This window comes from Psychrosphaera haliotis (assembly GCF_039523615.1).
In the GTDB taxonomy this organism is placed as follows: Bacteria; Pseudomonadota; Gammaproteobacteria; order Enterobacterales; family Alteromonadaceae; genus Psychrosphaera; species Psychrosphaera haliotis.
On sequence record NZ_BAAAFQ010000011.1, the window covers coordinates 114,416 to 220,086 of the forward strand.

Annotated in this window: 105 protein-coding genes (1 of these 105 cut by a window edge); 54 read left to right on the forward strand and 51 right to left on the reverse strand. The window is 39.5% G+C overall.

All coding sequences use genetic code 11. The features are described from left to right. The 10 genes from ABD009_RS13565 to ABD009_RS13610 form a co-directional block, all read right to left on the reverse strand. Window positions 1-897, reverse strand: partial view of a methyl-accepting chemotaxis protein gene (locus ABD009_RS13565; protein ID WP_343826294.1) — the start only. 1,413 nt of this gene lie to the left of the window's left edge; the window shows 897 of its 2,310 coding nt (coding positions 1-897); it begins with the start codon at window positions 895-897; its stop codon lies beyond the left edge, outside the window. Window positions 898-913: 16 nt separating this feature from the next. Next, window positions 914-1,393: a chemotaxis protein CheW gene (locus ABD009_RS13570; protein ID WP_343826296.1), complete on the reverse strand. Its 480-nt coding sequence runs from the start codon at window positions 1,391-1,393 to the stop codon at window positions 914-916. A 1-nt stretch (window position 1,394) separates the two neighbouring features. Then, entirely contained in the window at window positions 1,395-3,632 is a 2,238-nt protein-coding gene (locus ABD009_RS13575) for a chemotaxis protein CheA (protein WP_343826298.1), read from the reverse strand. Between the two features lie 28 nt (window positions 3,633-3,660). Then, window positions 3,661-4,023 (reverse strand): response regulator, encoded by a 363-nt coding sequence (locus ABD009_RS13580; protein ID WP_155696773.1) that lies wholly within the window; start codon window positions 4,021-4,023, stop codon window positions 3,661-3,663. A 29-nt stretch (window positions 4,024-4,052) separates the two neighbouring features. Further along, window positions 4,053-4,316: an STAS domain-containing protein gene (locus tag ABD009_RS13585; protein WP_343826300.1), complete on the reverse strand. Its 264-nt coding sequence runs from the start codon at window positions 4,314-4,316 to the stop codon at window positions 4,053-4,055. Window positions 4,317-4,404: 88 nt separating this feature from the next. Next, complete coding sequence (locus tag ABD009_RS13590) at window positions 4,405-5,034, reverse strand: SCO family protein (protein ID WP_343826302.1); 630 nt, start codon at window positions 5,032-5,034, stop codon at window positions 4,405-4,407. 3 nt (window positions 5,035-5,037) lie between these two features. Beyond that, window positions 5,038-5,949 (reverse strand): heme o synthase, encoded by a 912-nt coding sequence (cyoE, locus tag ABD009_RS13595; RefSeq protein WP_343826304.1) that lies wholly within the window; start codon window positions 5,947-5,949, stop codon window positions 5,038-5,040. Window positions 5,950-5,951: 2 nt separating this feature from the next. Further along, window positions 5,952-7,034 carry a COX15/CtaA family protein gene (locus tag ABD009_RS13600; protein WP_343826306.1) on the reverse strand — a complete coding sequence of 361 codons (1,083 nt, stop codon included), beginning with the start codon at window positions 7,032-7,034 and terminating at the stop codon, window positions 5,952-5,954. A gap of 40 nt (window positions 7,035-7,074) precedes the next feature. Next, window positions 7,075-7,578 (reverse strand): transmembrane cytochrome oxidase associated protein, encoded by a 504-nt coding sequence (locus ABD009_RS13605; protein ID WP_343826308.1) that lies wholly within the window; start codon window positions 7,576-7,578, stop codon window positions 7,075-7,077. Continuing rightward, on the reverse strand, window positions 7,568-8,392 hold the full coding sequence (locus ABD009_RS13610; RefSeq protein WP_343826310.1) for an SURF1 family protein: 825 nt from the start codon (window positions 8,390-8,392) through the stop codon (window positions 7,568-7,570). Before ABD009_RS13610 ends, ABD009_RS13605 begins: the two co-directional genes overlap by 11 nt. 56 nt (window positions 8,393-8,448) lie before the next feature. Between ABD009_RS13610 and ABD009_RS13615 the strand changes: the two genes are divergently transcribed. After that, entirely contained in the window at window positions 8,449-8,673 is a 225-nt protein-coding gene (locus tag ABD009_RS13615; protein WP_155696786.1) for a DUF2909 family protein, read from the forward strand. A gap of 7 nt (window positions 8,674-8,680) precedes the next feature. Here ABD009_RS13615 and ABD009_RS13620 read toward each other — a convergent pair whose 3' ends face one another. The 10 genes from ABD009_RS13620 to ABD009_RS13665 form a co-directional block, all read right to left on the reverse strand. Continuing rightward, window positions 8,681-9,562, reverse strand: coding sequence for a cytochrome c oxidase subunit 3 (locus ABD009_RS13620; RefSeq protein WP_343826313.1), 882 nt, complete (start codon window positions 9,560-9,562; stop codon window positions 8,681-8,683). A gap of 24 nt (window positions 9,563-9,586) precedes the next feature. Next, window positions 9,587-10,165: a cytochrome c oxidase assembly protein gene (locus tag ABD009_RS13625; RefSeq protein ID WP_343826315.1), complete on the reverse strand. Its 579-nt coding sequence runs from the start codon at window positions 10,163-10,165 to the stop codon at window positions 9,587-9,589. Between the two features lie 18 nt (window positions 10,166-10,183). Continuing rightward, on the reverse strand, window positions 10,184-11,779 hold the full coding sequence (gene ctaD, locus ABD009_RS13630) for a cytochrome c oxidase subunit I (protein ID WP_343826317.1): 1,596 nt from the start codon (window positions 11,777-11,779) through the stop codon (window positions 10,184-10,186). 10 nt (window positions 11,780-11,789) lie between these two features. Next, entirely contained in the window at window positions 11,790-12,866 is a 1,077-nt protein-coding gene (gene coxB / locus ABD009_RS13635) for a cytochrome c oxidase subunit II (protein WP_486374858.1), read from the reverse strand. Window positions 12,867-13,205: 339 nt separating this feature from the next. After that, on the reverse strand, window positions 13,206-14,438 hold the full coding sequence (locus ABD009_RS13640) for a threonine/serine exporter family protein (RefSeq protein ID WP_343826320.1): 1,233 nt from the start codon (window positions 14,436-14,438) through the stop codon (window positions 13,206-13,208). Between the two features lies 1 nt (window position 14,439). After that, window positions 14,440-15,885 (reverse strand): DNA recombination protein RmuC, encoded by a 1,446-nt coding sequence (locus ABD009_RS13645; protein ID WP_196492533.1) that lies wholly within the window; start codon window positions 15,883-15,885, stop codon window positions 14,440-14,442. Between the two features lie 263 nt (window positions 15,886-16,148). Further along, window positions 16,149-17,525: an oxygen-independent coproporphyrinogen III oxidase gene (gene hemN, locus ABD009_RS13650; protein ID WP_343826323.1), complete on the reverse strand. Its 1,377-nt coding sequence runs from the start codon at window positions 17,523-17,525 to the stop codon at window positions 16,149-16,151. A 114-nt stretch (window positions 17,526-17,639) separates the two neighbouring features. Further along, window positions 17,640-18,674, reverse strand: coding sequence for a hypothetical protein (locus tag ABD009_RS13655; RefSeq protein ID WP_343826325.1), 1,035 nt, complete (start codon window positions 18,672-18,674; stop codon window positions 17,640-17,642). 12 nt (window positions 18,675-18,686) lie between these two features. Further along, window positions 18,687-19,400, reverse strand: a complete 714-nt coding sequence (locus ABD009_RS13660) for a hypothetical protein (protein WP_343826327.1) — start codon at window positions 19,398-19,400, stop codon at window positions 18,687-18,689. Beyond that, a complete protein-coding gene (locus ABD009_RS13665; protein ID WP_343826329.1) occupies window positions 19,390-19,950 on the reverse strand; it encodes an RNA polymerase sigma factor in 561 nt (186 codons plus the stop codon). The genes ABD009_RS13660 and ABD009_RS13665 overlap by 11 nt, the downstream gene beginning before the upstream one ends. A 62-nt stretch (window positions 19,951-20,012) precedes the next feature. Between ABD009_RS13665 and ABD009_RS13670 the strand changes: the two genes are divergently transcribed. Next, entirely contained in the window at window positions 20,013-20,192 is a 180-nt protein-coding gene (locus ABD009_RS13670) for a hypothetical protein (protein ID WP_343826331.1), read from the forward strand. A 90-nt stretch (window positions 20,193-20,282) separates the two neighbouring features. Here the strand turns inward: ABD009_RS13670 and ABD009_RS13675 are convergent, their stop codons facing one another. The 5 genes from ABD009_RS13675 to coaD all read right to left on the reverse strand — a co-directional run bounded on the left by ABD009_RS13675 (window position 20,283) and on the right by coaD (window position 24,446). Next, on the reverse strand, window positions 20,283-20,705 hold the full coding sequence (locus tag ABD009_RS13675) for a phosphate ABC transporter substrate-binding protein (RefSeq protein WP_343826333.1): 423 nt from the start codon (window positions 20,703-20,705) through the stop codon (window positions 20,283-20,285). An 11-nt stretch (window positions 20,706-20,716) separates the two neighbouring features. Continuing rightward, window positions 20,717-21,910, reverse strand: coding sequence for a hypothetical protein (locus tag ABD009_RS13680; protein WP_343826335.1), 1,194 nt, complete (start codon window positions 21,908-21,910; stop codon window positions 20,717-20,719). A 117-nt stretch (window positions 21,911-22,027) separates the two neighbouring features. Further along, on the reverse strand, window positions 22,028-22,960 hold the full coding sequence (locus ABD009_RS13685) for a branched-chain amino acid transaminase (protein ID WP_343826337.1): 933 nt from the start codon (window positions 22,958-22,960) through the stop codon (window positions 22,028-22,030). Between the two features lie 131 nt (window positions 22,961-23,091). Beyond that, window positions 23,092-23,961 carry a TraB/GumN family protein gene (locus tag ABD009_RS13690; RefSeq protein WP_343826339.1) on the reverse strand — a complete coding sequence of 290 codons (870 nt, stop codon included), beginning with the start codon at window positions 23,959-23,961 and terminating at the stop codon, window positions 23,092-23,094. Window positions 23,962-23,966: 5 nt separating this feature from the next. Then, a complete protein-coding gene (gene coaD, locus ABD009_RS13695; protein ID WP_343826341.1) occupies window positions 23,967-24,446 on the reverse strand; it encodes a pantetheine-phosphate adenylyltransferase in 480 nt (159 codons plus the stop codon). Window positions 24,447-24,669: 223 nt separating this feature from the next. Between coaD and ABD009_RS13700 the strand changes: the two genes are divergently transcribed. Genes ABD009_RS13700 through hldE form a run of 3 tightly spaced genes read left to right on the forward strand, consistent with a single transcriptional unit; the run spans window position 24,670 to window position 27,380 of the window. After that, on the forward strand, window positions 24,670-25,314 hold the full coding sequence (locus ABD009_RS13700) for a TetR/AcrR family transcriptional regulator (RefSeq protein ID WP_343826343.1): 645 nt from the start codon (window positions 24,670-24,672) through the stop codon (window positions 25,312-25,314). A gap of 14 nt (window positions 25,315-25,328) precedes the next feature. Then, window positions 25,329-25,910: a D-sedoheptulose 7-phosphate isomerase gene (locus tag ABD009_RS13705; RefSeq protein WP_155696810.1), complete on the forward strand. Its 582-nt coding sequence runs from the start codon at window positions 25,329-25,331 to the stop codon at window positions 25,908-25,910. A gap of 15 nt (window positions 25,911-25,925) precedes the next feature. Then, window positions 25,926-27,380: a bifunctional D-glycero-beta-D-manno-heptose-7-phosphate kinase/D-glycero-beta-D-manno-heptose 1-phosphate adenylyltransferase HldE gene (gene hldE, locus ABD009_RS13710; protein ID WP_343826347.1), complete on the forward strand. Its 1,455-nt coding sequence runs from the start codon at window positions 25,926-25,928 to the stop codon at window positions 27,378-27,380. A gap of 55 nt (window positions 27,381-27,435) precedes the next feature. Here hldE and ABD009_RS13715 read toward each other — a convergent pair whose 3' ends face one another. From ABD009_RS13715 to ABD009_RS13725, 3 genes are all read right to left on the reverse strand, one after another. After that, window positions 27,436-28,617, reverse strand: coding sequence for a DNA alkylation repair protein (locus ABD009_RS13715; RefSeq protein WP_343826349.1), 1,182 nt, complete (start codon window positions 28,615-28,617; stop codon window positions 27,436-27,438). 81 nt (window positions 28,618-28,698) lie between these two features. Continuing rightward, on the reverse strand, window positions 28,699-30,039 hold the full coding sequence (locus ABD009_RS13720; protein WP_343826351.1) for a 3-deoxy-D-manno-octulosonic acid transferase: 1,341 nt from the start codon (window positions 30,037-30,039) through the stop codon (window positions 28,699-28,701). Next, complete coding sequence (locus tag ABD009_RS13725; RefSeq protein ID WP_343826353.1) at window positions 30,036-30,830, reverse strand: 3-deoxy-D-manno-octulosonic acid kinase; 795 nt, start codon at window positions 30,828-30,830, stop codon at window positions 30,036-30,038. Before ABD009_RS13725 ends, ABD009_RS13720 begins: the two co-directional genes overlap by 4 nt. A gap of 19 nt (window positions 30,831-30,849) precedes the next feature. Between ABD009_RS13725 and ABD009_RS13730 the strand changes: the two genes are divergently transcribed. Continuing rightward, window positions 30,850-31,929 (forward strand): glycosyltransferase family 9 protein, encoded by a 1,080-nt coding sequence (locus tag ABD009_RS13730; RefSeq protein WP_343826355.1) that lies wholly within the window; start codon window positions 30,850-30,852, stop codon window positions 31,927-31,929. Continuing rightward, a complete protein-coding gene (gmhB, locus tag ABD009_RS13735; RefSeq protein WP_155696817.1) occupies window positions 31,926-32,504 on the forward strand; it encodes a D-glycero-beta-D-manno-heptose 1,7-bisphosphate 7-phosphatase in 579 nt (192 codons plus the stop codon). Before ABD009_RS13730 ends, gmhB begins: the two co-directional genes overlap by 4 nt. Here gmhB and ABD009_RS13740 read toward each other — a convergent pair. Continuing rightward, a complete protein-coding gene (locus ABD009_RS13740; protein WP_343826358.1) occupies window positions 32,466-33,251 on the reverse strand; it encodes a class I SAM-dependent methyltransferase in 786 nt (261 codons plus the stop codon). The genes gmhB and ABD009_RS13740 overlap by 39 nt on opposite strands. 159 nt (window positions 33,252-33,410) lie before the next feature. Here ABD009_RS13740 and ABD009_RS13745 point away from each other — a divergent pair, with 159 nt between their 5' ends. Genes ABD009_RS13745 through ABD009_RS13765 form a run of 5 tightly spaced genes read left to right on the forward strand, consistent with a single transcriptional unit; the run spans window position 33,411 to window position 38,155 of the window. After that, window positions 33,411-34,604, forward strand: coding sequence for a glycine C-acetyltransferase (locus tag ABD009_RS13745; protein ID WP_343826360.1), 1,194 nt, complete (start codon window positions 33,411-33,413; stop codon window positions 34,602-34,604). 2 nt (window positions 34,605-34,606) lie between these two features. Next, window positions 34,607-35,632, forward strand: coding sequence for an L-threonine 3-dehydrogenase (gene tdh, locus ABD009_RS13750; protein WP_155696819.1), 1,026 nt, complete (start codon window positions 34,607-34,609; stop codon window positions 35,630-35,632). Window positions 35,633-35,656: 24 nt separating this feature from the next. Next, window positions 35,657-36,073 (forward strand): DUF1801 domain-containing protein, encoded by a 417-nt coding sequence (locus ABD009_RS13755; protein ID WP_155696820.1) that lies wholly within the window; start codon window positions 35,657-35,659, stop codon window positions 36,071-36,073. Window positions 36,074-36,093: 20 nt separating this feature from the next. Beyond that, window positions 36,094-36,615, forward strand: a complete 522-nt coding sequence (locus ABD009_RS13760) for a PH domain-containing protein (RefSeq protein WP_343826365.1) — start codon at window positions 36,094-36,096, stop codon at window positions 36,613-36,615. Continuing rightward, complete coding sequence (locus ABD009_RS13765) at window positions 36,608-38,155, forward strand: PH domain-containing protein (RefSeq protein ID WP_343826367.1); 1,548 nt, start codon at window positions 36,608-36,610, stop codon at window positions 38,153-38,155. The genes ABD009_RS13760 and ABD009_RS13765 overlap by 8 nt, the downstream gene beginning before the upstream one ends. On the opposite strand, the gene ABD009_RS13770 is transcribed toward ABD009_RS13765, so the two are convergent. From ABD009_RS13770 to ABD009_RS13780, 3 genes are all read right to left on the reverse strand, one after another. Further along, a complete protein-coding gene (locus ABD009_RS13770; protein WP_155696824.1) occupies window positions 38,152-39,603 on the reverse strand; it encodes a TrkH family potassium uptake protein in 1,452 nt (483 codons plus the stop codon). The genes ABD009_RS13765 and ABD009_RS13770 overlap by 4 nt on opposite strands. Before the next feature lie 29 nt (window positions 39,604-39,632). Beyond that, the gene (pepQ, locus tag ABD009_RS13775; RefSeq protein ID WP_343826480.1) at window positions 39,633-40,952 is read right to left on the reverse strand and encodes a Xaa-Pro dipeptidase; all 1,320 of its coding nucleotides are present in this window, start codon (window positions 40,950-40,952) and stop codon (window positions 39,633-39,635) included. A 76-nt stretch (window positions 40,953-41,028) separates the two neighbouring features. Further along, a complete protein-coding gene (locus tag ABD009_RS13780; RefSeq protein WP_343826371.1) occupies window positions 41,029-42,957 on the reverse strand; it encodes a lytic transglycosylase domain-containing protein in 1,929 nt (642 codons plus the stop codon). Window positions 42,958-43,204: 247 nt separating this feature from the next. Between ABD009_RS13780 and fadB the strand changes: the two genes are divergently transcribed. The 4 genes from fadB to ABD009_RS13800 all read left to right on the forward strand — a co-directional run bounded on the left by fadB (window position 43,205) and on the right by ABD009_RS13800 (window position 48,007). After that, window positions 43,205-45,370 carry a fatty acid oxidation complex subunit alpha FadB gene (fadB, locus tag ABD009_RS13785; RefSeq protein ID WP_343826373.1) on the forward strand — a complete coding sequence of 722 codons (2,166 nt, stop codon included), beginning with the start codon at window positions 43,205-43,207 and terminating at the stop codon, window positions 45,368-45,370. An 11-nt stretch (window positions 45,371-45,381) separates the two neighbouring features. Further along, window positions 45,382-46,542, forward strand: coding sequence for an acetyl-CoA C-acyltransferase FadA (gene fadA / locus ABD009_RS13790; protein ID WP_343826375.1), 1,161 nt, complete (start codon window positions 45,382-45,384; stop codon window positions 46,540-46,542). Between the two features lie 128 nt (window positions 46,543-46,670). Further along, complete coding sequence (gene tusA / locus ABD009_RS13795; RefSeq protein ID WP_343826377.1) at window positions 46,671-46,904, forward strand: sulfurtransferase TusA; 234 nt, start codon at window positions 46,671-46,673, stop codon at window positions 46,902-46,904. 29 nt (window positions 46,905-46,933) lie between these two features. Then, complete coding sequence (locus tag ABD009_RS13800; protein ID WP_343826379.1) at window positions 46,934-48,007, forward strand: GGDEF domain-containing protein; 1,074 nt, start codon at window positions 46,934-46,936, stop codon at window positions 48,005-48,007. Between the two features lie 54 nt (window positions 48,008-48,061). Here ABD009_RS13800 and ABD009_RS13805 read toward each other — a convergent pair whose 3' ends face one another. The 7 genes from ABD009_RS13805 to dnaA form a co-directional block, all read right to left on the reverse strand. Continuing rightward, on the reverse strand, window positions 48,062-48,511 hold the full coding sequence (locus ABD009_RS13805) for a hypothetical protein (RefSeq protein WP_343826381.1): 450 nt from the start codon (window positions 48,509-48,511) through the stop codon (window positions 48,062-48,064). A gap of 257 nt (window positions 48,512-48,768) precedes the next feature. Further along, window positions 48,769-50,829: a glycine--tRNA ligase subunit beta gene (glyS, locus tag ABD009_RS13810; protein WP_425543083.1), complete on the reverse strand. Its 2,061-nt coding sequence runs from the start codon at window positions 50,827-50,829 to the stop codon at window positions 48,769-48,771. A gap of 12 nt (window positions 50,830-50,841) precedes the next feature. Next, on the reverse strand, window positions 50,842-51,753 hold the full coding sequence (gene glyQ, locus ABD009_RS13815; RefSeq protein WP_343826385.1) for a glycine--tRNA ligase subunit alpha: 912 nt from the start codon (window positions 51,751-51,753) through the stop codon (window positions 50,842-50,844). A 99-nt stretch (window positions 51,754-51,852) separates the two neighbouring features. Next, window positions 51,853-54,297, reverse strand: coding sequence for a DNA topoisomerase (ATP-hydrolyzing) subunit B (gene gyrB, locus ABD009_RS13820; protein ID WP_343826387.1), 2,445 nt, complete (start codon window positions 54,295-54,297; stop codon window positions 51,853-51,855). Then, a complete protein-coding gene (gene recF / locus ABD009_RS13825; protein ID WP_343826389.1) occupies window positions 54,288-55,415 on the reverse strand; it encodes a DNA replication/repair protein RecF in 1,128 nt (375 codons plus the stop codon). Before recF ends, gyrB begins: the two co-directional genes overlap by 10 nt. Window positions 55,416-55,430: 15 nt before the next feature. Next, a complete protein-coding gene (gene dnaN / locus ABD009_RS13830) occupies window positions 55,431-56,534 on the reverse strand; it encodes a DNA polymerase III subunit beta (RefSeq protein ID WP_155696848.1) in 1,104 nt (367 codons plus the stop codon). 14 nt (window positions 56,535-56,548) lie between these two features. Continuing rightward, window positions 56,549-57,952 (reverse strand): chromosomal replication initiator protein DnaA, encoded by a 1,404-nt coding sequence (gene dnaA / locus ABD009_RS13835; protein WP_330997827.1) that lies wholly within the window; start codon window positions 57,950-57,952, stop codon window positions 56,549-56,551. A gap of 418 nt (window positions 57,953-58,370) precedes the next feature. Here dnaA and rpmH point away from each other — a divergent pair, with 418 nt between their 5' ends. The 6 genes from rpmH to ABD009_RS13865 all read left to right on the forward strand — a co-directional run bounded on the left by rpmH (window position 58,371) and on the right by ABD009_RS13865 (window position 62,688). Continuing rightward, window positions 58,371-58,505: a 50S ribosomal protein L34 gene (gene rpmH / locus ABD009_RS13840; RefSeq protein ID WP_155696850.1), complete on the forward strand. Its 135-nt coding sequence runs from the start codon at window positions 58,371-58,373 to the stop codon at window positions 58,503-58,505. Window positions 58,506-58,509: 4 nt separating this feature from the next. Further along, window positions 58,510-58,878, forward strand: coding sequence for a ribonuclease P protein component (gene rnpA, locus ABD009_RS13845; RefSeq protein WP_330997828.1), 369 nt, complete (start codon window positions 58,510-58,512; stop codon window positions 58,876-58,878). Continuing rightward, window positions 58,833-59,099: a membrane protein insertion efficiency factor YidD gene (yidD, locus tag ABD009_RS13850; RefSeq protein WP_155696852.1), complete on the forward strand. Its 267-nt coding sequence runs from the start codon at window positions 58,833-58,835 to the stop codon at window positions 59,097-59,099. Before rnpA ends, yidD begins: the two co-directional genes overlap by 46 nt. A 5-nt stretch (window positions 59,100-59,104) precedes the next feature. Next, on the forward strand, window positions 59,105-60,763 hold the full coding sequence (gene yidC / locus ABD009_RS13855) for a membrane protein insertase YidC (RefSeq protein ID WP_343826395.1): 1,659 nt from the start codon (window positions 59,105-59,107) through the stop codon (window positions 60,761-60,763). Between the two features lie 81 nt (window positions 60,764-60,844). Next, window positions 60,845-62,224, forward strand: a complete 1,380-nt coding sequence (gene mnmE, locus ABD009_RS13860; protein WP_343826397.1) for a tRNA uridine-5-carboxymethylaminomethyl(34) synthesis GTPase MnmE — start codon at window positions 60,845-60,847, stop codon at window positions 62,222-62,224. Between the two features lie 29 nt (window positions 62,225-62,253). Continuing rightward, window positions 62,254-62,688 carry a flavodoxin domain-containing protein gene (locus ABD009_RS13865; RefSeq protein ID WP_343826400.1) on the forward strand — a complete coding sequence of 145 codons (435 nt, stop codon included), beginning with the start codon at window positions 62,254-62,256 and terminating at the stop codon, window positions 62,686-62,688. Between the two features lie 55 nt (window positions 62,689-62,743). On the opposite strand, the gene ABD009_RS13870 is transcribed toward ABD009_RS13865, so the two are convergent. Continuing rightward, window positions 62,744-64,813 (reverse strand): bifunctional 2',3'-cyclic-nucleotide 2'-phosphodiesterase/3'-nucleotidase, encoded by a 2,070-nt coding sequence (locus tag ABD009_RS13870; protein WP_343826402.1) that lies wholly within the window; start codon window positions 64,811-64,813, stop codon window positions 62,744-62,746. A 589-nt stretch (window positions 64,814-65,402) separates the two neighbouring features. Between ABD009_RS13870 and mnmG the strand changes: the two genes are divergently transcribed. The 18 genes from mnmG to ABD009_RS13955 all read left to right on the forward strand — a co-directional run bounded on the left by mnmG (window position 65,403) and on the right by ABD009_RS13955 (window position 80,293). Next, window positions 65,403-67,292 carry a tRNA uridine-5-carboxymethylaminomethyl(34) synthesis enzyme MnmG gene (mnmG, locus tag ABD009_RS13875; protein WP_343826404.1) on the forward strand — a complete coding sequence of 630 codons (1,890 nt, stop codon included), beginning with the start codon at window positions 65,403-65,405 and terminating at the stop codon, window positions 67,290-67,292. 91 nt (window positions 67,293-67,383) lie between these two features. Next, complete coding sequence (gene rsmG, locus ABD009_RS13880; protein WP_343826406.1) at window positions 67,384-68,019, forward strand: 16S rRNA (guanine(527)-N(7))-methyltransferase RsmG; 636 nt, start codon at window positions 67,384-67,386, stop codon at window positions 68,017-68,019. Window positions 68,020-68,039: 20 nt separating this feature from the next. Beyond that, window positions 68,040-68,819: a ParA family protein gene (locus tag ABD009_RS13885; protein ID WP_330997829.1), complete on the forward strand. Its 780-nt coding sequence runs from the start codon at window positions 68,040-68,042 to the stop codon at window positions 68,817-68,819. Between the two features lie 31 nt (window positions 68,820-68,850). Continuing rightward, on the forward strand, window positions 68,851-69,753 hold the full coding sequence (locus ABD009_RS13890; RefSeq protein WP_155696863.1) for a ParB/RepB/Spo0J family partition protein: 903 nt from the start codon (window positions 68,851-68,853) through the stop codon (window positions 69,751-69,753). 349 nt (window positions 69,754-70,102) lie between these two features. Then, the gene (locus ABD009_RS14190; RefSeq protein WP_155696865.1) at window positions 70,103-70,477 is read left to right on the forward strand and encodes an ATP synthase subunit I; all 375 of its coding nucleotides are present in this window, start codon (window positions 70,103-70,105) and stop codon (window positions 70,475-70,477) included. A 25-nt stretch (window positions 70,478-70,502) separates the two neighbouring features. Then, a complete protein-coding gene (atpB, locus tag ABD009_RS13895; RefSeq protein ID WP_155696867.1) occupies window positions 70,503-71,306 on the forward strand; it encodes a F0F1 ATP synthase subunit A in 804 nt (267 codons plus the stop codon). A gap of 121 nt (window positions 71,307-71,427) precedes the next feature. Then, a complete protein-coding gene (gene atpE, locus ABD009_RS13900) occupies window positions 71,428-71,646 on the forward strand; it encodes a F0F1 ATP synthase subunit C (RefSeq protein WP_105051295.1) in 219 nt (72 codons plus the stop codon). A 50-nt stretch (window positions 71,647-71,696) separates the two neighbouring features. After that, complete coding sequence (gene atpF, locus ABD009_RS13905; protein ID WP_155696868.1) at window positions 71,697-72,167, forward strand: F0F1 ATP synthase subunit B; 471 nt, start codon at window positions 71,697-71,699, stop codon at window positions 72,165-72,167. A 17-nt stretch (window positions 72,168-72,184) separates the two neighbouring features. Further along, a complete protein-coding gene (gene atpH / locus ABD009_RS13910; RefSeq protein ID WP_155696870.1) occupies window positions 72,185-72,718 on the forward strand; it encodes a F0F1 ATP synthase subunit delta in 534 nt (177 codons plus the stop codon). A gap of 14 nt (window positions 72,719-72,732) precedes the next feature. Next, entirely contained in the window at window positions 72,733-74,274 is a 1,542-nt protein-coding gene (atpA, locus tag ABD009_RS13915) for a F0F1 ATP synthase subunit alpha (RefSeq protein WP_155696872.1), read from the forward strand. A gap of 57 nt (window positions 74,275-74,331) precedes the next feature. Continuing rightward, entirely contained in the window at window positions 74,332-75,192 is an 861-nt protein-coding gene (gene atpG, locus ABD009_RS13920; RefSeq protein WP_155696873.1) for a F0F1 ATP synthase subunit gamma, read from the forward strand. A gap of 28 nt (window positions 75,193-75,220) precedes the next feature. After that, window positions 75,221-76,600, forward strand: a complete 1,380-nt coding sequence (atpD, locus tag ABD009_RS13925; protein WP_155696875.1) for a F0F1 ATP synthase subunit beta — start codon at window positions 75,221-75,223, stop codon at window positions 76,598-76,600. A 23-nt stretch (window positions 76,601-76,623) separates the two neighbouring features. After that, window positions 76,624-77,043 (forward strand): F0F1 ATP synthase subunit epsilon, encoded by a 420-nt coding sequence (locus ABD009_RS13930; RefSeq protein WP_155696877.1) that lies wholly within the window; start codon window positions 76,624-76,626, stop codon window positions 77,041-77,043. 195 nt (window positions 77,044-77,238) lie between these two features. Next, window positions 77,239-77,565, forward strand: a complete 327-nt coding sequence (locus tag ABD009_RS13935; RefSeq protein WP_343826416.1) for a MaoP family protein — start codon at window positions 77,239-77,241, stop codon at window positions 77,563-77,565. A 67-nt stretch (window positions 77,566-77,632) separates the two neighbouring features. Beyond that, window positions 77,633-77,833 carry a DUF3283 family protein gene (locus ABD009_RS13940; RefSeq protein ID WP_343826418.1) on the forward strand — a complete coding sequence of 67 codons (201 nt, stop codon included), beginning with the start codon at window positions 77,633-77,635 and terminating at the stop codon, window positions 77,831-77,833. A 51-nt stretch (window positions 77,834-77,884) separates the two neighbouring features. Next, window positions 77,885-78,238: an MGMT family protein gene (locus ABD009_RS13945; RefSeq protein WP_343826421.1), complete on the forward strand. Its 354-nt coding sequence runs from the start codon at window positions 77,885-77,887 to the stop codon at window positions 78,236-78,238. Window positions 78,239-78,392: 154 nt separating this feature from the next. Beyond that, window positions 78,393-79,769 (forward strand): DNA-3-methyladenine glycosylase 2 family protein, encoded by a 1,377-nt coding sequence (locus tag ABD009_RS13950; RefSeq protein WP_343826424.1) that lies wholly within the window; start codon window positions 78,393-78,395, stop codon window positions 79,767-79,769. Continuing rightward, complete coding sequence (locus tag ABD009_RS13955; protein WP_343826427.1) at window positions 79,766-80,293, forward strand: methylated-DNA--[protein]-cysteine S-methyltransferase; 528 nt, start codon at window positions 79,766-79,768, stop codon at window positions 80,291-80,293. Before ABD009_RS13950 ends, ABD009_RS13955 begins: the two co-directional genes overlap by 4 nt. 24 nt (window positions 80,294-80,317) lie before the next feature. Here ABD009_RS13955 and ABD009_RS13960 read toward each other — a convergent pair whose 3' ends face one another. From ABD009_RS13960 to ABD009_RS13970, 3 genes are read right to left on the reverse strand one after another with little or no spacing between them, the layout of a single operon-like run. Further along, complete coding sequence (locus ABD009_RS13960) at window positions 80,318-81,217, reverse strand: AEC family transporter (RefSeq protein WP_343826429.1); 900 nt, start codon at window positions 81,215-81,217, stop codon at window positions 80,318-80,320. Next, window positions 81,218-82,042 carry a 4-hydroxybenzoate octaprenyltransferase gene (ubiA, locus tag ABD009_RS13965; RefSeq protein WP_425543085.1) on the reverse strand — a complete coding sequence of 275 codons (825 nt, stop codon included), beginning with the start codon at window positions 82,040-82,042 and terminating at the stop codon, window positions 81,218-81,220. It lies immediately after the preceding gene. Between the two features lie 51 nt (window positions 82,043-82,093). After that, a complete protein-coding gene (locus ABD009_RS13970) occupies window positions 82,094-82,654 on the reverse strand; it encodes a chorismate--pyruvate lyase family protein (RefSeq protein WP_343826434.1) in 561 nt (186 codons plus the stop codon). Between the two features lie 122 nt (window positions 82,655-82,776). On the opposite strand from ABD009_RS13970, the gene ABD009_RS13975 reads away from it, so the two are divergent. Continuing rightward, window positions 82,777-83,178 carry a flagellar basal body-associated protein FliL gene (locus tag ABD009_RS13975; RefSeq protein WP_155696889.1) on the forward strand — a complete coding sequence of 134 codons (402 nt, stop codon included), beginning with the start codon at window positions 82,777-82,779 and terminating at the stop codon, window positions 83,176-83,178. A 71-nt stretch (window positions 83,179-83,249) separates the two neighbouring features. On the opposite strand, the gene glpG is transcribed toward ABD009_RS13975, so the two are convergent. Both glpG and glpE read right to left on the reverse strand, forming a co-directional pair. Next, complete coding sequence (gene glpG, locus ABD009_RS13980) at window positions 83,250-84,080, reverse strand: rhomboid family intramembrane serine protease GlpG (protein WP_343826436.1); 831 nt, start codon at window positions 84,078-84,080, stop codon at window positions 83,250-83,252. A gap of 2 nt (window positions 84,081-84,082) precedes the next feature. Next, entirely contained in the window at window positions 84,083-84,406 is a 324-nt protein-coding gene (gene glpE / locus ABD009_RS13985) for a thiosulfate sulfurtransferase GlpE (protein ID WP_343826438.1), read from the reverse strand. A 68-nt stretch (window positions 84,407-84,474) separates the two neighbouring features. Here glpE and ABD009_RS13990 point away from each other — a divergent pair, with 68 nt between their 5' ends. From ABD009_RS13990 to ABD009_RS14015, 6 genes are all read left to right on the forward strand, one after another. After that, the gene (locus ABD009_RS13990) at window positions 84,475-85,125 is read left to right on the forward strand and encodes an HD domain-containing protein (RefSeq protein ID WP_343826441.1); all 651 of its coding nucleotides are present in this window, start codon (window positions 84,475-84,477) and stop codon (window positions 85,123-85,125) included. 66 nt (window positions 85,126-85,191) lie between these two features. Beyond that, entirely contained in the window at window positions 85,192-86,406 is a 1,215-nt protein-coding gene (locus ABD009_RS13995; protein ID WP_343826443.1) for a GGDEF domain-containing protein, read from the forward strand. A gap of 26 nt (window positions 86,407-86,432) precedes the next feature. Next, the gene (locus tag ABD009_RS14000; protein ID WP_343826445.1) at window positions 86,433-87,152 is read left to right on the forward strand and encodes an HAD-IA family hydrolase; all 720 of its coding nucleotides are present in this window, start codon (window positions 86,433-86,435) and stop codon (window positions 87,150-87,152) included. A gap of 42 nt (window positions 87,153-87,194) precedes the next feature. Then, window positions 87,195-89,510 (forward strand): DNA helicase II, encoded by a 2,316-nt coding sequence (gene uvrD / locus ABD009_RS14005; protein WP_343826447.1) that lies wholly within the window; start codon window positions 87,195-87,197, stop codon window positions 89,508-89,510. Continuing rightward, window positions 89,511-91,958, forward strand: a complete 2,448-nt coding sequence (locus ABD009_RS14010) for a GNAT family N-acetyltransferase (protein ID WP_343826449.1) — start codon at window positions 89,511-89,513, stop codon at window positions 91,956-91,958. Window positions 91,959-92,019: 61 nt separating this feature from the next. Further along, on the forward strand, window positions 92,020-94,125 hold the full coding sequence (locus ABD009_RS14015; RefSeq protein WP_343826451.1) for a glycoside hydrolase family 97 protein: 2,106 nt from the start codon (window positions 92,020-92,022) through the stop codon (window positions 94,123-94,125). 138 nt (window positions 94,126-94,263) lie between these two features. On the opposite strand, the gene trkA is transcribed toward ABD009_RS14015, so the two are convergent. From trkA to def, 4 genes are read right to left on the reverse strand one after another with little or no spacing between them, the layout of a single operon-like run. Beyond that, on the reverse strand, window positions 94,264-95,640 hold the full coding sequence (trkA, locus tag ABD009_RS14020; RefSeq protein WP_155696911.1) for a Trk system potassium transporter TrkA: 1,377 nt from the start codon (window positions 95,638-95,640) through the stop codon (window positions 94,264-94,266). A 27-nt stretch (window positions 95,641-95,667) separates the two neighbouring features. Next, a complete protein-coding gene (gene rsmB, locus ABD009_RS14025) occupies window positions 95,668-96,972 on the reverse strand; it encodes a 16S rRNA (cytosine(967)-C(5))-methyltransferase RsmB (protein WP_343826454.1) in 1,305 nt (434 codons plus the stop codon). Then, window positions 96,969-97,919 (reverse strand): methionyl-tRNA formyltransferase, encoded by a 951-nt coding sequence (gene fmt, locus ABD009_RS14030; RefSeq protein WP_343826456.1) that lies wholly within the window; start codon window positions 97,917-97,919, stop codon window positions 96,969-96,971. The genes rsmB and fmt overlap by 4 nt, the downstream gene beginning before the upstream one ends. A gap of 14 nt (window positions 97,920-97,933) precedes the next feature. Continuing rightward, window positions 97,934-98,440 carry a peptide deformylase gene (gene def, locus ABD009_RS14035; protein ID WP_155696915.1) on the reverse strand — a complete coding sequence of 169 codons (507 nt, stop codon included), beginning with the start codon at window positions 98,438-98,440 and terminating at the stop codon, window positions 97,934-97,936. Between the two features lie 108 nt (window positions 98,441-98,548). Here def and ABD009_RS14040 point away from each other — a divergent pair, with 108 nt between their 5' ends. The 6 genes from ABD009_RS14040 to hemF all read left to right on the forward strand — a co-directional run bounded on the left by ABD009_RS14040 (window position 98,549) and on the right by hemF (window position 103,454). Continuing rightward, entirely contained in the window at window positions 98,549-99,679 is a 1,131-nt protein-coding gene (locus tag ABD009_RS14040) for a LysM peptidoglycan-binding domain-containing protein (protein WP_343826459.1), read from the forward strand. A 28-nt stretch (window positions 99,680-99,707) separates the two neighbouring features. Next, window positions 99,708-100,808 (forward strand): DNA-processing protein DprA, encoded by a 1,101-nt coding sequence (gene dprA, locus ABD009_RS14045; protein ID WP_343826461.1) that lies wholly within the window; start codon window positions 99,708-99,710, stop codon window positions 100,806-100,808. Between the two features lie 15 nt (window positions 100,809-100,823). Then, window positions 100,824-101,297, forward strand: coding sequence for a DUF494 family protein (locus ABD009_RS14050; protein WP_155696919.1), 474 nt, complete (start codon window positions 100,824-100,826; stop codon window positions 101,295-101,297). A gap of 95 nt (window positions 101,298-101,392) precedes the next feature. Continuing rightward, the gene (locus tag ABD009_RS14055; RefSeq protein WP_155696921.1) at window positions 101,393-101,941 is read left to right on the forward strand and encodes a DNA topoisomerase family protein; all 549 of its coding nucleotides are present in this window, start codon (window positions 101,393-101,395) and stop codon (window positions 101,939-101,941) included. Window positions 101,942-101,958: 17 nt separating this feature from the next. After that, complete coding sequence (gene tsaC, locus ABD009_RS14060) at window positions 101,959-102,537, forward strand: L-threonylcarbamoyladenylate synthase type 1 TsaC (protein WP_425543084.1); 579 nt, start codon at window positions 101,959-101,961, stop codon at window positions 102,535-102,537. 2 nt (window positions 102,538-102,539) lie between these two features. Next, complete coding sequence (gene hemF, locus ABD009_RS14065; RefSeq protein WP_155696925.1) at window positions 102,540-103,454, forward strand: oxygen-dependent coproporphyrinogen oxidase; 915 nt, start codon at window positions 102,540-102,542, stop codon at window positions 103,452-103,454. Between the two features lie 57 nt (window positions 103,455-103,511). On the opposite strand, the gene ABD009_RS14070 is transcribed toward hemF, so the two are convergent. Beyond that, window positions 103,512-103,961: a group II truncated hemoglobin gene (locus ABD009_RS14070; RefSeq protein WP_155696927.1), complete on the reverse strand. Its 450-nt coding sequence runs from the start codon at window positions 103,959-103,961 to the stop codon at window positions 103,512-103,514. Window positions 103,962-103,970: 9 nt separating this feature from the next. On the opposite strand from ABD009_RS14070, the gene aroE reads away from it, so the two are divergent. After that, entirely contained in the window at window positions 103,971-104,777 is an 807-nt protein-coding gene (aroE, locus tag ABD009_RS14075) for a shikimate dehydrogenase (protein ID WP_343826467.1), read from the forward strand. Window positions 104,778-104,895: 118 nt separating this feature from the next. On the opposite strand, the gene ABD009_RS14080 is transcribed toward aroE, so the two are convergent. After that, window positions 104,896-105,435 (reverse strand): gamma carbonic anhydrase family protein, encoded by a 540-nt coding sequence (locus ABD009_RS14080; protein ID WP_343826469.1) that lies wholly within the window; start codon window positions 105,433-105,435, stop codon window positions 104,896-104,898. Window positions 105,436-105,671 lie beyond the last annotated feature (236 nt).

The window sequence follows — 105,671 nt, forward strand, 5'->3', positions numbered from 1 at the left end:
TCGTTTACGGAACATTTTTGTCACTTCATTGTTCATATAAACAATTTCTAATTCATTATTAGCAATCATGACGTTTGCCTGACAAAGCGTTAGTGCCTGTGCCAAATTACCAGCTTGTCGAGCCTCTTCTTCCATCTCTTTTTGCTCGGTAATATCAGTTGCAAACTTAACCACTTTAATTGGGTTACCGTCTAAGTCCTCAATAGGATTATAACTTGCTTGAATCCATATGGTTTTGCCTCCTTTACCAAGCCTTTTGTACTCGCCAGAATCAAATTCACCACGATTCAATTTAGCCCAAAACTCTTTGTATTCGCTAGTCTCAGCTATTCCATCCGGTGCAAACATACTATGATGGCGCCCTTTAACTTCCTCTAGTGAATATCCCATTGTGGATAAAAAGTTAGCGTTGGCAGTTATAATTGTACCGTCCATTTCAAATTCAATGACCGCTTGAGACTTGTTAATAGCGTTTAACTGACCGTTTGATTCAGACGCTTTTTTCTTTTGCTCTGTTATGTCAGATGCGTATTTAACAACCTTAAAAACCTTATTTTCACTGTCCATTATTGGGTTGTACGTGGCTCTAATCCAAATGTCTTCACCGCTTTTGGTTACTCGTTTAAATTCGTCAGATTTAAACTCACCTCGAGCTAAGTCTTGCCAGAATTTTCGATATTCATCACTGGCTACGTCACGTCGATCTACAAATATGCTGTGATGTTGACCTTGGATTTCTTCTAATCTATATCCAAGTACATTTAAAAAATTATTATTGGCCGTTTTAATCGTGCCATCTGGATAAAACTCAATAACAGCTTGAGACTTGTCTAGTGCATCTAGAACAAGTCGTTCAGTGGAATCAGAAGAACCCAATAAATTTTTTAAAAAACCCATACCATCACCTGCCTTGTTATATTAATAACACTTTTTCTAGATCTAAAAGGACTACCATTTTGTCGCCTACATTTATGAGGCCTTCAATATAGTTTTTTGTTTCAGAGTCACCAATGTCTGGTGCCTTTTTGGCTTTTTGTTTTTCGATGTTGTAAACATCAGAAACTGCATCAACAACTATGCCCATTATTTTCGTTTTTTTGTCTATCATCACTTTCACAATAATGATGACCGTCAACTCGTTGTAATCAAATTTACTGAGATTAAAGCGAATACGTAGATCCACCACTGGAACAACGGTTCCTCGCAAATTAATCACACCTTTTACGTATTCTTCTGAGTTAGGAATGCTCGTCATTGATTCCCAACCTCTAATTTCCTGCACCGATAAGATCTCAATACCGTACTCTTCATCGTCCATCATGAACGTCAAATACTGAACCAGATCGACGTTGTCGTTGTTATCAAGCTGACTTGTTGATAGAACTTCATTCATGCTACACCGCTTCCGATAGTGGTTTGTCGAAATCTAAACCTACATGGCCAGCTCGTTTTAAACCTGCCATTTTAACTACACTGGATATGTCGATAATGAGCGATACGCTGCCACTACCTAAAATAGTTGCGCCCGAAATACCGTCTACCTTCTTATAGTTCTCTTCCAAGCTTTTGATTACAAACTGCTGCTGAGCCAGTAACTCATCAACTAACAGGCCGACCTTTTCGTTGTCACTTTCCACTACAACTAAAAGCCCACCTTGAAGTTTTTGACAAGCTTCTGGGTGGTTGAATAGCTGATGCATTCTTAAAATAGGGATGTAGTCATCACGTAATCGCAATACATCCATACCACCGCCTACAGAATTTACTTTTGACATATCTATTTGTAATGACTCAACAATAGAAACTAACGGAATGATATAAATATGGTTGCCAACCTTAACCAACTGACCATCTAATATGGCTAATGTTAAAGGTAGTCTAATTGTAAATGTGGACCCATTATTGGGTTCAGAGACGACTTCCACTGTGCCATTTAACGCATTGATATTCCGCTTAACCACATCCATGCCTACTCCGCGACCAGATATGTCACTAACTTCATCAGCAGTAGAAAACCCAGGTTTGAAAATGAGTTCGTTGATTTCTTGATTACTTAACACGGACTCTTCTGTAATTAGCCCGTTCTCTATTGCTTTTGACCTTATCTTTTCTGTATTAAGGCCACGTCCGTCGTCTATTATTTCGATAATAATATTACCGCCTTGGTGGTAGGCATTAAGAATCACTTTACCCGCTTCACTTTTTCCTGCGGCTAAACGTTCTGGCGTGGTTTCTAAACCATGGTCTAACGAGTTTCTAATCAAATGCACCATAGGGTCAGATATTTTTTCCATCACTGTTTTATCCAACTCAGTGCCCTCACCCTTCAGAACTAAATCAACTTTTTTGTCTAATTTTTGAGAGATATCTCGTACTAGTCTAGGAAATCTAGAAAAAACAAAACTAATGGGTAACATCCTAATGCGCATAACATTTTCTTGTAAGTCACGGGTGTTGTGAGCCAATTGCGCAAGCCCTTCTCTAAGCGCTAGTAATTTTGCGTGATCAATCTGCTCATCTTCACCTAGCTCATTCAACATCGCTTGCGTGATTACTAGTTCGCCTACCATGTTTATAAGTGAGTCAACTTTATCTGTGCCTACTCGTATTGAGCTTGATTCTTGTTTTGTTGGTTCTTTTTTATTGTCTGTTGGCGCTTTTTGTACTGGTCTAAATTCTGCTTCCACCGTATCACTCGTTGCAGAGTCTTTCGGCTTTGAATTATCTGGTGATAGAGACTCTGGAGTTGTTGCTGGACTCGCTGAAGTGGAACCTGCTGAAGCCGGTGATTCTGGTGATTCAGTTAATGAAGACTCAGGTTTAGAAGCTTCAACCTCGTCAAGTTCACTCTCCACTTCGATTTCATCTTCAAACTGGGCAACTAATTTAATTTCTATTTCAGCGTCGTCTTCAACCCACTCAAATACACTTTTTACGGTTTCTTCTTCACTAGTGGTATCTAAATTTATTGTCCAGCCTAAGTAACAATCATCAGCAACTAAGTTATCAAGCTCAGGAATGCCTTTAATATTTGCTTCTACCGATAGCTCTCCATGCTCCGCTAGATCTTCAAAAATAAATAGAGGTTCATTTCCCGTCTTAAATACATGAGACTCAGGGTTAAACTTAATTTCAAAGAAGTTAGTGATTTGTGTTTTTGTTTGTTTACTTGCTAGGCCATTGGATTCAGGTTGCGTAGCTACCGCGTTACTATTGCTTGTATTGCTAACATCTGCGGTGTTCTTCTGTTCCAAAATAGCTTCAAATTGAACACGAAGCGTATTCGCTTCTTGTGACTCTTGTTCGTCATTATTTTGAATCGACCTAAGCATATTCCTAAGGCAATCAATACTTTTGAGCATTAGGTCTACATGATTTGCAGCTAATTCACGCTCACCGTTTCTAATTTCATCTAGTAATGTTTCTATTACGTGAGTGAAATTGGCAATCGCATTAAAACCAAAGGTACCACTGCCACCTTTAATAGAATGGGCAGCTCTAAAGATGTTATTGATAATTTCACTGTCTACGTCACCCGGGGACAAATTAAGTAACTCGGATTCCATAGTTTCAAGGCCTTCAAAACTTTCATCGATGAAGACTTCGTAAAATTGTGAGAGATCAATACTCATAGCAACCCCATTTTAAAAATGTGCAGAATTAACGAGCGACTTTTTTAATGACGGTTAACAACTGCTCTGGATTAAACGGTTTAACTATCCAACCGGTTGCCCCCGCCGCTTTGCCTTCACCTTTTTTGTTGGTGCCAGACTCCGTGGTGAGCATCAATATGGGTGTGAATTTAAATTGCGGTAGTGTTCTTAAGTTCCTAACGAGCTCAATGCCATCCATATTAGGCATGTTTACGTCTGATATGATCACATCAAATTCAGCGTCTCTAGCTACGTCTAGTGCTTCTTGACCATCTTTAGCTTCGGTTACATCATAACCTGCGTTTTTTAGAGTGAAGCCAACCATCTGCCTCATAGAAGCAGAATCATCAACGGCCAGAATCTTTTTCATAAAGTCACCTTTTATGTTCAAACTTGAATTTAATTAGGTAATTTTAGAAACTCTTTAATACCGATTTGATTTGCAATGTTTGATAAGGATTCACTTTCACCTTGCCAAGTTATTGCACTATCGGTTAACGAGAGGGACTTTTGCAGTGAACACAATACTTGAAGCGAAGCGGTGTCAGCGTCACTAACTTCACTAATGTCTATACAGACTTCTTGTTCTGAAGACAGCAGTTCAATTAGAGATTTACTGAGCGCTTCAGCTTCACTAATGTGTAATTTTGATGCAAGTTTCATCGGCTCTGTGGAGTTCTATAAAAATCATTTAACTTTAGCGTAGTCTGAAAAATCTATATTTCCAGATATTTACCGTTATTACCGATTTTTATTCCACAGTTATAATTTTAAAGTCTGACAATAGAACTTCAGGATTAATGGAAGGTATTTCGCCAAGTTCTACATAGGGTTTAAACATAGCGTGAATTTGTCCCTGCGGGTTAATGAGAACAACCGAGGCGCTGTGATCAACAAAGTAACCTTCTGAAACTTCTTCAGGAGGAATGGAGTACATAAGGCCGAGGTTTCGAACAAATGGATATAAGGATTTATGTTCCGCTCGAAGGCCTAATATTGATTCGTGAAAATAATTTGTATACTGCTGAATATTATCAACTTTGTCTCTTTTTGGATCCACCGACAAAAACAGTACTTGAGTGTTTTCTTGAACCTGAGTTAAGTCTGGAATTAGACGGCTCAACTTCATCATCGTTGTAGGGCAAATATCTGGGCACGACAAATATCCCAAAAACAGTACGCTCCACTGCCCCATCATATTGCTTTTGGAAAAGCGCTCACCATTCTGATCGATTAATTCAAACTCTTTAAGTTCCCTTGGTTGTGTATACAAGTGTGTATTTTTCGAAACCGATTCATCTTTATCCAACGACGAGTAAATACCCACAGCAAATGCTACGCAGGCCAATATTGAAACGATAAGAGTTTGAGTTTTTGTCATAATTTAAAATCTAATTATATAGAAATGATCAACGAGTAAAGCAACAAAGAGAATTAACAAATGCCAAATGGAAAACTTAAAAGTGTCCATCGCTATTTTTTTGTCTTCGCTTACTTTTAATTGCCAAGCATATTTAAGAAACAGTAGGTTTAGGATTGTACTTGATATCAAATAAATTAAGCCAGACATCGCGACCAAATAAGGTAAAAAACAGACCAGCGTAAGTAGTACCGTATATAAAACAATAGAGTTTTTTGTAAATGCCAAACCATGAGTCACTGGCAACATAGGAATATTTACCCTTGCGTAGTCATCTCTACGATGAATAGCCAATGCCCAAAAGTGCGGAGGTGTCCAAGTGAAAATAATCATCACTAACAAAAAGGCGTTGGGATGCAAATCACCGGTCATGCTAACCCAACCTAAAAGTGGTGGCATTGCACCTGCTAACCCGCCAATAACAATATTTTGGGGCGTAAGTCTTTTTAATACCAAGGTATAAACCACGGCATATCCAAACAAACTGGCTAACGTTAGCCACGCTGTGAGTGGATTTACGAAGGCGTATAACAATGCAAAACCAAATGCCGCTAAAGAGAATGAGAATATGATAGCTAAGCGATTTGTTACTCGTCCTTTAGCAATTGGCCTGTTGTATGTTCGTGCCATTTTTGCATCAATTTTCTGATCTACAATGTGGTTCATGGCCGCGGCTGCAGCTGAAAGCAAACCAATTCCAATCGACGACACTAAAAGTAGGTCTAAAGGAGGCCAACCTGATTGAGCTAAAACCATGCCGACAATTGCCGTTATCACTAACATGAATACCACTTTAGGTTTAGTGATTTCATACAAGTCTTTTAACAGGCCTGAAAACGAGTTGAATGAACTAGTTAGGGTATTTGAATAAGCCATTGTTACGCCCCTTGTTGCATTAATATGCTGTTATTATTGGGATTTTCACTTGGTACTTTATTAAATTCTATTTGTTGATGTAGCTTTTGTTGCCTTGAAACGTAATGCCATAAAACCAGTAAACTGGCGAGTAGCAACAAGCCAACAAAGTTATGACTCACTGCAACATACAAAGGGAGATGGAATACAACATTTGAGATCCCCAAGGCAATCTGTGTTGTGGTGATTGCCATGATTACAATGCCAAAAGGCCTTAGCTGGGTTTGTCTAAACAAAAGATAGAGCAGCATAAGAATACTAGCGGTTACAACCATTGCTCCTACTCTATGTAAAACATGGATAGTCATTCTTGCTTCGTAAGGAAATACTCCAAACTCGTAATCTTCATAACCCGTTGGCACTGATAGTGCGCTACCAATATCAAACTTTTGTTGCCAACCTGGTTCACAAATAGGTAGGTCGGTGCAAGCTACCGCTGCATAATTAGCTGCTGTCCAACCACCTAAAGCAATTTGAAGTACAACCAAAAGGAAACTGGCTTTGATAACTAGTTTCAATTTTGACGATACATTAACCGACTCAGGTACACCATGGAGTATGTCGCTTTGATTTAGGCTTTGTGTTCGGAGTTTGAGCGTCAAAAGGAGAATTAAACAGAAGGTAGTAAAACCGCCAAGTAAATGACCCATTACCACGAGTGGCATTAAATTCATGGTCACTGTCCACATCCCTAATACTGCTTGAAAGCCAACGGTAACAAGCAATAATCCAGAAAGCTTTAGATGTTGTCTAGCCATAACATTTAGTATAAACATGACAAAAACCAACATGCCAAGTCCACCAGCAAAATAGCGGTGAACCATCTCATTTCTAGCTTTGTGGTATTCAACTGGACGCTCTGGATAAGCTGACTCTGCTAATTCAATATGCTCAACTTCAGTAGGTACGGTAAGAAACCCATAACAACCAGGCCAGTCGGGGCAGCCCAACCCAGCATCAGTCAACCGAGTATAAGCACCTAATATAATAACGACACAAACTAACAACAAAGATAAAATAGATAATCTATAACGAAAATTTAACATCTGAACCCTTCTTATTTTTATTATTCGGGGTGTTTAATTATTAACCTATACGAGCATAATTTAACAGCTTTTTCAAATCAGAAAGTATGTCTTTACTAGTTCTAATTGTGATTTCACGCGTTTGACTGCCCGGGTACTTCAAAATAACTTTGCCCATTGGGTCGATTACATAAATATGATCACTGTCTAAGTCTTGATTATTAGCAGAATAGGCTTTTGTCGCTGGGTAATCTTGCAATGGCATTTCATTTGTTAATACCCACGCATTGACTCTTTTTTGCAGTTTACCTAACGCTAAATAGGTTTGATTTAGTCCATAAAGTTGCTCTTCACAAAACGCATCACAACCAGATGCTTGTGGCTGATAAACAATGCTCCACATGGGCGTTTCAGTTTTTATAGGTAAAACTATTTCTTGTTGTAAAAACTTACCTTTATTAGTCGCTGCTGGCGTATACCAACCCATTTTTAATACTAAATATGCAAGCACCAATGGCACTACAGCCATCGCCACAAATATCCCAAAGAATGATTTAGACTTCATTATTATTCCTTTTAGTTTTAGAACTACCTGATCGCAAACTAGCGAAGAGAAATACAATCACCGCCGCTACCGCTAGCAAAAACCACTGCACCGCATAGGCAACGTGTTTTTCTGGCGGCATAACAACGGGTTTATAAAGTTGAGGGTGTTGGTTTATCGTGTTTGAACTTGCATACAAAAACACTGGGCTCGTGGAAGGCGTCTTATTTTTGTGAAATTCCAAAATTGCATTAACCGACTGAACTCTCTGTGGAAAAGAGTACTCACCTGTTTTGTCACTTAAAGTAAATTGCTCAAGATCAGTGGTTTTTAGTAGGCCCGTAACGTTCACCTTTTCCGGCAATAACACTTCTGGCAACTCGGCTCGTGTTGCTGGCGCTTTCCACCAACCTAAATTAACAAAAACGTAAGCATTACCATTGTTAACAGAACTATTGCTAACAAAGCCATCACTCTTGCCAACAAAGCTATCATTGTTAGTGTGAGTAACTGAGCTACCAACAAGTGCCGGCACCACTACGTCATAACCTGCTTGACCTTGGTATATCTTGTTGTCTATCAACCAAATTGACCGGTTGTCTAATGTTAATTCTAACGTAACTTCTTTATTGTTTAACTCAGAGACGTCACCAAGTGTGATGCTGTTTAAGAGATTTTGTTGAGATAAAACAACGCCGTTTGTTTGCTCTAGGAGAATACGTTTCTGTTCGGCACGCTCAAGTTGCCAAAAGCCTAACTTGCACAAAATCAAAAATGCCGTCACAGTAATCACTAACGACCATGGTGTGAATTTAAAGCGTTTTAAAATATGCATACGTTTTTCATGACCAATTCAACCTAACAACCAACTACTAAAATATAGGCAAGACAATGGAATTTATAGTTAAAGCCATCATCGTCATTTTACTTTTAAGTATTATTTTCAACTTGTTTAAAGCGATGTTTACTATGTTAAAAGGTGATGAAAAAGCACCACCTATGTCGCATTTTATAGGACGTCGATTGTTATTTACCGGCGCACTAATGTTGTTGTTACTCATATTGCTTGGGCTTGGTATTATTGAACCTAACCCAAGCCCTTACACCAAAGCTTAACTTTTGTTTATAGGATATAAACGAATATAAATAAGCAAACCCAAACCACATCAACAAAGTGCCAATACCAGCTTGTTGCTTGGAAACCAAAATGGTTTTCAGGTGTAAAGTGTTCTTTCAACACTATTCTAAAGAACATAATAATAAGCATTATGGTCCCTAGCGTTACATGTAAACCATGGAATCCTGTTAGCAAGAAAAACGTATTACCATAAATGCCACTGGACAACATTAATCCCATTTCTCTGTATGCGTGAATATATTCTTCAACTTGTAAAACCAAGAATATACAGCCAAGTAATATAGTCGCACCTAACCACACTTTAAGTTGAGAACGTTTATTTTGTTCAAGCCCAACATGTGCAAAATGGAGTGTCACTGACGAAATAAGTAAAATAATGGTGTTGTATAACGGTAATCCAGTCCAACCCATTGCTTCAGTTGTTGTTCCATCTGGTGTTTTAACAAGCGGCCAAATAGCTTCAAAAGCTGGCCACAATACTTCATGTGTACTGAGGTTGTTACTAGCTCCGCCTAACCATGGAACGGAAAACATTCGGGCATAAAATAAAGCCCCAAAGAATGCCCCAAAGAACATCACTTCAGAAAATATAAACCAGCTCATTCCTTGTTTAAATGAACGGTCCATTTGAGCGCTATACATGCCACTCATTGATTCATCTATAACGTTTCTAAACCAACCAACTAACATAAATATAATGGTCAGTATGCCTGCTAGCAGCAGGTAACCGCTAAAACCGGACTCCCCTTTGGTTACGTCATTAACATAACCTCCAGCCCCAAACGCTATGCAAAATAAGCCGATAGCCCCCACAATTGGCCATGGGCTTTGAGCTGGTACGTAATACTTTTGATATTCACTAGACATTATTTGCCCTCTCTATGAGCATTATTATTCTGAATCAGCAAAAAGCTCTGCAAAAGCAGATGCTTCAATCTTGTCACTAATATCAAACAAGGTGTAAGACAATGTAACGGTGCCGTATTCCGCTGGTAATTCTGGGTCTATATAAAACTGCAAGCCTAGTTTGGCTAGTTCGCCCTTTTCCAACGGTTGATGGTTAAAGCAAAAACACTCAACTTTATTAAAATAAGTTGCAGCTAACCCCGGGCTAACCGAAGGAATTGCCTGCACGACCATGTCACCTGCTGATTGATTCGAAACTAAAAAATTAACTTCATGATGTTCACCTGGATGGACTTTTATACGCTTAATTTCTGGTTCAAAAGTCCAAGGCAAACGACCTTGGGTATGGGCGATAAACTCAACGGTAACTAACCTATCAACATCTACGGCTTGTGATTGTGACGCCACCGAATTACTTGTTTTCCCATTTAACCCCGTGATGTCGCAAAAGACATCGTAAAGAGGCACGAGCGCAAAACCGAAACCAAACATAAATACCACGGTAAAAACCAACTTCTTGATCAGCTTTACGTGATCGGGTTTAGTATTTTGTTGAGCACTCATAAAAACCTCTTTTGACCGTTACTTAATGGTCGGTGGCGTTTCAAACGTATGATAAGGAGCCGGAGATGGTACTTCCCACTCTAGGCCTTCTGCGCCTTCCCATACTTGATCCGTCGCCTTTTCCCCGCCTTTAATACACTTATAAACCACAGCTACAAATAACAACTGAGATAAACCAAATGCAAAACCACCAATACTTATAATGGCGTTAAAGTCTGCAAATTGAGTCGCGTAATCTGGAATACGACGAGGCATACCAGCAAGCCCAACAAAGTGCATAGGGAAGAATAAAACGTTCACTGATACTAGCGATAACCAGAAATGTAACTTAGCCAGACCTTCGTCAAACATATGCCCTGTCCACTTAGGTAACCAATAATAAGCACCCGCCATAATGGAGAAGATGGCACCCGTTACCAGCACATAATGGAAATGAGCAACCACAAAGTAGGTGTCGTGGTACTGGAAATCTGCCGGGGTGATTGCCAGCATAAGGCCGGATAATCCACCTATGGTAAATAGCACAATAAAGGCAATGGAGAACATCATTGGTACTTCAAAGGTCAATGCACCTCGCCACATTGTAGCTACCCAGTTAAAGACTTTTACGCCGGTAGGGACCGATATCAACATGGTGAAGTACATAAAGAATAACTCACCAGCTAATGGCATACCCGTCGTGAACATGTGATGCGCCCAAACCATAAACGATAGAATCGCTATTGAGGCCGTTGCATAAACCATTGAAGAATAACCAAACAAACGTTTGCGGCTAAATGTAGGAACGATTTGAGAGATAATGCCGAAGGCTGGCAAAATCATGATGTAAACTTCAGGGTGCCCGAAGAACCAGAATATATGCTGGAACAGGACGGGATCGCCACCACCGGCTGCACTAAAGAATGACGTAGCGAAATATTTATCCGTCAATACCATAGTTACCGCACCAGCCAATACCGGCATAACCGCTATCAACAGGAAGGCCGTTATTAGCCAGGTCCAAACAAACAGCGGCATTTTCATGAATGTCATGCCGGGTGCTCGAAGGTTAAAAATGGTCACGATGACGTTAATGGCGCCCATGATGGATGAGATACCCATAATGTGAACAGAGAACACAAAAAACGCTGTGCTGTCGCCACTGTAGGTTGTTGATAAAGGAGCGTAGAACGTCCAGCCAAACGCAGGACCACCGCCTTCCATAAACAATGACATTAAAAGGATAAGGAACGCGAACGGTAAAATCCAAAAGCTCCAGTTATTCATTCTTGGTAACGCCATGTCTGGCGCGCCAATCATCATTGGAACCATCCAGTTTGCCAAACCAACAAAGGCTGGCATTACCGCACCAAAAACCATAATCAAACCATGAACCGTGGTCATTTGGTTAAAGAAGTTTGGTTCTACTATTTGTAAGCCTGGTTGAAAGAGCTCAGCTCTGATAACCATAGCCATTGCGCCACCAATAAAAAACATTAGTAGTGAAAACAACAGGTAAAGGCTACCAATGTCTTTGTGGTTTGTTGTTAGTATCCAACGCATAATGCCTTTAGGGGCACCATGGTGTTCATGATCGTCGTGATGATCGGTTGCACTATTTTCTATAGAACTCATGACATGCCTCCTATTGACTTGTTAAGTAAGCGTTAATTTGAGCAGCTTGCACTGCGTCACCGGTATTGTTACCCCAAGCATTACGCTCGTAAGTTACAATTGCTGCGAGGTCTTTTAAGCCAAGTTGCTTGCCGTAACCTTGCATTGCAGTACCCGGTTTACCATTAACAACAATATCAATATGAGCGCCAAGATCTTCAATGGCAATTTTGCTGCCTTTTAACGCAGGGAATACACCAGGAATACCTTCACCTGAAACTTGGTGGCAAGCAGCACAATTAGCTATGTATGCCTTTTCACCCACTTTCATTAACTCATCATAAGACATGTTCATGGCAAGTAGTTTTTGCTCTTCTTCTTTAGCGATACGTGCCATTTCAACTTCTTGTTTCATCCACGCATCAAAGTCACCCTGCTCTTTGGCAATAACCACGATTGGCATAAAGCCATGATCTTTACCACATAGTTCAGCACATTGACCTCGATAAATACCTGGTTCGTTTACACGGGTCCAAGACTCATTTATAAAGCCCGGGTTTGCGTCTTTCTTAACGGCAAACTCTGGTACCCACCACGAATGAATTACATCATCTGAGGTAATTAAGAAGCGCACCTTTTTACCCACAGGGATCACCAAAGGGCGATCCACTTCTAATAGATAATTTTCGGATTTTTCGCGTTCGTTCGCAATTTGTTGGGGGGCGGTAGCAAGGAGGCTGTAATACTCTAAGTCATGATCAAAGTATTTATAATGCCACTTCCATTGTGAACCCGTCACTTGAACGGTGAGGTCCGCATCACTGGTGTCTTCCATTTCTATCAGGGTTTTTGTGGCTGGAAATGCCATACCGATAAGAATAATGAAGGGAACCGCGGTCCAAATTATTTCAACTTTGGTGCTTTCATGGAAATTAGCCGGCGTTACGCCTTTTGATTTACGATGATGGAGCATTGAATAGAACATCACTCCAAAAACTAATATAGCTATCACACAACAGATGTAGAAAATGATCATGTGCAAGTCATAAACACTTGAACTTATGTCTGTCACCCCTTTAGTAAGGTTAAGACGCATGTCATCGGCCATTGCGGAATTAGCAAATACGGCAGTTGGGACTAACCAACTTAATTGCTTAGCAGTCACACAGAATCCTCCATAATGAAAAACAGTAAGGGATTCTGTACAACCCACCTCAGTACCAGCCAAGACCCAACGCACAACCAATGTGCGGCCTTAGACAGTGCTCCCCGTATGCTTTTAAATTATTATTTTTATAGTCCAAAACTGCTTCATGCAGTTTGACGTTGATTTAGTTTAATTTTTATTCAACAAAATTAACGTATATCTTTTAACCAAGGAGTGCAAATTTTAATCGGTGAATGACCGCCAATTGAACAATAATTAATCAATTGACGGTTTAAAAGGTTATAAACTTTTCTTAGGAGGGAGCGCAGAGTTAGCAAAAATAAGTCCTGCTACCAATGACATAAGTATTATTAGAGATTGTTGTCCTGCGGTTTCTGCTGAAGCAAAACCTTCGCCCGCAATATATGAATTTAAGCTAATAAAGGTTTTACTGCCTGGTACTAAGACAATCAAACCTTGCATAGTAACAATTACAGCTGGTGCATTAGCTAAACGTGTAAATAGATTCCCGTATATGCCAACCATAAAGGCACCAATAAAGGCGCCAATACCAACATCGTAGTGTATTGAACCGTAGTGACTTGTGCCGTAAGCAACAAAACCAATCAGTAATGACCAAACCATATGTCGACGCCTAGTTCTGAAAGCAATAATAAGCGCCCAGCCTAGAATAAATATCGCCAACCAAGCCGTCCACCACGGCAACAATTCTTGAGCTACAAACTCAACTTTGCCAAACATTTCCTGTCCAAGCTCAACGCCAACAAATGCTCCAAAGTACAATTTAAACAGCATCATCACAGCGTCCATTATTTTGGCCGTGCCTGATACTAAGTGGCGCGCAGACAATTCTTGCAAGCCAATCGTTAACGCTAAACCAGGTATTAAAACGATAATGGATGACAAAATAGCTAAATGGATGTTAATTCCAGGGTCTACATAGGCTGCGATTGCACAAGCCCCCATAGCCGACATCATTGCCACTAATGGCTCCAACATATTGGCTATGCCTTTAGAACGCTCTGACCATAAAATAAACAGATAAACAACGATACCTAATAAACCAGCCCACAATGACGTGTTCCAGCTTGTATTCATCAGCATCGCAAATGCGCTACCAGACATGCCAAATGAAAAACCAGTAGCTAAACGGCCATAAGGATTTGGCATAAATTCAATTTCATCAAGGCGCTCTTGTGCTTCTTCTACGCTAAGTTCACCACCTAACACTAAATCAACAACATCATCGGTACGTGATAAAGAGCCCATGTCTAAGTCGCCAGGATCAACCCTTGCAGCATGTGTATATTCATCTTCATGCCCTTCCGTCCACAATACAAAGGTCATTGATGTAGGCGATATTATGAAAGATGAACGAAGACCTATCGCATCAGCAAGCGTCATTAAGTGCGCTTCTAATCGATAAGCGGGTGTGCCATATTTATGGAGCATTTTTCCCAAGCGAACGATAAATTTTCGTTTCTGCTTAAATGCCTCTTGCTGGTCTTGCATCTTACTCGCCTTTTTCTTCGCTGGTATTTAACGGCGTATTGTCCGCCATTGGCTCCGCTACTAATTCTAGTCGCTCATGCTCAAAGTCTGAATGATTAGGCTCAATTTGTGGCATCGTTTTGGTTACCTTGTTAGATAACTGATTAAACCGCTCAACTTTACCAGCCAAACCTTGTTTACCCGCGAGTCCCTTTACGGTTTCATTATATTGGTTGCTTACTGTATTTAGTGACTTGCCCAGCTTTTGTAAACGCTCAGCTACAACACAAACTTGATTGTATATTTCGCCTGCTCTTAAGCTAATTTCTTTAGCTTCAGTATTACCTTGCTCAATACGCCATAAGTTAGATACTGTTTTTAATATTGGCATTAGAGTTGTGTGTGACACCAAGATAACATTTTTTTCGTAACCGTAATTGAACAAGTCTTTTTTGTGTTTCATAGCTTCAATATAAGCTGGCTCAATAGGCATAAACATTAATACAAAACTAGGACTTCGCAAGCCAATCAAGTTTGAATAGTCCTTTTTAAACAAATCATTAATATGATTTTTAATGGCATTGCAGTGCTCATCTAAGGCGGAATTAACCTCTGCATCTGATTCGGCAGCTATCGCTTTATCATAAGCCACTAAAGATACTTTGCTATCAATAATAATGTGTTTATTGTCTGGCAGTTTAATAACAAAGTCAGGAAGCCTTCGGTTACCTTCCTCATCAACTCTGTTCTCTTGCGTATCGTAATGATCGCCTTTCATTAGCCCAGCTAACTGCAGTGTTCGTTCTAGTTGAATTTCACCCCAATTACCGGTGGTCTTTTTATCACCTTTAAGCGCCGTTGCTAAATTGTTGGCTTCATTAGTCATTTGTAAACCAATATCCAGCACTTTTTTCAGCTCAGAGCTTACCGTTGCCTGCCCTTTGACTGACTCACTATGCACTTCGTTCACCCGCTTTTGAAAGCCTTCAACTTGCTCTTTAAAGGGTCTTAAGATTGCATCGAGTTCGGTTTTATTAGATTGACTAAAAGACTGACTTTTTTCATCTAAAATTTTGTTCGCTAAATGAGAAAACTCTAGTTTTAACTGTTCACGTTGTTGCTCAACTTGCGCCTGTTGTTGCTCAAAATTCTTTTGTTTTTCAACAAAACTAGTTTTGATTTCCGTTAACTCCGACGTTAATGACATCAGCTCTTGCTGTTTGCCTTGCAGCTGATGTTGCATCGCAATGTTGTGATCTTTAAGTTCATCAATAGATAAGTTACGCTCGTCAATTCGAGTTTCTAAGCCTTCAATTTCAGCCGTTAACGCTGCTACTTTTTGATGTGAAAGTTGTGCTTGGGTTTGAAAGTTTAAGGTTCGCTGTTCACTAGCTTCAAGTGCTTGGGTCAGTTCTTCAACTTTAAGAGTATGTTGATGTAAGGTTTGATTTGTTTCTTGCAGCTGCAACGCCGCGCTTTGAAGGCTATTTTTGGCACGAAAATACAACCTTATAATCACTATTAAAGCAATTAATAATAAGGCAATTATAAAATCGGATTGGCCAAACTGGAGATGAAAATTTTCCACGAATCAAAGACTTCTATTCCAAACTAACAAGAGTGACATTGTGCCTATACAAGCCATAAATTGGAATGACCAAACCGGACTTTGTGCCAATTAGTTTTTATATTTCCGGTCTAGGATTTTAGAACAAAAATGCAGACTAAAAGTTAAACAACTTGAGAGTACCGTCGCTTATTCAACTGACTCGCTAAATAGGTATCAAACGTCATGCAAATATTGCGAACAAATAAACGAGCTTCACGACGAATAGACAATGATTCTTTTGATGTTTCGAGCATGCCGTCTTGCTCAAATGTTTTGAGACTTTGTAGCTCTGATTTAAAATAACGACTAGCCTCAATTCCCCACTGACTCTCAATTTCTTTAAATTGAATTTTGAAATTGCACATAAGAGACTGAATAACATTAGCTCGAATTAAGTCGTCATGAGTTAAAATTCGTCCGGCAAGTTCAGGCAAGTGCTCTCCTATAGAATAAGCGTCATAATAGTCTGATATTTTTTTCGGGTTTTGCATATAAACATTGCCAATATGGCTGATTGACGACGCGCCAATAGCTAACAAGTCTGAGTCTTCTAGGATCGTGTAACCTTGAAAGTTACGATGCAATTGATTGTTATTCTGTGCCGTTACTAAATTATCTGTAGGCTTTGCAAAATGGTCAAAACCAATTGCTTCATATCCACCCTCGCCTTGCCCTTTACCGCACAACATATCATTGGCAAATAACATCAACTCAAGTTTCGTTTGGGCAGAAGGCAACCATTCATCTTTTATTTTTCTTTGTGATGAAAATCGCGCAGGTAAATGTGCGTAACTGAATAATGAAATGCGGTCTGGATCAAACATCAGCACATCTTTTAATGTTTGCTCAAACACTTCTTTATTTTGGTGAGGTAGTCCATAAATCAAATCAAAATTAACAGAATCAAACCCAATCTCTCTCACCCAACGCAATACACTACCAACAAGCTCATTTGATTGAACTCGGTTAATAGCTATCTGAACCTCAGGATTGGTATCTTGTATGCCAAAGCTAAGTCGATTAACGCCGCAGGCTTTGAGTGTTGTGAGTAACTTTTCATCAACATGGCGAACATCTAATTCAACACTAATTTCCGCATTTTCTGCTATATCGAAGTCTTGCTGAATTGCCGTGAAAATTTCAACAAATTGCTCAGGACGCAAAAAGTTTGGTGTACCACCACCAAAATGAATCTGGTTAATAGGCTTATGTTTTAAGGCTTCGCCGCGGCGTTTTAGCTCCTGCAACATAGTTTCAACATATTTAACGGATTTTTCTTGATGCCTAGAGACTATTTTATTGCACCCACAATAAAAGCAAAGTTGATGACAAAATGGGACATGAAAGTAGAGTGACAGCGTCTTATTCTCAGAGGCCATTGCTGCGGCTCTTTGAAAGTTATCGGCAATTTTCTGATTGAACTCAAGTGCAGTTGGGTAAGACGTGTATCGAGGACCGTTTACGTTGTATTTTTGTAGCCAGTGCAATTGATTATTCATAACTTTCTCTCAAAAAAAGTGCCACCTTAAAATAAGGTGGCCAACACAATAAGAGAAGTTTATAGGTTGTTTATGATCTGGGACTTGATATAGCTCAATTCAAGTCCGTTTTTATTAAATTGAGTACTTAACCGCTTTATCTAATAGGCTTCGGTAATTGATTTTGCCTTTGTTGCAGCTTTCAATGTCCTTTTGTTTAAATACGTAGTAAAGCTTTGAGGCATCATTTACATAAAACGTCATGTACTTATCGTCTTTAAGACTTCTAAGTCCCGAGCCAAAATCACAAACCACTTCACTAATAGCAAATGCATACTTTTTAGCTAACTCCTGCTGCTTTTTAATGACTTCCGCTTTGACTTTTTCCGCCGCCTTTCTTACCGTTTCTTGATGCTTAACCATTTTACTATTCACGGTTTTTAGTTGCTTTTGTAACTCTTGCATCTCTGCTTCTAGTTTCATGACTTGTTTGTCGGATCCACCATTATTAATGTCACTAACCAGTTCAGCGTCTCTAATTTCTCGCTCAACCTGTCGAGCTTTTCGCTCTAACTTGCTCGCTTGTTTAGACAACTCTCGCTGTTTTTTTCGTAGCTCATTTTTTGCCGCTCGCATTTCTCGTTGCGCCTCAATATTTTTACCGCCAAACGATTCTGCAATTGTCGTTGCTTTATGGATTTCAAACTCTAAGTCTTCAATGTCATGATGACTTAATTCAAAATAGTGTTCGGTATTTTCCGTCTCCATTCGAATTTCAACCAACTCCTCTAGCTCTCTTTCAACGCCTGGTTTAGCTGGCGTACCCGGCTTAGGTGGTGGCGGTGGGATAAATGACGAATCACTATCTGACGAAAACACGGTACCGTCGTGACTAACAAAAACGTTTGGAGCCGAAAACCTACGGCTCGCATTAATTTCAAACAACATGCCTTGATGAGCTAAGTAGCTAGCCGAAACACTCCCAGCATTTTTACCTAGTTTATCTGACAATGACGTTTTCAATATCGTCGACATCATCTTGATATCACGTTTAACATTGTCCAAGTGCTGGTCAGACAGCTCACCTTTAGCATTGGCACTTGCGGCTATCATCAGTGTGGATAACGCTGCAACAATAGGTAACAACTTTTGTTTAATTACTTTTTTCATATTACTCTCCAGTTATTCTTCTGCACCAGCCACTTGCTCATCACGAGTCATTGCGTTGCCTCGTCTAAGTGACGCTACTTTTAGTTTATATTGCAATTCATCTATCTCTGATTGGAAAAACATAAGGTCTTCCGCTCTTTGTTTTTGGATTATAGAAACGACGTGTTCAAGGTCTTCTTGTCTTTCCGTACGACCACTTTCAATAAGATAATTTGCCAGCGAAACGGTACTTTCCGTTTGATTTGCCTCTAGTTGCTTAATGGCCAATGTTAGCTGTGCTCTGTTCTCGTTTATTAAAGTATTCATTTGTTGTTGAAGCTTTTGTGTTTGCTCTTGTTGCCACTGTTGCTTTTGCTCCGAAGCGGTTAAAAGCTTAACGCTCCCTTCTTTCCACTGTAGCTTTAGGTCAAATACAAACATGGTGCAAATAACCAGAGATACGGACATGGCAAAAGCAGACATACCTTGTGGCCACCAGCTAAAAACACCTTTACGTGAATCTTCAGAATTGTGACCTGAAAAGGTAGAAGCTCGGTCCCATGAAGGCACTTCTATAGATTCATCAAACGCTCTTCCACTCGCTGATAGCGCATTTATTAACTCTATTTTTTCTTTGTATTCCGCAGAGCTATTCAAACGCTCAAACTCCAGTGGAGTTAAGGTTTCGCCATTTGACCAAGCTACGAATAATGCTTCTAATGCTTGGCTTTTTTTATCATGCTGCATAGTCGCTGCCTTTTAGTAGTTGTTTTAACTTTGCCAAACTTGCGTAAAATTTAGATTTTACTGTGTTGCTCGACAGCCCCATTTGGTGGGCGATTTGTTCAAATGTCAGTTGCTGAAATATTTTTAATTCCACGATTAGTTTTTGTTCAAAACTTAAAGTACTTAATAACACCCTTAATCCTTCGCTATCCTGCAACTGCTCCAAACTTATAGCTGGGCAATCAGTAGAGCCATCACTTTCAATATCATCAGGTTCTTCACCGTCATGGATTACTATTCTTTTACGCCTATAAAAATCCATACACTTGTAATAGGCCATGGAAAGTAGCCATGTCTTAAAGCTGCTTTGCTGTTTAAAGTCAGCAAGATTTCGGCAAACAGAAACAAATGTCTCTTGCATTAAATCTAAAGCATCTGCCTGGTTATTCGTCATTCTTAACGTATAACCATAAAGCACCTTTTCATGACGTTTAACTAACTTGCACCAGGCCGACTGACTGCCATTCAGCGCCTTTGCAATTAATGTTTTGTCATCTTGATTTAAAAACAAAGCAGTCCTTATTTATTATTTTTAGGTATAACCGTTATCTTTGTATCTATAGTCGCGGCACGATGCAAAAAAGTTTAACTTTTTTATCTTTTCTTTTTGATTTTGATTTTGATTTTGATTTTGATTTTGATTTTGATTTTGATTTTGATTTTGATTTTGATTTTGATTTTTTACAAAACAAGCTATTTGAATTGGAGCGAGGAATGAAAGTAACTAAAGATATAAACTGTTGCGTACTCTAGAAAGATTGTCGGCTACTAGGTTGATTACAATATGACCGCATAAAAAAGCCAGCTCGAGGCTGGCTTTAAAAAAACGTTATTAAATTCACGTTAAAAATTTAAAACGACTTTCACCGTACTATCCACTAACGAGTCATCAATGATTCCTATTGCATTAGGAGTACTGCCAACAAACGCTTTTACTTGTTCTGAATTATTATATTCCACTGGAGGTACAGCCCGTCCGGTAAACGCCATTTTCGCCCAATACGCGGCATATTGAGGTTCCGACTTATTGAGTACTTCACTATTAAAACTCTCTCGTATATTGCTACCTGCAATAAGGGTGGTTAATTCAGCTCTATTTCCGTTGCTAAATGCACCTTTTTTACCAAGATATAATTTTTTGATGTCGCTAATAGATACTTTGCTGCTGTTGCCCGCATTTACGACAACAACATTGCCGGCAATAGAACTTAACGATGTTAAAAGCAGAACCAATGTAATAATTGTTAATTTGTTAAATTTCATCATTGGCCCCCTTTCTAAAACATAAAGTCTAAGGAAACAAAAAATGCCGTGCTATCGGTATTTCCGTCTTGGTTTTCATCGATATAGACTGCAGCATCACCATCATCGTTAAACTGAAGTAATTCAAACTTCAACGCCGAATAAGGTGTCAAGTTGTACCTAGCGCCAATACCTATAGAGTTGTAATCATCATCTAAGCTGCCGGTTTCAGCATCTTCAAAACCAGCACTAACTCCGCCTGGTGCTATAAACCTGAAATCACCTTCAAACTGTGAATAAAAGATGTAAGGAGTCCAATGTTCATCTAAACGATATGCGAATGAAACAAACCAAGAAGTATAAATATTATCGTAGTTATTCCATTCAATCATGGCCAACACTTCGTCTTGATCGTATTGAAACGATATATCTAGGAATTCTGTATCCAACCACTCTCCACCAAATGCAGGATTAGATGGATATTGCCCTTCGGAATACGACGTGAACTTTTCTTCACCCTGCAAGTATGACAAACGAAGCGTCAGAGCATCATAATTTGAATCTAAAACAACGCCCATCATGTCTTTATAGTCTTTTGTTGTGCGAATTCCTCTTAAACCTCTGAAGTTACCATTGTCATCATAAAGCTGTTCACCCTTATACTGATCGATTAGCGTAATTAGCTTATTTGGATCTGTATTTTTTTTACCCGTATACAGTTTTAAATGCGAAGTCACTTCATCAAAGTCAAAGTTCATATCAATACTTATACCCTGATAATTAGTAAGCGCTAGTGAATATGCATCGGAAGGAACTCGAAGCCAAGGGTAGGTCAATCCAACATCCATATAGTCAGAAAAATGATAAACCGGCAATCTCATTTGCCCGGCTTTAATGCTAGTGTCGGGAGTAATATCGTAAGTTGCATATAACCACTCTAAATTAGGCTCAAAGTCATTTACCCCTCTCACCAAAACTTGACCCGTAACACTTAACTTATCTGTAGCTACATACCTTGTCTGAACGGCTACTTTGGACTCGCTTTGCAGCTCAATACCATTACTATACTGTCCTGCACCTTCAGGTAACCTCGCCCAATACCCGTCACCGTCAATAACAATACCGCCAACAATACTGCCAAAGCCCGAGATTCTAATTTTATCGTTTGCTTCAACCTGTGTTGCTGATAAGCCTAGTAAAATTAAAAGTGCTCCACCTGCTTTTTTCATGCGTTCTCCAATAATCTAAAAACCTTTATGGAGTATAGACAAGATTCAAAAACCTGAATTTCAAAGCAAAAAAAAACCGCAAAAATATGCGGTTTTCTTATCAAAAAGTAGATGGTTTTATTTGACTGGCGTTAACCAACCCCATTTATCTTCTGTTGTGCCGTTAAACAAGCCAAAGAATGCATCTTGAACTTGTTTAGTGATTGGGCCACGTTTGCCTTCGCCAACATTAATGCCATCAACACTGCGAACTGGAGTAACTTCAGCAGCAGTACCACACATTAATATTTCGTCAGCTAAATACAGTGCTTCACGAGGAATATTTTGTTCACGAACTTCATAACCCATATCGCGCAATAACGTCATAATAGTATCGCGAGTAATACCTGGTAAAATTGCCGCTGTTACCGGTGTTGTGGTTACAATATTGTTGCGAATAACAAATAAGTTTTCACCTGCACCTTCAGATACCATGCCGTTTACATCAAGGGCGATACCTTCACCGTAACCGTGACGACGCGCTTCCATTGAAATTAGCTGCGATGACAAATAGTTACCACCGGCTTTAGCGCCTGTAGGCATAGTGTTAGCAGCTAAGCGATTCCAGCTTGAAACACCAGCATCTACGCCTTTTTCTAAGGCTTCTTCACCTAAGTATGCGCCCCATTCCATTGCTGCTACTAAAACATCTGCTTCAGTATTAAATGGTACGGCTAAACCTAAACCAATTTCGCCATAAAAGGCTGCAGGTCTTAGGTATGCTGATTTAAAGCCATTTTTAACAACAACGTCTTTTTGTGCTTGATTCATTTCTTCATGTGTAAAAGGAATGGTCATGCGATAGATTTTTGCTGAATCGAATAAACGACGAGTGTGATCGTCAAGACGGAAAATACAAGTGCCTTTGTCCGGCGTATTATAGGCGCGAACACCTTCAAATACTGACGAGCCATAGTGAATTGCGTGACTTAATACGTGAACTTTTGCGTCTGCAAAAGGAATGAGTTTACCGTTAAACCAAATAGTTTCTGCTGATGATGGTAATGCCATGGATTTTTCCTCCAATTTTTATTTGGCGCAATTCTGCCTTATCAAATTGGGAATAGCACTGTTTGAAGAAAAATGGTGGCAAAAAATAACGGCTCTGTTGTCAGCATTTTTTACCACCTTGGTTATATCTTTTATTTTTTAAGGAGTTGGAAGTCCCCATCTAGCAATGCTGGCAAGCCTGTCGGCCCAATATAATGTAACGTGCCAGTAGCGACCATCACTGACTTTTCTTTTAAAAGAGGGTTGAGCTTTTTCTGCCACGCGACATTTCGCTCAATAAGTAATACGTTTTCTAATGCTTTGTCATAATCAGTTTGCTTTAACGTAGTATCGTAAATCTTTTCAAACGCCGATATATCGCTGTTAATCCATGCCTCTAACATTACTTGAGGCATATCTGACATGGTATTTAACTCTTCAAGGGTATCTAACAACATATCGTTGTAATCTATAGAATCATTATTATCAAATAGGCGATTAAATATATTCAGTTGCTGCTCAAAGGTTTCTAGTTCAAGTATGGTTTTATTGTGCTTTTTTGCATGTTCAATAATTTGCTGATCGATACCATGCTCAGCAACCAAGCCCATTTTTTGATAAGACATTTGAACCATCATGACGGCTAGCATCCAAGGCTTAAACTGTTCGTACTGGAAAATCTCACCACCAAACTGCTGTAAGTAACGATTAACTTTAGTGGCGACAACCGGTGATATTAACTGTGTAACCGTGGTTCCTCTTGGCAACATAGCAAGTTCCATCACTATTTGCTGTTGTTGCAATGCCGACACGTTCGCTAAATCCACTTCAACAGCAACAACATCTACCGCTTCAATGCGCTTTTTTAATTGCTCTGACAATTCTTTTAATCGTTCGTCACCAACATGAATGGTGCCAACCAAGTAATCATCTTTATATTCGCCAGTACCTTGCCAAGTTGGTTCAGCACTTGTGTTAATAGAAAATAATGTGAACGCTAATACTAAAGCTATTTTATTCATTAATATCACTTCTTAAACTTATTAATTAATGCTTGTTTTACCACATCAGGAACAAAAGCAGAAACATCGCCGTAATGCGCCGCAACATCTCTAACTATGGTTGACGAGATATGACTAGTTTCAGAGCTTGGCGTTAACAATACACTTTCTAAGTCTGCATTTAACTTACGATTCACCGTCGCAAGCTGATATTCATATTCAAAATCGGCTACCGCTCTCACCCCTCGAATGAGTACAGTGGCATTTTTTTGTTGCGCATAGTCTGCTAACAAACCTTCAAAACCCTCAACTTCAATATTCGTTAAATCCGATACTGAAGACTTCACTAATTCGACACGCTCTTCTAGCGTAAATAGTGGCTGTTTTCTTGAGCTCATGGCGATTGAGATGATTACTTTATCGAACAACTTTGCTGAGCGCCTAATGAGGTCGATATGACCATTGGTAATTGGATCAAAAGTACCTGGATAAATTGCTGTAACCATTAAATGAAATTCCTAAATAAGACTGTGCTTTTTGCACTATATCACCAATATTGGATTCGGTTAAAACCTTGGCTTTGTGATTACCTAAAAAAGCAATATGAAGAAAACAAGTAGAGCTAATGATCTAATTTGTGGTTAAATACGAGTAATTACTCCGTCTCCTTTTTTAATTGATACTAAGGGATGGTTCATTGGCCAAGATGGCTAATCACAGAGACAGATTATGAAAACAAAAGATCGTATAATTCAAGCTAGTTTAGAATTGTTTAATGCCCATGGCGAACGCAATGTAACGACTAACCACATTGCATCTCACTTAAATATTAGTCCAGGCAACCTTTACTATCATTTCAGAAATAAAGAAGAAATCATTCGTAATATTTTTGAAAAATATGTCCAGCACATGGAAGTCTCATTTGAACCGGTAAAGCCAAGTGAAGATGCCGTTGAATTTTTATCTAACTATTTAGATGCCGTTTTCTCAGCACTTTTCCATTTCAGCTTTTTGTACGACAACTTACCTGTCATTATGGCTCGTGATCCTGAGTTAAAGTCTCAGTATTTGGAAATCCATAATAAAATGATGGATAAAATCAATGCACTGGTACTTGGTTTGCAAAGTGCTGAAGTCATTAATATAGATCATGACGACGTGGACGATTTTTCTAATATCATTAAGCAACAAGTTACCTTTTGGATTAGCTACTGTAAGACTAGTCAAGAAGATACGTCTATCACGGATGAGTTAATTTATAACGGCTTGTTAAAAGTACTACTATTATTTAAGCCATATGTCACACCAGAATTTACTGACGTAGTTAAAGACTTAACGGCTCGTTATAAGTCTTTGGCCAACGTAGAATCTTAATTTAGAGGCACATAATGTTTGATTTAAAAGCTTGCTACCATGCAAACCTTAAGCAACACCTAGAGTTATTCCAACAAATGGAAGTTTATTTGCCACAAGCAGAAGAGTTGGCAAATGCCTGCTTTAAAGCATTAAACAACGGCGGAAAAATCGTATTTTTTGGCAATGGTGGAAGCGCCGCAGATAGCCAACATTTAGCTGCTGAGTTTGTTGTTCGCTTTAAAAAAGAGCGTCGCGCATTGGCCTCTATTGCCTTAACAACTGATACTTCAATTTTAACCGCAAACGCCAATGATTACTCTTTTGACTCAGTGTTTTCACGTCAAGTTGAAGCATTAGTTAAAGAACAAGATGTGGTGATTGGTTTAACCACCAGCGGCACAAGCAAAAACATAAACCTTGCACTAGAAGCGGCTAATGAACTTGGCGCTTATACTGTTGCGTTAACTGGTCGTGATGGTGGTGCAGTAAAAGATATTGCTACGTTACCTATTATTATCAAAAACGACATCACAGCTCGTATTCAAGAAGCTCACATGTTTATTGGTCATTGGTTGTGTGAAGCCATTGACGAACTTGTTACTCAAAACGACTAAAATTCGGAATTCTTAATGTTTGATCTTTCTATCTTTAGCCAGTTTTCTAATAACAATATTTTGGTGGTTGGCGACGTAATGCTCGACCGTTATTGGACAGGCGACTCACAACGTATTTCACCTGAAGCTCCAGTGCCTGTTGTAAAAATATCAGAGCTGGATGACAAAGTGGGAGGCGCTGCAAACGTTGCACGTAATATTGCCCACTTAGATGGCAAAGTTACGTTAATGGGCATTATTGGACAAGATGAAAATGGCGAAAGACTGACTCAACTTTTAGAAGAAGAACAAGTTAGCGCTAAGTTACTGACTCAATCTCATCAGCCTACAATTACAAAGCTACGAGTTATTAGTCGTCAGCAACAAGTGGTCCGTTTGGACTTTGAAGAAGCGTTTGCTGAAGAGCATGCACAAGCGTTAGTGGAACAGTTTAAAGCTGAGCTACAACATCATCAGTTTGTCGTGTTTTCGGATTACAACAAAGGTTCGTTACGCTTTATTGGTGAGATGATAAAAATTGCACGTGGCGCGGGCAAAACCGTGCTGGTGGATCCTAAATCAAAAGATTTATCTGATTACGCTGGTGCGTCTGTTATTACGCCTAATAAAACCGAGTTTGTTGCTGCAGGTGGCTTAGTGCATAGTGAAGAAGCTATTGTCGAGTCAGCACAGCAAATAATGACAAACTGCAATATAGAGTCAATTTTGCTCACGCGAAGTGAACAAGGTATGTCGGCCATCACTAAGTCTGAAAAAGTAGACATGCCAGCTCAAGTACTCGAAGTATCCGATGTAACGGGTGCTGGTGATACGGTTATTGCGACGTTGGCAATGATGATGGCGTCAGGGTTAGAGTTAGCTGATGCCGCAAAAGTCGCTAACTTAGCTGCGGGTATTGTGGTGGCTAAACTTGGTGCGGCAACTGTTTCTCCGGAAGAGTTATACCGAGTTGTGAATAAACATTTATTCGCATCAAAGCAACGTCATTATCAAACGCCTTTTGAGGATGTTTTGCAGCATATTCGATTTGCGCGCCAAAGCGGTGAAAAAATTGTTTTCACTAATGGCTGTTTCGATATTCTTCATGCGGGTCATGTGCATTACTTGGAACAAGCAAAAGCGCTTGGTGATAGGCTTGTTGTTGGTTTAAACAATGACGCTTCCATCACTCGATTAAAAGGTGAAGGACGACCAGTAAATCCACTTGAACAACGCGCTACTGTGATTAGCGGCTTAGCGAGCGTTGATTGGGTCATTCCGTTTGGCGAAATTAACGGTAATGAGTTTGATGACACGCCGTACGAGTTAATAAAATTGATTGCACCTGATGTTTTAGTTAAAGGTGGTGATTACACTCCAGAAACCATAGTTGGTGCTGATATCGTTCAATTAAACGGTGGTGATGTTGCGGTTATTGAGTTTGTTGACGGTTGCTCAACAACTAAAATAATCGAGAAAATTAAGCGTTAACCTTTAATGCAACTAACCTAAACGTTGCGCAATAGGTGAAACGTTTAGGTTTAGTTTAATCGGCTATAAGTTCGAACGATTGCTTGCCTTGCGAAACCCCATTTATTAACACTTCAACATAGTGAGTTCCGCTGTAATAACGTCGGGTATTAATTGGTTTGAAAGAGTGTGATTTAGTTAGTTTTATCTCTTTTTCGGGCGCTTTAATTTCTTTCCACTTAAATACTTTACCTATATGTTGGCCGCGGCCTCTCAAGTGATAAACTTTATAATCCACCAGTAACGGCATCGTAGACGCTTTAATATTGAGCGATAAATCAATGCTTTCACCAACCTTTACAATCGCTTTATTCAAGTACACTTCGCTGACCAATCCTTTGGGATCGCTATAACCAAATAACCTCAACGTATCAACGTTCCCTGCCTTTATTAAACTTCGGCAAGCGTGCTTAACCATTCTTTGTCTGTTAATACTGTTGCTTTCCGATAGCCATTTTTGAGCTATTTCATTAACGTTTTCCGGATAAGACTTACTAATATCGTTAAGGTGATTGGCAATACTGCGCCTTACATATTCCGACTCATCATTCCTTAATGTGTCGAGGTGGGTAGATACCCAATCAGGGTGTTCTTTAAACTCTGGAAGTTGCATCGCCCAAGGTAATAGCGGTCTTGTGCCTTCGCTGACTAAACGTCTAACATGATGACAAGAATCTAAACACCAGCTCTCCATTATTTTTAAACACTTTGAAGGGTATTCAATCAACAGGTGGCGGATACCAAACTCGCTGGTAAATCTTTTAGTTAATTGTTTTTGTGCTTCAAGTGCGAGCACTAAAGGTTGATAGTCGACTTCAGGTGCCGTACCCACAGCGGTATTGGTTTTTAAGCTTTGCTCTTGAACACCCCGCCTTCCAACATATTCGGTAAAAGGCATTATCATCCAACCAGCAACGCCCTCTTCTGTGGTGGTCACTTCTTTTAAGTCTTGGTTGTCACTAACTGGCAATAAAACGGTCGTTAAAGCCGCAATAGCCTCTGAATAACAGTCAGGTAATGTTTTAAACAACGCTATAACAATTTGTTCGCTGCGATCTTTTAATTCGCGTTGTTCCAGTTTATCACTGGCAATATCTATGAATTTTTCTGGCTCGAATGGATGCGGTTGTGAGTCGAAGTATTGGTGGAGTAGTTGCGCAGTAATTTCAATTTGAGGCTTATTAAACACGGACTTCATTCAACTGCCTCAAAATAAAGATGACACGAATAGTCATCGTTAATCGTTAATCGTTAATCGTTAATCGTTAATCGTTAATCGTTAATCGTTAATAATATTATAAACAACAGTGGTAATTGTTGCTGTCATTTCCGCATGAGACAATATGGCATTAAGTCCTGCCTTCCCCACAGCTTCCCGCGCTTCTTTATTACTTAACCAGCCAGTCATTATTTGAGTAAACTCTGGTTCTGAATTCGCGATAACTAACCCACCAGCTTCAACCAACTCACTGCAAACTTCCGAGTTATTATAAACATGAGGTCCCATTACAACAGGTTTAGCATATGCTGAGGCTTCAAGCGGATTGTGGCCGCCCTTTTCTGCAATAGAACCGCCAACAAAAGCAACATCTGCAGCTCCATATAAACGATTTAGCTCACCCATTTTATCAACAAGCAATACATCTATTTTATCGGTTACGGACTCGTCTAAGCTAAGCTGAGCAATTTTTACGTCTTGGACCAATAAGTACTCTAACACTTGCTGAAAGCGCTCAGGGTGTCTAGGGGCGATTACCAATAATAACTCTGGAAAGCTCTTTTTAAGTTTCACATAAGTTGAAATGACAACTTCTTCCTCATCAAGGTGAGTACTGCCAGCAATAAATACCAAACGGTTTTCAACATTATATTCTTTACGAGTAATCTGACTTAGTTCAGACGCAGGCACTTCAATATCAAATTTTAAGTTGCCAACAATTTCTATGCGTGACTCTGGAAGGCCCAATTCTACGTAGCGATCAAAGTCATCTTGGTTACGGGCCAATACTTTAGATAATGATTTGATCATTTGCCCTGAAAGCCAACTAAAGCGCTGATAGCCTCGCTTAGTTTTGTCGGTCATTCTGGCATTAACCACAACCACAGGTATTTTTTTAGCTCGACACTTCCTAATAAGATTAGGCCAAAGCTCCACTTCCATTATCAAAGTAACAACAGGCTTCACTTGCCTTAACAGAGCCGACATCATCCAAGGTAAATCGATTGGTAAATAGGTATGAAACACACGTTTTCCCATTTCATCGGATAAACGCCTTTGTAGTTGATGCTTGCCGGTTAATGTATTTGTGGTGACTACTACATAGTGTTCTGGGTGCTGCTTGAGGATTTCTCTGATAAGACCGATAGTGGCGGTCACTTCACCCATTGACGCACAGTGAAACAACACAGATTTATGTCTAATTTTTTTAGGTAATCGCCTCGGCATTAAACCGAATTTCTGTCCCCAATCGAGGTCCATTTTAACGTTAGCTCGAGCCCTGTGATTAAACACCTGAATTGTCGACTTATGAAGTAGATACAATAACCATTTTGCCAGTTCAACGGCACCAACGATTATAAGTAAAACGTTATATGGAAATAACGCCATCAATTGCTTCATTCTTTATATCCTGCTAGCAATTCGTGCCAATTTTGTTCGTTAAAATGAAAGTTCGAATTCAAACCTTTCTCTTTCAATAAAGACCTTTTTAAGCGTTCCAGATTTGATTGTTTCCAATCTTCTGAGCTTAACCTAAACTCGCACCTATCAAAGTCTATCAATGTAATATCTGTTTGATTTGAAATAAGTATATTATGGATATTCAAATCTGCATGAAAAACATTGTTCTCATGGAAAAGCCTTATCGTTTTACCAATTTCATTCCATACATTAGGCGGTAATTCTTTTTTAAGCAATAAGTTATAAGCATCTTTTGCGCCAGCAATCCGCTCTATTAAAATATCGTTGCTATAAAAGCTCAATGAGTGGTGTTTCACCTTACATGCTAAAGGCCTTGGCACTGGTAAACCGATTTCCCACATTTTTGCTAGTAACTCAAACTCTAAGTATGCGCGAGAATGAGTTACATTCTTAAAAATAAACTTATCTTTGTTAAAATGCCGAACCATGCCACCACGGTAATAGTGGCGTAAAACCATTTCTACCGATTCATCATTATTATTGTCGGTTTCAATAAAGTACGTAGTAAAACGACCTTTTGACGTGCCTGTTACTTTTTTCAGGGATAGCCAATACTCAGCATCAAACCAATCATTGTTTAAGAGCCCTTCAAATTCAGATAAAAACTTAAACTGAATAGAGCCATCTGTTATTTCGGTAGATTTTAAAGTAGGTCGTTTATTTAGCACTTTTTGCACGTTTCTTTTAAGCCTTAATTTAGCTAAGATCATACCTTAGCTTAACCTATTTATGCCAATTCGTTTTTTGGAGTTATTTTTGAACACACCTCTGCAATCTATTTGTATTTTAAGACTTTCAGCTATTGGTGATGTATGTCACGCGGTGGCTGCAGTGCAAGCAATCCAAAAGCAGCATCCACAGGCAAAACTCACGTGGATTGTAGGTAAAGTGGAATACCAACTTTTAAAAGAATTGCCTGGTGTAAACTTCATTATTTTTGAAAAAAACTTAGGCAAGCAAGCTTTCAGGAAGCTAAAGGAAGACTTAAACGGCGAAGTCTTTGACGTACTACTTCATATGCAAGTCGCTTTTAGAGCCAACTGGGCTGCTCGTTTAATTCGCGCTAAAAAGAAAATTGGCTTTGATTGGAGCCGAGCAAAAGAGTTACACGCATTATTTACCAATAACAGAATCAAGCCTCAAACAGAGCCTCATGTATTAGAAGGCTTTTTTGCTTTTGCTGAAAAGGTTGGCGTACCCGCTAATACTCTAGATAGTTTGTCATGGGATATTCCTGTTTCTCAGCAAGACAAAGAATTTGCAGACTCATTAATAGTGGCGAACAGCAAACACATTGTAATAGCGCCGGCAGCTAGTAAGGCCGAGCGAAATTGGTTACCAGAACGATACGCACAACTTGCTGATTATGCCCATGAGCAAGGCTTTAAAATAAGCCTTTGTGGCGGACCAGGTCCGTTAGATAGAGACATAGCTGATAAAATCATAGCCAGTGCTAAATGCCCTATTCAAGACTTGATTGGCAAAACGTCACTAAAGCAAATGTTAGCTTTGTTGAACAATGCCAGTTTAGTTATTGCCCCTGACACTGGTCCTGCTCACATGGCCGTTACACAAAAAACGCCAGTTTTAGGTTTGTATGCGCACTCAAACCCTAAACGAACTGGCCCTTACTTGTACCAAGATTATGTTTGCAGTGCTTATGATGAACACATTGAAAAACAATTAGGTAAACCTGCTAAGCAATTAAAGTGGGGCGTTAGAGCAAAAGGTAAAAACCTTATGGAATCAATAACGGTTGAAAGTGCTATTACTAACTTTGATCGCCTGGTTAAGGACTTTTCGTTATGAGCCTAACGTTTAACAATAAAAACAAAGCGCTATTTTTAGATCGCGACGGGGTTATCAATGTTGACCATGGTTACGTATATAAACCTGAAGAATTTGAGTTTATAGCTGATGTATTCAGCGCTGTTAAAGCGTTCTCTGATGATGGTTTTTTAATTGTCGTTATTACTAATCAATCTGGAATTGGCCGAGGTTACTATAGCGAATCTCAGTTTGATCACTTAACACAATGGATGATGAACGAGTTTAAAAGCCGTGGCATTACTATTTCTACCGTTAAATTTTGCCCGCATCACCCTAAAAATGCACAGCCTGAATACTTAATGGACTGTGATTGCAGAAAACCTGCACCTGGAATGATATTGGACGCTATTTCAGAGTTAAACATCGACCCTGCTCAATCTATCTTTGTGGGTGATAAAGAGTCTGATATGAAAGCGGCCAGTTCCGCAAACGTCCAATTCAAGTATTTAGTAGAAAGCGGACAGACATTTTCGGATCAGCAAGCACAATCAGCTGACGCCGTTTTTTCAGACTTATCAGCGCTTACTCAATACTGGTTTAACCGCAGTAACTGAATACATCATAGGCACGGGTTCGTTTTCAACGAGTTTTTGAAAATGACCCGGTGACGTTTCCTCCAAACCATCAAAGCAGTTATATGGACTATAGTCCTGTTCTCTAAATGCTTTGATCGAAAGTCCTGCAGCTATTAAAGCAGAAATGACTTCACTTAGAGAATGTGCCCAGGTTGCAATTTCTTGCTCTTCATCGCCACTGTTTTCAGTATAAGTAGACTCACTTTCAACATACGCTTCATATGTATTAAAATATGGATAACCCGCCATCACATCATGAAACGGGTGGAACTCTATAAGATGAAACTCTCCGCCTTCTTTTAGAGACTCAGCAATAACATTGGCCCATTGAGTAAGGTCCGGCAACCAACATAAAACGCCATAAGAGGTATAAACCACATCATACTTTGAATCATCAACCTGTCGTAGCTGCAGTACGTCAGAGCAAATAAACTTGCTATCTAAACCCGTTTCCTTCGCAATGTGGGTTGCTTGTTTAATAGCAGTGTCAGATAAATCTACGCCAGTTACTGATGCACCTAAACGTGCCAATGACAGTGAGTCTAGCCCAAAGTGACATTGCAGATGCAACAACGACTTATCAGTAACATCGCCCAACAGCTCTATTTCTAAAGGGTTTAAAGAGCTTTTTCCTGATAAAAAGCCCGCAAGATCGTAAAACTCCGAATCCCTATGAATTTCAGTTCGACGGTTCCATGCTTGTTGGTTCATTTCTAGATGTTTCATCTCGTTTACAACCTATTGTGTTTTTTAATCTTATTTTTACCATTCCCTGCTCGGATGTCTATGCTAAGTGCTGACGAGCAGAAATAAAAACAGTACAATCAGCCACACTTAGTGGCAACTAAAATCGTGCCACCCAAACTCATATTGGAGCAATTTTACATGCGTGCAGCTGGATTTTTTAAAAACCTAAATGAGCAAATTGAACAAGTAAAACAAGACGGACTATATAAGTCTGAGCGTATTATTACTTCTCAACAAAAGTCGAGTATTGATGTTGGCAATCAACAAGTTTTAAACTTTTGTGCAAACAACTACTTAGGCTTAGCAAATAGCAAAGAGTTAATTGATGCTGCACATGACGGATTAAATAATCATGGTTTTGGTGTCGCTTCTGTTCGTTTTATCTGTGGTACACAAGACATCCATAAACAACTTGAAGCTAAAGTGAGTGACTTCCTAAAAACAGAAGATACGATTCTTTACAGCTCTTGTTTTGACGCCAATGGCGGTTTATTCGAAACCATTTTAAGCGCTGAAGATGCCATTATCTCTGATTCTTTAAATCATGCTTCTATTATAGATGGCGTTCGTTTGTCTAAATGTAAACGCTACCGCTATGCAAATAACGACATGGCCGACTTAGAAAAGCAACTTCAACAAGCTGATGCTGATGGCGCTCGTTTCAAGTTAATCGCCACTGATGGCGTATTCTCAATGGACGGTGTAATTTGTGACCTTAAGACCGTTTGCGACTTAGCGGATAAATACGACGCATTGGTAATGGTTGATGACTCTCACGCTGTGGGTTTTGTCGGCGAAAATGGCCGTGGAACACATGAATACTGTGACGTGCTAGACCGTGTTGATATTATTACCGGTACGCTTGGTAAAGCTTTAGGCGGCGCTTCAGGTGGTTATACGTCGGGTAAAAAAGAGGTGATTGAATGGTTACGTCAACGCTCACGCCCATATTTGTTCTCTAACTCACTTGCGCCATCTATTGTAACGGCGTCGTTAAAAGTATTGGACATGTTAGAGCAAGGCTCGGCACTTCGTGACACGTTATGGTCTAACGTTGCTTATTTCCGTGACAAAATGTCAGCTGCTGGTTTTACACTAGCCGGTAAAGACCACGCTATTATTCCTGTAATGTTGGGCGATGCAAAATTAGCCTCTAGTTTTGCCGACAAAATGCTTGAACGCGGTATTTATGTTGTTGGTTTTAGCTTCCCAGTAGTGCCAAAAGGCCAAGCAAGAATTAGAACTCAAATTTCTGCAGCGCATACACAAGAGCAATTAGATAAAGCCATTAATGCGTTTATTGAAGTTGGCAAAGAGCTGAAGGTTATTTAATCATGAAAGCACTCGCTAAATTAAAATCAGAAAAAGGCATCTGGATGACAGATGCTGAAAAACCAACAATGGGCCACAACGATCTTTTAATTAAGATCCGTAAAACGGCTATTTGTGGTACCGACATGCACATTTACAACTGGGACGAATGGGCACAAAACACGATACCAGTTCCTATGGTTGTTGGTCATGAGTACGTTGGTGAAGTTGTAGATATGGGACAAGAAGTTCGTGGTTTCAGCGTTGGCGACCGTGTTTCAGGCGAAGGTCATATTACCTGTGGTCATTGCCGTAACTGTCGTGCTGGTCGTGTACACCTATGTCGTAATACCACTGGCGTTGGTGTTAATCGTGAAGGCTCATTTGCAGAATACTTAGTTATCCCTGCTTTTAACGCTTTTAAAATGCCAGATAACATTTCAGATGACTTAGCCTCTATTTTTGACCCATTTGGCAATGCTGTGCATACGGCGTTATCTTTTGATTTAGTGGGTGAAGATGTACTTATAACTGGTGCCGGACCGATAGGAATTATGGCCGCAGCAGTAGCCAAGCATGTAGGTGCAAGACATGTTGTGATCACCGATGTGAACCCTTATCGATTAGAGCTTGCAGAAAAAATGGGCGCCACTCGCGCTGTAAATGTTGCAAACACTGATCTTAAAGAAGTCATGAATGATTTAGGCATGACGGAAGGATTTGATGTAGGGCTAGAAATGTCTGGTGTACCAAGCGCATTCAGCTCTATGCTCAATAACATGAATCACGGTGGCAAAATTGCCATGTTAGGTATTCCTCCATCAAGCATGGCTGTAGATTGGAACCAAGTTATCTTTAAAGGCTTAGTCATCAAAGGTATTTATGGTCGTGAGATGTTTGAAACCTGGTATAAAATGGCCAGCTTAATTCAATCCGGATTAGATATTTCACCTATGATTACGCATCAATTCCATATTGATGACTTCCAAAAAGGCTTTGATACTATGGGTTCAGGCCAATCAGGAAAAGTAATCTTAAACTGGGATTAATCAATACTTAAAGGGAATTTAGTAATGTCAGAATTGAAAACCAAGCCAACATTAATGGAGCCCAAAACCTTTATTGATGGTTTGTCCGATGAAAAGAAGCGTAATGACGCAGATGCGTTGCTCACTATCATGTCTGACATTACTCAACAAAAACCAACCATGTGGGGCGACAGCCTCATTGGTTTTGGGCAATACAAATATCAATACGCCAGTGGCAGAAAGGGTGAATGGTTTAGAGTAGGCTTTTCGCCTCGCAAACAAAACATCACCCTCTACATCATGAATGGCTTTAGCCAATACCAGCATCTATTAGAAAGGCTTGGCAAACACAAAACCGGCAAGTCCTGCCTCTATATCAATAAACTATCAGATATCGATGTAGACGTATTAAAACAAATGATCGCCCTTTCCTTCCAAGCGCGTTTTGACAGCGAAATATAACCCTATTTAAAGGATTAAAGATGTTTAGCAACGAACAAATCGATATTGACGTTCTACCTGATTTCACCCAAGTTGATTATAAAAAAATGGATAAAAACGCGCCTTTTGAGCAGTTAATAGGCTGGGGAATTACTTTTGCCATTGTATACACGGTTTTAATCGTTGCTTGGTTGGTACTCAATATTCCAAATGACGTCGCTTTGTATATTGGTTTAGGATTGTTAGCCGTTATGGCTTGGATAGTTTACTACATTTTTGCTAGTCACAAACAACGAGGTATTGCACTTAGAGAGCAAGACATTCTTTATAAACGTGGCTTAATTTGGCGAACCACAACCATAGTTCCATTTAATCGAATACAGCACATAGAAACGCAAAGAGGCTTATTTGAACGAAAGTTAGGCTTAGCAACTGTAAAAATATTTAGTGCCGGCGGACTGTCATCGGATTTAGTAATTAGCGGATTGAGCGTACTTAGAGCATCGCAGTTGCGTCAGATAATTTTAGATAAGACAAATTCGGAACAGTTAAAAAATGACTGAAATTATCACGCCCAAACAAAGTGAATCTGAGTGGCATCAACTGTCTCCTTTTTCCATTGTCTTTTTTATTATAAATTTCACGATACGTTTTATACGCGAAGGTATTATCAACCTAGCGCCAGCGTTAGCCATTTTCATTACTCAGGTTGATGACAAGCTATTTTGGTTAGGCATCGCCGGTACTGCTTTTGTGGTTGGCTTAGTCATCTTCTCAATTCTCTATTATCGTAATTTCCGCTACCGAGTTTCTGACGGACAAATCATTTTACGACGAGGGATTTTAAGTAAAGAACGAACCACGTTAAAGTTTGAAAAGGTCCAAAATGTGAACCTTGCGACCCCTTTTTACTTCGCGCCTCTTAATCTTGTTAACTGTATTTTCGATTCCGCCGGCTCAGCCCAAAAAGAAATCAGCTTACCAGGTATTTCAAATGACTATGCAGAACAAGTTCGTACCGATATTTTTGACTATAAGAGTCAACTGAAAGCCAATGGTATTGAAGCAGATGTAGCACAGGAAAGTAGTGACGCAGACAGCATTGGCTCAATGGTTAATGACAAACCAATGATACGTTTGTCGCTGGCTGAAATAGCACGATTTGGACTGTCCTCAAATATGACGTTCATTTTATTAGCGGTGTTAGCCCCTTTCATGGAAACCATTATTGATTTCTCAAAGGACTCTATTGTTCCTAACATCGTTGCCGTATTGGCTACCGTATTACCACAATCGCCATTGTTAAATGTTGTTGCCGTTGTGTTATTCAGTGTTCTAGTTATTTTTACGGCGCTAATGCTCTCTGTACTCTCGTCTATCGTGCAGTTCTACAACTATGAGTTGTATGATCAAGGCAAGCAATTTAAGCGCACTGCGGGCTTATTTGAGAAACATCAAATCTCAATTGCGAAACATAGAGTGCAAGCTATCAGCATAAAACAGAACTGGGTGTTTAAGTTACTTAAACGCGTTACAGTGCAGTTCCATCAGCTGGCTATTGCTCATGGCCAGAATGCAAAAAATAAGAACAACCTATCCATTCCCACTTTATACCCAGAGTTATGGCCGAACATCGTTGACAAAACGTTCAGTGATTTAAACACTAGCGAGTTAAATTTTGTGGGAATTAGTGCTCGTTATATATCACACGTCATTGCTGTTTTTTGGTTATTTCCGCTTTCAGTATTAACGCTGATATTGATTCAACTAGACTCTAATTGGATTTGGCTTTTAGCTATTACACCCATTGGAGCTGGTTTAGTTTATTTGAAGTGGCGACGTTATGGGCTTTGGTTTAACGATAACTTTGTAGCCATTAGAACTGGCTTTGTAGGACAAAAAATTACCGTTTTACCGCTCTATAAAGTGCAAAATGTATCTCAAGTACAAACCCCAATGTTGCGCAGAAACAACTTAGCTAATATTGTTTTGCAGTTACCTTATGGTAAAGAGAGTTTGCCTTTTGTGCCAAAGCGCAAAGCTCGTGCGTTCTTAAACTTATGCGCCTACCAAATAGAAAGAAGCGAAAAGTCGTGGCTTTAGCTTCGCCAGAACGCAGGTGTAAATAACACGAGTAAAGTAAAGACTTCTAAGCGACCGAATACCATTGCAAGCATTAACACCCACTTGCCGGTATCGGTCACGCTTGAATAGTTTTGAGCAACTTCACCTAGTCCAGGACCAAGGTTATTTAAGCTTGCTGCCGTCGCCGTAAATGCGGTTAAGTTATCTAAACCTGTACCCACTAATGCCAGCATAATTAATACAAACACTAACGTATATGCAGAAAAGAATCCCCAAACAGCCTCAACAACACGATCTGGTAAAGCTTTTTTACCGAGTTTAATTGAGTATATTGCTTTAGGGTGCACTAAACGGTTCATCTCTCGCATTCCCTGTTTGAAGAGTAATACCACTCTTACTACTTTTAAGCCGCCACCTGTAGAACTTGCGCAACCTCCAATAAATGAACTGAAGATTAGTAATATAGGTAAAAACACTGGCCAAGCAGCAAAGTTAGTTGTCGCAAACCCAGCGGTAGTAGACATTGAAACAGACTGAAGTAGCGCTTGGTCTAATGCTTCAAACTTATCCCCAAACACTTCATATTCAATAAGAATGTAAAAGCAGATCACTGCCAAAACTAATTGAATGACCAAGAACGCCTTATACTCAGGATCTCGAATGTAATGCATAACAGATTTATTTCTAAACGCAGCAAAGTGCAACGAAAAATTGGCCGCAGCAATTAACAAAAACACCACGCAAATCATATTAATGGCTGGGCTGTTAAAGTACGCTAAACTGGCATCATGAGTAGAAAAACCACCAATTGCGATTGTTGAAAAGGCATGGCAAATGGCATCAAATGTAGACATCCCTGCGAGCCAATAACTCACTCCACACGCTAAGGTTAAAATCACATAGATATACCATAAGTGCTTAGCCGTATCGGCGATACGCGGGGTCATTTTACTGTCTTTCATTGGCCCTGGTGTTTCAGCTCTGTAAAGCTGCATACCACCTACACCTAGTAAAGGAAGGATTGCCACAGCTAATACAATAATACCCATGCCACCTAGCCATTGCAGTTGCTGACGGTAAAATTGAAATGACTTAGGGAGTTCATCTAAACCGGTTAGAACCGTGGCTCCTGTGGTCGTTAACCCAGAAAAGGATTCAAAAAAGGCATCGGCTATTTTTATTTCAGGTGTGACAGAAAAGATAAATGGCAGTGCACCAAATGAGCCCAGTACTAGCCAAAAGAAGACGACGATTAAGAACCCTTCCCTGGCTCTCAAATCTGATTTTTGATGGCGGTTTGGATAATAAATTAAACCACCAGCAAATAAAGCAAAGAAAAACGCTAATACAAATGGTAACGCACCACCATCACGATATATCACCGATACGATTGACGGTGGCAACATGGCTAAACTGAAAATACAAACCAGTAAGCCTAATATTCGAATAATGGCGCGATATTGCATTGTTTTTCTTATTGTTCGTTAAAGTAGAACTATTCTAAACCAAGATCTCTTGTCATGTTCTCATTTTTCTCACGATGAACAATAATATTATCTTCAATTCGAATTCCACCAAATGGTTTAAGCTCTTTTACTTTGTCCCAATTAACCATTGCGTGACGTTCTGTACCGACTAAATCGCCAAGTAAAGAATCAATAAAGTACAGTCCTGGTTCTACCGTAAAGACCATGTCTGCTTCAATTGGGCGAGTTGTTCTTAAAAACGGATGCTGTTTAGGCGAAGGAATATGTGTTCCTCGAGTATCAGCCATAAAGCCACCGATATCATGAACTTGTAATCCTAAGTGATGGCCTAGTCCGTGCGGGAAGAAGGTGCTTGTTAATCCACTTTCTACGGCAACATCACCACTTACATTAGTAATACCAAATTCTTTTAACGTTTCACCAATTAATTGATGCGTTTGAATATGAAGGTCTACATAACTCGCGCCAGGCTTTAAACCATTACCCATTTTTACAGTAATGTCGTCTACGGCTTTAATAAGCTCTGCAAATTGGTTTTGTTGTTTGGCATACGTACGAGTAATGTCCGCTGCATAACCATTACACTGAGCACCAGCATCAATAAGAAAACTTCTATGCTCAGCTGGAGGCATGCGATCAAAATGGGTGTAATGCAAAATCGCAGCATTTTCATTTAGCGCTACAATGTTGCCATACGGCGTGTCATTTTCCATTTGATGGCTAGCGGCTAAATAAGCTTGCTGAATGTCGTACTCTGAACCACCCGCTAAAAATGTGTTTTTTGCCGCTGTGTGCGACAAAACAGCGAGTCTGTTTGCTTCACGAAGGCTATGCATTTCATACTGAGATTTATACGCACGGTGATAGTGAATAAAGTTAACCACAGGCTCAGGATTGATATGACCAAAGTTAAGAGCTTTGGCGACGTCTACTTGCTCACCTAAATATGCGAAATTAGCTTTATCATAAGGTAATAACTTTTCAACCTGTGAAGGGTTTTTAAGGTATTCAATATCAAAGCTTTCAGTCCAGTATTCTGTTGGTTCGTCAGGAACTTTATGCCAGAAATCTACAGGGCGATAAAAGATTAGTTTTGGCTTATCTGTACCGTTAACCACTAACCAACAATGAGGGTTATCAATAACAGGAACCCAAGCTTTAAACTGAGGATTAGGTTTAAAAGGATAGTACATGTCGTCTAAGAATTGACGCATAGGCTGACCACTATGGATAACAATGCCGTCTAAACGTTCAGTTTGAACAATTTCTTTGGTTAACGCTTGTAAACGTTCAATATGAGCTGGATAAGTATCCGCTAAGTTATTCATTAGTGTCATTTTCTATACTCCTATTTATATATTCAAGGAGTGTAACACCTATATTTTATAACATTAAGCTAAGCCGTTAAATTTCCGGCTTAACCTGTAGCGTTGTGATATCAGCCGTCAAATTTGACTCTTCTTTTAAAAGGTTTTGATAGACTTGTTTGTAAGCCAGCACGGCTTTTACATAGTTTCTTGTTTCTTTGTACGGGATAGACTCAATCCATGCATCAGCATTTACGGCTTCTTCTGGTAACCACTTTTTAACTCTGTGGTAACCCGCATTATAAGACGCAGCAGCTAACACCAAGTGCTGATCGGTTTTATCCAATAAATTTTCTAAATATGACGAGGCGTACTTTAAGTTAGTTTCGGGTTCAAACAAGTCGTGTTTTGACACTCTTTTTCGAGCAACCAATGATGCAGTAGCAGGCTTAATCTGCATAAGGCCTGCGGCGCCTGCTGAAGAAAAGGCATCTTCAATAAAAGAACTTTCTCTACGAATAATAGCGAAAATCAAACTTGCCGGTAAGCCAGTACGTTTTGCCTGCTGTTGGATAATCTTATTGAAGGCAAGAGGAAAACGTAACTCAACATCATTTAAGTAATCCACTTTAGATAAAGCGAAGATTGGTCTATCAACCCAGCCATGTTCTGCCGCCATTTGAGAGGCGACTAACAACTCTTCTTCAGAAACTTTACTGACCAAGTAATTCCATTCTTTTCTCGCTTGCAACAACGAGTTTGAGTGGTACAGAGCGAGCGCTCTTTTAAACGTATCGTTGCTTTTTATCTTAGCTTGCATCACTAAGTCAGCGGTTATTGGCTCATGTCGAATATTTAATTTTATATCTAACGATGAGGCAGCCATAAAACCATAGTAATCACGACGTTCTGCAAGTTCTGAGAGTAATCGATGAGCATAATCTTTATCGCCAACCTCTAGTTCAGCCTTTGCTCGCCAAAATACAACCGATGGGTCGACTTGATATAACTCAGGTAAAGAATCAAGCGTATCCAAAACCACTTGCCAATTATTGGTCGCCAACGCTCTTGCCAACTTCCACTGTTTTACGCTCTCGTCAACAACATCACTTGGCAAAGCATTAAGTAATTCTAGCGCCATCGGTGATTTATTTACCGCTAGAGCAATTGCTGATTTTTTATCAATATAGACTTTGGTTTTGTCTTCAAAGCTGTGTGTCGACTTTTTACCTTCCCACCATTGATAAAAACCCTCTGGGTTTGCAAACGCTAACTTACCAGAAAACACCTTCAATATATCTAACTCGTTTTTATTGTGGAACAGAAAAAAGCCATCTCGATAAATTGTTTTAGGGCGCTTACTCGCTTTGACCCATAAATCCACTAGGTATTGATGATCGGTAGGTAAGTATCGCTTTAAATACTGTGCGAGTTTAAAATTACGAGAAAGTGCCGCAAGCTTTACTCTTTGCAATGCGTCTTCAGGTTTGAGTAGATCACTGTTGTACCACGCAGAAAACAAGCCATCACATTCTTTTGGCAATGACTTGTTGGTGACCCAAACATCGGCTATTTGGTCACTTAATTGCTCTAGCGAGCTGAGTTCTAACTGCCAATCTAAATAGCGGCAATCAAGTACCCTGTCCGCACCAAACTGATAAACATCAAAAAATGCGTCTCGGTAATTATTATTTGCTAAATAGTGCATCCATTTTAGCTTTAAGGAAGGGATAAATGGCGCACCGTCAAATTCATTAATAAACTCATTAATGACCGCTTTTTTATCTATATCTAACGTGGCTGACAGATAATTAGCTTTTGCGTAGGGAAATAATGGGTAATTTGAAAAAGTATTAACTAACCTTAAATAGTCGTTGGTATCGCCTGCTTGGGCAATCTCTTCAAATTCCGTAAAAGATATTTGGGTTTTACTGGTATTTATAGAAGATGAACTTAATGGTGCAGACATTAACTGCAGCGGCAAGGTAACCAAACAAATTGCGCTTAACTTTACGAATTTGCTCATACTAATTTGAACCTTTTTTACTGCCATGAGTCTTCACCACTTATACACCGGATATTTTAGTCTAAACTAACTTAACAAAAATCGCTGAGTGTTTGACCTTATTTTTTAGATTCTTTAACCAAATCTTTAAATAGTACGTACTACTTGTGGTCGTATCTAAGGAAAAACATTGATTTTTAGTGTATTTAAGGCGACACTCGTAGAACAATATCAACTGGTCGTACCATTTAATTTTGGGAGTATAACAATGATTTTTAAAGGCCAAACCGTCAATGTAACCATGGGTGAACATGGAATTGCCCACTTTACATTCGATGCCCCTGGTTCAGTCAACAAGTTTGATCAACAAACTATTCAAGACTGCAAAGACGCTACTAAAGCGATTAATGAAGACAGTTCGATTAAAGCCGTATTATTCCGTTCTGCTAAATCTGCCTTTATTGTAGGTGCTGACATCACTGAGTTTTTAGAAACCTTTAAGCAAGACGAAGATATTCTTGTTGATTGGGTAAAGTCTAGCTCTGACATGTTTGATGGCATCGAAGACATTAAAGTACCAACGCTAACGGCTATTTCAGGATTTGCGTTAGGTGGTGGTTTTGAGCTTTGTTTAGCAACTGACTTCCGTGTTGTAGATGAAACAGCGCAAGTTGGCTTACCAGAAAACAACTTAGGTTTAATTCCAGGTTTTGGTGGTACGGTTCGTTTACCACGAGTTATTGGTCCTGATAATGCACTTGAGTGGATTACATCAGCTCGCCCTAAGAAGCCTAAAGATGCCCTTAAAATGGGTGCGGTAGATGCATTTACTAGCAACGACAAGATAATTGATGTTGCAACGTCTATGTTACAACAGGCAATTGAAGGCAAACTAGATTGGCAAGCTCGTCGAGCTCAAAAACTAGCACCTATTCAATTTAGCCCAACAGAATTAGAAAACGCAGTGACTGTTGCCAAAACAATGGTAATGGCGAAAGCAGGTAAACATTACCCTGCGCCGGTTGCTGCAGTAGATAGCGTATATGAGTCAGCTGGCATGAGCCGAGATGACGCTGTACGTGTTGAAAACCGTTACTTCGCGAAATTAGCTAAAACAGATGCTGCAACGGCCATGATTGGTAACTTCATGAATGACCAGTACGTTAAAGGTTTAGCGAAAAAAGCGGGTAAAGTTAATACTCACGAAATTAAACAAGCCGCTGTATTAGGCGCAGGAATCATGGGTGGCGGTATTGCCTACCAATCTGCATCTAAAGGCACACCTATCGTAATGAAAGACATTGCACAGGGCGCGCTAGATCAAGGCATGGCTGAAGCTTCTAAGATTCTTAATAAGAAACTTAAAAAAGGTCGTATCGACGGTGTTAAGTTGGCAACAACGTTAAACAACATTCAGCCTTCTTTAAGCAATGAATCGTTGAAGTCTGCAGACTTTATTATTGAAGCTGTGGTTGAAAACCCGAATGTAAAAGCGTCAGTTCTTGCTGAAGTAGAAGGTTTGGTTGAAGACAATGGCATCATTACTTCGAACACATCAACCATCTCTATCAACCGTTTGGCTAAAAGCCTAAAACGTCCAGAAAACTTCTGTGGTATGCACTTCTTCAACCCAGTGCCATTAATGCAGTTAGTGGAAGTTATTCGCGGCGAAAACACATCTGATGCAACTATCGCTGCAACGGTTGCCTACGCAACTAAGATGGGTAAAACGGCAATTGTTGTCAACGACTGTGCTGGATTCTTCGTAAACCGCGTATTGTTCCCTTACTTCGCTGGTTTCAGCTTATTACTTAACGACGGCGCTCACTTTGCGCAAGTTGATAAAGTGATGGAACGTGAGTTTGGCTGGCCAATGGGACCTGCAATGTTGTTAGACGTTGTTGGTATCGATACTGCTGATCATTGTACGGACGTAATGGCCGATGCTTTCCCAACAAGAATGCAAAAGCTAGAAAACGACCCTATTTCTGTTCTTTACGGCAGCAAAATGTTTGGTCAGAAAAATGGCAAAGGTTTCTACGAGCATTCTAAAGACAAACGTGGTCGCCCTCAAAAACAAATTAAAGATGAAACACTATCTTTATTAGGTGATGTTGCTGCGATGGACAAAGAGTTCGACAAAGCAGACATCATTGACCGCTTAATGATCCCTATGATTAACGAAACTATTCGTTGTCTAGAAGAAGGTATTGTTGCCTCTCCTTCTGAAGCTGATATGGCGTTGTTATATGGTATTGGTTTCCCTCCATTCCGCGGCGGTGTATTCCGTTACGTTGATACAGTAGGTCTTGCTAACTTTGTTGCAAAAGCTGATAAGTACAAAGACTTAGGTGAGATTTATCATGTAACCGATAAAACACGTCAAATGGCTGAAGCTGGCCAGACTTTTTACGGCACATACACAGGTAAGTAGGAGCGAATAAAATGAAAAATGTAGTGATTATAGATTGCGTTCGTACTGCAATGGGCAAAGCCAGAAATGGCATGTTCGAAAATGTACGTGCTGAAGATTTGTCTGCAGCAGTAATGAAGTCTTTACTTGAGCGTAACCCAAAGGTTGATGCCGCTGAACTTGATGATGTTATCTGGGGTTGTGTAATGCAAACTCTAGAACAAGGTTTTAACGTAGGCCGTCAAGCTGCTTTATTGGCAGGCATTCCAACGTCAGTTCCTGCTGTAACGGTTAACCGCTTATGTGGCTCTTCTATGCAAGCACTTCATGATGCAGCCAACAAGATAATGGCTGATCAAGGCGACATGTTTATTATTGGTGGTGTTGAGCATATGACTCACGTTCCAATGACACATGGCTTAGATTTCCACCCAGGATTAAACTTAAACACAGCTCAAGCTGCTGGTTCAATGGGTTTAACTGCTGAAGCGCTAGCTCGTAAACATGGCATTAGCCGTGAGCAACAAGATGAGTTTGGTGTTCGTTCGCACAGATTAGCTTATGAAGCTTCTGTAGAAGGTCGATTCGCAAATGAAATCATTGCTGTTGAAGGCCATGACGAGAATGGCGCATTAACCATGTGTGACTACGACGAAGTAATTCGTCCGCAAACCACAATGGAAACACTTTCACCACTACGTCCAGTGTTTAACCCGGTAAATGGTACAGTAACAGCAGCGACGTCTTCTGCACTTTCTAATGGTGCCTCAGGCATGTTAGTAATGAGCGAAGAAAAAGCCAATGAACTGGGCCTTAAATTCCGCGCTAGAGTTAAAGCTATGGGTGTTTCTGGTTGTGAGCCGTCAACAATGGGCTGGGGTCCAGTTCCTGCAACTGAAAAAGCACTTAAGCGTGCAAACATCGACATTCAAGACATAGGTCAATTTGAATTGAACGAAGCATTTGCAGCCCAAGCATTGTCAGTTGTTAAAGGCTTAGGCATTGAAAACCGTATGGATGATATCAATCCAAACGGTGGTGCAATTGCGCTTGGTCACCCACTAGGCTGTTCAGGCTCGAGAATATCTACAACGCTAATCAACAATATGGAGCGTGCAGACGCGAAATATGGTTTAGCAACTATGTGTATTGGTTTTGGCCAAGGTATTGCGACTATTTTTGAGCGTCCATAACCTTAAACCAATCAAGAAAAGTGCAGTGGTTTGAAGCCATTGCACTTTTTTTTTATCTGGTTAAAATCTTATTCATGTTTTGTTACATAATTTCAGTAACATAAAACTTCTATTGCTAAGAGCCTAATATGACTTCACCAAACAGAACATTAGATGCTATGGGGCTTAGATGCCCTGAGCCTGTGATGATAATTAGAAAAGAAGTTCGCGGAATGAATGTAGGGGAAACCCTGTTAGTAAAAGCCGATGACCCTGCTACAGTTAGAGACATCCCCTCATTTTGCAGGTTTATGGGGCATGAATTATTAGACCAAAATATTGAAGAAATACCTTTTGTTTTTCTAATAAAAAAGGGAACATAATCTTGTAACCATATTTGGGACGGATGTATATGCAAGAAAAGTATGAAAAGTGGCACCGATATATAAATACTGACAACGTCGACAACGTTGAAGTAAAACGTCAAAACATGTCACTTTTAGCAATGATTACCTTAGCAATTATAGTACTTGCAGGCTTATTGATCGTTAATCATCAAGAGTACTCTGCACTTCTTAACGCATCAATTTTTGGTGGGCTATGTTTTGTAATCGTCAGCGCCTGTATTTTTTACTTAACATCATATCAACAAGTTGGGCGTATCGTTTTATGCTCAGGTTTACTCGTATTTAATGGCATGCTCATCTATTCCGGAGGCACTGAGAGTACAGCTCTATATTGGTTGTTCTATTATCCTCTTATGACTTATTCCGTAACTGGTAAAAAGTGGGGCTCATTTTTTTCATTTTGTTTTGTGGTAATTGCGTTTCTTCTTCTCTATACCGACGGCGCTATCAAAGCAGAGTATGCAATGGCAGAGCGAAGTCGCTTTCTTTTATCTAGCCTTGTGATCATTTTATTTTCTTTCATAAACGAGTTTTATAGAGAGCAAAGCCATTCCAAAATTGAATCTGTATCTATCGATCACAAGCGAGATGCAAACACAGATGCACTAACGGATATTCCAAACCGTCGCTTCTTAGAAGCCTCCTACTTTCCATATTTAAAGGCAAACGCAAACTTATTATTGCCAGCTTCTCTTATCATGACAGACATCGATCACTTTAAAGTTATCAATGATACTTATGGTCATGATGTTGGTGATAAAGCTATTGTCCACTGTGTAAATGTTATAAGAAAAGCACTTCGTAATACCGATGTACTTTGTCGAGTCGGTGGAGAAGAATTTTTAGTATGTATACCTCAAATGGGCATCAAAAAGGCTGAAAAAATTGCTGAAAAAATTCGTGTCTCTTTACAAGATACACCGATGGTTTTAGAAGATGGTAAATTATTAACCATCAGAAGTAGCTTTGGTGTATCTGAAATAGTGTCCTCTGACGAATTTAATAGTGCAATAAAATTGGCAGATGAACGATTATATACGGCGAAAGAAAAAGGCCGAAACAGAGTGGTGGCCGATTAATTAGCGAGATAAGTCAAAAGACTGGCTAACCTAGGCGTTATTTTTAGAATAAACTTAGTTTGGTTTAGCCAATTCAATATTCAACGACACAGGTTTATTGTTTTGCATATAAACAATAAATTTATATTTAGTGTTTATGGTAGGCGTAAATTTTATAGCGCCAGCCAAAGGCATTAACATCTCTTCCTTAGTTAATTTTGGGCAAGTTAGTTTTACAGTCTCACTCAATTTTATTGTGTTACTATTACCGTTATATACGCCGCAGTTTTTACCACTAGACCAAGCCTTATCAGCAATTTTAATATGATACGGCTGACCGTCATTTTGAAGGTCCACGTAAATTACGGCTTGATTCTCTGAACTCGTTTTAAATTCATACTCTCGTTTAGCTTCCCACCAAGAAAACTCAGATCTTAAAAAGAAGCCTGTAGCGTCTTTCTGTTGATGCGAAACACAAGCCGAAATCATCAGAGAAGCCGTCATTAGAGCTAATATTTTTTTCATTTACACGTACTCCTCGAATGTAGTAAAGCAGAATTCATATTACACACTAGTAATAAAATAATCTGGCAGTTTACCGTCTTATTATTCCAAAGTTATTCTAAAGCTGTTCCAGAGGGCGACTAAAGCTCTGTTAAAGTCGCGCCATATGAAATAGGCTTCAATTGCACCTGCAATTCTAAGACCACAAGTAGTGCCAAATTTAAGTCAAAAAAAAGCCCAGTCATTTTAGAACTGGGCTTCTGTAAATCATTTTAAGACTATAAAACTGATATATCAGCTGTATGCATGAATAATGACTGTAAACGACCCAGAATAGCATAGCGATTGCTTCTGATAGCTTCATTCTCATCATTAACCATAACGCCGTCAAAAAACAAGTCTATTTCAGTCTGCAATGCAGCTAAAGAGGTTAACCCTTCGCTGTACTTACCATTTGAAAAGCTTGTTTCTACGCCAGGCGCAACGTCTTCAATTTTATTAACTAAGCTAATTTCAGCTGCTTCCGATAAAAGTGTCTTATCGATATCGGAAAAGCTGCTTTGTGAGTTTTTGCTTAAAATATTGTTAACACGTTTATTTGCTGCAGCTAACGCTGAAGACTCTGGCAATTTAGCAAACTCAACAACTGCCGCTAAACGCTTATTAAAGTCTAACGCTGACGTTGGTTTTTTAATTTCAACGGCACGAATAACTTCAACAGACACTCCGTGATCTCTATAGTGCGCTTCAAAACGCCCTAACATAAAGTCAAAAACATCATTTACAACGTTATCGTTTGTTAACTTATCACCGAATAATGAAGCAGCCTGCTCTGCTAACTCTTTAAAGTCTAGCTCAAGCTCTTTTTCAATCATTATTCTAATAATACCAATTGCAGCACGGCGCAGTGCAAATGGGTCTTTGTCACCTTTCGGGAATTGACCAATACCAAAAATCCCCACCAAAGTGTCAAACTTGTCAGCTAACGCAACAGCACATGCTTCTTTGGAAGTTGGTAACTCATCACCTGCAAACTTCGGCAAATACTGTTGATAAAGTGCATCAGCTACAACCGCATTTTCACCGTCATTTAACGCATAGTATTTACCCATGATCCCTTGGATATCGGTAAACTCCATAACAACTTCTGTCATCAAATCTGTTTTTGACAGTAGGCCTGCTCTTTTAGCGTGTTCTTCATTTGCGTCTACTTTGCCAGCAATAAAGCCAGCTAGTGAAGAAATTCGTTCTGACTTTTCTTTTAACGTACCTAGTTGTTTTTGGAATAAAACGCTTTCTAGGCTAGAAAGTCTCGACTCCAAAGACGTTTTCTTATCTGTATTATAGAAAAACTCAGCATCCGCTAATCGAGGACGAATAACCTTTTCGTTACCTTCAATTACGGCACTAGGCTGTTTGCTTTCTATGTTACTTATGAATAGAAACTTAGGAAGAAGATTTCCGTTTTCGTCTAGCATTGGGAAGTACTTTTGATCATCCTTCATCGTATAGATAAGCGCTTCTTGAGGCACCTCTAAGAACTTCTCTTCAAAAGTTCCCACTAGTGCAACCGGCCATTCTACTAAAGAAGTTACTTCGTCTAATAAGTCTTGGTCGTCTTTGACAACGGCGTTATTAGCTGTGCATATAGACGTCATTTGTGACTTTATTGAAGACTGTCTTTCATCGAAGTTTACAAGTACGTGAGCTTCTTTTAACTCAGCTTCGTAGCTATCTGCGTGTGAGATAGTTACTTTTCCTCTATGATGAAAACGATGTCCTTGAGATAAATTACCTGAAGTTAAGCCTAATACTTCTACTGGAATCACCTTGTCACCAAACATAGTGATTAACGTATGCACCGGACGAATAAATTCAGCGTCATTCGCGCCCCAACGCATAGGCTTTGGAATAGGTAACTGTTTTAAAGAGGATTTTACAAAACCTTCTAATAACTCATTGAGTGTTTTACCAGGCACCGTCGCTTTATGAAGTAACCACTCGCCTTTGTCAGTTTTTAGTCTTGTCGCCTCAGCAATATCAATACCGCAACCTCTAGCCCAACCTAACGCTGCTTTTGTAGCGTTACCATCTGCATCAAATGCAGATGAAACTGCCGGGCCTCTTTTTTCAACGGCTTTGTCAGCTTGGTTAAATTGGAGGTTGGTTACTTTCACTGCAAGCCTTCTAGGTGCAGCTAACCAATTGATTGCATCAAACTCTAGTTCAGCGTTTTTGAGCTGAGCTTCAAAGCCAGACATTAAACTTTGTGCTAGTTTTTTCAGGGCTTTTGGTGGTAACTCTTCAGTACCTAGTTCAAATATAAAATTTTCTTTCATCGTCATGCCCTACTATTTCGAGTCTTGTACATTGCACATTGGAAAGCCTAAAGCTTCCCTAGCATCATAATAAGCTTGAGCAACTGCTTTAGATAACGCTCTAACTCTTAAAATATAGCGTTGGCGTTCAGTAACAGAAATAGCATGTCTTGCATCAAGCATATTAAATGCATGAGAGGCTTTCATAACTTGCTCGTATGCTGGTAAAGGTAAGCTTTTTTCAATCAACAATTGGCTAGCCTTTTCCGCGTCATCAAACTCTCGGAACAAAGTGTCTACGTCGGCATACTCAAAGTTATAAGTTGATTGCTCTACTTCGTTTTGGTGGAATACGTCACCGTAAGTCACTTTACCCATTGGACCATCTGTCCATACTAAGTCGTAGATGCTATCAACGCCTTGAAGGTACATAGCTAAACGCTCTAGACCGTAAGTTATTTCACCTGTCACAGGCTTACACTCAAGGCCACCAACTTGTTGGAAGTAGGTAAACTGAGTTACTTCCATGCCATTTAACCAAACTTCCCAACCAAGACCCCAGGCACCTAACGTAGGCGACTCCCAGTTGTCTTCTACAAATCTAATATCATGAATTAGCGTATCTATGCCAAGCTCTTCTAAAGAGCCAAGGTAAAGCTCCTGAATGTTATCTGGAGATGGCTTTAGCATTACTTGAAACTGGTAATAGTGTTGAAGACGGTTTGGATTTTCACCATAACGGCCATCTGTAGGTCTGCGACAAGGTTGAACATATGCAGAACTAATTGGCTCTGGACCTAATGATCTTAAAAAAGTCATTGGATGGAAAGTACCTGCGCCAACAGCCATATCTAAAGGTTGGATAATGACACAACCTTGTTTTGCCCAATACTCTTGTAGTGCAAGGATTAAACCTTGAAAGGTATTAATATTATATTTGCTCATGATTTGTGTTTACCAATTTGCTGTCGTAAAAATTCTAACTCTTAAATAAATAAAGCCTAGCAGTTAAAAACGACTAGGCTTTTTTAGTTGAAACCTAAATTATACGTCTAGGTTTGCAACCTTAAGTGCATTCTGATCGATAAATGCCCTTCTTGGCTCAACATGATCACCCATCAATGTAGTGAATAGTTGGTCACAACCAATAGCATCTTCAATAGTTACTTGAAGCATACGTCTTGATTCTGGATCCATTGTTGTTTCCCAAAGTTGCTCTGGGTTCATTTCGCCCAAACCTTTGTATCGCTGAATGTATAAGCCACGCTTAGACTCTTTCATTAGCCATTCTACAGCCATTCCGAAATCGTCTATTGGGAAACGTTTTTCACCACGACTTACGTAAGCGCCTTCCTCAAGTAAATCAATGTTGATTTCACCAACTGAACTAATCTCTTTAAACTCTCTAGAATTGATGAAATCTTTAGTCAATGTATAGTCTCTGTCTACACCATGCTGACGCACACGAATAGTTGGAACCCAAATATTTCGCTCTTCATCACGTTTTATAATTGCATTATAAACAACAGACTCAGTTTCTTTATCATTAAGATGTTTAACAAAAGACTCTAACCAATCTGTAATAGTAGCTTCTTCATTTAACTGGTCATCAGTTAATGGACGGAAGAACATAAGGTTTCTCAATATCTCAATATTGATTTTTTTCTTAAGTCTTAATATTCCATGTTCAGCTTTATGATATTGATTGATCAGTTTTTCTAATTCTAAACCGTTAATTGCAGGAGCATCCTGATTAACATGTAGAGTAGCGCTTTCAAGAGCAAGACTAGTTAAGTACTCAGTCAGTACTTCGTCATCTTTAATATAACGCTCTTGCTTGCCTTTTTTCACTTTATAAAGTGGTGGCTGCGCAATATAGATGTATCCACGCTCAACCAACTCTGGCATTTGGCGATAGAAAAACGTAAGTAGAAGCGTACGAATGTGAGAACCATCGACATCGGCATCGGTCATGATAATGATATTATGATAACGAAGTTTTTCTGGATTATATTCGTCTCGACCAATACCACAGCCTAGTGCTGTAATCAAAGTGCCTACTTCTTGAGAAGATATCATTTTGTCGAAACGTGCTTTCTCAACGTTTAATATCTTACCTTTTAGAGGCAATATAGCTTGGTTTTTACGGTTACGACCCTGCTTAGCAGATCCGCCAGCTGAGTCACCCTCCACTATGTATAGTTCAGATTTTGCAGGATCTTTCTCTTGGCAATCGGCCAGTTTTCCTGGAAGACCAGCAATATCTAGAGCCCCTTTACGTCGGGTCATCTCTCTTGCTTTACGAGCTGCTTCACGAGCTCTAGCCGCATCAACAATCTTCATTATGATGTTCTTAGCAACCGAAGGATTTTCGATTAGGTATTCACCTAACTTTTCACCCATTGCTTGTTCTACTGCAGATTTAACTTCAGAAGAAACAAGTTTGTCTTTAGTTTGAGAAGAGAATTTAGGATCTGGTACTTTTACAGATATTACAGCTGTAAGTCCTTCACGAGCATCATCACCACTTGCTGAAACATCAACTGCACTCTTTCCTTTGCCTTTATTCAAGCCTTCAGAAGTCATATAGTTATTTAGCGTACGTGTTAAGGCTCCACGGAAACCACTTAAGTGAGTACCACCATCACGCTGAGGAATATTGTTGGTGAAACAAAGGATATGCTCTTTATATGAGTCATTCCATTGCATCGCAACTTCAACAATAATGCCGTCGTCTTTCTCTAGTGAAAAATAGAAGATCTCTTCGTTTACTGCACTTTTGTTTTGGTTTAGATAATCAACAAACGCTCGGATACCACCTTCAAAGAAAAAGTGCTCACTTTTATCTTCTTCACGCTCATCCATAATGCGAATAGATACGCCAGAGTTAAGGAAAGACAGTTCACGGATACGTTTAACTAATATGTCGAAGTGGTATGTCACGTCAGAGAAGATAGTTGCACTTGGCCAGAATCTTACTTCTGTACCATTTTCAGAAGCTTCACCTACAACAGCTAAAGGCGCAACAGGAACACCTAAATGATACTCTTGCTCATGGACTTTGCCATCACGTCGAACTGTAAGAACAAGCTTATCACTCAATGCGTTTACTACTGAAACACCAACACCGTGAAGACCACCAGATACTTTATAACCTGAGTCCTCACCACCAAATTTACCACCGGCATGCAGTACAGTCATGATAACTTCTGCAGCAGAAACACCCTCTTCAGGATGGATTTCCGTTGGTATACCACGACCATTGTCTCTTACAGAGACTGAGCCATCTAAGTGGATTTTTACAACTATATCACTACAGTGGCCAGCTAAGGCTTCATCAATAGAGTTATCTAGTATTTCAAACACCATGTGGTGTAGGCCAGAACCATCATCAGTATCACCAATGTACATTCCAGGACGTTTTCGAACTGCATCAAGGCCTTTTAAGACTTTAATACTAGACGAACCATATTCATTTTCTACGGACATAACTGCTCCATATTCTCTGGTTTAATTGTTCCATGTTCCACGTGGAACACATTCACAGAATTAGTATATTTTTTAAATTCCATTGCTATTTTACTTTCTATCCCTGTTACAAATACTTGGGCTTCGGAATTAAGCAACATTTCAAGCATTGTTTCGCGAGTAAACTCATCAACTTCTGATGGTAAATCGTCTATCAATAACAACATATTCTTGTTACTGACTTTTTTAACTAAACGCACCATCCCAACTTCTAGTAAATAAAACAACATTTTACTTTGGCCTCTGGATAGCTTGTTTGTTATATCTTCTCCGTTTTGAGTAAACAGTATATCTGCTTTACTCGGACCAAAGCCTACTTGCTTGTATCTCTGGTCTTTAAATATCTGGTGCTGAATTGCTTTGTCTAAATCTTCAGTAGCATCAAACAACTTGGATTTATATTTCACCTTAATGGCTTTTAGCAGTTCAACTGTTTCTTTATTTTTTAAATTTTTGGTTAGTTCATCCAATATTGGTTGAAGTAGGTTTTCGATAAAACCATTTCTAAACTCTTCAACTAAACTGGCACTTTCAACTAAACCGCGATACCAAAAAGTTAATTCTTTTGGATCCGCGTTACCTAATTTTAATAACGCGTTTATTTGTTTCTGTTGCTTATGGTAGTCAGACCAACACTTTTGATAATCATGTTCCACGTGGAACAAGCCAAAATCTAAAAAGCCTCTTCTAGCTTTTGGACTACTAAAAAACACATCAAAGCTTTCTGGTGTAATTAGCTGAACAGGAAAAATAGCGGTACCTTCTGACAAACGGTTAAGTATTTCACCGTCGAGCTTTAATCTACTATTTCCCTTTTCGTCTAGGTCTAAGCCTAACTTATGAGAGCCTGACTGTTCTAATGATGCAGCTACCGCTAAGTAGCTTTCATCTGAATTTATTAAATGGTTACGCTTGTTACTTCGAAAAGAGCGAGCTCTACTCAAAAAATATAAAGCTTCTAAAAGGCTCGTTTTTCCGCTTCCATTTTTTCCATAAAAACAATTAACGCTTGCTTTAGTTTCAATAGCTACGAGTTTCAAGTTACGAAACCCAACAATATTTACTTTTTCAACAAGCATTAATTAATTTATGACCTAAAGCTTCATAGGCATAACAACGTACAAACTTGAAGGGTCATCATAACCTTCAATCAATGCACTGCTATTTGCGTCTGCCAGCATTATTTTTACTGTATCTGTGTTTATGTTGTTTAAAACATCAATGATATAAGAAACGTTAAAACCGATCTCCAAGTCACCACCGTTGTAATCAACCATCGCCGTTTCTTCCGCTTGCTCTTGCTCAGGGTTATTAGCACTTACTAATAGCTCACCTTGGCTAAGGTTAAGTCGAACACCTTTGAACTTTTCGTTGGACAATATAGATACGCGTTGGAAAACGTCTTTAAGCATATTTTTATCTGCAACAATGGTTTTGTCACCACCTTGCGGTAAAACACGTCTGTAATCTGGAAAACGACCGTCTACTAACTTACTTGTAAACACAAACTGCTTATCAATAATGCGAATGTGATTATTGCCTAAGTGTATTTGCAAAGGTTCATTATCGTCTTCTACTAAACGTAAGATTTCTAAGACCGCTTTACGAGGAACAATAACTTGCTTCTGTTGCTTTACACCATTAACTACCGGTTGCTGTGCTAATGCTAAACGGTGACCGTCTGTCGCGACCGTTCTAATAATGTCCGTCTCTAACTCAAACGACATTCCGTTTAAGTAATAACGCACATCTTGGTTCGCCATTGAAAAGTTTATTCTTTCAATTAAAGCACGCAGTGTATGTCTGGCTATTTCAATTTGATCGTCAGACTGCCACTCTTCAAGGTTTGGATAGTCACTAGCAGGTAATGTAGAAAGACTAAATCGACTCTTTCCTGATTTAACAACCGCTGAGTGGCCATCCACTTTTAATTCTATTTCAGCATCACCAGGTAAAGAGCGGCAAATATCAAACAGCTTTTTAGCTGGGATAGTAATTGCCCCCGCTTGAATAACATTGTCTGGTGTTGTTGAGGCTACGAGCTCAACTTCCATATCGGTACCAGTAAACTTCACAGAGTCTAACGATACTTCTATTAATACATTAGAAAGGATTGGTAGCGTATGCTTCCGTTCAATTGCACCTGAAACCATAGTTAAAGGCTTTAATAATGAATCTTTACTTATAATAAAATGCATTTATCCATTCCCCACTATGACGACAAAATTCGCATTAAGTTTTGCACGTCTTCTTTTATCTCGTGACTTTCTTCTTTTAATTCTTTTATTTTTCTACAAGCGTGCAACACGGTTGTATGGTCACGCCCACCAAAGGCGTCACCAATTTCAGGTAAGCTATGGTTTGTTAATTCTTTAGCCAAGGACATCGCAATTTGTCTTGGTCTTGCTACAGAGCGACTGCGGCGCTTAGAAAGAATATCAGCGACTCGTATTTTAAAATACTCAGCAACCGTTTTTTGAATATTGTCTATCGTAACCAACTTGTCTTGTAACGCAAGTAGGTCTCGTAATGCTTCTTTAACAAAGTCTATGGTAATTGGACGACCTGTAAAATTGGCGTTTGCGATAACTCGATTTAAAGCGCCTTCTAATTCACGAACATTTGAACGTAAACGTTTTGCTATAAAGAAAGCCACCTCTTCTGGTAACTTCACTTTACTTTGATGCGCTTTTTTCATCAAAATAGCGACTCGAGTTTCTAATTCTGGTGGTTCAATAGGAACATTAAGTCCCCAACCAAATCGACTCTTTAATCGATCTTCAACACCGTCAATCTCTTTTGGATAACGGTCTGAAGTTAAAATAATTTGTTTATTACCTTCTAACAAGGCGTTAAAGGTATGAAAGAACTCTTCTTGTGAACGATCTTTTTTAGCGAAGAATTGAATATCATCTATTAATAACGCATCTAAACCACGGTAATAACGTTTAAATTCTTCAATCGCATTATTTTGTAATGCTTTAACCATGTCTTGCACAAAACGCTCTGAGTGCATATACACTACTTTAGCGTCTTTCTTATTCTGGATGATTCCGTTTCCAACTGCGTGAAGTAAGTGAGTTTTACCTAGACCCGTGCCGCCATATAAAAACAGAGGGTTATATGCTCCACCAGGATTGTCAGCTACTTGCATCGCTGCTGCTCTTGCCAATTGGTTACTATTACCTTCAACGAAGCTATCGAAAGTATATGAGTCATTTATATTTGATCTGAAAACAGCCTTTGGTCTTGCAGGCTCTCTTGCTGGACTAGATGTTGATTGGCCACTATTTATATTGCCTTGAGAAACTGAAGGACTTGAATTGCTTGTAGCAGCAGCATGAGAAATAGGTGCAGGCTGAATATTTACTTTTGAACCAACATCAAAGTTTAATCGCGGTGCTGGATTTGAATCACTAAATTGCACTAACAACTCGTTAATTCGATTCATGTATTTATCTCTTACCCAGTCCAAAACAAAACGATTTGGCGCATACAGGGTAATTAATTGGTCAGAACTGTGAATTTGCAACGGCCTAATCCACATATTGAATTGTTGTTGAGACAACTCTTGTTCTAAAACCTGAAGGCAATGTTGCCATAAAGACTGATACACTGAATATCCTATTATGATGTCCGGTTATAATTATTGCGTTTATGTAAAATCGCATCGGTTATTATGCCTTAATTTTATCCACAAACTCAACTAAGAATACGCATAAAAACACGATTAAATTTACTTAATTTGTGTGTGCTAAACGTAGCGCCAACTAAAGACTTTTATTATCCTCTACAAACCAATCAAACCGATACTTTTAGCGGTAAAACCCAAAAGAACAACTGAGTTTTTATCCACAATTTGTGGTGTTTTTGGGGCCTAGCTTGTGTATAAAATATAAACTTTAAATTTATTGGATCATTTTGATTGACTAAAAGTGGATCAATCTATATTATTCGGCGTCCTTTTTTGGGGCCCTGCAGGGGTCGCGACCTGCGGGTAATTTTGTAGTAATAACCGATCGGATGGATTAAATATGAAACGTACATTTCAACCTAGCGTACTAAAACGTAAACGTACTCACGGCTTCCGTGCTCGTATGGCAACTAAAAACGGCCGTGCTGTTCTAGCTCGTCGTCGTGCGAAGGGACGTAAAGTTCTTTCTAAGTAATAAAGTGGATAACTTCACTTTTCCAAGGGAGTTACGTTTAGTAACTCCCTCGCATTTTTCCCGCATTTTTGACCGCCCGGTTAAAGCTGTTTCAGACCATTTTACTCTTCTTGCTAAATACAATGATTTACCACATCCACGTGTTGGACTTGTTGTCGCGAAAAAGAAAGAAAAAACTGCAGTAGGCAGAAACAGAATAAAACGTGTTTCGCGAGAAAGTTTTCGTTTAAATCAACACCAATTGCCAAATATTGATATAGTAGTCATCGCTCGAGATGGTATTGGCAAAGTAGATAATGAAAAACTTAACAAGCAGCTGAATAAATTATGGAAAAAAATCGCGCTCCGTTGCGAACAATCCTTAAAAAAATAGTTCGGGGTTACCAAATACTTATTAGTCCTTGGTTTCCAGCTAAATGTCGTTTTTATCCAAGTTGTTCAGAATATACAATTGAAGCACTAGATACCCATGGATCTGCAAAAGGTTCTTGGTTAAGTGTGAAACGTATTCTAAAATGCCATCCTTTTAGTGATGGCGGATTTGATCCAGTACCAAAACCAACATCAATTAACACAGAAAATAAAGAGAAGTAAGCGCTATGGAATCGCAACGTTCGTTCTTAGTTATTGGTTTAGCCTTGGTTAGCTTTTTGCTATTCCAACAGTGGCAAGTCGATTACAACACGCCAGCACCTCAGCAAGTATCGGCTGAGAATACACAAGTCGTTACTGACAATGGTCAGTCTAATGTAATTGTAAAAAACCGTTCTGCTGATTTACCAGAATCAGACGCAGCGCCAATTGCAGAAGTTAAAAAAGTAGCTTCATCACAATTAATTAAAGTAACAACTGACGCTCTTGAAATTCTTATTGACCCACGCGGTGGTGATGTTGTTTCAGCTATTTTATTAGAGCATGACCGAACTCACTTATCTGAAGAAAAGTTTGTTTTACTTCAACAGTCACCAGCTTATGTTGCCATGTCTGGTTTAGTAGGCGCACAAGGTCCAGATGGTAACTCAAACGGTCGCCCTGTTTATTCAGTGACACAACAAGATTGGACACTTGAAGACAACAGTTTAGTGGTTCCATTGACGTTTCAATCTGAACAAGGTTTAACCGTTGTTAAAACGTTTACCTTTAAACGTGAAAAACATTCAATAGACGTTGCTTTTAAAGTAACTAACAACAATGCGACTGCCGCTACTATTCAGCCTTTTTATCAATTGAAGCAAGACTTAGTTGAACATGAAAGCAGCATGATGATGCCAACTTACCGTGGTGGTGTTTACTCTACTGCCGACGAAGCTTACGACAAGTATGACTTTGACGACATGGCTGACGAGCGTTTAAATAAAAACACCCTTGGCGGCTGGGTTGGTATGATTCAACACTACTTTGTAAGTGCTTGGGTACCGAGTCAAACAGAGCAAAACAGCATTTACTCTCGTGTTATCAACAACGGTGGCGCAGCAATTATAGGTGTTAAATCGCCTTCTGTAGCAGTTCAGCCAGGTCAAACGGTTGAAGTTGAATCTACATTATTTGCGGGCCCTAAAAACCAAGAAGAATTATCGCAAATCCACAATACGTTAGATTTAACGGTTGATTACGGTTTCCTTTGGTTTATCAGTCAAATCTTATTCTCAGGATTAGCATTTATCTATGGTGTAGTTGGAAACTGGGGTATCGCGATTATCTTAATAACTATTGTTGTTAAGATGTTCTTATATCCATTGACTAAAAAGCAGTATGAGTCGATGGCGAAAATGCGTGCGCTTCAACCAAAAATGGAGCAGCTGAAACAACGTTTCGGTGATGATCGTCAGAAGTTTGGTCAAGCAACCATGGAACTTTACAAGAAAGAAAAAGTAAACCCAATGGGCGGTTGTTTGCCTCTATTACTACAAATGCCGATATTACTGGCCTTGTATTGGGTATTCCTAGAAAGTGTTGAACTTCGTCATGCACCATTTGGACTTTGGATTACTGACTTATCTGCAAAAGACCCATACTTTGTATTACCAATTTTATTTGGTGCTTCAATGTTCTTGATGCAAAAACTGTCTCCAACACCATCTGCTGATCCAATGCAGCAAAAAATGATGACGTGGATGCCAGTATTATTTTCTGTATTCTTCTTATGGTTCCCATCAGGTCTAGTTTTATACTGGTTTGTTTCTAACTTAATCTCAATTATTCAGATGTTAGTTATTTACAAAAATATTGATAAAAAAGCGGCAGCTAAAAAAGGCTAACCCTTTAACCTGAAAAATAAAGTACAATTAAAGGCGGCCTTCGGGTCGCCTTTTTCAATTTAAACGCAACAGAGACCAGATATGACCAGCCCATTTGAAAACAATGACACAATTGCAGCCCAAGCAACCGCTCCTGGAAAAGGAGGTGTAGGTATCATTCGCGTATCTGGACCAAAAGCAAAAGACATTGCAGCTCATATCGTTGGTCGTTGTCCAGAACCTCGTCAAGCTGAATATATGTCTTTTAAGTCTTCAGACGGCACAACGCTTGATCAAGGTATCGTGTTATTTTTTAAAGGACCAAACTCGTTTACAGGCGAAGACGTTGTTGAGTTTCAAGGTCACGGCGGTCCAATTGTAATTGATCTCATTTTACAAGAAATCACAAAGATAGACGGATTAAGGTTAGCCAGAGCGGGTGAGTTTAGTGAGCGTGCTTTCTTAAATGACAAAATAGACTTAACCCAAGCGGAAGCCATTGCCGACTTAATTGAAAGTAACTCTGTGCAAGCAGCCAAGTCAGCGCTTCAGTCTCTGCAAGGCGAGTTCTCTAACAAAATTAACAGCCTTGTTGAAAAAATGATAAGCCTGCGTATTTATGTAGAAGCGGCCATTGATTTCCCTGATGAAGAAATTGATTTTTTATCTGATGGAAAGGTAGCAAATGATCTTGATGGCATTATCGATTATTTGGACTCGGTAAAACACCAAGCCCAACAAGGGGCAATTATTCGTGAAGGGATGAAAGTCGTTATTGCGGGCAGGCCAAATGCTGGTAAATCTTCATTACTTAATGCTCTATCTGGTAAGGACAGTGCGATTGTCACTGATATAGCAGGAACCACCAGGGACGTATTAAAAGAACATATCCACATTGATGGTATGCCGTTACATATTATCGATACAGCAGGCCTTAGAGAAAGCCCAGATACCGTTGAACAAATTGGTATTGAGCGAGCATGGCAGGAAATTAATGATGCTGACAAAGTATTACTGATGGTTGATGCAACAAGTGGTGAAAATATCGACCCAAATGATATTTGGCCTGAGTTTATGGATAAACTTCCAGAAAATATGCCTCTTAGTATTATCAGAAATAAAATCGACTTAATTGGTGAAAGTAAATCTCAAGTGACAGAGGTTAACAATATTCCGGTTATTTCAATTTCAGCTCAGCAGCAGCTTGGTATCGAAGAGCTAAAACAGCACTTAAAGTCAGCCATGGGTTTTCAAGGAAGTACGGAAGGCACCTTTATGGCTCGTAGACGTCATCTTGATGCATTAAACAAAGCATATTCGCACTTACTTCAAGGTAAGGAGCAACTTCATTCATTTATTGCCGGTGAAATTTTGGCAGAAGAATTAAGAATCGCTCAACAACACCTCAATGAAATTACCGGTGAATTCAGTTCAGACGATTTATTAGGCAGAATATTTAGTTCGTTTTGTATTGGTAAATAAGATAAGACAAATAAAAAAGAAGAATAACCATGATTAAGATAATTGTTGGAACGGAAACCGGTACCGCAGAATATGTAGCAGATGAAGTCTTAGATCTGCTAGGTGAACATGATTTAAATGCAGAAGTGATTGATCAAATATCTGAGTTGTCACTAGACGATAACGAAACACTCGTTATTTGCACATCAACACATGGCGCAGGTGAAGTTCCAAATAACCTAAAGAAATTTGAGCAATGGTTACAAACGTCGCCAAACTTAGACAACAAAAAGTTTGCTGTTATTGGCTTAGGTGATTCGAGTTACGATACGTTCTGCAAAGCTGCAAAATCACTTGATGAATTATTATCCAGCGCAAACGCAAACCGTATGTTTGCACCAATTTTTGCGGACGCTATGTCCGATGAACTACCAGAAGATATAATTCTTCCTTTATTAAAAGCCCATTTAGATAAGTTTGTTTAAACATATGAGCAGTGATACATAAAGTAAGACACTGCTCATTTTTTCATCTCGTTTGCTAGTTTGTTGTTAAATCTATCTGGTATAGCGCAAGTCCATCATTATCAACACGCACTGGATTAGTAATAGAAATAGCATTAATTTTTTCAGAAACGTTTTGAGCATTTAATGAAGGTGAAGACTTAAATATAACGTCAAGTTTGATCGAAGTTTTAATCGCCTTAAATTGCCAATTATTATCTGGTTTTGCTTTAATACCCATTCCCTTACTCTTGTTTGATTGGGCCTGAATATAACTTCTTAATACAGTTCTGTTTTCGTCTGGTCCTTCAAATGTTTCTCTTGAAACTCCATCTATATTTGGAAACTTTCCTCCACCAGATGCTCTGTAATTATTAGTCACCACAAGAAACTCACCTTCTAAATTAATAGGCAATCCTTTGTATTTGAGATTCACAATACGATGAGCGGAATCATTTTGAAGATGCCCTTCTGTGTTATAACGAGAAGCCTGTGTCACATCAATTTCATAGGTAACGCCATCAATGACATCAAAATCAAAACTTGGAAACGCTTCATTTAACAAATACTGAGTTTTTGGCGAAGTAGGATCTATTTGATTAAACTGACCGGCTGAGCGCTCGAGCCATTCCTTTACATCATGTCCTGTGAGTTTGACCACTCTAATTGTATTTGGAAACACATATAAGCTAACAACATCTAATAACGACACCTTACCCGCTTTAATATAAGTAAAGTCTTCAAAGCCATTCCTACCGGCTCTAAACGGTGCAGCCGCAGATAAAACAGGCAGACCATCAAGTTCAGTTCCTAATATAAAACGTTTTCCCCAATCAATTTGGGCGTTAGCAACAATTTGTATTGAAGGATCATCTTGCACCAAAGAGAAAAAACTATTAATTGGATGTGCTAATTCAGCAAAAGATTCCGATATCCACTTTATGGTTGCCTCGTGTTGCGGCTTTATCGCTTCAAAAACCGCTTTATCCGCTTTAGCATGATCAACAAATGTATTGTTCCGCTTTGAGCCACTAGCGATTGCTCTGACAGAAACAGTAGACTTTTCAATTGACCAATGACCGTTTTGGCTTAGCTTTAGTTCTAAATCAATTAACCCCAAATGGTTTCCAAAAAAGCCTGGCATCACTGCCGGAACACCATTAAGTTTACCGGTTTTATTGTTCACACCTAAATGCTCAAAACCATCGAAAGTAGGATCACCCGGAAACAATCGGTGATGATGGCCAAACAAAATAGCGTCAATATTTGGCACTTTAGATAGCATCAAGGCAACATTCTCTGCCCCATCTTTATGATCTTGCATAGATAAACCAGAATGAGGAACCGCAATTATGATATCTGCACCTTTCGCTTTCATTTCTGGAACAAATTTATGTGCTGTCTCTATAATGTCCTCCGCAAAAACTTTTCCTTCTAGGTGACTTTTGTCCCATTGCATTATTTGAGGTGGAACAAAGCCTATGTAGCCAATGTTAATCTCGTAGTTATTACCGTTAACATCAATCAATGTTTTTGGTTTTATAATGTATGGCGAGAAAGCATTTACTACCTCTGCATTTTTATTCTTCTTATAAACGTTTGCGCTTATATATGGGAAGTTGGCGCCTTTGATAGAGGCTTTTAAGAACTCAAGACCAAAGTTAAACTCATGATTACCAATGTTTGCTACATCGTAATCTAATAAATTCATCGCTTTATAAGCAACATGAATATCACCGGCCAGTATCTTATCTCTGCGAATTTGAGCTTCATAATCACCAAGTGGACTATTCTGTAGTAGATCTCCATTATCAATTAAAACTGAATTAAGCATCTCTGATCGTGCTTCCTTGATCAAAGTTGCCGTATTAACAAAGCCTATCGATTCAGTCTTAGTTTTTCTAAAATAGTCATAATTAGCGAAGTACATATGGATGTCTGTGGTCTCCATAATGCGTAATGTTAAGGTTGGAGACGCCTTTTCTTTAACTGGTTCTGATACCGAACAAGCGCTTATAAGTAGAATAAAGACTAGACAAACTGACTTGATAAAAAGGTTTAATTGCATAAAAACGATGGTCCAAATAACAAATGAGACAGAGATCATAAACGATTACGCCTCAGTTTTTATGTAATTTTAAACTTAATCACATATATTTGGCTGGATCTAAAAAATATAACGATCTTTTTTAACATGGGTTAATTAGATCTACTTATGCACATCAACATGCTCTAATTAGCCGATCATTAACCTGATCACAGGGTTAAACCTAGTTACTAACAATATGCACACAGAGATGTTATTTCGTTACTAGGCCTGTGTATAAGATCGTTAAGATCGTTTGATCTAACTGGAGATATCCAGATTATAACTTTTGCAGGTATTTTGCCTGTGGATAAAAGGGCTAGTTATCCAAGGGTTTAAACACACTTGATCCAAGTTAGATCACAGTTATTGATCGCTATAAGATCCTATTTTAATTAAAGAAAAGTGGCTTACACACAGAAAAGGCGCTGCTTAATAGTAATAAAAATAAAAGATCTTTAAATAGATCTTATATTAATAAAGCGATCAGAAACTTATAAATCAAAGCAAGTTATGAATAAAAAATAAGCTTTCCAAAGCCTATTAAACCGAGCTAGAATATGCGCCCTCTTTTTGAGGATCCGTAATTTTTTGTTGTTTTGAGGTAATAATGATCTTTTCTGAAACTTTTGATGTCATCGTAATTGGTGGTGGTCACGCTGGTACTGAGGCTGCTTTAGCTTCAGCTAGAATGGGCCAAAGCACTCTGTTGCTAACTCACAACATAGACACATTAGGTCAGATGTCATGTAATCCAGCCATTGGTGGAATTGGCAAAGGTCATCTTGTAAAAGAGATCGATGCTTTAGGTGGTGCAATGGCACTAGCTGCAGACGCTGGTGGTATTCAATTTAGAACACTAAATTCATCTAAAGGCCCAGCCGTTAGAGCAACTCGAGCACAAGCGGATCGTCAGTTATATAAATCGGCTATTCGATCAATTTTAGAAAACCAACCTAATTTAAAAATATTTCAACAATCTTGTGACGATCTTATTGTTGAACAAGATCGTGTAGTTGGTGTTGTGACTCAAATGGGCCTCAAATTCAAAGCCAAAAGCGTTGTACTGACTGTTGGAACATTTTTGGGTGGCAAGATACACATTGGTTTAGAAAACCACTCAGGAGGCCGCGCAGGCGATCCTCCTTCAATCGCATTAGCGGATCGTTTAAGAGAATTGCCATTCCGAGTTGATCGCCTAAAAACAGGTACTCCGCCTCGTATAGACGCCCGAACCGTAGACTTCTCTGTCATGCAAGCGCAACCAGGTGATACACCGACACCAAACTTTTCTTACATCAGTAAAAACGGTTGTCATCCTGAACAGATCCCTTGTTTTATAACTTATACCAACGAAAAAACACATGATGTAATTCGTGGCGGCTTAGATAGATCGCCAATGTACTCAGGTGTTATTGAAGGTATCGGACCAAGATACTGTCCTTCAATCGAAGATAAAATTGTTCGTTTTGCAGATAAAGACAAACACCAAATATTCGTAGAGCCCGAAGGTCTAACAACTCATGAACTTTATCCAAATGGTATCTCTACAAGTTTACCTTTTGACGTTCAAGTAGATCTTGTTCACTCAATTGCAGGGTTTGAAAACGCTCACATCACTCGTCCTGGTTACGCTATTGAGTATGATTACTTTGATCCACGTGATTTAAAACAGTCGTTAGAAACCAAATTTATTGATGGGCTCTTTTTTGCTGGCCAAATCAACGGCACAACTGGTTATGAAGAAGCTGGCGCACAAGGTTTAATTGCTGGTATGAACGCAGCGTTAAGCTCACAAGAAAAAGAAGCATGGTCACCTGGTAGAGATCAAGCTTACATTGGTGTGTTAATTGATGATCTAGCTACATTGGGCACAAAAGAACCTTATCGTATGTTCACAAGCCGCGCTGAATATCGATTATTGCTTCGTGAAGACAACGCTGATTTACGCCTAACGGAAAAAGGTCGCGAGCTTGGTTTAGTTTGTGACGAACGTTGGAAAACCTTCAACGAAAAAATTGAACAGATTGCAGTTGAACAAGAACGATTAAAATCGAACTGGATCCACAAAGATCATGCCGCGTTAGATCAAATCAATGATTTACTAAAAACGCCAATTTCTAGAGAAGCAAGTTTAGAAGATTTGGTTCGCCGCCCAGAAGTTCGTTATGACGACTTGATGAGCATTGAAGGTGTTGGCCCTGCAAACTCCAACAAACAAGCTGCTGAACAAGTTGAGATTCAGATAAAGTATCAAGGTTATATAGATCGTCAATTACTAGAGATCGCAAAGCAGCAAAAAAATGAAGATACAGCTATTCCGTCAGATTTTGATTATGCGTCAATCAGCGGCCTATCAAATGAAGTTATTGCTAAGCTTGAAGATGCTAGACCAGACACGGTAGGACAGGCAGCAAGAATTTCAGGAATTACACCGGCAGCAATTTCAATGATTCTGGTTTACTTGAAAAAGCATAGCGCACTTAAAAAATCTGCATAAATCTCCTCTGTAACAATATCCAAATAATCCTAGGTATGGCGGGCATTGCTCGCTATACTTTCTTTAATATTTTCTAGAAAAATGTCATACCATGTTAAAAACAAAGCTTATTAAACTATTAGATAAGACCGAGTTGTCTTATTCGGAACAACAAATTGATCAACTTGTTGGTTATGTAGAAATGCTGCATAAGTGGAATAAGGCCTATAATTTAACGTCGGTTCGTGATCCTCAACAAATGTTAATTAAACATATTGTTGATAGTTTGGTTGTAAGTCCTCACTTACAACTTACACCAAACAAAAATGGTAAATTTATTGATGTTGGTACTGGCCCGGGACTACCAGGCATGCCATTAGCTATCGCGAATCCGGATAATGAATTTACGTTATTAGATTCATTAGGCAAAAGAATAAGATTTATTACTCAAGTTAATCATGAACTTGGTGTAAAAAATGTAAACCCGACGTTAAGTCGTGTTGAAGAGCATCATGGTCAATATGCTGGCGTTTTGAGTCGAGCTTTTGCATCAATATCTGATATGGTTAACTGGAGTCATCATTTGGTGGCTGAAGATGGTCGATTTTTTGCTCTAAAAGGCCAAGTTGATCAAGAAGAAATTGAAGCTTTACCTGAATTTGTTAAAGTTGAAGAAATTATTCAATTAACCGTGCCTGAATTAGAAGGTGAACGTCATTTAGTTGTGTTGAGTAAACGTAACAATTGATAAAAGGGATTGAGACGAACGTGGCAAAAATAATAGCAATAGCCAATCAAAAAGGTGGAGTTGGAAAAACAACTTCTGCAGTAAACCTTGCTGCATCAATGGCTGCGACAAAACGAAAAATACTTCTTATTGACCTCGACCCGCAGGGCAACGCGACAATGGGCTCGGGTATAGACAAATATGAAGTTGAATATAGTGCTTACGACTTACTTGTTGAAGACGTACCTTTTGATCAAGTCGTAGAAACTGAAACCTCTGGTGGTTATCATGTTGTTGCTGCGAATGGCGATGTAACAGCTGCCGAAGTTAAAATGATGGAAATGTATGGCCGAGAACTCCGTCTTAAAAACGCCCTCGATAAGATCAAAGACCAATATGATTTCATTTTTATCGACTGTCCACCATCTCTAAACATGCTAACGGTTAATGCTATGGCTGCAGCCGATTCTGTTATTGTTCCAATGCAATGTGAGTATTATGCTCTTGAAGGTTTAACGGCATTAATGGATACCATTAGCCAGTTGGCCAGTATCGTAAACCCTAATTTAAAAATAGAAGGGATTTTACGAACGATGTACGATCCTCGTAATCGATTAGCCAATGACGTTTCCGAACAATTAAAACATCACTTTGGTGATAAAGTTTATCGTACCGTAATTCCAAGAAACGTTCGTTTAGCTGAAGCACCAAGCTTTGGCTCGCCAGTTATGTATTACGATAAATCATCGTCAGGCGCAAAAGCGTATTTAGCTTTAGCTGGTGAAATGTTGCGTCGTTCAAATAAAAGCGCTGCGGCGTAAATTAAATTAATTTGTAGTGTAAAGGAAAGATATGTCTCCCCGTAAACGTGGATTAGGTCGCGGCCTCGATGCCCTATTAGCAACTCAAGCACAAAGCCAGCAACAAGAGCCGAATCAAGGTGAGTCAGCAGAAGCTGAATTAATTGCAGATAATAAAAACTTAGTTAACTTGGCTATTGAGATACTAGTCCCTGGTAAATATCAGCCACGTAAAGACATGTCGCCGGAAGCCTTAGAAGAGCTGGCTGCGTCAATTCGCAATCAAGGCATTATTCAACCAATAGTGGTTCGCCCTATTAACGACGAACAGTTTGAGATAATTGCGGGTGAACGTCGTTGGAGAGCATCACAGTTAGCTGGGCTTGATACCGTTCCTTGCATAATCAAAGATGTGCCAGATGAAGCGGCTGTTGCAATCGCACTTATTGAGAATATTCAGCGTGAAGATCTAAATGCCATGGAAGAAGCCATCGCATTACAGCGTTTACAAGATGAGTTTGAATTGACTCATCAAGAAGTTGCCGATGCCGTTGGTAAATCTCGTACTTCAGTAACAAACTATTTACGACTGAATAAGTTAGAAAGTGATGTTAAGACGTTAATGGAACATGGTGATCTAGAGTTTGGCCATGCAAAAGTTTTATTAGCACTTACTGGAGATGAGCAAGTTTTAGCTGCTCGTAAAGTAGTTGCTAAAGATTTAACTGTCCGTGATACCGAAAAACTAGTAAATAGCCTGACTCAAGAACAAGCGGAAAAAAAGGTGGCTGAAAAAGACCCAGACGTGAAATTGCTTGAGCAACAGCTAGTAGAACGTTTAGGTGCAAAAGTGGATATTACCTACAACCGCAAAGGTAAAGGTAAAATGGTTATCTCTTACTCATCACTTGATGAGCTAGATGGAATTATTGCGCATTTAACGACTGAAGAATAAATAATTGAAATAAAATTCGGTGGCAAAAAAACAAATCATTAAAAAATAACGTTTTTTTGTCACTATCAAACTGTAATAAGTAGTTTTTATACATAACACCCCTCTAAATTTAACCTTTCAATTCAGTTACCTAGTAACTTACAAAAGTAACTGTAAATTTATTACCAAACTATCCCAGTAAAACGTATTTAGGTATCAAGTGTTTAAAAGCCGCTCATACTTGCAAAACCTTTATTTAAACGTATAATTTCGCCTGATTTTAACCTAGCTAACTGGCAATCTGCCGCTATGATTGATTAACAATCGATTAGCTGGTTTTTAAATAGACAGAATTATTAGGAAATAGGCTTTGGTACAACATGTTACAACCAAGCATAGAAATAACGCCTTTAAGTTTTTAGCGTTTCAAGCTTGTTTTGCTGTCGTCATTGCTTTTTTTATTGGAATTTTTTGGGAAGTGCAAACTGGGCAGTCTTTTTTTATAGGCGCTATGTTAGATGTACTTCCCTCTTTTGTCTTTACAATATACGCCTTTCGATTTTCAGGTGCGCAACGCTTACAACATATAGCGGCATCCATGTACAGAGGCGAAACCGTAAAGATAATGATTACTGGCGCGTTATTCATCTGCGTTATTAAGCTGCTACCGGTAGTGTTTCCGGCGCTTTTAATCGGCTTTTTAACTATGAAAATAAGTCAGTTTTTACAATCGGTTTTTATTTAAACTTTAAACTTTTGGGAAATAAACAATGTCTGGTGAACTCACTACTCAGGGTTACATCAAGCACCACTTGACCAATGCGTCAGTGGGTGAAGGTTTTTGGACATGGCACGTTGATACGTTGGCATGGTCGATCATCTTAGGCTTGGTGTTTATTCTTTCGTTCCGTAGCGTAGCAAAAAAGGCAACCGTCGGTGTGCCTGGTAAGTTTCAATGTTTTGTTGAAATGATTGTGGAATTTGTTGGTCAAAGTGTTAAAGACACTTTCCACGGCAAAAACCCACTTATTGCGCCGCTAGCATTAACTATATTCGTATGGGTTCTATTAATGAACTTTATGGATATTATTCCTGTTGACTGGTTACCTACACTAGCAGCCTTAATTGGTGGCGAGTCTTGGGAAACTATCGCTTCAGGCAACTCTCATATCTACATGAAGGTTGTTCCTACCACTGACTTAAACATGACAGCCGCGTTAGCGCTTGGTGTTTTTGTTCTAATGATTTATTACTCTGTCAAAATCAAAGGTTTTGGTGGATTCATGAAAGAACTATATGCTCACCCGTTTAATACGCCGTGGTTATATTGGTTCAACTTTATTCTTGAAGTTATCTCACTACTAGCTAAACCAATGTCATTGGCGCTACGTTTGTTCGGTAACTTATATGCAGGTGAATTAATCTTCATTCTAATTGCTGGCCTTATGGGCATGTGGCAGTTACCTGCGCACTTTATTTGGGCTGCGTTCCATTTATTAGTAATACCTCTTCAGGCGTTTATCTTCATGATGTTAACCATCGTGTATTTAAGCTTGGCGCACGAAGAACACTAATTTTTCGGGATAAAATTAGAACAGCATTAGCTGGACCCGAAGGGTTAAGGGCAGGAAGCCCGCAAAGAATTTATTTTTACATTTAACTTTAAACTTTAAACATTAAAAACTGGAGATACATATGTTATTTATCGCTGTTGCTCTACTAATCGGCTTAGGTGCTCTTGGTACTGCTATTGGTTTCGGTCTATTAGGTGGCAAATTCTTAGAATCAGCTGCTCGTCAACCTGAACTAGCACCTCAGCTACAAGTAAAAATGTTCATCGTAGCAGGTCTTATCGATGCTATCGCGATGATCGGTGTAGCTATCGCGTTATACATGTTGTTCGTACTTGCTTAATCACTCATTTTCATTCGAACAATAGTATTAATTAAGTAAGGAGAGCGTTAATGAATCTTAATGCAACTCTATTAGGCGAATCTATCGCATTTATCGTTTTTGTATGGTTCACAATGAAATATGTGTGGCCACCACTGAACGGTGCAATCGAAGAACGCCAAAATAAAATAGCAGATGGTCTTGCTGCCGGTGAACGTGCAGAGAAAGACTTAGAACTTGCTCAAGAAAAAGCGAAAGAACAGTTGAAAGACGCTAAAGTTCAAGCAGCTGAAATCATTGAGCAAGCTAAAAAGCGTGCAACACAGATCGTAGACGAAGAAACAACTCGTGGACACGATGAGCGTGAGAAAATCATTGCTCAAGGTCAAGCGGAAGTTGAAGCTGAGCGCAACCGCGCGAAGGAAGATCTTCGTCAACAAGTTTCTGTTTTAGCCATTGCTGGTGCAGAGAAAATTTTAGAGCGTCAAATTGATGCTGCTGCCCACAGTGATATCCTAGATAAACTAGTTGCAGAACTATAAGCAGAGGAATAGAGCAAATGTCTGAATTGACTACAGTAGCTCGTCCCTACGCCAAAGCTGCGTTTGATTTCGCTGTTGAAAGCGGAGCAGTAGCTGAATGGCTTGAAATGTTGTCTTTTACTGCGGAAGTAGTAAAAAACGACGACATTACAGGCTTCTTAGCAGGCTCTCACTCACCAGAAGTTACTTCTGATTTATTTATCAAAGTATGTGGTGAACAACTGAATGAACGAGGCCAAAACCTAATTAAGGTTATGGCTGAAAATGGACGTTTAGTTGCTCTTCCTGCAGTTGTTGAATTGTTCGCAGAACAAAAAGCACTGTATGAGAATGAAGTTGAAGTTGAAATCACTTCTGCAACTGAATTAAGCGAAGCGTATCAAGTAACATTGGCCGCTTCTTTAGAAAAACGTCTAGCACGCAAAATTAAGCTGAATTGCAACATTGATAGTGCGGTTGTCGGCGGATTGTTAATCAAGGCGGGTGATACCGTTATTGATGCAACCGTTAGAGGCAAATTAGACCGTTTATCACATGTATTGCAATCGTAATTGGGGATTTGAGCATGCAACTTAACTCAACTGAAATCGCTGAACTGATCAAGAAACGTATTGAACAGTTCAACGTTGTCAGCGAAGCTCGTAACGAAGGTACAATCGTATCTGTTACAGATGGTATCATTCGCATTCACGGTCTTGCTGACTGTATGCAAGGCGAAATGATTGAGCTTCCTGGTAATCGTTATGCTATCGCACTTAACCTAGAGCGTGACTCTGTAGGTGCAGTAGTAATGGGTCCTTATGCGGATCTACAAGAAGGCACAAAAGTAAAATCAACTGGTCGTATTTTAGAAGTTCCAGTTGGTGACGCGCTACTTGGTCGTGTTGTAAACACACTAGGTGAGCCAATCGATGGTAAAGGTCCAATTGATGCAGCTGGTTTTGAAGCTGTTGAAAAAATTGCACCTGGAGTTATCGAACGTCAATCAGTAGATGAGCCAGTTCAAACTGGTTATAAATCTGTTGATGCCATGATCCCTGTTGGTCGTGGTCAGCGTGAGCTAGTAATCGGTGACCGTCAGACTGGTAAAACAGCCTTGGCAATCGATGCAATCATCAATCAGAAAGACTCTGGTATTAAATGTGTATACGTAGCAATTGGTCAAAAGGCCTCTACTATTGCTAACGTTGTACGCAAATTAGAAGAGCACGGCGCATTAGAAAATACTATTGTTGTTGCTGCTACTGCTTCTGAGTCTGCGGCGCTACAATTCCTAGCACCTTTCTCTGGTTGTACAATGGGTGAATACTTCCGTGATAACGGTCAAGACGCACTTATCGTATATGATGATTTGTCTAAGCAAGCTGTTGCTTATCGTCAAATTTCATTGCTTCTTAAACGTCCTCCTGGTCGTGAAGCATACCCAGGTGACGTATTCTATCTTCACTCACGTCTACTAGAGCGTGCTGCTCGAGTAAACTCAGTGTACGTAGAGCGTTATACTGAAGGTAAAGTGACAGGTAAAACTGGTTCACTAACTGCACTTCCTATCATTGAAACTCAAGCGGGCGATGTATCTGCATTCGTACCGACTAACGTAATCTCGATTACCGATGGTCAGATCTTCCTTGAGTCAGACATGTTCAACGCAGGTATCCGTCCAGCTGTAAACGCTGGTATTTCGGTTTCTCGTGTTGGTGGTGCAGCTCAAACTAAGATCATCAAGAAGCTAGGGGGCGGTATTCGTCTAGCACTTGCGCAGTACCGTGAATTAGCGGCCTTCTCTCAGTTCGCATCTGATCTAGATGAAGCGACACGTGCTCAGCTTGAGCATGGTCAGCGTGTAACTGAGCTAATGAAACAGAAGCAATATGCTCCAATGTCAATTGCTGACATGGGTGTTTCATTGTTTGCTGCTGAAAGAGGTTTCCTGAAGGACATCGAAGTTTCTAAAGTATTAGACTTCGAAGCGGCGTTAATTTCATTCATGAACAGTGAACATGCTGATCTTATGAAAGACATTAATGCGACCGGTAACTTCAACGGCGATATCGAAGCAAGCTTGAAATCTGGCATTGAAAAATTCAAAGCCACTCAAACTTGGTAAATAAGTTGAGAGAAAGCTTCGGCTTTCTCTTTCGTTGAAAGTTAATCGGAGAATCACATGTCCGGCGCAAAAGAGATTAAAGGTAAGATCGGGAGTATTAAAAACACTCAGAAGATCACCAGTGCTATGGAAATGGTTGCGGCTTCTAAAATGAAGAAAGCTCAAGACCGTATGGCGTCAAGCCGTCCATATGCGCAAACAATGCGTAAAGTGATTGGTCACATTGCAAACGGTAGCCTTGAATATCGCCATCCTTATTTGGAAGAGCGTGAGGTTAAACGTGTAGGTTATGTGGTAATTTCGTCTGACCGAGGCCTTTGTGGCGGTTTGAACTCAAATGAGTTTAAAGCAGTTGCAAACGACGTACAAAAATACGTTGAAGACGGTGTTGAAGTAGATTTTGCAGCTATAGGTACTAAAGCTGTTGGATTCTTTAACCGATTTGGTGGCAAAGTTGTTGCTGCTAAAACAGGCTTAGGTGATGCACCATCTGTTTCAGATGTAGTAGGTGCAGTACGCGTGATGTTAGAAGCGTACAATGAAGGCAAAATCGACCGCTTGTTCGTGGTTTACAATAAATTTGTAAATACCATGACTCAACAACCAACGATCGATCAATTACTACCTTTACCAAAAGCAGAAGACGAAGACATGTCTCATAAATGGGATTACATCTACGAGCCAGATCCAAAAGTATTAATGGAAACATTATTGGTTCGTTATGTGGAGTCTCAGGTATATCAAGGCGTTGTTGAAAACGCTGCGTCAGAACAAGCTGCGCGTATGGTTGCGATGAAAGCCGCAACAGATAACGCCGGTGAAATCATTGACGGTTTACAATTGGTATACAACAAGGCACGTCAGGCCGCCATTACTCAGGAAATTTCTGAGATATGTGCTGGTTCTGCAGCGGTTTAGGTTTAAAAACAAATTTAGAGGAAATGTCATGAGTCAAGGTAAGGTCGTACAGATCATTGGCGCGGTTGTGGACGTAGAGTTCCAACAAGATGCAGTACCTGCGGTATATGACGCGATTAAAGTTACTACTGGAGGCCTTTCAGGTCTTACATTAGAAGTTCAACAGCAGCTAGGTGGCGGCGTTGTTCGTGCAATCGCGCTAGGTACTACTGACGGTTTAGCACGTGGTGCAGAAGTAGTAAATACTGGTAAAGGTATTGAAGTTCCAGTTGGTACAGCTACATTAGGCCGTATCATGGACGTACTAGGTAACCCAATCGATGAAGCGGGTCCTATTGGTGAAGAAGAGCGTTACACGATTCACCGTGCAGCTCCTTCATATGAAGAACAATCTAGCTCAACTGAGCTTTTAGAAACTGGTATCAAGGTTATCGACCTTGTATGTCCATTTGCTAAAGGTGGTAAAGTTGGTCTATTCGGTGGTGCCGGTGTTGGTAAAACCGTAAACATGATGGAACTTATCCGTAACATCGCAATCGAGCACAGCGGCTACTCAGTATTCGCAGGTGTTGGTGAGCGTACTCGTGAGGGTAACGATTTCTACCATGAAATGAACGAATCAAACGTACTAGATAAAGTATCTCTAGTTTACGGTCAGATGAACGAGCCTCCAGGAAACCGTTTACGTGTTGCCCTAACTGGCTTAACAATGGCTGAGAAGTTCCGTGACGAAGGTCGTGACGTTCTTTTCTTCGTTGATAACATCTACCGTTACACACTAGCGGGTACTGAAGTATCAGCACTTCTTGGTCGTATGCCATCAGCGGTAGGTTACCAGCCTACACTTGCTGAAGAAATGGGTGTACTTCAGGAGCGTATCGCTTCTACTAAGACTGGTTCAATCACTTCAATCCAAGCGGTATACGTACCTGCGGATGACTTGACTGACCCATCACCAGCTACAACCTTTGCTCACTTAGATGCAACAGTTGTACTATCTCGTGATATCGCATCAAAAGGTATTTACCCAGCGATCGATCCACTAGATTCAACGTCTCGTCAGCTTGACCCTCAAGTAATTGGTCAAGAGCACTATGACGTTGCACGTGGTGTTCAAACAGTAGTTCAGCGTTATAAAGAACTTAAAGACATCATTGCGATTCTAGGTATGGATGAATTATCTGAAGAAGATAAGCAAACTGTATCTCGCGCTCGTAAGATTGAACGTTTCTTATCTCAACCTTTCTTCGTTGCAGAAGTATTTACTGGTTCTCCTGGTAAATATGTATCTCTTAAAGACACAATTGCTGGCTTTAAAGGTATCTTAAACGGCGATTATGATGACCTACCAGAACAAGCGTTCTACATGGTTGGTTCGGTTGAAGAAGCTTTAGAAAAAGCTAAATAAGCATACCTAATTAGGAGCGTACAATGGCTGCAATGACTGTGAACCTTGACTTAGTAAGCGCAGAGCAGAAAGTATTTTCTGGTCTTGTTGAAACGTTACAGGTAACAGGTAGTGAAGGTGATTTGGGTATTTACCCAGGTCACGCGCCTTTACTTACTGCCATTAAACCTGGCATGGTACGCGTAGTGAAACAGCACGGTGAAGAACAGTTCTTCTACGTTGCAGGTGGTATTTTAGAAGTACAACCTAGCAGTGTTTCTGTGTTGGCCGATATCGCAATAAGAGCTGAAGATCTTGATGAAGCAGCTGCACTTGAAGCGAAGAAAACAGCGGAACAGCAATTAGCTGATTCTGGTGCAGACTTTGAATATGCAGAAGCTACAGCAGAGCTTGCTCGCGCTATCGCACAATTACGTGTTATCAAACAAATTCGTAAAGGCTAATTCAGCTTCCTTACAGATGTTTTTGAAAACCCAGCTTAGGCTGGGTTTTTTTATGTCTGAAATTTAATCAAATAAAACTTCCCTTTTTCTAAAAATTGTAATAAAAACGCCACAGATTTGTCGCAAACAATCTATATAACTAGCCAACGCAAAGTTGGCAATTCGTTTATTTCAAAAATTGATAGGTGGATTAATATGGAAAACATCGGTGCAGGCAAATACAACTACTATGACGATCATAACTTTCCACATGGTTTTCGTCGCAGTGGCGTATTTACAATACGTGAGGCTGAGTATTTAGAGTCTCATGGTCATACATTACGAGAACTTGAATCTAAGCTTCGTACTCCTGAAAATGAAGATGAAAAACACTTTCAACAAGCAGTATGTGAAGGGTTAGAAAGCCAAAGTTTCGCAGTAAAAGCTTGGAGTAAGTATAAGCAAGCAATAACAGCGCGTTCACAACGCATATTTCTCTCCAGACACGACGGACACAATTCTTTTTTATCTACAGATTATTAAATATATAGCTGTATATCAGTTGGAATTTCCGTAAACTTGTGGAGAGAAAACATAGGGGAAATTCAGCATGAGTTACAATATAGCTACTATGCCTCAAAAAGAGCAAGACGCTATTCAACATGATTTAATGGCGTCTTTTTGGGCTTATAAAGAAAAGCGAGGCTTAATGAGCCGACCAGAAATTATCAAATATATCCACCAGCACTTCCTAGAAGCCGACCTTCAGCAGCATCTTATGGATCGCTACGAATATTTTAAGTCTGTGTAACCAATAAGTTAAGTTCCACATGGAACCTAATTACCTGATGTAATTAAACTCATGAACGAACAGTACGTTAAAATTTGGAAAACTATTCAACTAATTCCTGTTGGTAAAGTTAGTAGTTATGGTCAAATTGCTGATTTAGCAGGGTTACCTGGACGAGCAAGGTTAGTAGGAAAGTGTCTTAAGTTTGTTCCTAGCGAAGGCTTAAATAATAAACCAGTACCTTGGCATAGAGTCATTCGATCTAGCGGTGAAATAGCTTTCTCACCTGGTAGCGACGAATTTGCTAATCAGAGAGCTTTGTTAATTGACGAAGGCATCACGGTTAAAGGTAAAAGAGTCAGCATCAAAGAATTTGGTTGGGTGGTAGATTTAGAAAATATTTTATTTCTATTGCCAGATTACTAGAGTTTTATAAAACTAAACCAAACCAAACCAAACCAAACCAAACTCAAACTCAAACAGTTTGTTCCGATTTAACCTTCACTTCCGATTTCATCTAGTAATATGAAGTTTATAGGTTAGACTCAATACATTACTAATTCAGTTAATGAGCAGTTAAATGGAATTAAATGAGTTTCAACAAGCTAGGTTGTCACGCGATCCGAGGTTTGATGGTGTGTTTTATGTCGCGGTTAAAACAACGGGCATTTTTTGTCGTCCTATTTGTCCAGCAAATGCCCCCAAAGAGCAAAACGTTGAGTATTTTCAAACAGCCAATGAAGCTTTAGTATCTGGCTATCGACCTTGCTTACGGTGTCGTCCAGAATCAGCGCCATTCTCTCCAGCTTGGAATGGAACACAAACAACCGTACAACGTGCCTTAAATATTATTCATGAGCAGGGTTTTCATGACTTAAAGTTAAGTGAATTAGCCGACCGGCTGGGTATTACCGATCGCTACTTAAGAAAGTTATTTGTTGAGAAGCTTGGCGTTTCTCCAAAACATTATGTACAACATCAACAAGTGTTATTTGCCAAGTCACTGCTTCATCAAACACATATGCCAATTCAAGACGTAGCATTTGCTAGTGGCTTTAATAATGTAAGACGGTTTAATGACAGTTTTAAAAAGATAACCACAAAAACACCTTCAGAAGTTCGAAAACACCCGGTCAGCGATGCTCCAATTCGCCTTCAGTTAAATTATCAGCCGCCTTTTGATTGGCAGCACTGGCATGACTTTGTGGATTTTAGAAAAATTGCGGGTATGGAGCATGTGGGGAGCAGCTCATATGGTCGCACTTTTTATTGGCCGTCAGATAGTGGGTATATTAAAGGCCGATTTAATGCCGTTCACCGACCAGATAAACAAGGCTTTAACGTAAGTATCGTTATAGATGATGCAAAATACTTATATTCTGTTGTTCAGAAAATTAGACAAGTATTTGATCTCAATGCGAACGTAGGCGTTATTAGTGCTGCGCTACAGGAATCTGGGATACCTGAACATAACCTAAGCGCAGGTATTCGAATTCCTAGTTGTTGGAGTGTTTTTGAAGCTGGTGTTAGGGCCATATTAGGACAACAAGTATCTGTTAAAGCAGCAACTAACTTATTGAACCAGCTTGTGGAACAGTTAGGAGACAAAGAGACGGTCAACCGAGTCGACTATCGATGGTTTCCGACACCTCAGCAATTAGCCAAATCTAGATTATTGTTTTTGAAAATCCCGGAAGCAAGAAAGCAAACCTTAATCCGACTTGCTAAGTTTTGTATAGATAACCCGGACACTGATCCAGAACAGTGGCTTGAATTAAAAGGCATTGGTCCATGGACAGTTGAATATGCAAAAATGCGAGGTCAGTCGAATACCGATATATGGTTAGATACCGACTTAGGTATTAAAAAAGCATTAGATATATTCCCTCTTATTGAGCCGGCTAAAGCTTCTCCGTGGCGGACGTATTTAACTTTTAACATGTGGAATATGCTATGAGTGTTGTGAATCAACCTATGCCTGACAAACTTGCCACAAGGTGGATTGAAACGCCTATAGGCGCTGTTGAAATAGGTATTAATTTAGACAGTGAAGTTCCTTCATTATGGTATGTCGAAATTGTGGCAACAGAAAACCTTAGAGATCCTAAAAACCAAGATCAGCACCCTATTCTTGATTTAGCACAAGAACAATTGTCCAAATATTTTCGTGGCGAAGAAACAAACTTTTCCGACTTGTTAGCCCATCAAAGTAATTACGGGACCGCGTTTCAGCAACAAGTATGGCAAGCGCTAACACAAATCCCTTGCGGGCAGACGTGGTCATATGGGGAGTTAGCAAACTTTATTAGCAACCCCAAAGCAGTTCGCGCTGTAGGGGCGGCTAACGGTAAAAACCCGCTAGCTATTGTTGTGCCCTGCCATCGAGTGATTGGAGCTAATGGGACGCTTACAGGCTACGCTGGTGGACTTGATAACAAACAAAAGCTGTTGTCATTTGAAAGTAAGGTAACTGGCGATTAATAGCCAGTTTGACTGCAACTTACGTTAGTAGAGCAAATAGCTCCAAAGAGTGATCGTTAAAACACTTAAAATTGTAGAAAACACAACAGTCGTAGCACTTATGCCCTCTTGAACTCTATGTTTTGTTGAAATGATAAATGCATTAACGCCAGTAGGACTCGCTGTTAGGAGTACGACAATTAAGGTTGCCTCAACACTAAGCATAAATATAAAAGTTGCCAATAAATAAACAGTGCCAGGTAATACAATAAGTTTTACGCCACTTAATAGTAAAGCTTCACTACGATTGCCTTTGATAGGTAAAAACTTGATTGATGCGCCTAAGCTGAATAAAGCTAAGGGGATTGCTGATGTTGATAACATGTCTAATGGTTCTAAAATAACAGTTGGAATTGTCACCCCCAAAACATTACACAATAAACCGGCCGTTATACTCATTACTAATGGGTTCTTTAAACTATTCACCACATTTTTTATTGTTATTGAGCTTATGTACAATTCGGTAATGATAAACAACATGGCGCTATGAAAAGCAATTAATACAAAGCCTTGCCCTGCTGTCTCTGCGCCAAGCAGTCCTATAAGTACTGGAATTGAGATTAATACCGTATTTGAATAAGTTGCTGCTAAAGATGAAACCGAGGCATTTGCATTGCTTCGCTTAAGCACTTTAGTCATAAAGTAGAATTGAGCAAAAAATACCACCAGCATACCCAAATATAAAGCGGCAAACCAAGTCCAAGAAAGCCCAGAGGATAAATTAGTTTGTGAAGTGCTTTTAAACAAAAAAAGTGGGATGAGTAATGAAAAGCAAACTGAAGACAAGGCCTGAACTTGTGCTTGTTTTAGCCAGTTAACTTTTGCTAACAAAAAGCCTAAAAAGCAAATGATAGCCAAGGGTAATATAACGGATAAAGTGATCAATTAATAAAGCCAGTATTCAACAAAAAGACCAAGGAAGATAATTAGCCCAACATGGTGGTTATCCAAGAAGGCTTTAAAACACTGCGTTTTGTCTCTTTGCCTACAATTCCACAGCTGTTTCAAAAATAAAGTGGCCACTGCAGCTAACGCAAACGTCATAGGCCAATGCCAGTGCAAATAAACATGCAATTGTGCAAATAACCATAATGTTGAAAGTTGCAACATCGCAATCACCAATAAGTCATTTTTACCAAAAGCTATTGCTGTCGATTTAACGCCAATTTTTAAATCGTCGTCTTTATCAACCATTGCATAATACGTATCGTAAGCTACTGTCCAAGTTAGGTTTGCCAAATAAAGAATCCAAACTTCGATAGGAAGATCTGCTTGCACTGCCATAAATGACATTGGAATTGCCCAGCTAAATGCTGCACCCAACACAATTTGTGGGAAGTGGGTATACCGCTTCATAAATGGATAAGCTGAGGCTAGAAGTAATGCTCCTATAGACAAAAATATAACTTCTTTATCAAGCGTCAATACCAATAAAAATGACACGACTATTAATACAAAAAACAGTTGTAGTGCTTCTGTAGGAGATACTTTTCCTGCAGGAATAGGCCTTAAGGCCGTGCGTTCAACATGACCATCATAATGCCTATCGGCATAGTCATTAATAACACAACCGGCTGAGCGCATTAATACAACGCCTGCAGTGAAAACTAATAGATAATGCCAGTGAGGAACTCCAAAAGAAGCAATCCATAGGGCCCAAAGCGTTGGCCACAACAACAGATAAATCCCAATAGGCTTGTCTAGCCTCATGAGCTGGTGGTAAGAAGGGTAATTTTTAAAGGATAATTCCCAGCGCACTACTTATTCCTCACTACCGTTAGTTAACAAAGGCAAAAAGCATTCATTAACAATCAGTGGTTTGTTATTTAAATTAAATGTTGAACGACGAATAAAACAAACATCTCTTAAAGCTTGGCCCAATTTGTTTTGTATAAATGAGCCAAGAGCGGAAGAGTCAGACACAGTACTTACTTCTATATGTCCACGCTGCGTTTCTTTGCTCTGAAATAACACTTGCCCAAGAGACTGATTACCCAACTCAGCCAACCTAGACTCTGTGCCTACAATGGTTGATTCAGGTATTATAGTTTGGGCATATATTAAAGGCTTGTCGCCTTGCTTTAGTAATACTTCGCGTATTAGAGCGACGCTATCTTTTGTATTTAATTGCTGTTGAGTTTTCTCATCAATAGCTTGGTAACACTGATTTAAAACTTCTACTGAGAATGCGGTACCAAGTTCTTTAATTTTTACAGTAAGAGAGCTTTCACTACAGACCCAACTTTTAAGCCCTTTATTTGCCGCTAGCGATTGACTATTGTCGGCTAACTGCCAATTGGTTGGTAATTCAATAGGAAACAAAATTTTAATCTCAATTTGATTAGAACCGCTATGGTAGCAAAAATTATTGCTAGTTCTCAAAATAAAAGCTGGTAGAACCTATATAATTCACTAAAATTACCGCTAAATCATAAAAACAAAGGATGCTCGTTTTGTTACGTATTTTTATCGCTATTATTGTACTAGCTAGTTCATTAAGCCTTCATGCAGCTGGTGAAAAACCAAATGTTGGTTATTACGGTTTTGAACCGGACATCATAACAAATTATGTAAGTAACAAACGTCGTATTGGTTTTGTGAGAATTACCGCAGAATTAATGGTTGAAGATGTTCAAAATGTGCCAGCTGTAGAGCATCATGCTCCATTGCTTAGAGACGCAATGATTGATATTCTGATTCGTCAGCCAGAGCAAAAAGTAAAATCAATGACAGGCAGAGAAGAAATCAGAATCTTGATTTTAGAGAAACTTAAAGAACTGATGAAGAAAGAAACGGGTCAGCCAGTTATTAAAGACTTAATATTTACCAAATATTTGTATAGTTAACGCGTATCTAAATTTAAAAAGGAGCCTTGGCTCCTTTTTTATTAAGCGGCGCGAACCGTTAGTTTTTTGTACTAAACCGTTTTAACTGATCTTTTGACGAGCAATAAGCCTAGTAACATACCAGCAAGTAACCCACCTAAATGAGCCCAGTTCGCCATTGGAATAAGCAACACATCTACAAAACCCACTAGCATCCATACAATTAAAAAGACAAAGAGGTTGTTAGGCAGATATAACCTAGTTGACTTGTGTACAGTGCCACAAACCCAGACAAAGCCAGCTAGCGCGTAGTTAACACCCGATAATCCGGCAAACTGATCGTTGACTAGTAAAACTTGCAACACATTTGATGCTAGCGCACTAATCAAAAAAACTTGTATTAACGTTTGATAACCCAGAGTTTTTTCTATCCTTCCACCTAAGTACCACCACCACGCCAAATTAAAAAGTAAGTGTATGGCACTAAGGTGCATGATTGCAGGTGTAATGAGGCGATATGGTTCCGTCCACAGCCAATCAAATTTAAGCGCAAAAAATACTTCTCTATACCAGCCTAAATAAGACAAAACAAAAATTAGAATACAAAGACCTGCTATTAGGCGAGTAAAAAAGCCGACACTAGACCAGATATTCGATAAACCTAAACTTTGATTTGCTGATGATTGAGCTGGTTCAGCAAGTTGCCATGACGCATTTAAATACTCTTCTCTATTAGGGTTCGAGATAAAGTTATTAAAAGCGAGTTCCACTTCCTGTGCATCTTGCTCAGGTGCATAAATGGTATAGGTAATTAAACCGCTATCATGCCGTTCATCAACACGGAAGGTTAGGTTTTTAACTTTCAGGTAATCACAAAAGGCTAAGCATGCTCGCTGTGATCCTAATTCGCCAATGTAAGTCACTATTAATTGTCAGCGTTAACAAATGGGAAGTTTTTACGCCACATTTCAAAACCACCGTCCACACTATAAACATCATCAAAGCCTTGCTCTACTAAGTACTGAGCTGCGCCCTGAGAGCTATTGCCGTGATAGCAAAAAACTAAAACCGTTTGGTCAAAATCATTTTGTTGTGTAAATGAGTGCAGAGTTCCGTTTGTAAGGTGGAACGACCCTTCTACATGTGCAGCAGAAAAAGATTGTTCATCTCTGATATCAACAACGATAGCTGAATTGTCGGCTATTAATTTTTGTGCATCGACGATATTGATATGTTTAAAGTTAGACATAGAAATTCCTGAAAAAATTAAAATTATTCATCATAATACGAACCAATTTAACCGATTATAGATTTGTTATGGCCTCATTAAAAATTAATTCGTTAGAATCGTTAGAAAAACTCTGCCAAGACTTTATGAGTAAGCAAGTTGTTCATGATACTGCACATGATATCAATCATATAAAAAGAGTCGTGAGTAATGCAAAGTACATTGCTGAAGCAGAAGGCGCGGATGTTTGGGTAGTGATAGCGGCAGCTTGGTTACATGACTGTGTAACTTACCCTAAAAATGACCCAAGAAATAAAACGTCGAGTATTCAAGCTGCCAAAGTGGCCACAGACTTTTTACGCGCATCGGGATTCCCTGAACATAAACTTGAGAACGTATTTCACGCTGTAGAAGCTCACAGTTATAGCGCTAATATTGCAACAACGTCATTGGAAGCCGAAGTTGTGCAAGATTCCGACAGGTTGGATGGCTTAGGTGCGGTAGGAATTGCTCGCTGCTTTGCTGTATCTGGAAAGCTTGGTAGTGCCATCTATCACACGGAAGATCCCTTTTGTGAAAACCGTAGTGCCGATAGCAAATTATCCGCTATTGATCACTTCTATGAAAAATTATTCCGCACAGCAAAAACATTAAAAACCACAGCTGGAAAAGAGTTGGCCCTAAAGCGAGTTGAGTTTATGGAACTGTACTTAAAGCAGTTGGGTGCAGAAATTGGTTAAATTGGAGATTTTGTTTAAAAACTAATCTATAGTTTGATTATTATAATAAAAATTACGTAATGGATTATGAACCATTCATGGCATCAAACAAATTATCGTCTTAGGCATTGGTGGCCTAACTTCGAAAATAAATACATAGAAAGCCGATATCATCTGGAAAAATTTTCTGTCAATGGGTTTGCCGTTGCCCGCGGCATTCTTGTCCTTGCTCTATTTTTTTCTTTGTTTTCTATTTCTGATCAATATGTTTCTTTTGTTATCCCAGAAGCAAAGCTATTTAGCGTTGGCGTTAAATTTACAATTGGGCTGGTGGGTTTTGTCTGCTATATGGTAATTATTAGAGACATGACTCGAAAAAGGATTTATACGGTTGTTAACTTCTTCTTGGCGGCCTTTCTTTTTGCGCTGTTTATTACCTTTTATATTTATAGCCAATGGTTACAAGATCCTGCTACGTTATTTGAATTAGCTATTTGTTGTTCTTTTTTAACAATTCTTATCTATATTTTTGTACCACTAAGTTTAGGCCAGCAACTCATTACTGCACTGGGTTTTGTGGTTTTATTTGTGCTCTCTGCGATTTTTGTTTTTCCTGATCATGCATCACGAATAGGTTTTTCAACAACCTTCATATTGTTAGCCAATACTATTGGTTTATCTATTTCGTACACCATCAATAAAAATTTTAGAGAGGCATGGTCAAATCAGCAGGAGCGAGAACGAGATAACATGCTGCTTAAAGTCGAGATTGAACAACGCAAAAAGCTAGAAGAGCAGCTTAAAAAGCTAGCAATGACAGATGCCTTAACGGGAGTTGATAATAGGCGCAGTTTTATGGATCATTTGAGCCGAGAGAAAAAGCGAGCGGATAGACAATTTACCCCACTGAGCATTATTACCTTTGATATAGATTTGTTTAAACACATTAACGACCAGTTCGGTCATGAGGTGGGAGACAAAGTATTAATTGATGTTGCTACCGTGGTAGATGAACGATTGCGCGAAACAGATATACTCGGACGAATAGGTGGCGAAGAGTTTGCTATATTAATGGCAGATTCCAATAAGAGGGAAGCCAACCAATTAGCAAAATCTTTATGTAAAGCACTGTCAGACCATACCGTTATTCATAATGACAAAGCGATTAAAGTAACCGCAAGCTTTGGAACTGCCGAGTATCAAACCAATGAACCAATTGATATTTTGCTGCGTAGAGCTGATAAGGCAATGTATGATGCTAAAAATAATGGACGTAATTGCGTCAGCGATAAGTCCGAATAACACAGTTCAAATAAAGGTTTATTGTTTTGGCGTTAAAATTCTACCAACATTTTCAAGCATCTATTAAAGCTATCAGTTTCGATCTTGATGACACTCTATATTCCAATGATGTTGTAATCCATCAAGCCGAACAGCTTCAATTTGAGTTTTTGTGTGGCGAAGTTCCAATCATTATTGATGCTGGTATACAGCCGTGGTTAAAGGCTAAGTGGCATGCTATCAAAGCAAACCCTGAACTCAAACATGACGTGACATTGTGGAGAAAGGCGGCAATTCAGCACGGTTTATCCTACTTAAAATTAGAAAAAATCAAAGAAAAGCAATTGGTCGAACAGGCTTTTGATGTTTTCTACAACGCAAGGTCTAACTTTTCAATAGATTCTAAAACCCACCAAGTATTGCAGCGCCTTAAAGAGAAGTTTCCAATCGTTGCAGTCACAAATGGCAATGCTGATATCGATAGGCTTGGTCTATCCCAATACTTTGTTGGTTATTATAGAGCTGGAGCCAATGGAAATAGAATGAAGCCTTTTCCTGATATGTTGAAGATGGTTTCTCGTCACTTGGATATTCCTAGTGAGTCTATTTTGCATGTAGGAGATAATATTGGCTCCGATTTAAAGTCTGCACAAAACGCGTCTTGCAGCAGTTTTTGGTATAACCCAGCAAAAAAAGCCATGTCGATTGGCGCTTCTTTGCCTAATGCTGAATATTCAGACTTGGATGATTTACTACAACTGCTATAATCAAAACCTGTTTTTATATCCAGTTTAAGGCCTCAGTACATAATGGACGTTTTTATTCCTAATCAGGAACCCGATCATCACGTTTTAGCCGCGCTCAAACTTAATGAATTAAATGAACGTCAACATGAGGCCGTTACAGCACCGCCGCAAAATATGTTAGTCCTGGCAGGTGCGGGATCAGGTAAAACAAAAGTTCTTATTAGCCGAATTGGTTATTTAATAAGGGCGCATCACGTATCACCTTATTCTATAATGGCGGTTACCTTTACTAATAAAGCCGCTACAGAAATGCGCCACCGTTTAGAAACGGTAATGGGTCATGGCACTGTGGGGTCTCAGTTTAGTAATCATGGTATGTGGATAGGTACTTTCCATGGTTTAGCGCATCGCTTTTTAAGAACTCACTTTAGAGAAGCTAAACTACCAGAGAGCTTCCAAGTTATAGACTCTGATGATCAACACCGATTAATTCGCCGATTATTAAAAAGCCTCAATCTAGATGAAAAACGCTATCCCGCTAAACAAATCATGTGGTATATCAACGGCAAAAAAGATGAAGGTCTGCGTCCAAAACATATTGAAACTTACGATCCAAATGAACAGGTGATGGTAAAAGTATATGAAGCTTATCAACAAGCCTGTGACCGTGCTGGTTTGGTGGATTTTGCTGAAATATTATTGCGCAGCCATGAGGTGTTAGCGACACACCCTGATGTATTAAGTCATTATAGAAAACGTTTTCGTCACGTGCTGGTGGACGAGTTTCAAGATACCAACAGCATTCAATACGCCTGGATTCAGTTAATTTCAGGTGGACATCCAGGCGGTGTTGTAGATGAGCTAGACCCTTCATACGTAATGATTGTTGGCGATGATGACCAATCTATTTATGGTTGGCGTGGTGCGAGAGTTGAGAATATACACAACTTCCAAAAAGACTTTGCCGATGTAGAAACCATTCGTCTTGAACAAAACTATCGTTCAACCGCAAATATACTAAAAGCGGCCAATGCCGTTATTTCAAATAACAGTGATCGACTCGGCAAGGACTTATGGACCGAAGACAAAGAAGGCGATCCAATTGCAGTATATTCTTCGTTTAACGAAATCGAAGAGTCTAGGTTTGTTGTTGGCAATATTAAGAAGTGGCAAGAAGAAGGTGGCAGCTTATCCGATGCAGCCATTTTATATCGTAACAATGCTCAGTCTCGTGTTTTAGAGGAAGCGTTATTGCAAGCAGGTCTAAAGTATCGAATTTATGGCGGTTTACGTTTCTTCGAACGTCAAGAAATCAAAGATGCTCTGTCCTACCTAAGAATATTAGCGAACCGTGATGATGATGCGGCTTTTGAACGTGTTATTAATACGCCAGCACGTGGAATTGGTGATAAAACCTTACAAACCATTCGTGATGCAGCGAGAAGTCAAAGTATTACAATGTGGCAAGCTAGTGGCCGACTGATTAACGAAAATAGGTTGTCAGCACGTGCTTCGGGCGCATTGCAAAAGTTTATTTCATTGGTTGATCAGCTAGAACAAGATGTATCCGAATTACCTTTACATGAACAGGCGGATCAGGCGATACAAGCGTCTGGCCTAAAGGCCATGTATCAAGCGGAAAAAGGCGAAAAAGGTCAAACTAGAGTAGAAAACTTAGAGGAATTGGTGACGGCTTGTAAACAGTATGAACCTGATGAAAACATGGAAGAAATGCCAATACTTTCTGCATTTTTATCTCATGCCTCTTTAGAGTCGGGCGAATCGCAAGCTGACGACTATGAAGAAGCCGTACAGTTAATGACGTTACATAGTGCTAAAGGTTTGGAGTTTCCACTTGTATTTATGGTGGGTGTTGAAGAAGGCATGTTCCCGAGTCAACAAAGCGCAGATGCACCTGAGCGATTAGAAGAAGAAAGACGTTTGGCTTATGTAGGAATGACCCGAGCTCGCCAACGTTTATTTATTACTTATGCTGAAGTTAGGCGAATGTACGGTCAAGAGCATCGTCACCGCCCTTCTCGTTTTATTGCCGAAATACCAGAAGAGTGTCTGTATCATGTAAAACTGACCACGTCTGTTAGTCAACCGGCATACCGTAGCAGTAGCTCAAGTTATGGAAGTTCAACGGGTTACGGTTCAGGCTCTAGTTATTCATCACAGCCTAAAGCTGCCACTAACCATGTAAAATTCACGGGGACAGGTTTCTCACTTGGACAGCGAGTTATGCATGCAAAGTTTGGTGAAGGTACGGTATTAAACTGCGAAGGTGACGGTGAGCACGCTCGAATACAAGTTAACTTTGATCAGTTTGGCGCCAAGTGGTTAGTAACAACCTATGCAAAATTAACCGCTGTTTAAATGACAGAATTTATTGATTACATTGCTCAGCTAAAGCAGAAGCTGTCCCAACAAAAACAACGGGGCATTGTTCGTTTAGTTGGCTCTGTTAGTCAGTGTTATGAGTGCGTTTACCCGCTAATTGAATGTTCATTAGATAGCTCACCGCAGGGTATTGAGCACCTTAAAATAATTCCCTTTTTAGAGCCCGAGTCATTGAGTGCAGACTCAGTGCTTAGAAAAAACGAATGGCGAATTAAAAAGTTTCGAAAATATCTAGGGCAAGAGTGTGACATATTAATCTATGACGCCTATCAGGGGTTTAATGCAGATGCGGTTGCAGCTCTTTCTGGTGTTATTAAACAAGGCGGTGTACTTATATTAATAACACCGCCTGATGCTAAGTGGCTTGCCTTTCAAGACCCAGAGCAGAGTCGTTTTATTTCTGAAAAGGTAAATGTTAGCGACATAGATAACAATTTTATCTCTCATCTGTTGAGTGTCTTTGAGAACAACTCAAATAACGGAGTTTATTTGTATAATGCCGACAAAGGCATTGCTGATGACTCCTTAGATTTAACTTCTGAAAACAATTCTCAAAAAGCTTCTCAAAGAACTTCACAAATAATTCAGGAACCAACTTCTGGTGGTGTACCTAATAGTGTCACTAATGATGTTTCTAATGGAAGCGCCGAAGTAAGCTTTCATGAATATGAAAAATCTAAAAGCGATACTTATAAAAACGACAACGCTAAAAAAGACTCCCCTTACTTAACCACTGATCAAGATCGCGTTGCGATATCAATAACCGATCTTTTGAATACAAAACCAATAAATTCAGAGTCCTTAAACAAACCTGATAATGATATTGATAAAAGTAAGTTACAAGATTGTTTATTGATTACAGCAGATAGAGGTCGAGGGAAGTCTTCGGTTATCGGTATTGCGGTGGCTCAATGGTTAAATCAGCTATCAGTTGATCGCCCTTTTAATATTGTTGTTACGTCCTCTAGCTTAGATTCTACGGGTATTTTAACGGAACACTTTAGTCGCTTATTACGTGTTACAAATCCCACCATTAAGTTTTGTTCACCCGATCATATAATTAATCAGTCAGAAGACTTTAAAAACAATATCGACTTGTTGATCATTGATGAAGCGGCAAGTTTGCCAGTAACTGTTGTAAAAGAACTGGTAGGCCTAACAGGTAAGGCTATCTTAGCAACAACAATTCATGGTTATGAGGGTACAGGCAGAGGGTTTGAATACAAACTTAAGCCTTGGCTTAAAGATAGCTTTAATAATTATAAGCATGAAATGCTAACTCAGCCTGTTCGATGGACCGAAAACGACGATCTAGAACGCATTGTAAATCAGGGCATTTGTTTTATAAAAGAAGAAAGCTCACCAATATCAAACACTGTCATTCAGTCGCAAGTCAATGGGGCTATAGTCAGTGGCTCTGCAGAACAAAGAACCTTTATTAAACTGTCTGCAAAGCAATTGCTTCAAACAGGTCAGATTGCCGACGTATTTGGGCTTTTAACCGAAGCTCATTATCAAACGTCACCGAATGATTTACGGGCCATGCTGGATAATCCAGATATGGAAATATTTGGTCTATTTGAAGATAATGAATTAATCGCGACTGCACTCATTTCCTTAGAGGGTGGTTTTGAACCTGAGCTTGATGGCAATTTAATGGGCGATATACAAAAAGGAATTAGGCGACCGAGAGGCCACTTGTTTCCGCAGTCTCTATTAGCTCATTGTGGTTATGCTAACGCAGGGTATTTCAAATATGCGAGAGTTGTAAGGATTGCAGTTACGCCATCAATGCAGTCACAGGGCCTAGGTAGTGAGCTGTTGGCCAATATAAAGTCGTATTATGAAAGCAGCTCAGCAATAGACTTTTTATGCACTAGTTTCGGTTTTGATATACAGGTTCTAAATTTCTGGATTAACAATGCATTTAGCCCAGTACGATTAGGGTTAAAGGCTGATACAAGTACAGGATTAGTCAGTATTTTTATGGCCAAAGCACTAAACTCCGACGCTGAAACATCACTAGAGTTATGGCAACAACGTTGTATTGAAACGATAAATACTGAGCTTGAAACCGGCCAACGGAAAAGCCAACAGGATGCGGTTTATTTGCTTATCCAGGCTTTTGAAGCTTCTCCTCCAGCTGGTTACTCTATATGGTCGAAAAACCAAAATTGGCTCGACTTGAATCATTTAGGTTCGTATCATCGTTCACCGGATAGCTGCTTTTTTGCAGTACAGAGTATTTTTAGAGAAACGCTGAACAAGCCTTTTGAGTTGCTAGAGGATAAGTTTTTAAATGGCTTAAGTAACAAAGAGCTAATTGTTAATTATCAATGTACAGGTGAAAAAGAATTAGTAAAAAATATTCGAAATCAGATGGTTAAACTTTTGAATACGTATGTAGAGGGGCTCAAAAGTTAGAGCTTACTGCGACTACCTTATATCCTGTTGAGCATAATAAAAAGAAATACAGGATCAATTCATGCGATTTATATCTGCAACACTTCTCTTACTTGGTAGCTCAGCTTGTTTAGCGGAAACCGTTACCATTACATCACCAAACGGCGATATCATTGTTCAAGTTAATGACGACAAAGAACAAGTTGAATATACCGTTTCATTTAAAGATCAGATGGTTATAGAGCCTTCTGTATTAGGTTTAGTATTTAAAGAACAAGCGTCGTTCACGTCTAACTTTAAAATCGACAACACAAAAACAAATACTCAACGCAGCGAATGGCAACAACCTTGGGGTGAGCAAACGGTCATTAAAGATCACCATAACTACGCCAGCATTACGCTAAAAAATACCCACCTACCTAACCATCAAACGAATAAAGGTTGGTTTTCTGAGTTAATTTCTCCAACCCCAGCAACATTAAATGCACAATATACATTAGAGGTTAAAGTATTTGATGATGGAATTGGTTTTCGTTATCTAGTGCCAAATCAAGATGGTTTTGAGCATATTGAGTTAATTAAAGAAGCTACCGAGTTCACTATTGCCAATGCTCATGACACAACGGCGTATTGGATTCCTGCTCGTGGCTGGAACCGTTATGAATACACTTATAACGAAACTCCATTATCTGAAGCGGCCCATATACATACACCAGCTACTTTTAAAACGAAGAACAACGTTCATTTAAGCATACATGAAGCTGCGCTAGTTGATTATGCTGCCATGACGCTAAATCAACGCCGCCCTGGTAAATATATTGCCGACTTAACTCCTTGGTCAGATGGCGTCGCAGTCAAGTCTAACAATGGATTAACGTCATCTTGGCGTACAATTCAAATCGCAGAAAATGCCGCAGAACTACTAAACTCTCACTTAATACTTAATTTAAACGAACCAAATAAGCTAGGTGACGTTTCATGGGTTAAGCCTGGTAAATATGTTGGTATTTGGTGGGAAATGCACATCAATAAATCGACTTGGGGAAGCGGTGAGAAACATGGAGCTACAACTCAAAATACTAAGTACTTCATGGACTTTGCAAGCGAATATGGTTTTGACGGTGTTCTTGTTGAAGGTTGGAATATAGGTTGGGATGGAGACTGGTTCTTTAACGGCGACGTTTTTAGTTTCACAGAAAATTATGAAGACTTTGATATCAACGCATTAAGTGAATACGGTAATGATAAAAGCGCAAAATTAATTGGTCATCATGAAACATCAGGTAATGTGACAAATTATAGAAACCAAATGCAAGACGCATTAGATTTATATAAAAAACACGGTGTTGAGCAGATAAAAACCGGTTATGTCGCCGATGGTGGCAATATCAAAAGAATAGACGAAAACGGAATTATTAGAAAGGAATGGCACGATGGCCAGTTTATGGTTAACGAATATTTATATAACGTTACTGAAGCGGCGAAAAGAAAGATAAGTATTAATACTCACGAACCGATTAAAGACACGGGTTTACGCAGAACTTATCCAAACTGGTTATCTAGAGAAGGCGCAAGAGGCCAGGAGTTTAATGCTTGGGGCAATCCACCAAACCCTCCTGAGCATTTACCAATGTTAGCGTTTACTCGTATGTTGTCGGGCCCTATGGACTTTACTCCAGGTATTTTTGATATGGGCTTTAATGGTTTAGAGGCTGATAAAAATAGACCACAAACTACGCTTGCTAAACAGTTAGCGGCTTATGTTGTACTTTATAGCCCAATCCAAATGGCTGCAGACTTACCAGAAAATTACCTAGCTAAACGAGATGCGTTTCAGTTTATTTTAGATGTACCGACAGACTGGACTAAAAGTATTGGCTTAGCGGGTGAGGTAGGTGATTTTGTAGTAATGGCACGACAGGCAAAACAAACAGAGCGTTACTCTGGAGATGATTGGTTTATTGGCGCGGTAACGAATGAAGAAGCTCGTACGGTTGATATCTCTTTAGACTTTTTAGATGCAAACAAGCAGTACGAAGCACAGATTTATCGAGACGGTGACAATGCGCATTGGGAAACTAATCCATATGAGTATGTTATTGAGACAAAGCAAGTGTCGTCAAAAGACAAAATGACTTTGAAGTTGGCTGCATCTGGTGGCACGGCTATTAGGTTTAAGGCTTTGTAAAAAGATAGGAAGTTGAAGCGTGGACTGCGTCTACGTTCTTGGCTGAATATTATTAACTACAAAAAAGGACCTATATTCAGGTCCTTTTTTATAACACACAGCTTTTATAAGTAACTGTTATTTGTTGGTAGCTGTTAACTAGAGGAAAAGCGCAGAGACTTGGAATAGTTTTTCCACTTCGTTGATGTGCTTTTTATCTATCAAAAATAGAATCACATGATCTTCGCTTTCAATAACCGTATCATCGTGAGCGATGATGACTTCTGCATTTCTTACAATTGCACCTATGGTGGTTTGTGGTGGCAGTTTTAGTTCCTGAATTGAACGCCCCACTACCTTAGATGTGTTCTTGTCACCATGAGCAATTGCTTCAATCGCCTCTGCAGCTCCACGTCGAAGTGAGTAAACATTTACTACGTCGCCTTTTCGAACGTGAGTTAACAATGCAGATATAGTGGCTTGTTGTGGCGAGATCGCAATATCAACATCCCTACCCTGTACCAAATCGACATAAGCACTACGTTGAATCAGTACCATGGTTTTCTGAACGCCCATCTTTTTAGCGAGCATTGCAGACATGATATTTGCTTCATCATCGTTTGTTACCGCAATGAAGACATCGGTTTGTTCTATTTGTTCTTCGGCTAACAATTCCTGATCTGACGCATCGCCAGTAAAAACAGTAGTATGTTCAAGTAATTGAGATAAGCTTTCAGCCCGTTGTTGATCCATTTCAATCAACTTCACTCGGTATCTTTTTTCTAATATTTTCGCTAAACCTGCACCAATATTACCGCCACCGACAATCATTATACGTTTGTAACTGTCTTCTAGCTTTTGTAGCTCTTCCATTACCTGGCGAATATGTTTGGTGGCAACAATAAAGAAAACCTCATCGTCAGCTTCAATGACTGTATTTCCCACAGGCTTTATAGCTTGGCCCTTTCGGTAAATAGCAGCAACTCGAGTTTCAACGTTGGGAATGTGCTCTTTTAGTGTTGATAGTGCGTAACCAACCAAAGAACCACCATAATAAGCTTTTACGGCAACAAGGGAGACTAAACCATTGGCAAATTCTAAAACTTGAAGTGCACCTGGAGATTCAATAAGTCGGTGTATGTACTTAGTCACTAATTCTTCCGGGGCAATGTACTTGTCCACAGGTAAGTCACTATTTTGGAATAACTGCTCTTGATAAAGTAGGTAAGCTTGAGAGCGAATTCGAGCAATCTTTTTAGGGGTATTAAAAATACTATACGCCACCTGACACGCCATCATGTTGACTTCGTCACTGCGCGTTACCGCGATCAGCATGTCAGCATGCTCTGCGCCAGCTTGCCTTAGCACATCTGGGTGTGAACAGTGCCCAACAACAACTTGTAAGTCATATTTATCTTGAAGCGTATGAAGCGGTTCAGGATCAATATCCACCATAGTGATATCGTTTTCTTCACCTGCTAAATTTTCAGCAAGAGTGGCACCAACTTGACCTGCCCCTAAGATAATTATTTTCATAGTATTTGGTTTACTAACCTATCAATTTTATTGTTGTTTTTGTATGCGACAGTAATAGAAACCATCCATATTATGCTCACCAGGTAAAATTTGCCAGCCCGGATTTTCAATTGACTCTTCACCGCTTATTGGTGAATTAATAGGGATTAATTTAGCGTCTGCCTGAGAGGCTAAAAATGCTTTCATTAGGTCTTTATTTTCGCTAGGTAAAATAGAGCAAGTGGCATAAACCATTATTCCACCTGGCTTTAGTTTTGCCCAAAGCGTATTAAGTATGCCTTTTTGCACACCGGCTAAGTTATCAATATCTTCAGAACGTCTTAACCATTTTATGTCAGGGTGACGTCTAATAACACCTGTTGCAGAACACGGAGCATCTAATAAAATGCGATCAAATTGCGTCTCTGGCAATGTGGCAGGGATAGTTAAATCACCTTGAATAAGTGTCGCCGTTTCGCCTAAGCGCTCTAAATTTTCAGTGACGCGGTCTAAACGTGTTTGATCAATATCGGCTGCGGTAACGTCACATTTGGCTAAATCTAAAATGTGGCAAGTTTTACCACCAGGAGCCGCACATGCATCAAGCACAGATTCCCCATCTTCAGGAGACAGTAAATGGGCTGCATGCTGAGCTGCTCCGTCTTGAACAGTAAACCAACCTTGCTCAAATCCAGGTAATTTGTCTACTGGTTTTGGTGCCGCTAATAATATGGCATTCGCATCAGCTAATGGTTGAGAGTATTCAATTTTCGCTTCATCTAATGCAGCGCAAAACTCAGTAGTTGATACATTATTAGTATGAACTCTTAGCCACATTGGTGCGCGTTCTAAGTTCGACGTTAAAATAGATTGCCATTGATCAGGGTAAGCGTCTTGCACCCTTTTAATAAACCAGCTTGGGTGGCTATATTCTGTTACAGGATTGTTTATTTTTGAAAAAAGGTTGTCTCTATTGCGCATAAAGTTACGCAGACAGGCATTAATTAGCCCTTTTAAACCTTGCGCTTTAAGACTTACCGCCGCTTGAACCGTTTCAGCAACGGCAGCGTGCTGTGGAATTCGCATTTCTTCTAGCTGATAAATTCCAATAATGATCAAGTGGTGGAATAAACGTTGTTTACCTTTCAGCTTTTTTGATAGCAACTGGTTAGTAATCGCGTCAAAGCGAGGAAAAAAGCGTATTGCGCCAAAACACATCTCTTGCAATAAGGCATGATCTTTTGCAGGTATTTTAAGCTGGGCTTTTGGTAACGCTTCAGATAAAGAAACACCTTTATCCATTACCGCTAAAAGTGTTTCCGCGGCAGCCGCTCTTACATTTGTTACTTTCATTTAATTATATTTCCTGGAACAACCCATTCGCCACGACCATTAACAAAGTCCGATGCACTCATAGGTTTTTTACCTGGAGGTTGGAGTTGCATAATGTTAAGCACGCCATTTCCAGTAGCTATCGCAATTCCGTTTTTGTCTGCTGATAAAATAGTACCTGGTGCCGCACTAGTGCTTTCACTAACCACATTTGCTTGCCAAATTTTAATTGTATTTTCAGCTAACTGAGTAGTGGCGACAGGCCAAGGTTGATAACCGCGAATATTACGCTCAATTTGTTCAGCAGAATCAGACCAGTTTATGATGGCTTCTTCTTTAGTTAATTTGTGCGCATAGGTTGCTTCGTTGTCATCTTGTTTGATGGCTACAATGTCGTTGTTGGCAATTTTATTTACCGCAGTGACTAGAGCTTTTGGACCAAGCTGTTGAAGCTTCTCATAAACACTGCCGCTAGTATCAGTGCTTTCAATATCACAGGTTTCAATCAATAACATGTCACCAGTGTCCAAACCAATGTCCATTTGCATTATCGTAACACCGGTTTGAGCATCACCCGTCAGAACGGCTCTTTGAATAGGCGCAGCACCGCGCCATTTAGGTAAAATAGAACCATGAACATTGATGCAACCTAGTTTTGGCGTATCAAGCACCGCTTTAGGTAAAATAAGTCCATAGGCCACTACAATCATTAAATCGGCATTAAGCGCTGCCAATTCTTGTTGTGCTTCTTCAACCTTAAATGTTTGAGGCTGAAATACTGGAATGTCATGTTCCAAAGCAACGCTCTTAACCGCGCTTGGTTGTAGTTTTTTACCACGGCCCGCAGGACGATCAGGCTGTGTATAACAGCCAACTATGTTGAAGTTCTCAGTAATTAAATGTGAAAGGTGTTGTGCTGCAAATTCTGGAGTACCAGCAAACACAATTCTTAAAGGCGAAGAGGTCATATTTTACCTAAGTTTTATTGAGCGGCTAATTTAGCTTCTTTAGCTAGCTTTTTCTTAATTCGTTCACGTTTTAACGGTGATAAATAATCAACAAATAATTTACCATCCAAGTGGTCATTTTCGTGTTGAATACAAATTGCCAATAAGCCTTCGGCATCCATTTCAAATGTATTGCCATCACGGTCAAGCGCTCGCACTGTGACGGTTTCGCCACGTTCAACTTTTGCATAACAGTGAGGAACCGACAAACAACCTTCCTCGTTGATCATCATGCCTTCTTTAGAAATAATTTCAGGGTTAATAAACACGTGAGGTTCACGTTCTTCATCACCGCAATCAGTTACAAATAAACGAACGTGTTGGTTTACTTGTGATGCCGCTAGTCCTACACCGTTTTCGTCATACATGGTTTCAAACATGTCATCAATAAGAGTTTTTATAGTGTCATCAACTACTTCTATCGGTTTTGCTACCGTACGTAGTCGCTCATCAGGAAAACGTAATACGTCTAAAATTGCCATAATCTTTTTATGCCTCGCCAAATAACATCGTGTGCTTGTAATTTTAACTGTTTAGATTCACTATTAACAGAACAACATGTTGATAATAATAATTATAGGGAAAAGGGAATGCGTGTACTAATTCGCTTAACGATGCTAGCGCTAGTTATTAGTTCACTTCATATAACTACATTAATAGCCGATACGTTAACAATACGCAAAGACGCGCCGTCGGAATATGTCGTTAAAAAAGGTGATACTTTGTGGGATATTTCGAGTTTATTCCTGAATGACCCGTGGTTGTGGCCAAAGTTATGGAAATTAAACCCGCAAGTTAAGAATCCCCATTTGATTTACCCTGGTGACCAGCTGAAGTTAGTTTATGAAGCTGACGGTACACCAAAATTAGTAATGGGTAAGCGCTCATTCAGCCTGTCTCCTCAAAAGCGAATTGCCTATAAAAAAGATGAACCTATTCCTATGGTTCCACTTAACGCTCTAGAGTCCTTTCTTAGTTACGAACTAGCGTTAGATGAAGACACTATCAATAGCCTACCTTATGTACTAGGTACAGATCGCACTGTGAAGCGAGCATTACCTGGAGACTTGCTCTATATTAAGGGTGACTTAAAATCGGAAAGCAAATTTGCCATTTATCGTAAAGGTAAAACCTACACTGATCCTGATTCGGAAGACGTTTTAGGTTATGAAGCGGTATTAGTTGCGGTGGCCGATCTTATTAACTCTGGTGATCCTGCTGAAGGCGTACCGGGGAAAATTCGTATTACTACTGCCAAGCAAGAAGTTAGAGCAAGCGATGTGGTTATGCCAATCCGTGAAGGTCAGGCTTTACCTGCATTTTTTAAGATGGTGGAAGTAAATACAGAAATGAATGCCAGTATCATTGCCACGCCATCTGACTTAGCGGGTGTGAGCAAATATGATGTGGTGATTATTAATAAAGGCAAAGGTGACAATATTGCTGCTGGCAATATCTTAACGATATCTAGACAGTCACCAACGGTTGTTGATCAAGGCTTAGGTCCTAAATACCAAGAAGATGCTACTCGTTACGAGAAGTTTGTTGGGGTTGTTAAAAACCTATTCAGAGGCGATGAGCACAAAGGTATTTATGAAATGCCATTTGAAGATGTTGGCCAGCTAATGATTTTTAAAGTTTATGACAAAGTTAGCTACGGCATCATTACTAAAAACAATTCGCCTGTTTACGTTGGAGATAAAATTAACACTCCAAACTAGTAGGTGATCCTGATGGAGCACTTACTAAATGCAAGAGTGGTTAACCTTGTTGCAATGCCCTAAGTTGGGCGTTGCGACACTTCATAAATTATTCCAAAAACTCCCCTCTTTACTCACTCTTTTTGAGCTTTCAAATGCACAATTAATTGAATTAGGTTTATCGTCTGCTCAAATTGATTACCTAACCTCATCTCATGATTATTCAAACGTAATTAGCTATCTGAATCGCAACCACATTCAATTAATATCCATCGAAGATGGTAATTACCCTCAAGCCTTACTAAATACTGCAAGACCGCCTATTGTTCTTTTTTCACAAGGTAATATTAGCCTTTTAAATCGACCACAAATTGCATTTGTTGGATCGAGAACGCCAACGGCCTATGGCTGTGAAGTGACAAAGTATTTGGCAGCAGAAATTTCCAGACATGGAATAGTTACCAATAGTGGTTTGGCGCTAGGTGTTGATGCAATGGCTCATCAAGCCACCTTGGACAATAAAGGTTATACAGTTGCGGTTATGGGTTCAGGCCATGCCAATATATACCCCAAAAGACACGAGCAATTAGCAAAACGCATTGTTGATAATGATGGTTTGTTAGTTAGTGAGTTTATGCCATTTGAAACACCACAGTCATTTCACTTTCCTAGACGTAATAGAATCATAGCCGGTTTAAGTTTAGGCACTTTAGTTGTTGAGGCTGCGTTAAAAAGTGGTTCTTTAATTACTGCCAAATATGCCTTAGAGGCGAATCGTGATGTTTTTGCTGTGCCAGGTAATATATTTAGTGATGTTTCAGTGGGTTGTCATAACCTGATTCAAAAAGGGGCTAAATTGGTTCAAACACCGGCCGATATATTAACTGAATACGAACATGTCATCGGGAAAAGTATGGCAGACGTATACCAAGGTGAGAGTTTCGTTGAAATTGAAAAAAACAACTTGGCAGACACAACATTGTTAGCTAATGTTGATCATGAAACCACCTCAGTTGATGTTATTTCTCAGCGCTCAAACTTGCCAGTGGAACAGGTGTTAATAGAGCTGCTGAATTTAGAAATATTGGGGCATATAAACGCCGTGCCCGGCGGCTATATAAAGGTTCACACTAACATTAATAATAAATAACAAAGGGGCGAGATTATGTTTGATATCCTTTTGTACCTTTTCGAAAATATCGTTAACGACAACTCAGAGCTTTGGGTTGACGAAGGTGAATTAACCAAAGAGCTTAAAAAGGCAGGTTTTCACGAAGACGATATTTACAAAGCGTTGATGTGGTTAGAGGATCTAGCCGATCTGCAATCTAACGACATTGCTCCTTTCATTATTGGGCAGACTGCCCTATCCAGTCGTATATTTACCCTTGAAGAGTCCATGAAGCTTGATACTGAATGTCAGGGGTTTCTATTATTTCTAGAACAAATCAATTTACTAGATGTAGCCACTAGAGAAATGGTTATTGACCGAGTAATGGAACTGGAAGAGTCTCAAATAGGCCTTGATGACCTTAAGTGGGTTGTGCTCATGGTGCTCTTTAATGTGCCCGGTAAAGAAGCTGCATTTGAACAAATGGAAAACCTAGTATTTGAAGAGCCAGACGGTTTACTTCATTAAACTGCATTAAATTACACGGTTTGACAAAATTTCATTGCTAAAAGAAATGGAGTGGCTAAGATCCTCTCCATCTTCTTTTTAACACCTTGGTATTTATGACTTCAAACTCGAAGGCGACAACACCAACTGATAGCTCAACGAATCAAGTATGCCCTGAATGCAGTGCTGAATTGTTGATTAAATCTGGCAGTAAAGGCGCGTTTTGGGCATGTTCTCAATACCCTAGCTGTGAATATACCAAGCCACTGACATCCCACAATGAAGTTCAGGTTGTTAAAGTATTAGATGACGTGTGTTGTCCAGAGTGCGAAGGCGACCTTGCGGTAAAATCTGGTAAATACGGTATGTTCATTGGCTGTACTAATTACCCTGATTGTCACTTTATTGTAAAAGAAGATGATGACGAAGACTATGAACCAGTTCCTTGTCCAGCTTGCGATAAAGGTGAGCTACACCAGCGATCAGGCAAAAAAGGCAAAGTTTTTTATGCCTGCGACCAATACCCTAAATGCGACTTCTTACTAAATGACAGGCCGCTCAATCACACTTGTCCTGATTGCCAGAGTCCGTTATTGGTGCTCGATAAAAATAATCATCAACGATGCATAAACAAGTCTTGTGGGTATACTCACACAGAAGCTTAATTTACCTATAGATTGCGATGAAGAATATGACAGACTCAAATTTAATTAAACCCACAAATGAAATAGAAGCTTTACAGCAAGGTGAATTGATTGTTTATCCTACCGAGGCTGTTTGGGGTATCGGGTGCGATCCTGAAAATGAAGCTGCGGTAATGAAACTGCTAGCCGCGAAAAATAGGCCTGTAGAAAAAGGCTTGATAGTCGTGGCGCAAAATTTATCACAATGCCATGACTACTTTGATTTTGATAAAGTGCCAATTGAAAAGAGGCCTGAGATATTTTCATCTTGGCCAGGGCCTATTACTTGGCTATTACCAGCTAAAGCTTCAGCGCCTAAGTGGATCACTGGTGGAAGTGATATGATTGCTATTCGTATAAGCGCCCACCCTACTATTCAACGTATTTGTAAAACGTTTAATCGCCCTATTGTGTCTACGAGTGCCAACCGAACAACAGAGCCGGTATGTAATAATATTGGTGAAGCAATGAAAGTATTTGGTAGTGATGTTTCTATATATGTAAATGAATCACTCGGCGGCAGCGATAAACCATCGATAATTAAACATTCTTTAACTGGCGAAATCTTCAGGAGTTAGTTTTGCACGAACACAAGTTATTGGAACAAGCAAAATCGTTTTTTATGTCTTTACAAGACAATATTACTCAGCAGCTTTCAAAATTAGATGGCGGCGAATTTGAGCAAGATCAATGGATTCGAGAAGAAGGCGGCGGTGGCCGAAGTCGAGTTTTAAAAGACGGCAATGTATTTGAACAAGCAGGTGTTAATTTTTCCCACGTTTTTGGCGCAAATATGCCAGCATCGGCTACAGCACACCGACCAGAACTAGAAGGTCGCAGCTTTAATGCCTGTGGTGTTTCACTCGTGATCCACCCGCGCAATCCTCATATTCCGACCACTCACGCAAATGTTCGTTTTTTTATTGCTGAAAAAGAAGGTGCAGAGCCAGTTTGGTGGTTTGGTGGTGGTTTTGACCTTACTCCTTATTACCCAATAGAAGAAGATGTTGTTCACTGGCATCAGACGGCATTTGATTTGTGCGCACCATTTGGTGACGATATTTATCCAAAGTATAAAAAGTGGTGTGATGAATACTTTTACTTAAAACACCGTGAAGAGACTCGAGGTGTTGGTGGATTATTCTTTGACGATTTAAACGAGTGGGGATTTGAAAAAAGCTTTGAATTTACCAAAGCGGTTGGCAATGGTTTTATAGACGCTTATCAGCCTTTAGTAGAAAAACGTAAAGACACTCCGGTGACTGAGCATCAACGACAGTTTCAGCTTTATAGACGAGGACGTTACGTAGAGTTTAATTTGGTTTGGGACCGTGGCACTTTATTTGGTCTGCAAACAGGAGGACGAACGGAATCTATTTTAATGTCGATGCCGCCTTTGGCACGATGGGAATATCAATATAGCCCTGAAGCAGGATCGCTAGAAGCGCTTTTATATGAGCGCTACCTGCAGCCACAAAACTATCTTAACCTATAGTTAATAGTTAATAGTTAATGCGAGTGCCTTGGGGTTTCCTAGCCACTCGCCTATCACCTACTGATTAATCATATGCGCAGCTAATTGATCAAACTTAGCTCGCAAGTCAGCTTTTAACACTGGGTCGTCGGCCAGTACTTTATCGAGTGCAATGGTCATACATAACATCCATTGTTCATACATTTTATGATCTATCGCAAACGGTAAATGTCTCGCTCGAAGTCTAGGGTGGCCGTATTTTTCTGCAAACAAGTCAGGTCCACCTAACCAACCACTTAAAAATTCGAAAAACTTAACTCTAATTGCATTCATTGGTTGTGGATGAATACTATGAAGTTCTTCTGCGTCTGTGTTATTTTCCATTTCATCATAAAAAGCATTGGCCAATAGCATTACTTTATCTTTGCCCATGCGGTCATATGGTGACTGACTTGGTGAAAGATGGGATTGGTAGTTACCCTTTTGCTGGTCGTTGCCGAGTAATTTTGATTTCAGTTTATTTAACATAAGAAGCTCATGAAGAAATTTTTAGTAATTGGAAATCCAATCGCGCATTCAAAGTCGCCTATTATACATGAAGAATTCGCAAAACAACTTGGTATAGAGCTTACTTACAGTAAACAATTATTAGAATTAGATAGCTTTGAAGAAGAAGTATTGAAGCTTTTTGAAAATGGTATTGCTGGGGCTAATGTAACATTGCCGTTTAAAGAAAGAGCTTTTAGCTTATGTAAGCATGTTACTGACCGAGCAAAATTGTCTGGGGCCGTGAATACTTTATATATAAAAGACAATACTCTCTGTGGTGACAATACAGATGGTGAGGGCTTAGTGAGAGATCTTGTATACAACGAGGTAACTATTGAAGACCGTCGTATATTAGTGATTGGAGCTGGTGGCGCTACGCGAGGTTGTATCCCTGCCTTGTTAAATGCGAAACCGAAATCTATTATGATTGCTAATCGTACAAAAGACAAAGCGCAGCGAATTGTCGACGAGTCTAATAGTGAAAAGCTATCTGCCTTGGGTTTAGATGAAGTAACTGACTCATTTGATATTGTAATTAATGCAACTTCAAGTTCAGTATATAAAGAGTTACCTGTTGTGAGCTCTATTATATTTAGCGAAGCGATCGCAGTATATGACATGTACTATTCAAACGAACAAACGTCCTTTTTAGCATGGGCTGAGAAAATTAATCCAGATGTAACGCTTATTAATGGGCTAGGAATGTTAGTTGAACAAGCTGCTGAGGCTTTTTATGTTTGGAATGGTGTGATGCCAAAAACGCAGGCGGTACGGAATCTATTGTCTAACGTATAGTCGTGATTGACTAGGCCATCTATTCATTTCTATATTAGGTCCCCTTTTATTAGGCTCCCTTCTATTTATGTTACCTACCGTTGTGGTTAATAAGATAGGTAACATATATAAGTAAAAACTAGGACTGTTCTTCTATATATTCATTTTTAAGTTTTACATAGTTTTGTGACGATATAGTTAAAAATGCTAATTCAGACTCTTTTAATGGTCTTGCTTGTTTAGTTGGGTTTCCAACATATAGATAACCGCTTTCTAATACTTTGTTCGGTGGCACTAATGAACCTGCACCTATGATGACATCATCATTAACAATTACGCCATCCATGATTATTGCACCCATACCTACTAATATACGATTACCGAGCTGACACCCATGCAACATTGCTTTATGGCCAACGGTGACGTCTTCTCCTATTATTAAAGGATTGCCGTTTGGGTTTCCTTTAGATTTTCGGGTTACGTGAAGCACACTTCCGTCTTGTATGTTTGTCCTTGCCCCTATAGATATAGTATTAACATCTCCCCTTGCTGCAACAAGTGGCCAAATACTTACGTCTTGTTCTAACGTTATATCACCATAAAGAACGGCACTATCATCTATGTAACAGTTTTCTTTTATTGTAGGCGTAATACTTTTATAAGACTTAATGTTTCTCATGATTAGCTCCCATTAGCTAAGGTAAGGCTTAAATATCCTACTTTTCGAACAAATAAGCCAATAAATATGCGGTTTGTAGTTATTATAGCCAAACAAAAATCTTTTTCAAAAAAGCGCTTGCGCAACGTAATTAGATCTCTATAATGCGTCCTCGTTGTCAGGGAGACATCAAACGGCTTGAAACGTAAAGTGAAGGTGGTTTGGATTGACTCAAAACGGTTTAGAAAACTTTCTCA

Coding starts and splice junctions, on each gene's coding strand:
- ABD009_RS13570 (WP_343826296.1), bottom strand. CDS start 1,393: ATGAATGAAGTTCTATCAACAAGTCAGCTTGATAACAACGACAACGTC.
- ABD009_RS13575 (WP_343826298.1), bottom strand. CDS start 3,632: ATGAGTATTGATCTCTCACAATTTTACGAAGTCTTCATCGATGAAAGT.
- ABD009_RS13580 (WP_155696773.1), bottom strand. CDS start 4,023: ATGAAAAAGATTCTGGCCGTTGATGATTCTGCTTCTATGAGGCAGATG.
- ABD009_RS13585 (WP_343826300.1), bottom strand. CDS start 4,316: ATGAAACTTGCATCAAAATTACACATTAGTGAAGCTGAAGCGCTCAGT.
- ABD009_RS13590 (WP_343826302.1), bottom strand. CDS start 5,034: ATGACAAAAACTCAAACTCTTATCGTTTCAATATTGGCCTGCGTAGCA.
- cyoE (WP_343826304.1), bottom strand. CDS start 5,949: ATGGCTTATTCAAATACCCTAACTAGTTCATTCAACTCGTTTTCAGGC.
- ABD009_RS13600 (WP_343826306.1), bottom strand. CDS start 7,034: ATGTTAAATTTTCGTTATAGATTATCTATTTTATCTTTGTTGTTAGTT.
- ABD009_RS13605 (WP_343826308.1), bottom strand. CDS start 7,578: ATGAAGTCTAAATCATTCTTTGGGATATTTGTGGCGATGGCTGTAGTG.
- ABD009_RS13610 (WP_343826310.1), bottom strand. CDS start 8,392: ATGCATATTTTAAAACGCTTTAAATTCACACCATGGTCGTTAGTGATT.
- ABD009_RS13615 (WP_155696786.1), top strand. CDS start 8,449: ATGGAATTTATAGTTAAAGCCATCATCGTCATTTTACTTTTAAGTATT.
- ABD009_RS13620 (WP_343826313.1), bottom strand. CDS start 9,562: ATGTCTAGTGAATATCAAAAGTATTACGTACCAGCTCAAAGCCCATGG.
- ABD009_RS13625 (WP_343826315.1), bottom strand. CDS start 10,165: ATGAGTGCTCAACAAAATACTAAACCCGATCACGTAAAGCTGATCAAG.
- ctaD (WP_343826317.1), bottom strand. CDS start 11,779: ATGAGTTCTATAGAAAATAGTGCAACCGATCATCACGACGATCATGAA.
- coxB (WP_486374858.1), bottom strand. CDS start 12,866: ATGGCCGATGACATGCGTCTTAACCTTACTAAAGGGGTGACAGACATA.
- ABD009_RS13640 (WP_343826320.1), bottom strand. CDS start 14,438: ATGCAAGACCAGCAAGAGGCATTTAAGCAGAAACGAAAATTTATCGTT.
- hemN (WP_343826323.1), bottom strand. CDS start 17,525: ATGAATAATCAATTGCACTGGCTACAAAAATACAACGTAAACGGTCCT.
- ABD009_RS13655 (WP_343826325.1), bottom strand. CDS start 18,674: ATGAAAAAAGTAATTAAACAAAAGTTGTTACCTATTGTTGCAGCGTTA.
- ABD009_RS13660 (WP_343826327.1), bottom strand. CDS start 19,400: ATGCAGCATGATAAAAAAAGCCAAGCATTAGAAGCATTATTCGTAGCT.
- ABD009_RS13670 (WP_343826331.1), top strand. CDS start 20,013: ATGCAAAAAAGTTTAACTTTTTTATCTTTTCTTTTTGATTTTGATTTT.
- ABD009_RS13675 (WP_343826333.1), bottom strand. CDS start 20,705: ATGATGAAATTTAACAAATTAACAATTATTACATTGGTTCTGCTTTTA.
- ABD009_RS13680 (WP_343826335.1), bottom strand. CDS start 21,910: ATGAAAAAAGCAGGTGGAGCACTTTTAATTTTACTAGGCTTATCAGCA.
- ABD009_RS13685 (WP_343826337.1), bottom strand. CDS start 22,960: ATGGCATTACCATCATCAGCAGAAACTATTTGGTTTAACGGTAAACTC.
- ABD009_RS13690 (WP_343826339.1), bottom strand. CDS start 23,961: ATGAATAAAATAGCTTTAGTATTAGCGTTCACATTATTTTCTATTAAC.
- coaD (WP_343826341.1), bottom strand. CDS start 24,446: ATGGTTACAGCAATTTATCCAGGTACTTTTGATCCAATTACCAATGGT.
- ABD009_RS13700 (WP_343826343.1), top strand. CDS start 24,670: ATGAAAACAAAAGATCGTATAATTCAAGCTAGTTTAGAATTGTTTAAT.
- ABD009_RS13705 (WP_155696810.1), top strand. CDS start 25,329: ATGTTTGATTTAAAAGCTTGCTACCATGCAAACCTTAAGCAACACCTA.
- hldE (WP_343826347.1), top strand. CDS start 25,926: ATGTTTGATCTTTCTATCTTTAGCCAGTTTTCTAATAACAATATTTTG.
- ABD009_RS13715 (WP_343826349.1), bottom strand. CDS start 28,617: ATGAAGTCCGTGTTTAATAAGCCTCAAATTGAAATTACTGCGCAACTA.
- ABD009_RS13720 (WP_343826351.1), bottom strand. CDS start 30,039: ATGAAGCAATTGATGGCGTTATTTCCATATAACGTTTTACTTATAATC.
- ABD009_RS13725 (WP_343826353.1), bottom strand. CDS start 30,830: ATGATCTTAGCTAAATTAAGGCTTAAAAGAAACGTGCAAAAAGTGCTA.
- ABD009_RS13730 (WP_343826355.1), top strand. CDS start 30,850: ATGCCAATTCGTTTTTTGGAGTTATTTTTGAACACACCTCTGCAATCT.
- gmhB (WP_155696817.1), top strand. CDS start 31,926: ATGAGCCTAACGTTTAACAATAAAAACAAAGCGCTATTTTTAGATCGC.
- ABD009_RS13740 (WP_343826358.1), bottom strand. CDS start 33,251: ATGAAACATCTAGAAATGAACCAACAAGCATGGAACCGTCGAACTGAA.
- ABD009_RS13745 (WP_343826360.1), top strand. CDS start 33,411: ATGCGTGCAGCTGGATTTTTTAAAAACCTAAATGAGCAAATTGAACAA.
- tdh (WP_155696819.1), top strand. CDS start 34,607: ATGAAAGCACTCGCTAAATTAAAATCAGAAAAAGGCATCTGGATGACA.
- ABD009_RS13755 (WP_155696820.1), top strand. CDS start 35,657: ATGTCAGAATTGAAAACCAAGCCAACATTAATGGAGCCCAAAACCTTT.
- ABD009_RS13760 (WP_343826365.1), top strand. CDS start 36,094: ATGTTTAGCAACGAACAAATCGATATTGACGTTCTACCTGATTTCACC.
- ABD009_RS13765 (WP_343826367.1), top strand. CDS start 36,608: ATGACTGAAATTATCACGCCCAAACAAAGTGAATCTGAGTGGCATCAA.
- ABD009_RS13770 (WP_155696824.1), bottom strand. CDS start 39,603: ATGCAATATCGCGCCATTATTCGAATATTAGGCTTACTGGTTTGTATT.
- pepQ (WP_343826480.1), bottom strand. CDS start 40,952: ATGAATAACTTAGCGGATACTTATCCAGCTCATATTGAACGTTTACAA.
- ABD009_RS13780 (WP_343826371.1), bottom strand. CDS start 42,957: ATGAGCAAATTCGTAAAGTTAAGCGCAATTTGTTTGGTTACCTTGCCG.
- fadB (WP_343826373.1), top strand. CDS start 43,205: ATGATTTTTAAAGGCCAAACCGTCAATGTAACCATGGGTGAACATGGA.
- fadA (WP_343826375.1), top strand. CDS start 45,382: ATGAAAAATGTAGTGATTATAGATTGCGTTCGTACTGCAATGGGCAAA.
- tusA (WP_343826377.1), top strand. CDS start 46,671: ATGACTTCACCAAACAGAACATTAGATGCTATGGGGCTTAGATGCCCT.
- ABD009_RS13800 (WP_343826379.1), top strand. CDS start 46,934: ATGCAAGAAAAGTATGAAAAGTGGCACCGATATATAAATACTGACAAC.
- ABD009_RS13805 (WP_343826381.1), bottom strand. CDS start 48,511: ATGAAAAAAATATTAGCTCTAATGACGGCTTCTCTGATGATTTCGGCT.
- glyS (WP_425543083.1), bottom strand. CDS start 50,829: ATGAAAGAAAATTTTATATTTGAACTAGGTACTGAAGAGTTACCACCA.
- glyQ (WP_343826385.1), bottom strand. CDS start 51,753: ATGAGCAAATATAATATTAATACCTTTCAAGGTTTAATCCTTGCACTA.
- gyrB (WP_343826387.1), bottom strand. CDS start 54,297: ATGTCCGTAGAAAATGAATATGGTTCGTCTAGTATTAAAGTCTTAAAA.
- recF (WP_343826389.1), bottom strand. CDS start 55,415: ATGCTTGTTGAAAAAGTAAATATTGTTGGGTTTCGTAACTTGAAACTC.
- dnaN (WP_155696848.1), bottom strand. CDS start 56,534: ATGCATTTTATTATAAGTAAAGATTCATTATTAAAGCCTTTAACTATG.
- rpmH (WP_155696850.1), top strand. CDS start 58,371: ATGAAACGTACATTTCAACCTAGCGTACTAAAACGTAAACGTACTCAC.
- yidD (WP_155696852.1), top strand. CDS start 58,833: ATGGAAAAAAATCGCGCTCCGTTGCGAACAATCCTTAAAAAAATAGTT.
- yidC (WP_343826395.1), top strand. CDS start 59,105: ATGGAATCGCAACGTTCGTTCTTAGTTATTGGTTTAGCCTTGGTTAGC.
- mnmE (WP_343826397.1), top strand. CDS start 60,845: ATGACCAGCCCATTTGAAAACAATGACACAATTGCAGCCCAAGCAACC.
- ABD009_RS13865 (WP_343826400.1), top strand. CDS start 62,254: ATGATTAAGATAATTGTTGGAACGGAAACCGGTACCGCAGAATATGTA.
- ABD009_RS13870 (WP_343826402.1), bottom strand. CDS start 64,813: ATGATCTCTGTCTCATTTGTTATTTGGACCATCGTTTTTATGCAATTA.
- mnmG (WP_343826404.1), top strand. CDS start 65,403: ATGATCTTTTCTGAAACTTTTGATGTCATCGTAATTGGTGGTGGTCAC.
- rsmG (WP_343826406.1), top strand. CDS start 67,384: ATGTTAAAAACAAAGCTTATTAAACTATTAGATAAGACCGAGTTGTCT.
- ABD009_RS13890 (WP_155696863.1), top strand. CDS start 68,851: ATGTCTCCCCGTAAACGTGGATTAGGTCGCGGCCTCGATGCCCTATTA.
- atpB (WP_155696867.1), top strand. CDS start 70,503: ATGTCTGGTGAACTCACTACTCAGGGTTACATCAAGCACCACTTGACC.
- atpE (WP_105051295.1), top strand. CDS start 71,428: ATGTTATTTATCGCTGTTGCTCTACTAATCGGCTTAGGTGCTCTTGGT.
- atpF (WP_155696868.1), top strand. CDS start 71,697: ATGAATCTTAATGCAACTCTATTAGGCGAATCTATCGCATTTATCGTT.
- atpH (WP_155696870.1), top strand. CDS start 72,185: ATGTCTGAATTGACTACAGTAGCTCGTCCCTACGCCAAAGCTGCGTTT.
- atpA (WP_155696872.1), top strand. CDS start 72,733: ATGCAACTTAACTCAACTGAAATCGCTGAACTGATCAAGAAACGTATT.
- atpG (WP_155696873.1), top strand. CDS start 74,332: ATGTCCGGCGCAAAAGAGATTAAAGGTAAGATCGGGAGTATTAAAAAC.
- atpD (WP_155696875.1), top strand. CDS start 75,221: ATGAGTCAAGGTAAGGTCGTACAGATCATTGGCGCGGTTGTGGACGTA.
- ABD009_RS13930 (WP_155696877.1), top strand. CDS start 76,624: ATGGCTGCAATGACTGTGAACCTTGACTTAGTAAGCGCAGAGCAGAAA.
- ABD009_RS13935 (WP_343826416.1), top strand. CDS start 77,239: ATGGAAAACATCGGTGCAGGCAAATACAACTACTATGACGATCATAAC.
- ABD009_RS13940 (WP_343826418.1), top strand. CDS start 77,633: ATGAGTTACAATATAGCTACTATGCCTCAAAAAGAGCAAGACGCTATT.
- ABD009_RS13945 (WP_343826421.1), top strand. CDS start 77,885: ATGAACGAACAGTACGTTAAAATTTGGAAAACTATTCAACTAATTCCT.
- ABD009_RS13950 (WP_343826424.1), top strand. CDS start 78,393: ATGGAATTAAATGAGTTTCAACAAGCTAGGTTGTCACGCGATCCGAGG.
- ABD009_RS13955 (WP_343826427.1), top strand. CDS start 79,766: ATGAGTGTTGTGAATCAACCTATGCCTGACAAACTTGCCACAAGGTGG.
- ubiA (WP_425543085.1), bottom strand. CDS start 82,042: ATGAGGCTAGACAAGCCTATTGGGATTTATCTGTTGTTGTGGCCAACG.
- ABD009_RS13975 (WP_155696889.1), top strand. CDS start 82,777: ATGCTCGTTTTGTTACGTATTTTTATCGCTATTATTGTACTAGCTAGT.
- glpE (WP_343826438.1), bottom strand. CDS start 84,406: ATGTCTAACTTTAAACATATCAATATCGTCGATGCACAAAAATTAATA.
- ABD009_RS13990 (WP_343826441.1), top strand. CDS start 84,475: ATGGCCTCATTAAAAATTAATTCGTTAGAATCGTTAGAAAAACTCTGC.
- ABD009_RS13995 (WP_343826443.1), top strand. CDS start 85,192: ATGAACCATTCATGGCATCAAACAAATTATCGTCTTAGGCATTGGTGG.
- uvrD (WP_343826447.1), top strand. CDS start 87,195: ATGGACGTTTTTATTCCTAATCAGGAACCCGATCATCACGTTTTAGCC.
- ABD009_RS14010 (WP_343826449.1), top strand. CDS start 89,511: ATGACAGAATTTATTGATTACATTGCTCAGCTAAAGCAGAAGCTGTCC.
- ABD009_RS14015 (WP_343826451.1), top strand. CDS start 92,020: ATGCGATTTATATCTGCAACACTTCTCTTACTTGGTAGCTCAGCTTGT.
- trkA (WP_155696911.1), bottom strand. CDS start 95,640: ATGAAAATAATTATCTTAGGGGCAGGTCAAGTTGGTGCCACTCTTGCT.
- rsmB (WP_343826454.1), bottom strand. CDS start 96,972: ATGAAAGTAACAAATGTAAGAGCGGCTGCCGCGGAAACACTTTTAGCG.
- fmt (WP_343826456.1), bottom strand. CDS start 97,919: ATGACCTCTTCGCCTTTAAGAATTGTGTTTGCTGGTACTCCAGAATTT.
- def (WP_155696915.1), bottom strand. CDS start 98,440: ATGGCAATTTTAGACGTATTACGTTTTCCTGATGAGCGACTACGTACG.
- ABD009_RS14040 (WP_343826459.1), top strand. CDS start 98,549: ATGCGTGTACTAATTCGCTTAACGATGCTAGCGCTAGTTATTAGTTCA.
- dprA (WP_343826461.1), top strand. CDS start 99,708: ATGCAAGAGTGGTTAACCTTGTTGCAATGCCCTAAGTTGGGCGTTGCG.
- ABD009_RS14050 (WP_155696919.1), top strand. CDS start 100,824: ATGTTTGATATCCTTTTGTACCTTTTCGAAAATATCGTTAACGACAAC.
- ABD009_RS14055 (WP_155696921.1), top strand. CDS start 101,393: ATGACTTCAAACTCGAAGGCGACAACACCAACTGATAGCTCAACGAAT.
- tsaC (WP_425543084.1), top strand. CDS start 101,959: ATGAAGAATATGACAGACTCAAATTTAATTAAACCCACAAATGAAATA.
- ABD009_RS14070 (WP_155696927.1), bottom strand. CDS start 103,961: ATGTTAAATAAACTGAAATCAAAATTACTCGGCAACGACCAGCAAAAG.
- aroE (WP_343826467.1), top strand. CDS start 103,971: ATGAAGAAATTTTTAGTAATTGGAAATCCAATCGCGCATTCAAAGTCG.
- ABD009_RS14080 (WP_343826469.1), bottom strand. CDS start 105,435: ATGAGAAACATTAAGTCTTATAAAAGTATTACGCCTACAATAAAAGAA.